The organism is Phycicoccus sp. 3266 (genome assembly GCF_031456495.1).
In the GTDB taxonomy this organism is placed as follows: Bacteria; Actinomycetota; Actinomycetes; order Actinomycetales; family Dermatophilaceae; genus Pedococcus.
In genome coordinates this window covers 733,701-816,868 of the sequence record NZ_JAVDUW010000003.1, presented here as the reverse complement: position 1 = coordinate 816,868, position 83,168 = coordinate 733,701, and the positions used below count along the sequence as shown (strand labels likewise).

Annotated in this window: 89 protein-coding genes, 1 pseudogene and 1 riboswitch (1 of these 91 only partly in view); of the genes and pseudogenes, 69 read left to right on the top strand and 21 right to left on the bottom strand. The window is 73.7% G+C overall.

All coding sequences use genetic code 11. The features are described 5' to 3' along the window. Positions 1 to 596 precede the first annotated feature (596 nt). The 19 genes from J2X64_RS18320 (at position 597) to J2X64_RS18230 (ending at position 19,533) form a co-directional block, all read left to right on the top strand. Positions 597 to 1,289, top strand: coding sequence for a tetratricopeptide repeat protein (locus tag J2X64_RS18320; RefSeq protein ID WP_310157540.1), 693 nt, complete (start codon positions 597 to 599; stop codon positions 1,287 to 1,289). Further along, positions 1,290 to 2,303 (top strand): HAD-IIA family hydrolase, encoded by a 1,014-nt coding sequence (locus J2X64_RS18315; RefSeq protein ID WP_310157538.1) that lies wholly within the window; start codon positions 1,290 to 1,292, stop codon positions 2,301 to 2,303. It abuts the gene before it with no gap. Positions 2,304 to 2,351: 48 nt separating this feature from the next. Further along, positions 2,352 to 3,281 (top strand): hypothetical protein, encoded by a 930-nt coding sequence (locus J2X64_RS18310; protein WP_310157536.1) that lies wholly within the window; start codon positions 2,352 to 2,354, stop codon positions 3,279 to 3,281. Further along, the gene (locus J2X64_RS18305; RefSeq protein ID WP_310157534.1) at positions 3,278 to 3,574 is read left to right on the top strand and encodes a hypothetical protein; all 297 of its coding nucleotides are present in this window, start codon (positions 3,278 to 3,280) and stop codon (positions 3,572 to 3,574) included. The genes J2X64_RS18310 and J2X64_RS18305 overlap by 4 nt, the downstream gene beginning before the upstream one ends. Next, a complete protein-coding gene (locus tag J2X64_RS18300; RefSeq protein WP_310157532.1) occupies positions 3,571 to 4,377 on the top strand; it encodes a TlyA family RNA methyltransferase in 807 nt (268 codons plus the stop codon). Before J2X64_RS18305 ends, J2X64_RS18300 begins: the two co-directional genes overlap by 4 nt. Before the next feature lie 16 nt (positions 4,378 to 4,393). Beyond that, positions 4,394 to 5,413: an NAD kinase gene (locus J2X64_RS18295; protein WP_310157531.1), complete on the top strand. Its 1,020-nt coding sequence runs from the start codon at positions 4,394 to 4,396 to the stop codon at positions 5,411 to 5,413. A 105-nt stretch (positions 5,414 to 5,518) separates the two neighbouring features. After that, the gene (gene recN / locus J2X64_RS18290) at positions 5,519 to 7,237 is read left to right on the top strand and encodes a DNA repair protein RecN (RefSeq protein WP_310157529.1); all 1,719 of its coding nucleotides are present in this window, start codon (positions 5,519 to 5,521) and stop codon (positions 7,235 to 7,237) included. Positions 7,238 to 7,323: 86 nt separating this feature from the next. Next, on the top strand, positions 7,324 to 8,508 hold the full coding sequence (gene steA, locus J2X64_RS18285; RefSeq protein ID WP_310157526.1) for a putative cytokinetic ring protein SteA: 1,185 nt from the start codon (positions 7,324 to 7,326) through the stop codon (positions 8,506 to 8,508). Beyond that, entirely contained in the window at positions 8,505 to 9,443 is a 939-nt protein-coding gene (locus J2X64_RS18280) for a copper transporter (protein ID WP_310157524.1), read from the top strand. The genes steA and J2X64_RS18280 overlap by 4 nt, the downstream gene beginning before the upstream one ends. Before the next feature lie 6 nt (positions 9,444 to 9,449). Continuing rightward, a complete protein-coding gene (locus J2X64_RS18275) occupies positions 9,450 to 10,295 on the top strand; it encodes a hypothetical protein (protein ID WP_310157523.1) in 846 nt (281 codons plus the stop codon). Beyond that, positions 10,292 to 11,971: a lipid II flippase MurJ gene (gene murJ / locus J2X64_RS18270; RefSeq protein WP_310157522.1), complete on the top strand. Its 1,680-nt coding sequence runs from the start codon at positions 10,292 to 10,294 to the stop codon at positions 11,969 to 11,971. Before J2X64_RS18275 ends, murJ begins: the two co-directional genes overlap by 4 nt. Then, the gene (locus tag J2X64_RS18265; protein ID WP_310157521.1) at positions 11,968 to 13,080 is read left to right on the top strand and encodes a glycosyltransferase family 4 protein; all 1,113 of its coding nucleotides are present in this window, start codon (positions 11,968 to 11,970) and stop codon (positions 13,078 to 13,080) included. Before murJ ends, J2X64_RS18265 begins: the two co-directional genes overlap by 4 nt. An 11-nt stretch (positions 13,081 to 13,091) precedes the next feature. Beyond that, positions 13,092 to 14,798, top strand: a complete 1,707-nt coding sequence (locus J2X64_RS18260; RefSeq protein ID WP_310157520.1) for a CTP synthase — start codon at positions 13,092 to 13,094, stop codon at positions 14,796 to 14,798. A gap of 3 nt (positions 14,799 to 14,801) precedes the next feature. Then, complete coding sequence (locus J2X64_RS18255; RefSeq protein WP_397444082.1) at positions 14,802 to 15,473, top strand: NUDIX domain-containing protein; 672 nt, start codon at positions 14,802 to 14,804, stop codon at positions 15,471 to 15,473. Positions 15,474 to 15,570: 97 nt separating this feature from the next. Continuing rightward, on the top strand, positions 15,571 to 16,290 hold the full coding sequence (locus J2X64_RS18250; protein ID WP_310157518.1) for a VOC family protein: 720 nt from the start codon (positions 15,571 to 15,573) through the stop codon (positions 16,288 to 16,290). Further along, positions 16,287 to 16,694, top strand: coding sequence for a YchJ family metal-binding protein (locus tag J2X64_RS18245; protein ID WP_310157516.1), 408 nt, complete (start codon positions 16,287 to 16,289; stop codon positions 16,692 to 16,694). The genes J2X64_RS18250 and J2X64_RS18245 overlap by 4 nt, the downstream gene beginning before the upstream one ends. A gap of 116 nt (positions 16,695 to 16,810) precedes the next feature. Continuing rightward, positions 16,811 to 18,640, top strand: a complete 1,830-nt coding sequence (gene aspS, locus J2X64_RS18240; protein WP_310157513.1) for an aspartate--tRNA ligase — start codon at positions 16,811 to 16,813, stop codon at positions 18,638 to 18,640. Beyond that, positions 18,640 to 19,095 (top strand): AraC family transcriptional regulator, encoded by a 456-nt coding sequence (locus tag J2X64_RS18235; RefSeq protein WP_310157511.1) that lies wholly within the window; start codon positions 18,640 to 18,642, stop codon positions 19,093 to 19,095. The genes aspS and J2X64_RS18235 overlap by 1 nt, the downstream gene beginning before the upstream one ends. Positions 19,096 to 19,104: 9 nt before the next feature. Next, positions 19,105 to 19,533, top strand: coding sequence for a VOC family protein (locus J2X64_RS18230; protein WP_310157509.1), 429 nt, complete (start codon positions 19,105 to 19,107; stop codon positions 19,531 to 19,533). 137 nt (positions 19,534 to 19,670) lie between these two features. Here the strand turns inward: J2X64_RS18230 and J2X64_RS18225 are convergent, their stop codons facing one another. From J2X64_RS18225 to J2X64_RS18215, 3 genes are all read right to left on the bottom strand, one after another. After that, complete coding sequence (locus J2X64_RS18225) at positions 19,671 to 20,489, bottom strand: alpha/beta hydrolase (RefSeq protein WP_310157507.1); 819 nt, start codon at positions 20,487 to 20,489, stop codon at positions 19,671 to 19,673. A gap of 79 nt (positions 20,490 to 20,568) precedes the next feature. Then, positions 20,569 to 21,348, bottom strand: a complete 780-nt coding sequence (locus J2X64_RS18220; RefSeq protein WP_310157505.1) for a GNAT family N-acetyltransferase — start codon at positions 21,346 to 21,348, stop codon at positions 20,569 to 20,571. Next, positions 21,345 to 23,567: an MMPL family transporter gene (locus J2X64_RS18215; protein WP_310157503.1), complete on the bottom strand. Its 2,223-nt coding sequence runs from the start codon at positions 23,565 to 23,567 to the stop codon at positions 21,345 to 21,347. Before J2X64_RS18215 ends, J2X64_RS18220 begins: the two co-directional genes overlap by 4 nt. 115 nt (positions 23,568 to 23,682) lie before the next feature. On the opposite strand from J2X64_RS18215, the gene J2X64_RS18210 reads away from it, so the two are divergent. Then, positions 23,683 to 25,017, top strand: coding sequence for a replication-associated recombination protein A (locus tag J2X64_RS18210; RefSeq protein WP_310157608.1), 1,335 nt, complete (start codon positions 23,683 to 23,685; stop codon positions 25,015 to 25,017). A 63-nt stretch (positions 25,018 to 25,080) separates the two neighbouring features. Here the strand turns inward: J2X64_RS18210 and J2X64_RS18205 are convergent, their stop codons facing one another. Continuing rightward, positions 25,081 to 25,794, bottom strand: a complete 714-nt coding sequence (locus tag J2X64_RS18205) for a VOC family protein (RefSeq protein WP_310157500.1) — start codon at positions 25,792 to 25,794, stop codon at positions 25,081 to 25,083. Positions 25,795 to 25,914: 120 nt separating this feature from the next. On the opposite strand from J2X64_RS18205, the gene J2X64_RS18200 reads away from it, so the two are divergent. The 8 genes from J2X64_RS18200 (at position 25,915) to J2X64_RS18165 (ending at position 33,465) form a co-directional block, all read left to right on the top strand. Beyond that, a complete protein-coding gene (locus tag J2X64_RS18200) occupies positions 25,915 to 26,298 on the top strand; it encodes a DUF948 domain-containing protein (protein ID WP_310157606.1) in 384 nt (127 codons plus the stop codon). 6 nt (positions 26,299 to 26,304) lie between these two features. Next, positions 26,305 to 26,616, top strand: a complete 312-nt coding sequence (locus J2X64_RS18195; RefSeq protein WP_310157498.1) for a DUF6167 family protein — start codon at positions 26,305 to 26,307, stop codon at positions 26,614 to 26,616. Between the two features lie 108 nt (positions 26,617 to 26,724). Then, positions 26,725 to 29,421: an alanine--tRNA ligase gene (gene alaS / locus J2X64_RS18190; RefSeq protein WP_310157497.1), complete on the top strand. Its 2,697-nt coding sequence runs from the start codon at positions 26,725 to 26,727 to the stop codon at positions 29,419 to 29,421. Between the two features lie 20 nt (positions 29,422 to 29,441). After that, a complete protein-coding gene (gene ruvX / locus J2X64_RS18185) occupies positions 29,442 to 29,957 on the top strand; it encodes a Holliday junction resolvase RuvX (protein ID WP_310157495.1) in 516 nt (171 codons plus the stop codon). Further along, a complete protein-coding gene (mltG, locus tag J2X64_RS18180) occupies positions 29,954 to 31,138 on the top strand; it encodes an endolytic transglycosylase MltG (protein WP_310157493.1) in 1,185 nt (394 codons plus the stop codon). The genes ruvX and mltG overlap by 4 nt, the downstream gene beginning before the upstream one ends. Further along, positions 31,108 to 31,974: a shikimate dehydrogenase gene (locus tag J2X64_RS18175; RefSeq protein ID WP_310157491.1), complete on the top strand. Its 867-nt coding sequence runs from the start codon at positions 31,108 to 31,110 to the stop codon at positions 31,972 to 31,974. Before mltG ends, J2X64_RS18175 begins: the two co-directional genes overlap by 31 nt. Then, entirely contained in the window at positions 31,971 to 32,660 is a 690-nt protein-coding gene (locus J2X64_RS18170) for an A24 family peptidase (RefSeq protein ID WP_310157490.1), read from the top strand. Before J2X64_RS18175 ends, J2X64_RS18170 begins: the two co-directional genes overlap by 4 nt. A 238-nt stretch (positions 32,661 to 32,898) precedes the next feature. After that, on the top strand, positions 32,899 to 33,465 hold the full coding sequence (locus J2X64_RS18165; protein WP_310157487.1) for a GNAT family N-acetyltransferase: 567 nt from the start codon (positions 32,899 to 32,901) through the stop codon (positions 33,463 to 33,465). Positions 33,466 to 33,468: 3 nt separating this feature from the next. Here J2X64_RS18165 and J2X64_RS18160 read toward each other — a convergent pair whose 3' ends face one another. The 3 genes from J2X64_RS18160 to J2X64_RS18150 form a co-directional block, all read right to left on the bottom strand. Further along, positions 33,469 to 34,728 carry an RNA polymerase sigma factor gene (locus J2X64_RS18160; RefSeq protein WP_310157485.1) on the bottom strand — a complete coding sequence of 420 codons (1,260 nt, stop codon included), beginning with the start codon at positions 34,726 to 34,728 and terminating at the stop codon, positions 33,469 to 33,471. A gap of 17 nt (positions 34,729 to 34,745) precedes the next feature. Beyond that, the gene (locus tag J2X64_RS18155) at positions 34,746 to 35,033 is read right to left on the bottom strand and encodes a YciI family protein (protein WP_310157604.1); all 288 of its coding nucleotides are present in this window, start codon (positions 35,031 to 35,033) and stop codon (positions 34,746 to 34,748) included. A 238-nt stretch (positions 35,034 to 35,271) separates the two neighbouring features. Then, positions 35,272 to 36,027: a class I SAM-dependent methyltransferase gene (locus J2X64_RS18150; protein WP_310157482.1), complete on the bottom strand. Its 756-nt coding sequence runs from the start codon at positions 36,025 to 36,027 to the stop codon at positions 35,272 to 35,274. A gap of 159 nt (positions 36,028 to 36,186) precedes the next feature. Here J2X64_RS18150 and J2X64_RS18145 point away from each other — a divergent pair, with 159 nt between their 5' ends. The 4 genes from J2X64_RS18145 to aroB all read left to right on the top strand — a co-directional run bounded on the left by J2X64_RS18145 (position 36,187) and on the right by aroB (position 40,011). Next, positions 36,187 to 37,077 carry a PAS domain S-box protein gene (locus J2X64_RS18145; protein WP_310157480.1) on the top strand — a complete coding sequence of 297 codons (891 nt, stop codon included), beginning with the start codon at positions 36,187 to 36,189 and terminating at the stop codon, positions 37,075 to 37,077. 74 nt (positions 37,078 to 37,151) lie between these two features. Continuing rightward, the gene (gene aroC, locus J2X64_RS18140) at positions 37,152 to 38,375 is read left to right on the top strand and encodes a chorismate synthase (protein WP_310157479.1); all 1,224 of its coding nucleotides are present in this window, start codon (positions 37,152 to 37,154) and stop codon (positions 38,373 to 38,375) included. Continuing rightward, positions 38,369 to 38,932: a shikimate kinase gene (locus J2X64_RS18135; RefSeq protein ID WP_397444081.1), complete on the top strand. Its 564-nt coding sequence runs from the start codon at positions 38,369 to 38,371 to the stop codon at positions 38,930 to 38,932. Before aroC ends, J2X64_RS18135 begins: the two co-directional genes overlap by 7 nt. Beyond that, a complete protein-coding gene (gene aroB, locus J2X64_RS18130) occupies positions 38,929 to 40,011 on the top strand; it encodes a 3-dehydroquinate synthase (protein WP_310157475.1) in 1,083 nt (360 codons plus the stop codon). The genes J2X64_RS18135 and aroB overlap by 4 nt, the downstream gene beginning before the upstream one ends. Positions 40,012 to 40,031: 20 nt before the next feature. Here the strand turns inward: aroB and J2X64_RS18125 are convergent, their stop codons facing one another. From J2X64_RS18125 to J2X64_RS19180, 3 genes and pseudogenes are all read right to left on the bottom strand, one after another. Then, on the bottom strand, positions 40,032 to 40,271 hold the full coding sequence (locus tag J2X64_RS18125; protein WP_310157473.1) for a hypothetical protein: 240 nt from the start codon (positions 40,269 to 40,271) through the stop codon (positions 40,032 to 40,034). A gap of 35 nt (positions 40,272 to 40,306) precedes the next feature. After that, on the bottom strand, positions 40,307 to 40,507 hold the full coding sequence (locus J2X64_RS18120) for a hypothetical protein (RefSeq protein WP_310157471.1): 201 nt from the start codon (positions 40,505 to 40,507) through the stop codon (positions 40,307 to 40,309). Between the two features lie 25 nt (positions 40,508 to 40,532). Beyond that, a pseudogene (locus tag J2X64_RS19180) lies at positions 40,533 to 40,952 on the bottom strand (GNAT family N-acetyltransferase); the annotation flags it as partial. A gap of 146 nt (positions 40,953 to 41,098) precedes the next feature. Between J2X64_RS19180 and J2X64_RS18115 the strand changes: the two are divergent. Further along, entirely contained in the window at positions 41,099 to 41,269 is a 171-nt protein-coding gene (locus J2X64_RS18115; protein WP_310157469.1) for a hypothetical protein, read from the top strand. A 37-nt stretch (positions 41,270 to 41,306) separates the two neighbouring features. On the opposite strand, the gene J2X64_RS18110 is transcribed toward J2X64_RS18115, so the two are convergent. Further along, entirely contained in the window at positions 41,307 to 42,248 is a 942-nt protein-coding gene (locus tag J2X64_RS18110; RefSeq protein WP_310157602.1) for an aldo/keto reductase, read from the bottom strand. Between the two features lie 214 nt (positions 42,249 to 42,462). On the opposite strand from J2X64_RS18110, the gene efp reads away from it, so the two are divergent. The 3 genes from efp to J2X64_RS18095 are packed head-to-tail and all read left to right on the top strand — an operon-like array spanning position 42,463 to position 43,985. After that, positions 42,463 to 43,023 (top strand): elongation factor P, encoded by a 561-nt coding sequence (efp, locus tag J2X64_RS18105; protein ID WP_310157467.1) that lies wholly within the window; start codon positions 42,463 to 42,465, stop codon positions 43,021 to 43,023. Position 43,024: 1 nt separating this feature from the next. Continuing rightward, the gene (gene nusB / locus J2X64_RS18100; RefSeq protein ID WP_310157465.1) at positions 43,025 to 43,438 is read left to right on the top strand and encodes a transcription antitermination factor NusB; all 414 of its coding nucleotides are present in this window, start codon (positions 43,025 to 43,027) and stop codon (positions 43,436 to 43,438) included. A gap of 7 nt (positions 43,439 to 43,445) precedes the next feature. Further along, entirely contained in the window at positions 43,446 to 43,985 is a 540-nt protein-coding gene (locus tag J2X64_RS18095) for a GNAT family N-acetyltransferase (protein ID WP_310157463.1), read from the top strand. 38 nt (positions 43,986 to 44,023) lie between these two features. Here the strand turns inward: J2X64_RS18095 and J2X64_RS18090 are convergent, their stop codons facing one another. Then, positions 44,024 to 44,974, bottom strand: coding sequence for a plastocyanin/azurin family copper-binding protein (locus J2X64_RS18090; protein ID WP_310157461.1), 951 nt, complete (start codon positions 44,972 to 44,974; stop codon positions 44,024 to 44,026). A 151-nt stretch (positions 44,975 to 45,125) separates the two neighbouring features. Then, entirely contained in the window at positions 45,126 to 46,001 is an 876-nt protein-coding gene (locus J2X64_RS18085) for an NAD(P)-dependent oxidoreductase (RefSeq protein WP_310157459.1), read from the bottom strand. Positions 46,002 to 46,278: 277 nt separating this feature from the next. Here J2X64_RS18085 and pyrR point away from each other — a divergent pair, with 277 nt between their 5' ends. The 20 genes from pyrR to J2X64_RS17985 all read left to right on the top strand — a co-directional run bounded on the left by pyrR (position 46,279) and on the right by J2X64_RS17985 (position 67,988). After that, positions 46,279 to 46,806, top strand: coding sequence for a bifunctional pyr operon transcriptional regulator/uracil phosphoribosyltransferase PyrR (gene pyrR, locus J2X64_RS18080; RefSeq protein ID WP_310157457.1), 528 nt, complete (start codon positions 46,279 to 46,281; stop codon positions 46,804 to 46,806). After that, positions 46,803 to 47,888: an aspartate carbamoyltransferase catalytic subunit gene (locus J2X64_RS18075; RefSeq protein WP_310157455.1), complete on the top strand. Its 1,086-nt coding sequence runs from the start codon at positions 46,803 to 46,805 to the stop codon at positions 47,886 to 47,888. Before pyrR ends, J2X64_RS18075 begins: the two co-directional genes overlap by 4 nt. Then, positions 47,888 to 49,177, top strand: coding sequence for a dihydroorotase (locus tag J2X64_RS18070; protein WP_310157452.1), 1,290 nt, complete (start codon positions 47,888 to 47,890; stop codon positions 49,175 to 49,177). Before J2X64_RS18075 ends, J2X64_RS18070 begins: the two co-directional genes overlap by 1 nt. Continuing rightward, positions 49,174 to 49,848: a hypothetical protein gene (locus J2X64_RS18065; protein ID WP_310157450.1), complete on the top strand. Its 675-nt coding sequence runs from the start codon at positions 49,174 to 49,176 to the stop codon at positions 49,846 to 49,848. Before J2X64_RS18070 ends, J2X64_RS18065 begins: the two co-directional genes overlap by 4 nt. After that, entirely contained in the window at positions 49,845 to 51,047 is a 1,203-nt protein-coding gene (gene carA, locus J2X64_RS18060; RefSeq protein WP_310157448.1) for a glutamine-hydrolyzing carbamoyl-phosphate synthase small subunit, read from the top strand. Before J2X64_RS18065 ends, carA begins: the two co-directional genes overlap by 4 nt. Then, positions 51,044 to 54,349 carry a carbamoyl-phosphate synthase large subunit gene (gene carB, locus J2X64_RS18055; protein ID WP_310157445.1) on the top strand — a complete coding sequence of 1,102 codons (3,306 nt, stop codon included), beginning with the start codon at positions 51,044 to 51,046 and terminating at the stop codon, positions 54,347 to 54,349. The genes carA and carB overlap by 4 nt, the downstream gene beginning before the upstream one ends. Then, positions 54,346 to 55,230, top strand: a complete 885-nt coding sequence (locus J2X64_RS18050) for a dihydroorotate dehydrogenase electron transfer subunit (protein WP_310157442.1) — start codon at positions 54,346 to 54,348, stop codon at positions 55,228 to 55,230. Before carB ends, J2X64_RS18050 begins: the two co-directional genes overlap by 4 nt. Further along, positions 55,230 to 56,204: a dihydroorotate dehydrogenase gene (locus J2X64_RS18045; protein WP_310157440.1), complete on the top strand. Its 975-nt coding sequence runs from the start codon at positions 55,230 to 55,232 to the stop codon at positions 56,202 to 56,204. Before J2X64_RS18050 ends, J2X64_RS18045 begins: the two co-directional genes overlap by 1 nt. Before the next feature lies 1 nt (position 56,205). Continuing rightward, on the top strand, positions 56,206 to 57,069 hold the full coding sequence (gene pyrF, locus J2X64_RS18040) for an orotidine-5'-phosphate decarboxylase (protein ID WP_310157437.1): 864 nt from the start codon (positions 56,206 to 56,208) through the stop codon (positions 57,067 to 57,069). Positions 57,070 to 57,196: 127 nt separating this feature from the next. Beyond that, positions 57,197 to 57,514, top strand: a complete 318-nt coding sequence (gene mihF, locus J2X64_RS18035) for an integration host factor, actinobacterial type (protein ID WP_310157435.1) — start codon at positions 57,197 to 57,199, stop codon at positions 57,512 to 57,514. Then, positions 57,511 to 58,095 carry a guanylate kinase gene (gene gmk, locus J2X64_RS18030; RefSeq protein ID WP_310157432.1) on the top strand — a complete coding sequence of 195 codons (585 nt, stop codon included), beginning with the start codon at positions 57,511 to 57,513 and terminating at the stop codon, positions 58,093 to 58,095. Before mihF ends, gmk begins: the two co-directional genes overlap by 4 nt. A gap of 54 nt (positions 58,096 to 58,149) precedes the next feature. After that, positions 58,150 to 58,413, top strand: a complete 264-nt coding sequence (gene rpoZ / locus J2X64_RS18025) for a DNA-directed RNA polymerase subunit omega (protein WP_171241867.1) — start codon at positions 58,150 to 58,152, stop codon at positions 58,411 to 58,413. 34 nt (positions 58,414 to 58,447) lie between these two features. Continuing rightward, on the top strand, positions 58,448 to 59,737 hold the full coding sequence (locus J2X64_RS18020) for a bifunctional phosphopantothenoylcysteine decarboxylase/phosphopantothenate synthase (RefSeq protein WP_310157430.1): 1,290 nt from the start codon (positions 58,448 to 58,450) through the stop codon (positions 59,735 to 59,737). Positions 59,738 to 59,814: 77 nt separating this feature from the next. After that, complete coding sequence (gene metK, locus J2X64_RS18015) at positions 59,815 to 61,035, top strand: methionine adenosyltransferase (RefSeq protein ID WP_310157428.1); 1,221 nt, start codon at positions 59,815 to 59,817, stop codon at positions 61,033 to 61,035. Positions 61,036 to 61,115: 80 nt separating this feature from the next. Further along, complete coding sequence (locus J2X64_RS18010) at positions 61,116 to 63,179, top strand: primosome assembly protein PriA (protein ID WP_310157426.1); 2,064 nt, start codon at positions 61,116 to 61,118, stop codon at positions 63,177 to 63,179. 81 nt (positions 63,180 to 63,260) lie between these two features. Next, complete coding sequence (locus tag J2X64_RS18005) at positions 63,261 to 64,328, top strand: alpha/beta hydrolase (protein WP_310157424.1); 1,068 nt, start codon at positions 63,261 to 63,263, stop codon at positions 64,326 to 64,328. A 39-nt stretch (positions 64,329 to 64,367) separates the two neighbouring features. Beyond that, on the top strand, positions 64,368 to 65,012 hold the full coding sequence (locus tag J2X64_RS18000; protein WP_310157422.1) for an HAD family phosphatase: 645 nt from the start codon (positions 64,368 to 64,370) through the stop codon (positions 65,010 to 65,012). A gap of 9 nt (positions 65,013 to 65,021) precedes the next feature. Next, positions 65,022 to 65,567 carry a peptide deformylase gene (def, locus tag J2X64_RS17995; protein ID WP_310157420.1) on the top strand — a complete coding sequence of 182 codons (546 nt, stop codon included), beginning with the start codon at positions 65,022 to 65,024 and terminating at the stop codon, positions 65,565 to 65,567. Further along, the gene (gene fmt / locus J2X64_RS17990) at positions 65,567 to 66,502 is read left to right on the top strand and encodes a methionyl-tRNA formyltransferase (protein WP_310157418.1); all 936 of its coding nucleotides are present in this window, start codon (positions 65,567 to 65,569) and stop codon (positions 66,500 to 66,502) included. Before def ends, fmt begins: the two co-directional genes overlap by 1 nt. Further along, on the top strand, positions 66,495 to 67,988 hold the full coding sequence (locus J2X64_RS17985) for a transcription antitermination factor NusB (RefSeq protein WP_310157416.1): 1,494 nt from the start codon (positions 66,495 to 66,497) through the stop codon (positions 67,986 to 67,988). The genes fmt and J2X64_RS17985 overlap by 8 nt, the downstream gene beginning before the upstream one ends. A 13-nt stretch (positions 67,989 to 68,001) precedes the next feature. On the opposite strand, the gene J2X64_RS17980 is transcribed toward J2X64_RS17985, so the two are convergent. Beyond that, the gene (locus J2X64_RS17980; RefSeq protein ID WP_310157414.1) at positions 68,002 to 68,997 is read right to left on the bottom strand and encodes a hypothetical protein; all 996 of its coding nucleotides are present in this window, start codon (positions 68,995 to 68,997) and stop codon (positions 68,002 to 68,004) included. A gap of 127 nt (positions 68,998 to 69,124) precedes the next feature. On the opposite strand from J2X64_RS17980, the gene rpe reads away from it, so the two are divergent. From rpe to J2X64_RS17935, 9 genes are all read left to right on the top strand, one after another. After that, positions 69,125 to 69,787, top strand: a complete 663-nt coding sequence (gene rpe, locus J2X64_RS17975; RefSeq protein WP_310157412.1) for a ribulose-phosphate 3-epimerase — start codon at positions 69,125 to 69,127, stop codon at positions 69,785 to 69,787. Between the two features lie 134 nt (positions 69,788 to 69,921). Then, a riboswitch (FMN riboswitch) is annotated at positions 69,922 to 70,052 on the top strand. 117 nt (positions 70,053 to 70,169) lie between these two features. Next, positions 70,170 to 71,192, top strand: coding sequence for a bifunctional diaminohydroxyphosphoribosylaminopyrimidine deaminase/5-amino-6-(5-phosphoribosylamino)uracil reductase RibD (gene ribD / locus J2X64_RS17970; protein WP_310157410.1), 1,023 nt, complete (start codon positions 70,170 to 70,172; stop codon positions 71,190 to 71,192). After that, positions 71,192 to 71,890 (top strand): riboflavin synthase, encoded by a 699-nt coding sequence (locus tag J2X64_RS17965; RefSeq protein ID WP_310157408.1) that lies wholly within the window; start codon positions 71,192 to 71,194, stop codon positions 71,888 to 71,890. Before ribD ends, J2X64_RS17965 begins: the two co-directional genes overlap by 1 nt. After that, positions 71,887 to 72,594, top strand: coding sequence for a nicotinamide mononucleotide transporter family protein (locus J2X64_RS17960; RefSeq protein WP_310157406.1), 708 nt, complete (start codon positions 71,887 to 71,889; stop codon positions 72,592 to 72,594). The genes J2X64_RS17965 and J2X64_RS17960 overlap by 4 nt, the downstream gene beginning before the upstream one ends. Continuing rightward, entirely contained in the window at positions 72,591 to 73,817 is a 1,227-nt protein-coding gene (locus tag J2X64_RS17955) for a bifunctional 3,4-dihydroxy-2-butanone-4-phosphate synthase/GTP cyclohydrolase II (RefSeq protein WP_310157404.1), read from the top strand. The genes J2X64_RS17960 and J2X64_RS17955 overlap by 4 nt, the downstream gene beginning before the upstream one ends. Further along, the gene (gene ribH, locus J2X64_RS17950; protein ID WP_310157402.1) at positions 73,814 to 74,299 is read left to right on the top strand and encodes a 6,7-dimethyl-8-ribityllumazine synthase; all 486 of its coding nucleotides are present in this window, start codon (positions 73,814 to 73,816) and stop codon (positions 74,297 to 74,299) included. The genes J2X64_RS17955 and ribH overlap by 4 nt, the downstream gene beginning before the upstream one ends. After that, a complete protein-coding gene (locus J2X64_RS17945; protein WP_310157400.1) occupies positions 74,296 to 74,559 on the top strand; it encodes a phosphoribosyl-ATP diphosphatase in 264 nt (87 codons plus the stop codon). The genes ribH and J2X64_RS17945 overlap by 4 nt, the downstream gene beginning before the upstream one ends. Before the next feature lie 24 nt (positions 74,560 to 74,583). Continuing rightward, positions 74,584 to 75,429: an ATP phosphoribosyltransferase gene (gene hisG / locus J2X64_RS17940; RefSeq protein WP_310157399.1), complete on the top strand. Its 846-nt coding sequence runs from the start codon at positions 74,584 to 74,586 to the stop codon at positions 75,427 to 75,429. Between the two features lie 2 nt (positions 75,430 to 75,431). Then, complete coding sequence (locus J2X64_RS17935; RefSeq protein WP_310157396.1) at positions 75,432 to 75,935, top strand: PH domain-containing protein; 504 nt, start codon at positions 75,432 to 75,434, stop codon at positions 75,933 to 75,935. 124 nt (positions 75,936 to 76,059) lie between these two features. On the opposite strand, the gene J2X64_RS17930 is transcribed toward J2X64_RS17935, so the two are convergent. The 5 genes from J2X64_RS17930 to J2X64_RS17910 all read right to left on the bottom strand — a co-directional run bounded on the left by J2X64_RS17930 (position 76,060) and on the right by J2X64_RS17910 (position 79,916). Then, positions 76,060 to 76,392, bottom strand: a complete 333-nt coding sequence (locus J2X64_RS17930; RefSeq protein ID WP_310157394.1) for a TfoX/Sxy family protein — start codon at positions 76,390 to 76,392, stop codon at positions 76,060 to 76,062. Between the two features lie 77 nt (positions 76,393 to 76,469). After that, a complete protein-coding gene (locus J2X64_RS17925; protein WP_310157391.1) occupies positions 76,470 to 77,678 on the bottom strand; it encodes an MFS transporter in 1,209 nt (402 codons plus the stop codon). A 22-nt stretch (positions 77,679 to 77,700) separates the two neighbouring features. Next, positions 77,701 to 78,864 (bottom strand): FUSC family protein, encoded by a 1,164-nt coding sequence (locus J2X64_RS17920; protein WP_310157389.1) that lies wholly within the window; start codon positions 78,862 to 78,864, stop codon positions 77,701 to 77,703. Then, positions 78,864 to 79,301: a hypothetical protein gene (locus tag J2X64_RS17915; RefSeq protein ID WP_310157386.1), complete on the bottom strand. Its 438-nt coding sequence runs from the start codon at positions 79,299 to 79,301 to the stop codon at positions 78,864 to 78,866. The genes J2X64_RS17920 and J2X64_RS17915 overlap by 1 nt, the downstream gene beginning before the upstream one ends. A gap of 48 nt (positions 79,302 to 79,349) precedes the next feature. Further along, positions 79,350 to 79,916, bottom strand: a complete 567-nt coding sequence (locus J2X64_RS17910) for an AAA family ATPase (protein ID WP_310157384.1) — start codon at positions 79,914 to 79,916, stop codon at positions 79,350 to 79,352. 31 nt (positions 79,917 to 79,947) lie between these two features. Here J2X64_RS17910 and hisF point away from each other — a divergent pair, with 31 nt between their 5' ends. The 4 genes from hisF (at position 79,948) to J2X64_RS17890 (ending at position 82,238) form a co-directional block, all read left to right on the top strand. Beyond that, positions 79,948 to 80,733 (top strand): imidazole glycerol phosphate synthase subunit HisF, encoded by a 786-nt coding sequence (gene hisF / locus J2X64_RS17905; protein ID WP_310157382.1) that lies wholly within the window; start codon positions 79,948 to 79,950, stop codon positions 80,731 to 80,733. Positions 80,734 to 80,848: 115 nt separating this feature from the next. Further along, the gene (locus J2X64_RS17900; RefSeq protein ID WP_310157378.1) at positions 80,849 to 81,190 is read left to right on the top strand and encodes a metalloregulator ArsR/SmtB family transcription factor; all 342 of its coding nucleotides are present in this window, start codon (positions 80,849 to 80,851) and stop codon (positions 81,188 to 81,190) included. Next, positions 81,187 to 81,627, top strand: coding sequence for an SRPBCC domain-containing protein (locus tag J2X64_RS17895; protein ID WP_310157376.1), 441 nt, complete (start codon positions 81,187 to 81,189; stop codon positions 81,625 to 81,627). Before J2X64_RS17900 ends, J2X64_RS17895 begins: the two co-directional genes overlap by 4 nt. Further along, positions 81,624 to 82,238 carry a maleylpyruvate isomerase family mycothiol-dependent enzyme gene (locus J2X64_RS17890; protein ID WP_310157374.1) on the top strand — a complete coding sequence of 205 codons (615 nt, stop codon included), beginning with the start codon at positions 81,624 to 81,626 and terminating at the stop codon, positions 82,236 to 82,238. The genes J2X64_RS17895 and J2X64_RS17890 overlap by 4 nt, the downstream gene beginning before the upstream one ends. A gap of 119 nt (positions 82,239 to 82,357) precedes the next feature. On the opposite strand, the gene J2X64_RS17885 is transcribed toward J2X64_RS17890, so the two are convergent. Then, complete coding sequence (locus J2X64_RS17885) at positions 82,358 to 83,008, bottom strand: response regulator transcription factor (RefSeq protein ID WP_310157372.1); 651 nt, start codon at positions 83,006 to 83,008, stop codon at positions 82,358 to 82,360. After that, positions 83,005 to 83,168 carry the end of a sensor histidine kinase gene (locus tag J2X64_RS17880; RefSeq protein WP_310157370.1) on the bottom strand. The gene runs 1,921 nt beyond the window's last position, so the window shows 164 of its 2,085 coding nt (coding positions 1,922-2,085); its start codon lies off the right edge, out of view; its stop codon occupies positions 83,005 to 83,007. Before J2X64_RS17880 ends, J2X64_RS17885 begins: the two co-directional genes overlap by 4 nt.

The following is an 83,168-nucleotide window of genomic DNA, read 5'->3' as shown; positions in this document are numbered from 1 at the left end:
CCGATGGTACTGCACTGGTGACGGTGTGGGAGAGTAGGACGCAGCCGAACATACTTCACCAAAAGGGCCACCCATCACGGGTGGCCCTTTTGCATTCACGGGGCCCCGCGGCGCGATGCCGCGGGCGTCCGTAGACTGCCGACCGACCCGCACCACCGAGGAGTGTCCCCGTGTCCGAAGACCAGAACGGCCGCCGTGGCCAGAGCAGCCGACCGTCCTCCGGGGGTGGTCCCCGAGGCGCCGGGGGCCAGGGTGGGAGCCGCGGGTCCTACGGTGCCCGTGGCGGCTCTGCCGGCGGGAGCCGGGGCGGTTCCACCGCGGGCGGCCGTGGCGGTTCCGGCGGCGGGAGTCGAGGCGGCTCCTCCAGCGGGAGCCGCGGCGGTTCGGCCGGGGGCGGTTGGGGCGGCTCCTCCGACGGCCGGCGTGGTCCGCGTGACGACTCCCGCGGCGGGCCGGGCGCACGTCGAGGTCGCGACGACCGGGGCGGCCAGGGTCGCGACCGCGGCGCCGGCACGTTCGACAACTCCGAGCGGCGCGGTGGACCGCGCCTGGCGCCGAAGAAGCCGAAGCTTCCCGAGCCCAGGATCGCCGAGGGCGTGACGGGCAAGGAGCTCGACCGTTCTGTCCACCAGCAGCTGCGGACCCTGAGCAAGGAGAATGCCGAGGGCGTGGCCCAGCACCTCGTCATGGTGGCGGCGCTGCTCGAGGCCGAGGACTTCGAGGGAGCCGAGGCGCACGCCGAGACGGCCGTGCGCCGTGCCGGTCGGGTGCCCGCAGCACGCGAGGCCCTCGGCATGGTCGCCTACCGCAAGGGGGAGTGGGCCCGCGCCCTCAGCGAGTTCCGTACGGTGCGCCGGCTGAGCGGTTCCTCCCACCTGCTGCCGCTCATGGTCGACTGCGAGCGAGGACTGGGGCGGCCCGAGCGGGCGCTCGAGCTGGCGTCCTCACCGGAGGCCAAGACGCTGGCGGTCGAGGACCGTGTCGAGCTGGCGATCGTGGTGTCGGGCATCCGGCGCGACCTCGACCAGCCGGACGCGGCCCGTCTGGCGCTCGAGATCCCCCAGCTGCGCGGGTCGTCGCGCAAGCCGTATGCCGCCCGCCTCTCGTATGCCTACGCCGACGCGCTCCTCGCGCTGGGCCGGTCCGAGGAGGCCAGGGACTGGTTCGCCAAGGCCGTGGCCGCGGACGACGAGCTCGAGACCGACGCGGCCGACCGGCTCGCCGAGCTCGACGGGGTTGTCCTCACCGACCTGCTCGAGGGCGAGGACGACGACGAGGTGCAGTCCTAGGTGTCGGGTCTCGTCGACCACTACTCCGGTGTCGTCTGCGACCTCGATGGCGTCGTCTACCGCGGCCCGGAGGCCGTCGACCACGCGGTCGAGGCCCTGTCGGCCCTCTCGGTGCCCGTGGTGTACGCGACGAACAACGCGTCCCGGCCGCCGGAGGAGGTCGCCGCGCACCTGACCGACCTGGGCCTGCACGTCACAGGTCGCGACGTCGCGACGAGCGCGCAGGCGGGTGCTGCCGAGCTGCTGGAGCACCTACCGGCGGGTGCCGCTGTCATGGCCGTGGGTGGTGACGGCGTGCGGGAGGCCCTGCGCGACAAGGGGTTCCGCGTCGTCGACCCCGGGACTGCCGGGGCGGACCCGAGCTTGCGCCTCGGTGGCGTGCTGCAGGGGTACGGCGCGGCCGTGACCGCCTCCGACCTCGCCGAGGCCACGTATGCCGTGACCGCGGGCGCCGTCTGGGTGGCCACGAACACGGACGAGACGCTGCCCACGCACCGCGGCACGGCCCCCGGCAACGGGATGCTGGTCGCCGCCGTCCGGCGCGCTGTTGGGCGCGACCCGATCGTCGTCGGCAAGCCCTTCGCACCCCTGTACGTCCTGTGCGCGAGCCGGCTCGGGCTGTCTCCCCGCTCGCTGCTCGCGGTGGGGGACCGGCTGGAGACCGACATCGCCGGCGCGTCCGCCGCCGGGCTCGACTCGGTCTTCGTCCTGACGGGCGTCGACTCGGTCCGCACCCTGGCCCGCGCGCCGCACGACCAGCGACCGACCTACCTGCTCCCGGACCTGCGTGAGCTCAGCGAGGTCTACGTGGGCGCCGAGACCGACTACACCTGGTGGGTGTGCGGCGGCGACCGACGGCGGGTGATCGACGGTGCGTGGGACGTCGCCGCGAAGGGCACACCGATCGAGGCGGCGCGGGCGGGGATCGCCTGTCTCCACGAGGCCCTGGACGACGACGAGATCGACCTGGCGACAGCCGACCGGCTCGCCGCACAGCTGGACGAGTGGCAGTAGCGTGACACCGACGGGCGACGAGCGCCCGTCCCGGGCGGGAGGACCACCATGGCATTCGAATCCGTACGCAGCTACGTCCAGCTCGCCAGCGGGCTCGGCGAGATGACCAAGGCGCGAGCCCTCGAGGCCGCGCAGGGGCTGCTGGCCCTGCCGGGTGCCGACGAGGTGACGCGACGCGCGGTCCAGGCGTCCACGCTGGCGGACCAGCTGCTCGAGGCGGCCAAGGCCAACCGTGACAACCTCGTCGCGCTGGTGCAGTCCGAGGTCGAGGCGGCGCTCAAGCGCGCCGACGTGGCGCGGATCGCGGACGTCGAGGCCGCCCGGACCTCGTTGGCCGCGCTCACCCGCGAGCTCGCCGACCTGCGCTCCACCGTCCTGGCAGCGGGGGTGTCGGCGGTGAGCACCGCGTCGCGCACGCCGCTCGGGACCCTGGCCCGTCCTACCACCGGGGCCGTCAGCACGCGCACCGCGCACCTGGCGGAGGAGGCCACGGAGCGGCTCGGCGTCCCCGAGGTCGGCGGGGCCGTTGCCTCCGCGACGACCGCCGACCGCGCCACGACCCGCGCCGGCGCTCCCGGCTCCGCGGCGACGAGGGCCACGGCCAAGAGGGCCACCGCGAAGAAGTCGACCGCGAAGAAGGCCGCGGCGACGAAGACGACGACCGCCAAGAAGGCCACGACCGCGAAGAAGGCCGCGGCGAAGAAGTCGACCGCGAAGAAGACCGCGACGTCCACGTCCGCGGCGACGAAGTCCGCTGCCACGACGTCGGCGACGTCCGGGTCGGCGACTGCCACGAAGAAGTCCGCGGCCAGGAAGTCCGCGGCCAGGAAGTCCGCGACGAAGGCGACCGCCCCCTCGGCCGCGAGGAAGTCGGCTGCCAGGAAGTCCGCGGCGAAGAGGTCGACCGCGGCCACGTCGACGAACGGCACGAGCAGCACGTCGGCCGCCGGGTCGACGGCGACGAAGGCGACCACGTGAGCGATACCCCGAGCACCCCGAGCACCGCGAGCACCCCGGACACCGAGGCGGTCCAGGAGGACATCCGCGAGGACGACACCCGCGAGGACGACACCCGCGAGGACGACACCCGCGAGACCAGGGCGACGCCGGCCGCAGGGCTCGGCGACCGGGCGACCGGCGACATCGTGATCGACTCGGCGCTGCAGGACCTGCGCGACGCCCCGGCCGACGACCTCGACGCCCAGATCGAGGCCGGCCGCCGGGTGCACCGCACCCTGCAGGGCCGCCTGTCCGACCTCGGCGGCGAGTGACCGGGTCCGCCCGGCTCGACGTCGAGCTCGTCCGACGCGGGCTGGCCCGCTCGCGCGGCCACGCCCGCAGCCTCGTCGAGGACGGCCTCGTCAGGGTCGACGGCGACCGGGCGAGCAAGCCGTCGGCCCCGACCACCGAGGACCAACAGGTCGACGTGCTGGCCGAGGGCCCGCGCTGGGTCGGCCGCGCGGCATACAAGCTCGTCGGTGCGCTCGAGGAGTTCGGGCCACGCGGGCTGGTGGTGGAGGGGCGCCGGTGCCTCGACGTGGGGGCGTCCACCGGCGGGTTCACGCAGGTGCTGCTGCACCACGGTGCCGCCCACGTCATCGCGCTCGACGTCGGACACGACCAGCTCGTGCCGGAGGTGGCCGGCGACCCGAGGGTGACCGAGCGCTCCGGCACCACCGTGCGCGGTCTCGGCCCCGACGACATCGGCGGACCGGTCGACGTGCTCGTGGCGGACCTGAGCTTCATCTCGCTGACCCTCGTCCTGCCCGAGCTCCGCTCGCTGCTGCGCGACGACGGGGACGCGGTGGTGCTCGTGAAGCCCCAGTTCGAGGTGGGGCGCAGCCGCCTGGGCAAGGGCGGGATCGTCCGCACCCAGGGGGACCGCGCCTGGGCGGTGACCGAGGTCGCGCGGGCGGCGATCGAGGCCGGCCTGCACCCGAAGGGCCTCGCGGCCAGCCCGGTCGTGGGCACGGAGGGCAACGCCGAGTACCTCCTGTGGCTGACCCCCCGCGCCCCGGAGTCGATGGGATGGCAGGCTCTGGTGAGGGCCGCCGACGAGGTGAGCGCCCCGTGAGCGCGAAGGGAGCCCCGTGAGCACCGGAGACAACCGCAGGATCCTGCTGGTCGCCCACCCGCGCCGGCAGGAGGCCACGGCCGTCGCCCTCGGGGTGGTCGACCGCCTGCACGACGCCGGGATCGGTGTCGTCATGGCCCGCGAGGAGGCCGACGCCCTCGGGCTGTCGTCGCACCACGGCGTCACCGTCGCCGAGGGCGGCAACCCGGCACGCGGCTGCGAGCTCGTCTGCGTCCTCGGCGGCGACGGGACGATCCTGCGCGGTGCCGAGGTCTCGCGCGGCAGCGGTGCGCCGCTCCTCGGGGTGAACCTCGGGCACGTGGGCTTCCTCGCGGAGGCCGAGCGCGAGGACATCTCCGCCACGGTCGAGCACATCGTGCGACGCGCCTACACCGTCGAGGAGCGGATGACCCTCGACGTCACCGCCCACGTCGACGGCACACCGGTGTACAGCAGCTGGGCCCTGAACGAGGTCACCGTCGAGAAGGCGAACCGCGAGCGGATGCTCGAGATCGTCGCCGAGATCGACGGCCGCCCGCTCACGACCTGGGGCTGCGACGGTGTCGTCGTCGCGACGCCGACCGGCTCCACGGCATACGCGTTCTCCGCCGGGGGACCGGTGGTCTGGCCGGACGTCGAGGCGCTCCTGCTGGTGCCGATCAGCGCGCACGCGCTGTTCGCCCGGCCGCTCGTCGTGGGGCCGAGCTCCCACCTGGCGCTCGAGGTGGTCCAGGACACCCTCGGCACCGGTGCCCTGTGGTGTGACGGGCGCCGCGCGGTGGACCTGCCGCCCGGCGCGCGCATCGAGGCCGTCCGCTCGGCCACGCCGGTCCGGCTGGCGCGGCTGAGCACCTCGCCGTTCACCGACCGGCTGGTGGCGAAGTTCGACCTGTCGATCCACGGCTGGCGCGGTGAGGCCCGGCGCGAGGCCCGCCGGAGCAAGGAGCAGGGGAACGGGCGGCGGGGCGGGGGCGTACCCCCCGTGGGCAGCAGCCGCTCGGTGCCGAGTGGCGCGGCGACGCCTCCGCACGTCTAGTCCGCGGCGGCACCGCACGAAGTCGAGACGCCTCCGGACGCGGAGTCGGCGACGCTTCCGCACGCCTCGGCCGCGTCGTCACTGCTGCGTGAGAGGCTGTGCCCCGTGCTCCAGGAACTGCGGATCCAGCGACTCGGCGTCATCGACGACGCCGTGCTGGACCTGCACCCCGGGCTCAACGTCGTCACGGGTGAGACCGGCGCCGGCAAGACCATGGTCGTGACCGGCCTCGGCCTGCTGCTCGGGGCCCGCTCCGACGCCGGGCTCGTGCGGTCCGGCGAGGCCAACGCCGTCGTCGAGGGGCTCGTCGACGTGCCCGTGGACCACCCGGCGGCCGTGCGCGCCGCCGAGGCCGGGGCCGACGTGTCCGAGGGGCTGGTGCTGGTCAGGTCCGTGAGCGCCGAGGGCCGGTCCCGCGCGCACGTGGGCGGGCGCAGCGCGCCGGTGGGTGTCCTGGCCGAGGTCGGGGAGCACCTCGTGGCGGTGCACGGCCAGGCCGACCAGTGGCGGCTGCGCCAGAGCGACCAGCACCGGGCGGTGCTCGACACGTTCGGCGGGGCCGCAGTGCGCTCGGCACTGGAGGCCTACACCACCGTCTACGACGAGCACGAGGCCGCCGTCCGCGAGCTCGCCGAGCTGCGACAGCAGGGGCGCGAGCGGGCGCAGGAGATCGAGGTCCTCGAGCACGGCCTCGCCCAGCTCGAGCAGCTCGACCCGCAGCCCGGGGAGGACGCCGACCTGCGGGTCGAGGACGAGCGCCTCAGCCACGCCGAGGGCCTGCGGACCGCGTCCGCCCAGGCGCTCGTGCACCTCGCCGGGGACGAGGAGTATGCCGCCGAGCCCGTGCCGAACGCGATGGCCGTGGTGGCTGCCGCGCGGCAGGCCCTCGCGGGCGAGGTCGAGCACGACCCCGCCCTGCGCGAGCTGGACCGCCGGCTCGCGGAGGTCGGCTACCTCGTGGGCGACCTGGCGGCGGACCTCAGCTCCTACGTGACCGACGTCGACGTCGACCCCGGCCGCCTGGCCTTCGTCCAGCAGCGCCGGGCCGACCTCACCGCCCTCACCCGCAAGTACGGCGACACCATCGACGACGTCCTCGAGTGGGGCCGCACCGCCGCCCGGCGGCTGGACACGCTGCTGGGTTCAGACTCCCGGATCGAGGAGCTCGAGCAGCTCGTCGAGGAGCTCTCGGCTCGCCGCGACGCCGCCGCGACCGCCCTCACGGCCGCCCGGACCGAGGCCGCCGCGGCCCTGGCCGAGGCCGTCACCGCCGAGCTCGCCCACCTGGCCATGGGCTCGGCCACGATCGAGGTCAGGGTGTCGCCGCGGGCTGCCGGCCCGGCTCGCCACGGCGCCGACGACGTCGAGGTCATGCTCGCGGCCAACCCCGGGGCACCTGCCCGCACCGTCGCCAAGGCCGCCTCCGGTGGTGAGCTGTCGCGGGTCATGCTCGCGCTCGAGGTCGTCACGGGCGCCTCCGGCGGGGTCGACGTCCCCACCTTCGTCTTCGACGAGGTGGACGCCGGTGTCGGTGGCGCCGCGGCCCTCGACGTCGGCGCGCGGCTCGCCGCGCTCGCCCGCCACGCGCAGGTGGTTGTCGTGACCCACCTGCCGCAGGTCGCGGCATACGCGGACCGGCACCTGGTGGTGCGCAAGGCGAACGACGGGCACATCACCTCCAGCGGCGTGCACGCCGTCGAGGGGGAGGAGCGGCTGCGCGAGCTGGCCCGGATGATGGCCGGCGTCGACACCGGGACCTCGCTCGAGCACGCGCGCGAGCTGGTCGAGCAGACCACCCTGCGACGGGCAGCGGCCACGAGCTGACCCCGTCCGGACGAACGCGAGACACCCCACATCGCCCGCGTGGGGCGCACGGCCGGCTGCTCCCACCATGGGAGGATGAACGAACGATGCCACTGAAGATCCCACGCCAGCGCGCCCGTGTCCCCGAGAGCCCGGGGGTCCGCGGGCCGGTCCGCGTCGACGCCCGCACCAAGAACCTCACCAAGCGGCTGCGGCCCGGCGAGATCGCGGTGATCGACCACCAGGACATCGACAAGGTCAGTGCCGAGGCGTTGCTCGCGTGCCGCCCCGCCGCGGTCGTCAACGCCTCGCCCTCGATCAGCGGTCGCTACCCCAACCTCGGCCCGGAGATCCTCGTCGAGGCGGGCATCCCGCTCGTCGACAACGTCGGTCGTGACGTCATGCACGACCTGCACGAGGGCCAGCAGGTGCGCATCGAGGGCGGAGAGGTCTGGGTCGAGGACACCGTCGTCGCCCGCGGCCAGGCCTTCGACGAGGAGCTCGTGCAGGCCGCGATGACCGAGGCCCGCGCCGGGCTCGCCGTGCAGCTCGAGGCGTTCGCCGCGAACACCATGGAGTACCTGCGCCGGGAGCGTGAGCTGCTGCTCGACGGCGTCGGCGTCCCCGACATCACGACCGACCTCGACGGCAGGCACGCGCTCATCGTGGTCCGCGGGTACCACTACAAGGAGGACCTCAAGACCCTCCGCAGCTACATCCGCGAGTACCGGCCGGTGCTCGTGGGCGTCGACGGGGGAGCGGACGCCCTCATCGAGGAGGGCCTCAAGCCCGACATGATCGTCGGCGACATGGACTCGGTGTCCGACGCGGCGCTGCGCTGCGGGGCCGAGATCGTCGTCCACGCCTACCGGGACGGCAACGCCCCCGGGCTCGAGCGCGTGCGCCGGCTGGGCGTCGAGCCGGTGGTCTTCCCGGCGACCGGCACCAGTGAGGACGTCGCGATGCTGCTCGCCGACGACAAGGGCGCCGAGCTCATCGTCGCCGTCGGCACGCACGCCACGCTCGTGGAGTTCCTCGACAAGGGCCGCAGCGGCATGGCGAGCACCTTCCTCACCCGGCTGCGGGTGGGCGGCAAGCTCGTCGACGCCAAGGGCGTGAGCCGGCTCTACCGCTCGCGGATCTCCAACCTCACCCTCATCTTCATGCTCCTCGTGGGCCTCAGCGCGCTGTTCGCCGCGCTGTGGTCGACGACCGGCGGGCGGGCCCTGCTCCAGGTGCTCGCGGCCCGCTGGGATGACCTCTGGTCCTTCGTCGTAGGAACTGTCACGTGATCGACTTCCGCTACCACCTCGTCTCCATCGTCTCGATCTTCCTGGCCCTGGCCGTGGGGATCGTGCTCGGTGCCGGCCCCCTCAAGGAGGACCTGGGCAACACCCTGACGTCGGAGGTGAAGAACCTGCGCACCGACAAGGCCGCCCTGCGGACCGAGCTCGACGCCGCGGACAAGGCCACCAAGGCGCGCGACGACTTCACCGAGGCGAGCAACCGCAGCCTCCTGGCCGGCCGCCTCACCGACACCACCGTCAGCGTGATCGTGCTGCCCGGCGCCGACCAGGGCGTCGTCAAGTCGACCAGTGCGACGCTCGCCGCCGCCGGCGCGAAGATCGGGTCCACCGTCACCGTGCAGGACGCCTGGGTCGACCCCGACAAGGCGACCTTCCGGGCGACGCTCGGCTCGAACCTCGCCAGCGGCGTGGGCGTGCCGGTCGACGAGGGCGGCAGCGACGTCATCAACGCCGTGCTCGCGCGGTCGGTGCTGACCAAGGCCGGTTCCACGGCGCAGGGAGCGCGCGCGACCCTGGAGTCGCTGCGCACCGGCGAGCTGGTCAAGTACTCCGGCACCGTCGTCCCGTCCACGGTCGCCGTCGTCGTGGGCGGCCCGGTCGCCGGCAACAGCGCCGACGACCGCACGAACCGCGCGACCGCCCTCGCCAAGCTCGCCGGTGCGCTCGACGACGCCGGCGCCGGTGCCGTCCTCGTGGCCCCGAGCCTGGACCCCAAGGCGACGAATGCCGCGTCCGTGGTCACGACCGCGCGCGCCGACGGCGACCTCGCCAAGCAGCTGTCGACCGTCGACGACGTCGACCTGCCGATGGGCCAGGCGAGCGTGGTCTTCGGCCTGCTCGAGCAGGAGGCGGGCCGCGCCGGGCAGTACGGCCTGGCCGCCGACGCCGCCGCCGCGTTCCCGCAGCTGGCCACGAAGTAGGCAGTCGTGCGCGCCCCCGTGCCCGGACTGGTCCCCGGCCTCGTCGCCGGCGTCGCCGGGGCGCTGGCCCTGCGAGCGCTGCGCGCCGCGCCGCCCGGCGGCCCGGACCGCTGGGAGCGGACGAACCACGCCGGGCGCCCGGTGACGCTCCTCGAGGGCCCCGCGTATGCCGTCGGCGCGGCCACCGGCGCCGCCCTCCTCGGCGGCGGGCCCGGGCCGGTCCTGGCGACGACCGCCGCAGCCGCCCTCGGCGCGCTCGACGACCTCGCCGGCGACTCCAGCAGCAAGGGCCTGCGCGGCCACCTCGGAGCCCTGGCGCGGGGTCAGGTCACGACCGGGGCGGTCAAGGTGCTGGGGCTCGGCGTCACCGGCCTGGCGACGGCCGCCCTGGTGGACCGCGGGCGGCCGGACCGAGGACGGCACGACAGCGGACGGCCGGACAGCCCCAGCACGCTGGACACCCTCGTGGGCGGAGCGGTCGTGGCCGGCACCGCGAACCTGCTCAACCTGCTCGACCTGCGCCCTGGTCGCGCGCTCAAGGTCACCCTCGCGCTCGGCGCCCTGGCGGCGACGCGCCCCCGGTCGGCGGTGGCCGGGGCCTCGGCCGCCGGCGCAGCGGTCGGCCTGCTGCGTCCCGACCTGGCGGGGGAGTCGATGCTCGGCGACACCGGTGCCAACGCCGCCGGGGCACTCTTGGGCACCGCCCTGGTGCAGGGTGCCGGGCGTCGCGGGCGCTGGGCCGCCCTGGCGGTGCTGGTCGGGCTCACCCTCGCCTCGGAGAAGGTGTCCTTCACGAGGGTCATAGAGTCGACACCCGTGCTGCGCGAGCTGGACGCCCTGGGGCGCCCGTGACCGCGACGTCCGTCGGGACCTCCATCGCGCGTGCGGCCGGCATCATCGCCGTCGCCACGCTGCTGAGCCGCATCGCCGGCTTCGCCCGGACGCTGGTGTTCTCCCAGAACGTCGGCACGACGAGCGTCGGCGACGTCTACCAGACCGTGAACCTCGTCCCCAACGTCGTCTACGAGGTCGCCGCCGGGGGTGTGCTCGCCGCGGTCGCCGTGCCGCTCATCGCCGGCCAGCTCGGGCTCGGCAGGGAGCGGGAGGCGGACGAGACCGCCTCGGCCCTGCTGTCGTGGGCCGTCGTGGTGCTGCTGCCGCTCAGCCTGCTGCTCGCCCTCGCGTCGCCGTGGTTGAGCCGCGCCCTGCTCGGAGCCGGTGCGTCCGGGCCCGAGGCGACCCTCGGCCGGCACATGCTCGTGCTGTTCGCCCCGCAGGTCCTGCTCTACGGCGTCGGCATCGTGCTCAGCGGCGTCCTGCAGGCCCGGCGCCGGTTCCTCGCGGCGGCGCTCGCCCCGCTGCTGTCCAGCCTCGTCGTCATCGCGTCCTACCTGACCTACGGCCAGCTGGTCGACACGTCGGCGACGACCGCGTCCACCGTGTCCGACGGTGCGGTGTGGGTGCTCGCCGGCGGCACCACGCTCGGCGTCGTGGTACTCAGCCTGCCGCTGATCGTCCCGACCCTGCGGGCGGGCGTGCGGCTGCGGCCCACCCTGCGCTTCCCCGACGGGGCGGCGCGCCGTGCCCGGTCGCTCGCCGGTGCGGGCGTCGTGGCGCTGCTCGCCCAGCAGGGTGCGGTGCTGGCCACCCTCTGGGTCACCCACCACCGCACCGACGCCGTCGGCGCGGTCAACGTGTACTCCTACGTCCAGGCCGTCTACCTGCTCCCGTATGCCGTGCTCGCGGTGCCGATCGCGACGTCGGCGTTCCCCGCACTGGCGCACACGGCTGCGGCGGAGTCCGCCGACGCCGAGCTCCTCCCCGGGACGGCCGCACGCGACACCCTCGCCCGCAGCCTGCGCGGGATCCTGCTGCTGGTGTCGGGCGCGGCGGCGGTGCTGATGGCGGTCGCCCAGCCGGTCGGGGAGTTCTTCCACTCGATCGACCCCGGTGCCCGTGGGGCGACCCCCGGTACGAGGGGCTCCGGCGCGGACGCACTGGCCGCGCTCCCCGGCGCCCTCTCGGCATACGCTCCCGGGGTCGTGGGCTTCGCGGTGGCGGCGCTGCTCACCCGCGCCCTGTACGTCCGCGGGCGCCCGCTCTACGCCGCCCTCGCGGTCGCCGCCGGGTGGGCGGTCACGGCACTCGGCCCGATCGCGCTGCTGCCGGAGGGGTCCAGCGCCGCGTCCACGCTCGGGGTCCTCGGCGTCTCCTCGACGGTGGGCATGACCCTGTCTGCCGCCGTGCTCGCCCTGCTGGTGCGGCAGGCGTGGGGTCCGGAGGCGCTGGCCGGCAGCGGCCGCACGCTGGGCACCGCGCTCGTCGGCGTCGCGGTCGGGTTCGGGGTCGGTGACGCTGTGGCCCGGTCGATGCAGCCGCAGGGCGTGGTCTCCTCCCTCGCGGTGGGCGTGGCCGTGGCGATCCTGACCGGCCTGTCGTACCTCCTCGTGATGGCGGTGGGGGACCGGCGCTCGGTGCAGGCGCTGCGTGAGCGGGGCCGTCGCCGTCGCCGCGGAGGGGCTGCGTGAGGGTCGTCCAGCTGCTCGGTCGCAGCACCGGCGGCATCGGCACCCACGTGGTCGAGCTCAGCCGGGACCTGCGTGCCCTGGGCGACGACGTCGCGGTCGTCACCGACCGCCTCACGGCGAGCACCTTCGGGCTGCCCGACGCGCTGGTGGCGTGGCCCGGGGGAGACGGTGGCGTCCGCGGAGCCCTCCGCTCCCTGCGCACCATCCGGCGCACCGCAGGCTCCGCAGACGTGCTGCACGCCCACGGCCACCAGGCCGGCCTCGTCGGCGTCGTGGCGACCCTGGGACTGCGCACCCCGGTGGTCGTGAGCCAGCACAACGCCGTCCTCGCGAGGGGCTGGCGCCGCCGGCTGCTCGACCTCGCCCAGCGGGTCGTGGCCCGTCGGGCCGACCTCGTGACGGGGGCGAGCAGCGACCTGGTCGCCGAGGCGCGTCGCCTCGGGGCGCGCGACGCGCGGCTGGCGGCGGTCCCCTCGCCGCGGGTGCCCACCCTCTTGTCCACGACACCCGCCGACGACGGGGAGCGCCGGACCCTGGCGCGGGACCTGTTGCGCGAGAACGGCATCGACGCCACTGACGGTGTGCGGCTGGTCGTCACCGTGGCCCGCATCGCGCCGCAGAAGGACCTCGACACGCTCGTCGAGGCGACCGGCGCGTTCGTCCCGCAGGCCGTCTGGGTGGTCGTCGGCGGTGGCGACCAGCTCCTGCTCGCCCGGCTGTCGCAGCGAGCCGGGCGGGACGGGCTCCCCGTCCACTTCGTGGGGCCGCAGGCGGACCCGGACGCGTGGCTGCGGGCCGCCGACGTGTTCGTGCTCACGTCCCGCTGGGAGGCGCGGGCCCTGGTCGTCCAGGAGGCGATGGCGGCGGGCGTGCCCGTCGTGGCGACCGACACCGGCGGGCTGCGCGACCTCGTGGAAGGGGCCGGCACGCTCGTGCCGGTCGGTGACGCGGCAGCCGTCGCGCAAGCCGTCACGGCATACCTCGGCGACCCGGAGGCCCGCCGCGCGGCGGTGGAGGCGGGCCGCGAACGGGCCGGATCGTGGGACGACGGCGAGCAGACGGCGCGTCGCTGGCACGAGTGGTACCGAGGCATGCTCCGGATGACGTAGGCTTGAATCCCGTGGTGGAGCAGACGAAACACATCTTCGTGACCGGGGGCGTTGCCTCTTCGCTCGGCAAGGGCCTCACGGCTTCCAGCCTCGGACACCTGCTCCGCGCCCGCGGCCTGCGGGTCACGATGCAGAAGCTCGATCCCTACCTCAACGTGGATCCCGGGACGATGAACCCGTTCCAGCACGGTGAGGTGTTCGTCACCGACGACGGGGCCGAGACCGACCTCGACATCGGCCACTACGAGCGCTTCCTCGACGTGCCGCTCGTGGGCAAGGCGAACGTCACGACCGGCCAGGTCTACAGCGACGTCATCGCCAAGGAGCGCCGCGGCGAGTACCTCGGCGACACGGTCCAGGTGATCCCGCACATCACCAACGAGATCAAGGCCCGCATGCGTGCGCAGGCCGCCGGCAGCGCGGGCGTCAGCAGCGCCGACGCGCCCGACGTGATCATCACCGAGATCGGCGGCACCGTCGGCGACATCGAGTCCCTGCCGTTCCTCGAGGCCGCCCGCCAGGTCCGCCACGACGTGGGCCGCGACAACGTCTTCTTCCTGCACGTCTCGCTCGTGCCGTACCTCGCGCCCAGCGGCGAGCTCAAGACCAAGCCCACGCAGCACTCGGTCGCAGCGCTCCGCCAGGTCGGCATCCAGCCCGACGGGCTCGTGCTGCGCGCCGACCGCGAGATCCCCGAGGGCATCAAGCGCAAGATCTCGCTCATGTGCGACGTCGACACCGAGGCCTGTGCCGCGGCCGTCGACGCTCCCAGCATCTACGACATCCCGAAGGTCCTGCACAAGGAGGGCCTGGACGCGTACGTCATCCGCCGCCTCGGCCTGCCGTTCCGGGACGTCGACTGGCACGACTGGGACGAGCTGCTGCGCCGGGTGCACAACCCCGAGCACGAGGTCGAGATCGCCCTCGTCGGCAAGTACATCGACCTGCCCGACGCCTACCTCTCGGTCACCGAGGCGCTGCGCGCCGGCGGCTTCCACCACGACGCCAAGGTCGCGATCCGCTGGGTCGCCAGCGACGAGTGCCAGACCGAGCTCGGCGCCCAGAAGGCGCTCGGCGGGGTCGACGCGGTGCTCGTCCCCGGCGGCTTCGGCGTGCGCGGCATCGAGGGCAAGGTCGGCGCGCTGCGCTGGGCCCGCGAGCGCCAGGTGCCGACCCTGGGCATCTGCCTCGGCCTGCAGTGCATGGTGATCGAGTACGCCCGCAACGTCGCCGGCATCGAGGGTGCGAGCTCGACCGAGTTCGACCCGCAGACGCCCGCCCCGGTCATCGCGACCATGGAGGAGCAGAAGGCGTTCGTCGAGGGCGCCGGCGACCTGGGCGGCACGATGCGCCTCGGCGCGCAGGAGGCCAAGCTGCTCGACGGCTCGATCGTCGCCGAGGCGTACGGCTCGACCACCGCCACCGAGCGCCACCGCCACCGCTACGAGGTCAACAACGAGTACCTCGACCAGCTCACCAAGGCCGGCCTCGTCGTCAGCGGCACCCACCCCGAGTGGGGCCTGGTGGAGTTCGTCGAGCTCGACCGCGGCGAGCACCCGTACTACGTGGCGACCCAGGCGCACCCGGAGTTCAAGTCGCGGCCGCACCGCGCGCACCCGCTCTTCGCGGGGCTCGTGGGTGCTGCCCTCGACGCGCAGCGTGCCTCGCGGCTCGTCGAGGTCGAGCGGCCCAAGGTCGCCGCCGACGCGAACGCCTGACCGGTGGACGCAACGGGCGCCGAGGGGCCTGCCGGCGAGCTCGCCGACCGGTTCGAGGGCCGTCCCGTCGTCTCCACCGAGGTGGCGATGCACGGCCTCGTGTGCGACGTCGTGCGCGACCGCGTCGACCTCGGTGAGGCCGGCGAGGTCACCCGTGAGTACGTGCGCCACCCCGGCGCCGTGGCCGTCGCCGCACTCGACGAGCGGGGCCGGATCTGCCTGATCCAGCAGTACCGGCACCCGGTACGGGCGTTCGAGTGGGAGATCCCCGCTGGCCTGCTCGACGTCGACGGGGAGGCGCCGCACCTCGCCGCGGCCCGCGAGCTGCACGAGGAGGCGGACCTCACCGCCGGGACGTGGAACGTCCTCGCCGACTACGTGAGCTCCCCGGGGGGCCTCGACGAGGGCCTGCGCATCTTCCTCGCCCGCGACCTGGCGGAGGTGCCCCACGCCGAGCGCCACGACCGCGACGGCGAGGAGCTGGGTATGCCGGTGCGCTGGGTCGCGCTCGAGGAGGTCCGCGACGCGGTGCTCGCCGGGCGCGTGCACAACGCGACCCTGGCCATCGCAGCCCTGGCGGCGCTCGCCGCCCGTGACCTCGACTGGTCGACGCTGCGCCCGGCCGACGCCCCCTGGCCCGGGCACCCCGGCCTGCGCGAGGCGGGGGAGCGCTAGCCCGGGCACTCGCCCAGCGCTCCGACCTGCGCCGATGCCGGGCACCGGTCGGCCGGTGTGGACGCGTGGCCTCGGCCGACCCCCTAGTCTCGGGGGCATGTTCCTCGAGAACGTCGTCGTCGACTCCGCAGACCCCGGCCGCCTGGGCCGGTTCTGGGAGCGCGCGCTCGGCGCCACGACCCTGACCGACGAGCCGGAGGGCTACGAGACGCGCCTGGCGGTCGAGGGCGGTCCCGTCCTCGACCTGTGCTTCCAGCGCGTCGGGCACCCGTCGACCGCCGCTCCGAGGCTGCACCTCGACCTGTACGGCGGCCCGGACCGGGACGCCGTCGTCGAGCGCCTGCTCGCGCTGGGCGCCTCGCACGCCGACATCGGGCAGGGCGACGTGCCGTGGGTGGTCCTGGCCGACCCCGAGGGGCACCCGTTCTGCGTCCTCGAGGCGCGTCCGAGCTACCGCGACACCGGCCCCGTCGCCGCGATCCCCGTCCTGGGCGGCGACCCCGAGCAGGTGGCGTCGTTCTGGTCCGAGCTGAGCGGCTGGCAGCGGTACGACGGCGTCGAGCCGGTCTCGCTGCGCCACCCCAGCGGTCGTGGCCTCGTACTCGAGTTCTTCCCCGAGGACGAGCCGAAGCGGGACAAGAACCGGATGCACCTCGACCTGCGCCTGGAGGCCGCCGACGACCGCGACGCGGTGTTCGCCCGCGTGCAGGAGCTCGGCGCCCGCCGGCTCGAGCACGACTGGGGCGACCTGCCGTGGACCAGCTTCACCGACCCGGCCGGCAACGAGTTCTGCATCCTGCCCGCGAGCACCGCGTGAGCGCCTTCGGGTCCGCGGCCGCTGTACCGCGAGAGTGCCCGTGCGGCAGCGGGCGGGCCTACGCGAGCTGCTGCGCACCGCTGCACCACGGTGAGCGCGAGGCCGAGACCGCGGTGGAGCTGATGCGCTCGCGGTATGCCGCGTACGCCGTGGGCGACGAGGCATACCTCCTGCGCACCTGGCACCCCCGGACCCGGCCGGCCGACCTCGGGCTCGGCCGGGCGGGGACCCCGCGCTGGCTCGGGCTCAGCATCCTCGCGACGGCGGACGGCAACGAGGGGGACTCGGTGGGTGAGGTCGAGTTCGAGGCCCGGCACGTGGGCGGGGTGATGCGCGAGCGCAGCGCCTTCACGCGCAGGGCCGGTCACTGGGTCTACGTCGACGGCACCGTCGAGGACGACTGACAGCGGCCGGCGGCGGGCGGCAAACCGGTTCGTCGGGCCGCGTGACCGGTCCGTAGGATGGGCGGGCTGCCGGGCCGTCCCGGCACCGAACCCCGGCCCCGATCGAAGGACTCCTCGTGCTCCGCACCCATGAGGCCGGCACCCTGCGTGCCGACCACTCCGGCCAGACCGTCACGCTCACGGGCTGGGTGGCCCGGCGGCGCGATCACGGCGGAGTGGCCTTCCTCGACCTGCGCGACGCCAGCGGGGTCGCCCAGGTGGTCGCGCGCGACGAGGTGCTCGCCCAGGGTGGGGCGCACGACCTGCGCAACGAGTACTGCGTCCGCGTCGTCGGCGAGGTGCGCACGCGCCCCGAGGGCAACGCCAACCCCGACCTGCCCACGGGCGAGATCGAGGTCCTGGCCGGCACCATCGAGGTGCTCAACCCCAGCGCGCCGCTGCCGTTCCAGATCGACGAGCGCGTGACCGTCGGCGAGGAGGCGCGCCTCAAGCACCGCTACCTCGACCTGCGCCGCCCGGGTGCGTCGTCCGCCGGCTCGGCCATCCGCCTGCGCTCCAAGGTCAACGCAGCGGCCCGCAAGGTCCTCGGCGAGCGCGACTTCGTCGAGATCGAGACCCCGACCCTGACCCGCTCGACGCCGGAGGGTGCCCGCGACTTCCTCGTTCCGGCCCGCCTGGCGCCCGGTTCCTGGTACGCCCTCCCGCAGAGCCCGCAGCTGTTCAAGCAGCTGCTCATGGTCGCCGGGATGGAGCGGTACTACCAGATCGCCCGCTGCTACCGCGACGAGGACTTCCGCGCGGACCGCCAGCCCGAGTTCACCCAGCTCGACATCGAGATGTCCTTCGTCGAGCAGGACGACGTGCTCGAGCTCGGCGAGGCCGTGGTCAAGGAGGTCTGGCAGCTCATCGGCGTCGACCTGCCCACGCCGTTCGCGCGCATGACGTATGCCGAGGCGATGGCCCGGTTCGGCTCGGACAAGCCCGACCTGCGGTTCGGCACCGAGCTCGTCGACTGCACCGAGTACTTCAAGGACACCCCGTTCCGGGTCTTCCAGGCCGAGTACGTCGGCGCGGTCGTCATGCCCGGCGGTGCGTCGCAGCCGCGCAAGCAGCTCGACGCCTGGCAGGACTGGGCCAAGAGCCGTGGCGCGAGGGGCCTCGCGTACGTCCTCGTCCAGGAGGACGGCACCCTCGGCGGCCCGGTGGCCAAGAACCTCACCGACGCCGAGCGCGACGGCCTCGCCGCGCACGTGGGCGCCCAGCCGGGCGACTGCGTCTTCTTCGGTGCGGGCTCGGCGCGCTCCAGCAGGGCGCTGCTCGGCGCCGCGCGCCTCGAGATCGGCCGCCGCTGCGGGCTCATCGACGAGGACGCCTGGTCGTTCCTCTGGGTCGTCGACGCCCCGCTCTTCGAGCCGTCGTCGGAGGCCGTGGCCGCCGGTGACGTCGCGGTCGGCGCCGGCGCCTGGACCGCGGTGCACCACGCGTTCACCTCGCCGAAGAAGGAGTTCGAGGACACCTTCGACACCGACCCCGGCCCGGCCCTCGCCTACGCCTACGACATGGTCTGCAACGGCAACGAGATCGGCGGTGGCTCGATCCGTATCCACCGCCGCGACGTGCAGGAGCGGGTCTTCAAGGTCATGGGCCTGTCGCAGGAGGACGCCCAGGAGAAGTTCGGCTTCCTCCTCGACGCCTTCCAGTACGGCGCCCCGCCGCACGGCGGCATCGCCTTCGGCTGGGACCGCATCGTCTCGCTGCTCGCGCACACCGAGTCGATCCGGGACGTCATCGCGTTCCCGAAGTCCGGAGGCGGCTACGACCCGCTGACCGCCGCGCCGGCGCCGATCACGCCGGAGCAGCGCAAGGAGGCCGGGGTCGACGCCAAGCCGGCCGACAAGGCCGCCGCGCCCCAGGGCGCCGACGAGGTCAACCCGAAGCAGAGCTGATGGACCGCGCGCCCGGCGACGTGCTCGTGCACCTGCGCCGGGCGCGCGACCACGCCGACCGCCACTACACCGAGCCGATCGGGCTCGACGAGCTGGCGGCGGTCGCCGGGCTGAGCAAGTACCACTTCCTGCGGCTCTTCCGGTCGGCCTACGGCCGCACGCCCGCGGCATACCTCAGCGAACGGCGGGTCGAGCGCGCCCAGGACCTGCTGCGCGCCACCAACCTCACGGTGACCGAGGTCTGCCACGCGGTGGGGTTCAGCAGCCTCGGCTCGTTCAGCAGCCGGTTCCGCGAGGTCGTGGGGGAGAGCCCGAGTGAGTTCCAGCGCCGGTATGCCGCGGGCGCGCCGCACATCCCCGGCTGCTACGTCTTCATGTGGGGCCTCGTCGAGCGGAGCCCCGAGCCGGCGACCTCCGCAATCGAGGAGAAGCAGCCGGGGCGGGACGACTCCTAGGCTCGCCGCATGATCACGAACATCAGCATCGTCAGCGTCTTCGTCAAGGACGTCGACGAGTCCAAGAAGTTCTACACCGACGTCCTGGGCTTCGAGGAGAAGGACGACATCACCCTCGGCGAGGGCTACCGGTGGTGCACCGTGGTCCACCCCAGCCAGCCCGAGCTGCAGGTCCACCTCGCCGTCCCCGGTCCGCCACTGGCGCCCGAGCTGGTCGACGCCATCCGCCGGTCGCAGGACCAGGGCGGCATGAACGGCGTCGGGCTGAACGTCGACGACTGCCAGAAGACCTACGAGGAGCTGTTGGCGAAGGGGGTCGAGTTCCTCCAGCCGCCGTCGCAGCGGCCGTACGGCACCGAGGCGCTGTGCCGGGACAACTCCGGGAACTGGCTCGTGCTCGTCCAGCCCAGCGAGTACACCCCCGCCGACTTTGCCTGAGCGACCAGGTCCACGCGCCCCGGCCCCAGCGCCCCGGCCCCGGCGCCCCGGGCCCAGCGGGCCGGCACGCGCGCCTCGGCCCGGACGCAAGGGTGCCGCCCGCTCGGGGAGCGGGCGGCACCGGGCACGGTGGGGAGCTACTTCGCGAGGAACTCCAGCAGGACCCGGTTGAACTCGTCCTTGTGCGAGACGTTGAGCCCGTGCGGGCCGTCAGCGACGACGTGCAGCTCGCTGCCGGCGACGGCCTCGTGGGTGCGCTGGCCCGACACCTCCAGCGGCACGGTGCCGTCGGAGTCGCCGTGGATGACGAGGGTCGGCACGGTCACCGTCGCGAGGTCGTCACGGAAGTCGCTCACCCAGGTCGCGATGCACTGGGCGGCAGCCTCGGGGTCGGCCTGGGCGGCGAGGCCGAGGGCCTCCTGGCGCTGGGCCTCGGTGACCTTGAGGTCGTCCCCGGCGCTGAAGAACCCGGTCATGAACTGGTCGAAGAACGCCGGCGGGTCCTTGCGCAGGTCTGCCTGCATGGACTCGACGGTCGCCATGTCGAGGCCGCCGTCGGGGTGCTCGTCGGACTTGAGCAGGAAGGGCGGGATCGCCGCGGCGAAGACGGCGCTGTGGACGCGGTCCTGGCCGTGCCTGCCGAGGTAGCGGGCCACCTCGCCGCCGCCCATCGAGAACCCGACCAGGCTGACGTCGCGCAGGTCGAGGGCCTCGAGCACGGCCTCGAGGTCGTCGGCGAAGGTGTCGTAGTCGTAGCCGTCAGCGGGCTTGCCGGACTGGCCGAACCCGCGGCGGTCGTAGGTCACGACGCGGTAGCCGGCGTCGGTGAGGGCAGGGACCTGCTCGGACCACGAGGCGCCGCTGAGGGGCCAGCCGTGGATCAGGACGACCGGGCGGCCGTCACCGCCCGTGTCCTCGACGTGGATCTCGACCGAACCGTTGGTCACGCTGGGCATCTCAGTCCTCTCGTCGGTGGAACCGTCGGGACGAATGTAGGCACGGCCGAGGCCACACCGCACGCCCGAGCGGTCCGGTTCAGGCGCCCGGCGGACGGACCAGCCTGCGGCTCGACCACTCGTGGACGTCGCCGTAGCCGAGACCGCGGTAGACCCTGCGGGCGACGCTGTTGTGCGAGTACATCCCAAGGGTGCAGACGCCCGACTCGGCCACCGCCTCACGGGTCAGGCGGCCGGTGACCGCCAGGCCCAGGCCGGTGCCGCGGGCGGCCGCCGCGACCGTGATGCCGGCGAGGACGGGCGTCCCGGCCACCCCGGGCTCACGGACTCCACAGGCCACCAGCCCATCGGCCTCGCGGACCCCGACCCAACGCTGCCCCGGGTGCTCGAACGGCCGGGCGTCGGTGTTCGGGTTGGCCGCCGACAGCAGCGTGCGGATCGCCGGTTCGTCGGCCGGGTCGAGCTCTTCCAGCCTCGACTCGGCCGGGACCTCGGGCGGAGGCGCTGTCGTGCACATCCACTCCCAGTCGTTGCCCTCACCGAGCGGCAGCCGGGCCGACACGGCCTCGAAGGAGCCACGCTCCACCGTCACCGACGCGAGACCGTCCGGCAGGACGTGGGCCGTGAGCAGCGCGTCGAGCAGCCGTGCCGCGTCGTCCGGTGGGCCCATGACGAGCAGCCCGAGCCTGCGCGTGTGCGTGCGTCGCGGGAACGCGACGGCGGCGCCGAGCGCGTGTGCCGTGCCCTCCAGCGGGTCGGGGATGTCGTGGCGGACGAAGCCGCTGCCGCCAGTCGCTGCGAGGAGCTCCTCGTGGCTGGTGACCTCCCTCAGCCGGGCGGCACCTCCGGGCGACGTCACTCCGTGATCCCGAACCGGGCGTGCAGGCGCTTCAACCGCGCCGGCGCCCACCAGTTCCAGTCGCCGAGCAGCGTCATCGTCGCCGGGACGAGCAGCATGCGCACCAGCGTCGCGTCGATGGCCACGGCCGTGGCGAGGCCGACGCCGGTCTCCTTGATGACCAGCAGCTTTCCGGCCGCGAACCCGGAGAACACGATGACGACGAGCAGGGCGGCGGAGGTGATGATGCGGCCCGACCGCTGCAGGCCGACGACGACCGCGTCGTCGTTGGAGTAGCCGCGCTCGTGCAGCTCGACGATCCGCGACAGGAGGAACACCTCGTAGTCCATCGAGAGCCCGAACCCGAAGGCCAGGATGAGCAGCGGGATGGTGGACTCGATCGCCCCGGCGGAGGAGAACGCCAGCAGGCCCTCGAGGTTGCCGTGCTGGAAGACGAGGACGAGGACACCGAGCGAGGCCCCCAGCGACACGACGTTGAGCAGCAACGCCTTGACGGGGATCACGACCGACCCGGTCATGAGGAAGAGCAGCACGAGCGTGGCCAGCGCGACGAGCGCGAAGGCGTACGGCGCCCGGGCGAGCATCGAGTCGGTGAAGTCGGTGAGGCCACTGGCCTGCCCGACCACCCAGGTCCGGAAGCCCGGGGAGTCCTCGCGCAGCTGCGTGGTCAGCGCCCGGGCCGGGTCGTCCAGCGCGGCGCCCGGGACGTCGAGGCTCACCGTGGCCAGCCCGTCCCCGATGTCCTTGACGTCGCGCACGCGTCCACCGGCGGGCAGCGGTATGCCGGCGGCATACCGCTGCACCTGCGCCAGCGGCGCCCGGGCGACGACCACGACGTCGGCGCCCCCGAGCTGCGGGTAGTCCCTGGCCAGGCCCTCGAAGAACTGGCGCTGGCTGCTGCTCGTGGGCAGGAGCTGCTGGCCCGAGGAGGTGAGCCGCAGGTCGAACGCGGGCAGCGCCAGCCCCACCAGGGCCGCCAGGACCACGGCGATGATCGGGATGGGGCGACCGTGCACCCACTGGGCGAGGCGCGAGAACACCCCGTGCTCGGGGGCGGTCTCGGTGCCGCGTCGCAGCAGCCGGCGGGCGCCGAGGACGCACAGCGACGGGATCAGGGTGAGCGCGACGAGCATGGCGATGACCACCACGGACATGCCGGCCACACCGATGCCCTTCATGATCTGGGCCTCGAAGACGAGGAGGCCGCCGAGCGAGATCGCCACGGTCAGCCCGGAGAAGACGACCGTCCGACCGGCGGAGTCCACCGTCCGGGCCGCGGCAGCGCGGATCATCTCGACGGGGATCTCGGCCGCCGGCATGCCCTGAGCGCGGGCACGGAGCTCCTCGCGGAACCGGCTCACGACCAGCAACCCGTAGTCGATGCACAGCCCCAGCCCGAGGACCGTGACCACGTTGACGGCGGTCGTGTCGAGGTCGATGAGGTAGGAGAAGCCGAGGAGCGAGGCGAGCGCGCCCGCGATCGACGCGACCGCGCCGGCGATCGGCATCCCGGCGGCGACGAAGCCGCCGAAGACGATGATCATCACGACGAAGCTGACGGGCAGGGCGATGCCCTCACCGGTGCGCAGGTCGACCTCGAGCTGGTCGGTGATGGCGGTGATGAGGTCCGACAGGCCACCCGCGCTGACCCGGGCACCCGGCGCAGCGGCTCGCACGGGGCCGAAGGCGTCGCGGACCTCGGCCTCCAGCTGCTTCTGCTGCGCCTTGGTGGGGTCGCCGGAGAAGGTGACGACCGTGACGAACCCCCGCCCGGACGCCGAGCCGCCGGCGAGCAGCGGCGCGGCGGCAGGCCCCGTGGGTCCGCCCGGGACGACGTAGGGGGAGGCGACCGAGGCGACGCCGGCGAGCCCCTTGATGTCGGCGGCGGTGCGGGCGGCGGCCTTCGCGAGGGCGGCGTCGGCGACGTCCACGCCGTCGACCCGGACCGTGTACGTGGTCAGCTGCGACTGCCCCTGGCGGACCAGCAGGTCCCGGCCGTCGGAGTTCTGTCCCGCCACCGAGGGCTCGCCGGTGCTGAGCCGGGCGAACAGTCGCTCGTTGCCGAACGCGCCGAGCGCGGTGGCGAAGCCGAGGAGGACGAGCGCGACCCAGGTGAGGACGACCGTCTTCGGCCGGTGGGCCAGGGCGGACCCGAGCCGGGACAGCAGGGACCGGGACCGGTCGGGGTGCAGTGTGCTGGGGGAGGGCGCGTCGGGCACGGGGGATAGCCTGCCACCCGTGGGAGGAGCGGCTGGAGAGGACCTGTTCGCCGTGGCGAACGATGCGCGCAGGGCGGTGGCGAGCGCTGCACCTGGCGGCGAGACGGGCGACCGCATGCCGTCAGGCGCCTCCCTGCCCCCGCTGGCCGTCCGGATGCGGCCGCGCTCGCTGGAGGAGGTCCGCGGGCAGTCCGACGTGCTGCGCCCGGGCAGCCCGCTGCGTCGGCTGATCGAGGGGTCGGGCGGCTCGGCCGGAGCTCTGTCGGCGATCATCTGGGGTCCGCCCGGCACCGGCAAGACCACCCTCGCCCACCTCGTGGCCAACGCCGCGGACCGCCGGTTCGTCGAGCTCTCCGCGGTCACGGCCGGGGTGAAGGACGTCCGTGCCGTGATGGAGCAGGCCCTGCGCGAGCGGGACATGTTCGACCGGCAGACCGTGCTGTTCCTCGACGAGATCCACCGCTTCACCAAGGCCCAGCAGGACGCCCTGCTCCCCGGCGTCGAGAACCGGCAGGTGATCCTCGTGGCCGCGACGACCGAGAACCCGTCGTTCTCCGTCATCGCCCCCTTGCTGTCGCGGTCGATGCTCGTCACCCTCGGCCCGCTCACCGACGAGGAGGTCGCGGACGTCCTCGACTCCGCCCTGGTCGACGAGCGCGGCCTGGCGGGCGAGTACACCCTCGCCGACGACGCCCGGGACCACCTGGTCCGGATCGCCGGCGGCGACGCCCGCCGCTCCCTGACCTCGCTCGAGGCGGCCGCCGGTGTCGCCCAGGACGGCGTCGCGCCCGGGTCCGTGGTCGAGGGCCCGGTCGAGATCACCCTCGCGCACACCGAGCAGGCGGTCGCGCACGCCGCCGTCCGCTACGACCGCACCGGCGACCAGCACTACGACGTCGCGTCGGCGCTCATCAAGTCCATGCGCGGCTCCGACGTCGACGCGGCGCTGCACTACCTCGCCCGCATGCTCGAGGCGGGGGAGGACCCGCGGTTCATCGCCCGGCGCATCGTCATCTCCGCGTCGGAGGACGTCGGCATGGGCGACCCCACCGCGCTCCAGACGGCGGTCGCGGCCATGCACGCCGTCGCCCAGATCGGGATGCCGGAGGCGCGGATCATCCTGGCCCAGGCGGTGGTCCACAACGCGCTCGCGCCGAAGAGCAACGCGGCATACACGGGCATCAACGAGGCCATCGCGGACGTCCGGGCGGGCAAGGGCGGGCTCGTGCCGCCGCACCTGCGCGGGAGTGGGTATGCCGGCGCCAGCCGCCTCGGGCACGGCGACGGGTACGTCTACGCGCACGACGAGGCCGACGGCGTCGCCCGGCAGGCGTACCTGCCGGACGACCTCCAGGGCCGGACCGACTACTACCGACCCACCGACCGGGGGTTCGAGGCACGGCTGCAGCAGCGCTGGACGTGGCTCAAGGAGCGCATCCGCGGCAGCTGACGCCCTGCTCTCCGTCAGTCCGTCGTCGCCCCACCCGGGCAAGCCCTGAGTCGCGCCCCCGGGTCAGCCCGTGGTGAGGTCGAAGGGGTGTCCGGCGGGGTCGGCCAGCGTCCGCCAGCCGTCGCCACCGCCGGGCAGCTCGGTGGCGCCCAGCTCCAGCGCCCGCGCGACGGCTGCGTCGAGGTCGTCGACCAGCACGTCGAGGTGCGCCTGCTGCGGGTGCTCGGGATCGGGCCACCGCGGCGCGGTGTACCCCTGCACCTGCTGCACCATCAGCGTGTGGCCGTCGCTCGTGACCATCGCGCCCTCGGGGCCGTCGTAGGCCACCTCCACGCCGAAGAGCCCGGCGTAGAAGCGGGCGAGGGCGGAGGCGTCGGGCGCGTCGTAGGTCAGGGCGTAGAGGCCCACCCCCTCCTGCCCGTCCTTCTGGCAGAGGTCGAACGGGTGCCCGGCGGGGTCGGCCAGCGTCACCCAGGACGCGCCGTCGGCGAGGTGGGTGGCGCCGAGGGACACCGCGCGCTCCGCGGCCGCCCCGGTGCCGTCGACGAGCAGGTCGAGGTGGGCCTGCTGCGGGTGCTCCTGTCCGGGCCACCGGGGTGCGCGGTGGTCGGCGACCTGCTGGAAGGCGACCTCCTGCCCGTCGGGTGCGCGCAGGGTGACCCAGTCGCCCACGTCGCGCACCACCTCCCAGCCCGTGAGGTCGGCCCAGAACTGCGAGGCAGCCCCCGCGTCCGGGACGTCGAAGGCGACCAGCTCGTAGCGTCCTGTCGTGTCCATGACGGCATCGTGCACCCGGCCACCGACAGCGCCGACGCGCCCGACACGGTCCCTGACCACGGCGGACAAGTCGGACGAGCGAGTCGCGGGCCTCGGGGTAGGGTGCTCGCCATGGATTCAGTGAGTCTGGGCGACATCGCGGGCATGGTCGCCGCGCTGGCCTTCGCGTTCCTCGTCTTCCGGCTGGGGAGCGTGATCGGCAAGGCCGGCAAGATCCTCGACGAGACGAGGGTCAGCGTCCGCACGACGACCGAGAACGTCCAGCCGACGCTGCTCAAGCTCACCGACACCGTCAGCCTGACCAACGAGCAGCTGGCCCGGGTCGACGCGATCACCACCAACGTCTCGGCGATCACCACGAACGCCAGCGCGCTGACGTCGCTGTTCGCGGCGACGCTCGGCAGCCCGGTCGTCAAGGTCGCGGCCTTCACCTACGGCGTCCGCTCGGCGCTCGGTGGCGGCGGCCAGCGCAGCGCGGGCGGCCGTCGCCGCCGCAGGGGCTGATCGCCGGTGTCCCGACTCTTCTGGACCGCCCTGGGTGCCGCCGCCGGTGTGTATGCCGTGCGCCGGCTGAGCAAGGCCGCGCAGGCGTACACCCCCACCGGGGTCGCCCACGGCCTGTCCGACTTCGGCGACGGCCTGCGCGAGCTCGCCACCGCCGTGCGTGAGGGCATGGAGCAGCGCGAGGGCGAGCTGCGCCTCGCGCTGGGCATCGACACCGACACGGTGGACGACACCACGGGCCGTCCCCGGCTCGACGCGGACTCCGCGCGGGCGCTGCTCGACGATCCGACGGGTCCCGGGGCGCACCGAGCTCGGTAGGGGCGCCGGCGCCCCGCGCTGCCGCCCCGCACACCCCACCGCTCTGCCCGTACGATTCGTCATGTCCGCCTGCAGACGCGCGGCATGCGCTTAAGGACTGATTCACCCATGGAAACCGCCGAGATCAGGCGCCGCTGGCTCTCCTTCTTCGAGGGCAAGGGCCACACCGTCGTCCCCTCCGCACCGCTCATCTACGACGACCCGAACCTGCTGTTCGTCAACGCGGGGATGGTGCCGTTCAAGCCGTACTTCCTCGGCCAGCAGACCCCGCAGTGGGACCGGGCCACCTCGGTGCAGAAGTGCGTCCGCACCCAGGACATCGAGGAGGTGGGCAAGACCTCCCGCCACGGCACGTTCTTCCAGATGAACGGCAACTTCTCCTTCGGCGACTACTTCAAGGCCGGCGCGATCGAGTTCGCCTGGGAGCTGCTGACCACCCCGCAGGCGCAGGGCGGCTACGGCATCGAGGCCGACAAGCTGTGGGCGACCGTCTTCGAGGACGACGACGAGGCCGCGGACCTGTGGGTGCAGCTCACCGACATCCCGCGCGAGCGGATCGTGCGCCGCGGGCTGGCCGACAACTACTGGCACATGGGCGTGCCCGGTCCGGGCGGGCCGTGCTCGGAGATCTACGTCGACCGTGGCCCGGAGTACGGCCCGGACGGCGGCCCCGCGGTCGACGAGGACCGGTTCATGGAGGTCTGGAACCTCGTCTTCATGCAGTCCCGGCTGTCGCAGGTCCGCAGCAAGGTCGACTTCGACGTCTCCGGCCCGCTGCCCAAGCCGAACATCGACACCGGCATGGGCCTGGAGCGGATCGCCTCGATCCTCCAGGGCGTCGACAACATGTACGAGATCGACGAGGTCTACCCCGTCCTCGAGCGGGCGGCCGAGCTCACCGGCAAGAAGTACGGCCAGCAGTCGGGCCACGACGCCGCGCACAGCCACCCCGACGACGTGCGGCTGCGCGTCGTGGCCGACCATGTCCGCTCGAGCCTGATGCTCATCGGCGACGGCGTGACGCCGGGCAACGAGGGCCGCGGCTACGTCCTGCGCCGGATGCTGCGCCGCGCGGTGCGCTCGATGCGCCTGCTCGGCTACGACGAGCCCAGCCTGCCGCTCTTGCTGCCGGTCTCGATGGAGCGGATGAGCCAGTCCTACCCCGAGCTGCGCGACGGGTTCGAGCGCATCTCCCAGATCGCGTATGCCGAGGAGGACGCCTTCCGGCGCACCCTCGCCGCGGGCACGACCATCCTCGACACCGCGGTGACCCGCACCAAGGAGTCCGGGGGCAGCACGCTCGCCGGTGACCAGGCGTTCCAGCTGCACGACACCTACGGGTTCCCGATCGACCTCACCCTGGAGATGGCGGCCGAGCAGGGCCTGGAGGTCGACCGCGAGGGCTTCACCCGGCTCATGCAGGAGCAGCGCGAGCGCGCCAAGGCCGACGCGAAGGCCAAGAAGGGCGGCCACGCCAACACCGAGGTCTGGAAGGACCTGCGGGCGCTCGGCGCGACCGACTGGCGCGCGTACTCCGAGCTGACCACCGAGGCGAAGGTCCTGGGCCTCGTCGTCGACGGGGAGCGCGTCGAGGAGCTCGAGCCGGGCCAGCGCGGCCAGGTCGTGCTCGACCGCACCCCGTTCTACGCCGAGTCCGGTGGCCAGATCGCCGACGAGGGCGTCATCGTCGCCGACGGCGCGCACCTCAAGGTCGTCGACGTCCAGCGCCCGGTCAAGGGTCTGGTCGTGCACACCGTCGAGGTCCTCACCGGCCCGGTCCGCCAGGGCCTCGAGGTCAGCGCCGAGGTCGACCCCGAGTGGCGCATCTCGGCGTGCCAGGCGCACTCCGGCACCCACGTCGTGCACGCGGCCCTGCGGCAGGTGCTCGGCCCGTCCGCGCTGCAGTCCGGCTCGTACAACAAGCCCGGCTACCTGCGTCTCGACTTCGCGTGGGGCCAGGCGCTCAGCGCCGAGACCCGCAGCGAGATCGAGGAGGTGGCGAACCTCGCGGTCCGCCAGGACCTGCCGGTCTCCGCGCAGTACATGACCCTGCCCGAGGCGCGCGAGTTCGGTGCCCTGGCGCTGTTCGGCGAGACCTACGACGAGCAGGTCCGCGTCATCGAGATCGGCGGCCCGTGGTCGCGCGAGCTGTGCGGTGGCACCCACGTCGGCCACTCCAGCCAGATCGGCGCGCTGTCGGTCACCGGCGAGTCCTCGGTCGGCTCGGGCGTGCGCCGCCTCGAGGCGTTCGTCGGCATGGACGCGCTGCGCTACCTGGCCAAGGAGCGTGCGCTCGTCGCGGAGCTGACCGACATCGTCAAGGTGCAGCCCGGCGAGCTCAAGGAGCGCGTCGCCCAGCTCGTGGCGCGGGTCCGTGAGGCCGAGCGCGAGATCGAACGGATGCACCGCGAGCAGGTCCAGGCCCAGACCGGCCGGCTCGTGGAGTACGCCCGCGACGTCGCCGGCATCCGCCTGCTCACCCACGACGCCGGCGAGGGCGCGTCCGCCGACGACCTGCGCACGATGGCGCTGGACCTGCGCGGCCGGCTCGGCGACGCGGCTCCTGCGGTCGTCGCGCTGACGGGCGTGGCCAAGGGCCGCCCGTCGGTCGTCGTCGCCACCAACGCCGGTGCCCGTGAGCGCGGGATCCGTGCGGGGGCGCTGGTCCGGGTCGCGGCCCAGGCGCTCGGCGGCGGGGGCGGCGGCAAGGACGACCTCGCCCAGGGCGGTGGCACCGACGCCAGCCGCACCGGTGAGGCCCTCGGACAGGTCGACGCAGCCGTCCGGAACGGCTCGGCCGGGTGACCGACCCGCACGACACGACGATGCCCACCCGCCCCGGCCGGCGGGTGGGCATCGACGTCGGCAGCGTGCGCGTCGGCGTCGCCGCGAGCGACCCCTCGGCGCTGCTCGCGACCCCGGTCCGGACCGTGGCGAGGGACCCCGACGCCGCTGCGGAGGCCCCGACCGACGTCGAGGAGATCGTCGAGCTGGTGCGCGAGCTCGAGGCCGTCGAGGTCGTCGTGGGGCTGCCGCGCTCACTTTCGGGCGCCGAAGGTCCCGCCGCCGGCATCGCACGCACGTATGCTGGGCGGCTGGCGGTCCGCGTCGCCCCGGTTCCCGTGCGTCTCGTCGACGAGCGGAACACCACGGTCGAGGCCCACCGCCAGCTCCGCGCCAGCGGTGTCGGCGGCCGGTCCCAGCGGGCCGTCGTCGACCAGGCGGCAGCAGTCCTCATCCTGCAGGCGGCACTGGACGCGGAGCGCAGCTCAGGGCGCCCGCCCGGCGAGCTGGTGAGGACCGGTGGGCGCAAGCCCAGGACGAAGGACAGGCACCGATGACCGAGCCCCGGCTGGATCACTCGATCTTCGGGGGACACGACGAGCACCACGACGAGCCGCACGCGGAGCCCGTGGTCCGCACGCGCTCGGAGCGGCACCAGCGGCCCAGGCGCCGCCGTCGCCGTGGCCGCCGGTTCGGCATCCTCGTCGTCGCCCTGGCCATCGTCGCGGCCGCCGCGGTCGCGGCATACACGGTCCTGCGGCCGGTCGTGGACGGGTTCCTGGAGAGCAACGACTACCCCGGACCGGGCACTGGGCAGGTGCAGGTGACCATCAAGGACGGCGACCTGCCGCCGGCCATGGGCCGCGCGCTCTACGCGGCGGGGGTGGTGAAGTCGACCAAGGCGTTCGCGGACGCGGCTGCCGCGAACCCGCGCATCACGAGCGTCCAGCCGGGCACGTACACGTTCCGCAAGCAGATGAAGGCCGCGGACGCCGTGGCGATCCTCATCGACTCGAAGAACCGCGCCGACGTCCCCCGCGTGACGATCCGCGAGGGGCTGTGGAAGAACGAGATCTTCGCCGCGCTGTCCAAGGGGACGGGTGTGCCCGTCGCCGACTACCAGGCCGCGGCGAAGGACCCGGCGTCACTGGGCCTGCCGGCCGAGGCCAAGGGCAACGTCGAGGGGTGGTTGTTCCCGTCGACGTACGAGTTCGCCAAGGACGCCACCGCCACCGACCAGCTCAAGCAGATGGTCGCGATGACCGTGAGCGAGCTGTCGAAGGCCGGGGTGGCCGAGGCCGACGCCGAGCGGGTCCTGACCGTGGCGTCGATCGTCGAGGGCGAGGTGAGCGGCGAGGCCGACCGCGGCAAGGTGGCGCGGGTCATCGTCAACCGGCTCGCGACCAAGGGCGCGCCCAACTTCGGGCTGCTGCAGATGGACTCCACGGTCCACTACGCGGTGCAGAAGCGCGGCCGCGCGGGCACCAGCAACGCCGACCGGCAGAGCCCGAGCCCGTACAACACGTACAAGGTCCAGGGCCTGCCGCCCGGGCCGATCAACAGCCCCGGCGCAGCCTCGATCGAGGCCGCCGCCAACCCGACCCCGGGACCGTGGCTGTTCTTCGTGACCGTCGACCCCGACACGGGCGAGACCAAGTTCGCCGCCACGCAGGCCGAGCACGACCGGAACGTCAAGGAGTTCCAGTCGTGGTGCCGGCAGCACAGCGACCGGTGCTGAACGCTGCCGTCCTCGGGCAGCCGGTGGCCCACTCGCTGTCGCCCACCCTGCACAGCGCTGGCTACCGCGCCCTCGGCCTGACCGACTGGCGCTACACCGCGCACGAGGTGGGCGCCGACGAGCTCGCCGGCTGGGTGGGGGAGCGCGACGAGTCGTGGCGCGGCCTCAGCCTGACGATGCCGCTCAAAGAGGTCGCGTTCGACGTTGCCGAGACGACCACGGAGACCGCCCGCGTCACGGGTGCCGTCAACACGCTGGTCCGGCGCGAGGACCTCGGTTGGGACGCCCACAACACCGACGTCCACGGGATCGAGGCAGCGCTCGCCGACGCGCCGCACCACGGGGTGGCCACGGTCCTCGGTGGGGGCGCCACCGCGAGAAGCGCGCTCCTGGCGCTGGCGGCCCTGGGGGTGCGCTCGGTGCGCCTGGCGGTCCGGGGCGAGGCACGGCCCGAGACGCTCCGGCTGGCCGTGCACGCAGGCGTGGCGGTCGAGGTGGTCACCCTGGCGGACTGGGCACGAGACGCCGGTCGCCTCGTCGTCAGCACCCTGCCGCCGGCGGGTGCCGGAGCCGCGGCTGCGGCGCTGGGTGGCGCATCTGGTCGCGCTTCGGGCGGTCGGCCGGGCGGCGGGCTCTCGGGCACGACGCTGATGGACGTCGTCTACGCCGACTGGCCGACACCGCTGGCGCAGGCGGCCACGTCGGCCGGGGCGACCGTTCTGTCCGGGCTCGACATGCTCGTCCACCAGGCCGCGGAGCAGTTCCGGCTGTTCACCGGCGAGGCCCCGCCCGTGGACGCGATGTATGCCGCCGGGCGACAGGCGCTGGGCCGGTGACCGTCTGGGCGCCACACGCCGGGACGGCGTGGTGGCTCGTCGTGGTCTTCGCGCTCGCCGGGGCGCTCGTCGGAGCACTGTCGGGTCGCCAGCTCGCGACCGGCGGCTACCGCATCGAGTCGGACGATGCGGGCGCCCTGCCGCGCCACGCGTGGTGGCCGGCGGTCGTGCTGGCCTTGCTGTGGGGCTGGCTCTCGTGGCAGGTGGGTGGCACGGCCGGGTGGGCCGCCCTGCCGACGTACCTCGCGTTCGCGTGGCTCGCCGTCGGGCTCGTGTGGATCGACGCGGACGTCCACCGGTTACCCGACGGGCTCGTCCTGCCGGCATACCCCGTCCTGCTCGTGCTGGTGGCGGTGGCATCGCTCGGGGCAGGGGAGTGGGGGTCTCTCGTGCGGGCGCTGGTCTGCGGCGCGGCCCTGTACGCGCTGTACTTCGTCCTGGCGCTGGTCTCCCCGGGGTCGCTGGGCTTCGGCGACGTGAAGCTGTCGGGGCTCATCGGCCTCGTCCTGGGCTGGCTGGGGGTCGGCGCCGTCGTCATGGGGACGGTGGCCGGTTTCGTGGTGGGCGGCCTGATCGCGCTGGTCATGTTGGCCGGGCGCAGGGTCGGGCTGCGGTCGCACATCGCCTTCGGCCCCGCGATGCTCGTCGGCGCGTTCGTCGGCATCGCAGCCCGCTACTCCCTCTGAGCCGCTCGCCCTGTTGCGGTCCTGAACGTCCGCTCATGCCGATGACGGCGTGGGCACCTGATCTCCGGCGAGGGCGACGGCGACGGCGACGCCTAACCTCGCGGCAACTGGCTTGCAGGGACAACCGGTGTACCGATCGCTGGGCTTCGCCACGGTCTTCGACACGACCGCATGCAGTCTGCCCCTGCGGTGACAGAAATCGTTTGGCGATGCGAGTCGTCCCGGCCATGCTTCCGGCATGACCGACTACCTCGAGAGCGAGCGTCTGGTGCTTCGCCAGTTCACGGCCCAGGACGCGGACCTGCTCATCGAGCTGGACAGCGACCCCGCGGTGATGCGCTTCCTCACCGGTGGCGAGCCGTCGCTCCCGGACGACGTCGTTCGTGACGAGGTCATCCCGAGCCTCCTCGACGCATACGACCGGTGGAACGGACGGTTCGGGCTCTTCGCGGCATACGAGAAGGCAACGGGCGCGTTCATCGGTTGGTTCTGCCTGCGCCCGCAGCGGACGGGTCCGCTGGACGTCGTCGAGCTCGGGTACCGGCTCCGCCGGGACGCCTGGGGGAAGGGGTATGCGACGGAGCTCTCGAATGCCCTGCTGGACAAGGGATTCTCCGAGCTCGGTGTCAGCACTGTCTGGGGCGAGACCATGGTCTCGAACGTCTCCTCCCAGCGGGTGATGGAGAAGGTGGGCATGTCCGTCGTCGAGTCGATCCCCACGCCCGACGACATGCAGGGCGTGGAGGGCGCCGAACGTGGTGGCTACCGGTTCGAGATCACCAGGGAGCAGTGGGCTCGACGCTGACGGTCAGACGAGCTCACCGCGTTTCCTGACGAGGTACGCCTGCTCGGCCGAGTTGTGGGTCCCAGCCAGGGCGGCTCCGTATGCGTCGCGGGCCTCGGCGCTGCGACCCAGCCGGCGCAAGAGGTCGGCGCGCACGGCATTCCACGCGTAGTAGTGCTGGAGCGGGAGTCGGTCAACCAACGCCAGCGCGACCGAAGGGCCGTCGAGCTCGGCGACGGCCACCGCCCTGTTCAGGGCGACGATGGGGGAGGGGTCGAGCTTCGCCAGCTGGTCGTACAGCGCAACCACCTGTGACCAGTCGGTGTCCGCTGCCGTGGGCGCGTCGGTGTGGACGGCGTTGATCGCCGCGAGCAGCTGGTAGCGGCCGGCGCGGTTGATGGCCAGGCACTCGCGCACGAGGGCATGTCCCTCTGCGATGAGAGGAGGGTCCCAGCCTGCGCGGTCCTGCTCGTGGATCGGGACGAGCTCGCCGTTCCGCACGCGGGCCTCGCGGCGCGCCTCGATGAGCAGCATCATCGCGAGGAGGCCGGTCACCTCCGGCTCGTCGGGAAGGAGGCCGCGCAGGACCCGCGTGAGCCAGATCGCCTCTCCCGTGAGCTCTGCCCGCACCGGGTCGCCGTCGCCACTGGCGAGGTAGCCCTCGTTGAACACGAGGAACAGCACTGCCAGCACCGGGCCGAGCCGCTCGGGAAGGTCCGACGCCTCGGGCACGCGGAACGGCACGTTCGCCGCCGAGATCTTCTTCTTCGCCCGCGTGATCCGCTGCGCCATCGTGGTCTCGGGCACCAGGAACGCCTGCGCGACCTCCGCGACCGTCAGGCCACCCAGCAACCGCAGGGTCAAGGCGATCCTGGCCTCCGGGGCCAGAGCCGGGTGGCAGCAGGTGAAGATGAGCCTCAACCGGTCGTCCTCGACCGGACCCGTGGGCGCGTGCGAGCTGTCGTCGTGGGTCATGAGTGCCGCCTGGTGCTTCGCGTCGCGCTTGGCCTCGCGCCGGATCCGGTCGATGGCGCGGTTGGCGGCAGTGCTGGTGAGCCAGCCGCCTGGGTTGGGAGGCACGCCAGCCTCCGGCCACCTCTCCAACGCCGTCACCAGGGCATCGCTCGCCGCCTCCTCGGCGAGGTCGATGTCGCCGAACCGGCGGACGAGCGAGGCGATCAGGCGGCCGTACTCCGCGCGGAAGACCCGCTCGACCGCACCCGCCCCATCGCCTCGCGCGCCCGCCCGGCCGCGCTCGTCGTGCCCTGAGTCATGAGCCGACACGTCGGGACCGTCCTCGCTCAGGCCAGTCCCTCGAACGGCCGGACCTCGACCTTGCCGCGGCAGGCCTTGGAGCCCTCGGCGGCCAGCTTGAGCGCCACGTCCAGGTCGGGGGCGTCGATCACCCAGAAACCGCCGATGTACTCCTTGGCCTCGAGGTAGGGCCCGTCCGTCACCACCGGGGTCGCTCCCTGGCCGTCGACGACAGTCGCCGTGCTCGCCTGCTCCAGCCCTCCGGCGAACACCCAGTAGCCGTCCGCCTTCAGCTTGTCGTTGAAGGCGCCGGTCGCTGCGAACGCCTCCTCCATCGCCTCCTTCGAGCCGTAGTCACCGAACTCGCCGCGCTCGGCGGGGCCGTGCACGGACAGCAGGTAGTGCGTCATCTCGGTACTCCTCGTCTCCGGGGCGGCCCCGACGGCCGCCTTCCACCCTCACCACGAACAGGCTCACCCGGATACGACAACCTGCCACACAAGGACCTGGAGAATTTCTGGAACGTCCAACGCGAGCGGGGCAGAGCCGGCATCGGGTATGCCGTGGCCCCGCCTAGTCTTTGGTGGCCACCACCGTGTAGTCCTCGGCCGTCGGGTCGAAGGTGCTTCTCTCGACCGTGAGACCGACACCCTGCAGTTCGGACGTGAGGTCGTCGTGCCGATACGGCCACGACGACAACAGCTCCGAGCAGACGTCGACCGATCCACCGGCCCCGAGCTGGGCGACGGCGATCTCGATGCGGTGCTCCTGCTCCCAGTGCGGCGCGATCTCCCAGCGATAGGCGACCACGGCATCGCGACCGTTCCTGCGGACCAGCTGGCTGCGGATGACGAGCCGGGACCCGCCGGCGCGCACGAGCTCCCAGTTGCGTGACGTGAGTACCAGCCGCCCGCCAGGACGCAGCAGCCGCGACATCGACTCCAGTGCAGCCGACCTGGCTCGCGCACCCTCCACATGGTGCAGCGAGTTGCCGACGCAGAACACCATGTCGAAGCTCTCGTCGTCGAAGAGACCGGGCAGCTCCTCCCAGCCGGCTCGAACGGCTCGCACCGATGCACCGAGCTCTTCAGCCAGCTCTCCGGTGCGACGGACCATCGCGGCGCTGGCATCGGTCGCCACAACCCGCATACCCAGGCCGGCGAGGCCGACCGCCAGCTGCCCGGTGCCGCACGAGCAGTCGAGCACCCGGGCGTCGGGCGGAAGGAGCGTGACCACGTCGTTGAACGCCGCAGCGAACTCGGAGGGGGTCACCTTCGCATCCGAGATGAGCCACTCGTAGACCTCGGCAAGCGCGCCGTAGCCCGCCACGACAACCACCTCCGTGCACTCGGCAGATTCGGGACAACTGGCCCCAAGTACACCAGTGGGGCCGCTCGGCCACGATCGGTTTTGGGTGGGGTGGGGCGCCGTCGAGGTCGGGGCTTTCGACCCGGTGACCGCGCGGAGGAACAGGTGCAGGCTTTGTCCATGGGTACCGAGGCACTTCCCCTGCGTCCGTCTGCCGACGAGCTGCTGGAGGCACTGGGGCACGCCGTGATCGCGACGGACACGCAGGGGACGGTGCTGGCCTGGAACGGCGCTGCCGAGCAGCTGTACGGCTGGCCCGCCGCCGAGGCCGTGGGGCGTGACATCACGGAGGTGACGGTGCCGGACCTCTCCCGGCAGGCGGCGGCGGAGATCATGACTGCCCTGCGGGAGGGCCGACCGTGGTCCGGCGGGTTCCCGGTCCGGAACCGCAGCGGCGAGGTGCTGCACGCGCTGGTCACCGACAGCGGGGTCTACCGCGACGGGGAGCTGATCGCCATCGTCGGCGCCTCCCTCAACCTCGGCGAGGCCGTGCGGCACCTGATGGAGCGCTCCAGCGACGCCGCAGTCCTGGTCGACGAGCACCACCTCGTCAGCTACGCCAGCCCCGCCGTCGCCAACCTCTTCGGTTGGCCGGTCGCCGAGGTCATCGGCGCACCCATCACGGACCGCATCCATCCCGAGGACCACCAAACCTTCGAGGAGCTGCTGGTTGCCGACGCGTCCCGGGCGGAGCGGGTCGGTGAGCTACGGGTCCGCACCCACGGTGACTGGTCCTGGGTGGAGGTGGCCGTGACCGACCTCTACGCACTGCCCGGACCGCACGCCCAGGTCTGCAACATCCGGCGCAGCGAGCGCCTCGCCCGCCTGGAGGAGCGCGAGCGCATCCTGGAGACCGTCCACTCCGAGGTGCTGCAGGACCTGTTCGCAGCCGCACTCGAGCTCGATCGCGCGCTGGCCCACGCGGCCCCCTCGAGCGCAGCCCGGATCCATGGGGCTCGCGACGCCGTCTCGCGAGCCATGCGGACCCTCCGAGAGGTCGTCAAGCCGTAGGGCTCCCGGGACCCGCCAGTCCACGGGCAGAGCACCCTCGTCGGGCGTCTCGGCGCCCGTGGGAGGATCGGGACATGCTCCGCTGGTTGACCGCAGGTGAGTCCCACGGCCCCGCCCTGCTCGCGACGATGGAGGGGCTGCCGGCCGGTGTGCAGGTGACCACCAAGGACGTCGCGGCCGCGCTGGCCCGCCGTCGCCTCGGCTTCGGCCGGGGGGCCCGGATGAAGTTCGAGCAGGACGAGGTGGAGTTCCTCGGTGGGGTGCGCCACGGCGTGACGATGGGCTCGCCCGTCGCGATCCGCGTGGGCAACACCGAGTGGCCCAAGTGGCAGACCGTCATGGCTGCCGACCCCGTCTCGGACGAGGCCTACGCCGCAGCCGACGACGTCAACGCCGAGAAGGAGGTCGCCCGGAACCGGCCCCTGACCCGGCCGCGTCCCGGCCACGCCGACCTCGTCGGCATGCAGAAGTACGGTTTCGAGGACGCCCGCCCGGTGCTGGAGCGTGCCTCCGCCCGGGAGACCGCCGCGCGCGTCGCGCTCGGTGAGGTCGCGTCGCGGTTCCTCGAGCAGGCCTACGGCATCCGGCTCGTCTCGCACACGGTGGCCATCGGCACCGCTGGTGTCGCGGACGACGCCCCGCTGCCGACCCCGGACCAGGTCGAGGAGGTCGACGCCGACCCGGTGCGCACCCTCGACGCGGCCGGCAGCGCCGCCATGGTCGCCGAGGTCGAGGCCGCCAAGAAGGACGGCGACACCCTCGGCGGCGTCGTCGAGGTCCTTGCCTACGGCCTGCCGCCGGGCCTGGGTTCGCACGTGCACTGGGACCGCCGGCTCGACGCGCGCCTCGCCGGTGCCCTCATGGGCATCCAGGCGATCAAGGGCGTCGAGGTCGGCGACGGGTTCCGCACTGCCGCACGACGGGGGTCCGCCGCGCACGACGAGATGGAGCGCGACGCCGACGGCACGATCCGGCGCCGCACCGGCCGTGCGGGCGGCACCGAGGGCGGCATGTCCACCGGTGACGTGCTGCGGGTGCGCGCGGCGATGAAGCCGATCTCGACCGTCCCGCGCGCCCTCGACACCGTCGACACCACCGGTGCGGAGGCCGCCAAGGCGATCCACCAGCGGTCCGACGTGTGCGCCGTCCCGGCGGCCGGGGTGGTCGCCGAGGCGATGGTCGCGCTGGTCCTGGCCGAGGCCTGCCTGGAGAAGTTCGGCGGCGACTCGGTGGCCGAGACCGCACGCAACCACGCGGCATACCTCGCGTCGATCCCGGAGGCCATGCGCACGTGGTGAACGGACCCGCACGTCCGCGGGCGGTCGTCATCGGGCCGCCCGGGGCCGGCAAGAGCACCATCGGCAAACGTCTCGCGCGGGCGCTCGACGTGCCCTGGCACGACACCGACACGGCCATCGAGGAACGTGCGGGGCAGTCGATCCCGGACATCTTCGTCGACCACGGCGAGGCCCACTTCCGCGAGCTCGAGCGGGCGGAGGTGACGCGGGCGCTCGCGGAGTGCGACGGCGTCGTCTCCCTCGGCGGCGGGGCTCCCATGGACCCGTCGACGCAGGAGCTGCTGGCCGGGCACGTCGTGGTGTTCCTCGACGTGGCGATCGCCGACGCCGCGCGCCGGATCGGCTTCGACGGCGGCAACCGTCCGCTGCTCATGGTCAACCCGCGCGCCACCTGGACGAAGATGATGAACGAGCGGCGTCCTGTCTATCAGCGGGTCGCGACCCACCGCGTCGACACCGCCGGCCGCAAGCCTGCCGCGATCGTCGAGGAGATCCTCGCGCTGCTCGGGGAGAGCGCGGCGGACGACCACACGCACACGCAGGACGGAGAACGGTGAGCACGCAGGAGACGACCCGGATCAGCGTCGGCGGCGAGTACGAGGTCCTCGTCGGGACGGGGCTGCTCGACGAGCTGCCGACCCTGCTGGGGGAGTCGGTCCAGCGGGTCCTCGTCGTGCACCCGCGGGCGCTCGGCGCGACGGGCGAAGGTGTGCGCGACGCGCTGTCCGGTCACGGCTACGAGGCGTATGCCGCGGAGGTGCCGGACGCCGAGGAGGCCAAGACCGCGCAGGTCGCCGCCTTCCTCTGGGGTGTCCTCGGTCAAGCAGGCTTCACCCGCTCCGACGCGGTCGTCGCGGTCGGCGGGGGAGCGACCACCGACCTCGCCGGCTTCGTGGCGGCGACCTGGCTGCGCGGGGTGAAGGTGGTGCACCTGCCGACCACCCTGCTCGGGATGGTCGACGCCGCCGTCGGTGGCAAGACCGGCATCAACACGCCCGAGGGCAAGAACCTCGTCGGGGCCTTCCACCCGCCGGCCGGGGTCCTGTGCGACCTCGCGACGCTCGAGACGCTGCCGCGGCACGACTTCGTCGCGGGGCTGGCCGAGGTCGTCAAGTGCGGGTTCATCGCCGACCCCGTCATCCTCGACCTCGTCGAGGCGGACCCCGAGGGCGTGTCGACCCCGAGCGGGCCGCACGTTCGCGAGCTCATCGAGCGCGCGGTGCAGGTCAAGGCCGATGTCGTCGGGCAGGACCTGACCGAGCAGGGGCTGCGCGAGATCCTCAACTACGGGCACACCTTCGGGCACGCGGTCGAGCAGGTCGAGCGGTACGCCTTCCGGCACGGAGCCGCCGTGTCCATCGGCATGGTCTACGTCGCCGAGCTCGCGCGGCTGGCCGGTCGCCTCGACGACGCGGTCGTCGACCGGCACCGGGCGATCCTGTCCTCCCTCGGGCTGCCGACCACCTACCGCGGCGACCGCTGGCCCCAGCTGCTCGACGCGATGAAGCGGGACAAGAAGTCGCGGGGGTCGCTGCTGCGGTTCGTCGTGCTCACCGACATCGCGAAGCCGACCCGGCTCGAGGGGCCCGACCCGGCCCTGCTGCAGGCGGCCTACGCCGAGGTCTCCCGCGACTGAGGCGCGCGAGGCGGAGGCACTCACCTCCGCTGGAACTCGAGCGTGAGGGCGCCGACCACGACCAGGAGGACGCCGGTCCCGAGCCCCCAGGGGACGTAGCGGCGGACCCACTCGGCGGCGGTCACGTTGCGCCGCCGCATGCGCCCGTACCTGCCGATGTCGAACAGGCGGTCGGGTTGGCGCCGGGCGACGCGCGCCATCCACGCGCCCACCCCGGCATACAGCAGCACGGTGCCTGCCCCGAGGACGATCCACACCATGGACCCACGGTAGGGCGGTGCGCGTCCACGCGGGATCAGCCGAACATCGACCTCGCGGCGTCCAGACCGGTGACCTGGACCGGGACACGGCCGGTCAGGGAGTCCCAGCGCGAGCGGGTGAGCCGCAGGCGGTCCGAGACCACCACCTCGTCGCCGCGGCGGTCGCGGGAGATGCCGTCCCGCTCGTAGCCGAGCTTGCGCGACACCCCCTGGGACGCGTGGTTGTCCTGGAACACCTCCGTCGTCGCGTCGGTGGCGCCGAGGTGGTCGAAAGGCGAGGGCCAGCAGGGCGGTGCGCGCCTCCGTGCCGTACCCCTGCCCGTAGAAACGCAGGCCCAGCCAGGACGAGGTGGTGACCTCACGGGTGACGCGGAAGTCGCGCGCCCTCAAGGTCGCGATGCCCATGGGTGCGCCCGCGTCGTCGATGACGGCCATGCCGAGGCCCCAGCTGTCCTGCTCCCAGGCGCCCAGCCGGTACCAGTGGCCCTCCAGCACCCCGCGAGCCCGGTCCTCGGGGCTGCCCTCCGTCCACGGCGTGAGGAACGGGCGTTCGCCCGGACCGTGCACCCCGTTGGCCGCCACCTCGGCCAGCGCGACGAGCTGGTCCTCCGACGGGAGGCGCAGCGTGAGCCGCGGGGTGGTCAGGACGAGGCCGAAGGTCGGCCAGAGGTCAGCGAGCACGCCCCGGATCCTGCCCCATCGCGACGGCCGGTCGCGCGTCCGTTTCCGCCCACGCGCCCCAGTTCCACCCTCTCGCCCTTTCCCACTCCCGCGTCAGGCGTCGAGCGGTACCGTGGGCGTGGACGGTTCGTCTCGAGGGGGTGGCCATGGGCGTGTTCCTGTATGCCGTGTTCGGGCTGGGGGTTGCCGCCTTCGCGGCGCTCATCGGCTACGGGATCGTCAGGCGCCTGCGCGGCCGACGCAACGAGGCGTGGCAGGACGACGAGGTGCACGTCCACCCCGGCGCCGGCTGGGGCAACGGGGGCTCCTGGACGTAGGCGTCGCCACCGACCGCATCGGGGTCGGTCCCGGCGGTCAGAGCTGGTCGAGCTCGGCGAGGTCGGCTGTCGTCGGCTCCCACGCGACGGCCCGGGCGTTGCGCACCACCTGCTCGGGGCGCGTCGCACCGGCGATGACCGACGCGACGGCCGGCTGCGCGGCGAGCCCGCCCATGGCGACGTCCAGCAGCTCGAGGTCGCGCTCGGCGGCGAAGCGGTCGAGCCCCTCGATCCGGTCCCAGTCGGCGTCGGCAAGCCAGCCGGCGCGGTCCGACTCCAAGGCTGCGCGCGACCCCGCCGGTGCCTCCTCGCCCCGGCGGTACTTGCCCGTGAGCAGCCCGTGCGCGAGCGGGAAGAACGGCAGGATGCCCAGGCCGAACCGCTCGCACGCCGGCACCACCTCGGCCTCGATCTCGCGGTCGAGCAGGTTGTACTCGTTCTGCACCGAGACGAACGACGCCAGCCCGGCGGTCTGCGACGTCCACGCGGCATCCGCCACCTGCCAGCCGTCGAAGTTCGAGCACCCGATGTAGAGGACCTTGCCCTCGCGGACGAGGTCGGTCAGCGCCTCGAGGGTCTCCTCCAGCGGCGTCACCGGGTCCGGCCGGTGCAGCTGGTACAGGTCGATGTGGTCGGTCCGCAGCCGGCGCAGGCTGGCCTCCACGGCGCGGCGGACGTACCGGCGCGACCCGCGCACGCCGAAGTCCTCGCCGTTGGCACCCTGCATGTCCATCCCGAACTTGGTCGCCAGCACGAACTCGTCGCGCTGTCCCTGCAGGGCCTCGCCGAGCATCGACTCGCTCTGCCCGGGCCGGCCGCCGTAGATGTCGGCGGTGTCGAGCAGCGTCAGCCCGACGTCCCGGGACGCCCTCAGCAGCGCCGCCACCCCGTCCTGGTCGACCCGCCGGCCGAAGGCGTTGCAGCCCAGGCCGAGGCTGCTCACGACGAGCCCGCTGTCACCGAGGGGCCGGTACGTCATCGGGGCGTCGGTGGTGCGGGTGTCGTCGCTGCTGGTCACGGACCCCACCCTAGGCAGCACGGCGATTCGGGGCAGGACGGGCCCGGCGGCTAGACTGTCCGCCGATCCCCACCCCGAACTTCCGGGACTGCCGCGCGCGCCGAGCCACGCGGCACACCGAGACCGGCGGCGGCGCCCACCGGCCCGCGCCCACCGACGAGAAAGCGACTTCCCCGTGGCATCGACCAACGACCTCAAGAACGGCATGGTGCTCAACATCGAGGGCCAGCTCTGGTCCGTCGTGGAGTTCCAGCACGTCAAGCCCGGCAAGGGCCCGGCGTTCGTGCGCACGAAGCTCAAGAACGTCCTGTCCGGCAAGGTCGTCGACCGGACGTTCAACGCGGGCGTCAAGGTCGAGACCGCGAACGTCGACCGTCGCGACATGCAGTACCTGTACAAGGACGGCAGCGACTTCGTCTTCATGGACGGCGACACCTACGACCAGATCCACATCCCCGAGGCCACGGTCGGCGACGTCGCGAACTACCTGCTCGAGAACCAGGTCGCCCAGGTCGCCACCCACGACGGCACCGTGCTCTACGTCGAGCTCCCTGCCTCGGTCGTCCTCGAGATCACCTACACCGAGCCGGGCCTGCAGGGAGACCGCTCAACCGGCGGCACCAAGCCGGCCACCCTCGAGACCGGCGCGACGATCAACGTCCCCCTGTTCCTCGAGCAGGGCACCAAGGTCAAGGTCGACACCCGCGACGGCTCGTACCTCGGCCGCGTGAGCTGAGGTGGCTGCTCGCTCCAAGGCGCGCAAGCGCGCCGTCGACATCCTCTTCGAGGCCGAGCAGCGCGGGCTCAACGCCCGCGACCTGCTCGCCGAGCGGCTCGCGAAGCCGGTCACCGAGGCGCCGCTCAACCAGTACACCGCCGACCTCGTCGAGGGTGTCGTCGCCCACTGGACCGACATCAACGAGCTGCTGACGACGTACTCGCAGGGCTGGTCGCTCGAGCGCATGCCGAGCGTCGACCGCGCGATCCTGCGGCTCGGTGCCTTCGAGGTGCTCTACGGCGACGACGTCCCCGAGGGCGTGGCGATCTCCGAGGCCGTCGAGCTCGCGACCAGCCTCTCGACCGACGACAGCCCCAAGTTCGTCAACGGCCTGCTCGGCCGGCTGGCCGAGGTCAAGCCCACCCTCGCCTGAGCCTGCCGTGACGGGCGATGCCGGGCACCGCGCGAGCCGGTGTGCCGTGCGGCCGGCGACCGCCACCGACCTGCCGCAGCTGGCCGCGGTGGAGTCCGCCGCGGACCGACTGTTCGACCCTGTCGTGGACACCAGCCTGTGGGGCGAGCCGCCCAGCGGTGCGGCCCGGGCCGCCGAGCCGGGGTTCCTGCTCGTGGCCGGCGACCCGGTCGTCGGGTTCGCCCACGTGCTGGTGCTGGCAGGCGACGCACCGCATGGTGTGAAGGCGCACCTCGAGCAGCTGGCCGTCCACCCGGACCACGGCCGCCGGGGGATCGGCACCGCCCTGGTGGAGGCGGTGTGCGCCGAGGCCGCGGCCAGGGGCTTCGACCGCGTCACGCTGCGGACCTTCGCCGACATCGCCTGGAACGGGCCGTTGTACGCCCGCCTCGGCTTCACCGAGCTGGTGCCCGAACCCGCGTGGATGGCGCCGATGCTCGACGCCGAGGAGCGGATCGGGCTGCCGCAGTCCGGTCGCCGGGTGGCGATGGTGCGCCACCTGGGCTGAGCCCCGACCGGCCGCGGCAGGCCCGTCCGCCGGGCCGGTCAGGGCTCGACGAGGACGTCCCCGACCATGCCCATCCCGTCGTGGATGGCGCAGATGTAGTGGAAGGTGCCCGTCGCCGTGAAGGTCACGGAGAACGGGACGCCCGGTGCGAGCAGGCCGCTGTTCAGGTCGCCGCCGGCGAAGTGCGCGGGGTCGCCCGAGGGCCCGAACAAGGCCGGGATGGGCGGCTCCTGCCCGAACGTGACGGTGTGCGGTGCCTCGCCCATGGTGGTGAACGAGACGGTGTCACCCACGTGGACGACGACGTGGTCGCGCACGAACCGCATCACGGAGAACCCGTCACCGTCGATGCCGACCTCGACCGAGTGGCCGGTGGTCGCGTGCGCCTGCTTCGACGCCCGCCAGGCGTCGCGGCCCGCGGCGAGGTCCGCCGCAGCCTCGGCGTTCCCGACCCGGTTGTAGTCCTGCTGCGTGTACGGGTAGGGCGTGCCCGCCGCCCGCACGTGGACCGTGCCCGACATCATCTCGCCGTGCACGAGGCAGTAGTAGGTGTAGCTCCCGACCGTCGGGAAGGTCAGGTCGTAGCTGGTGGCCGGGTCGGTGAACGTGAAGATCGGCTGCGTCGCCATGATCCCCGAGTTCGTGTATGCCGTGCCGTCCTCCGTCGTGCCGCCCTGCCTGCTGACCTGCGTGGGGTCGAAGGGGTTGAACGGGGTCAGCGACGCGCCCGGCGCGAGGAAGGTGACCGTGTGCGGCTCGGCGCTGCCGGCGGTCCAGTGGACCGTGTCGCCGGCGTCGACCCAGACCTCCTTGGGCAGGAAGGCCATCGCGCTGACGGCCATGTCGGGCGACTCGGCTCCCACCCGGACGTGCCAGGTGACCGGGGTGGTCTGGGCGGAGGCCGACGGGGCGAGGGCGACGGGGATGGCGAGGGCAGTGGTTCCGGCGACGGCGAGGGCCAGGCGTCGCAGCAGTCCGATCCTGTGCATGGTGGTGCTCCTGGGGGTGAGCGGGGCCACGGGGTGCGACCCCCTGACGGATCGCTCGTGACCCTTCACCGCGGGCAGTCCACGTCACACGGTCCTCGTGCGCCCGCGGCGCGTCATCATGCCGAAGGACTACGCGCCACGGGCCACCCCGTCAGTCCCGGTGCACGCGGAACACCTCGGCGACCGCCGCCATGTCGTCCCCGCCGTGCCCCTGCTCGGAGGCGCGCGCGTAGGCCGCGGCCAGCGCCTCGAGCACGCGCGTGTCCACCCCTGCCTGCGTCGCCGCCTCCACCATGAGCCCGACGTCCTTGGAGACGTTGTCGACGGCGAACGCGGGGGAGTAGGCGCGCTCGAGGACGAGGCCGCCCTTGAGCTGGGCGTAGGGCGTGTCCGTGGGGCCGCCGCCGATCGCCTCGAGGAACAGCCGGGGGTCGACGCCCAGCCCCTCGGCCAGGGCCAGCGCCTGGCCGACGCCGGCGTTGATCGTCGCGACCCACGAGTTGACCGCCAGCTTGAGCCGGCTCGCCGCGCCGGCCTCGTCGCCGACCCACATGGTCCGTGAGCCGACGGCGTCGAGCACCGGCTGCACGCGGTCGGCCAGCGACCGGTCGCCGGAGACCAGGACGACCAGGGCGCCCTTCTCGGCCGGGTCCTTCGTCCCAAGCACCGGCGCGTCGAGGAACGCGATGCCCCGCCCGGCGGCGAGGGACGCGAGCGCCTCGGTGCCCGCGACCCCGACGGTCGACGCCTGCAGCCAGACCGTGTCCGACCCGAACGCGTCGGCGCACTGCTCGACCGTCGACCGGACGGCCTCGTGGTCGTAGAGCATGGTGACCACGACGTCGGCACCGTCGACGGCCTCGGCCGCGGTGTCGCTGACGGTGGCACCGGCCTGCGCGAGCGGCTCGGCCTTGTCCCGGCTGCGGTTCCACACGCGGACGGGCAGGTCGGCGCGGCGCAGGCTGCGGGCCATCCCTGCGCCCATGATGCCCGTGCCCAGCACGGCGACGGTCGGGGTGCTCGTCATCGTCTCTCCTGTCGGTGTCGACTCGAGGTCCCGGTCGGGACCCCCTCGGTCCTACCTGCTGGTGGGCCGCGTCGCACCTCCACGAGCCGACCCGTTACAGTTGCTCCCGAACGACATCCTTTAACGACCTGTCCCGTGAGGCAGGGAAGGAGGTCCAGACGCCGTCATGCGTCCAGACTCAGCTGTACCCGCCGCGGTCGAGCCCTCCGCTCCCGCCGGCTCCGCCACTCCTCCGGCACCCGGTTCCCCCAGCCCTGCTGCGGACGAGCGCTCGGTGATGAGCGCCGCCGACGTCTCCCGGGTGCTGCGCCGCGTCGCCCACGAGATCCTCGAGCGCAACAAGGGTGCCGCCGACCTCGTCGTGCTGGGCATCCCCACCCGCGGCGTGGTGCTGGCCCACCGGCTCGCGGCCCTCATCGAGGAGGTCGAGGGCGTCCCGGTCGCGGTCGGCGCGCTCGACGTCACCATGCACCGCGACGACCTGCGCCGGCAGCCGACCCGCAGCCCGATGCACACCGACATCCCGGCCACGGGCATCGACGACAAGGTCGTCGTACTGGTCGACGACGTCCTGTACTCGGGCCGCACCGTGCGGGCCGCTCTCGACGCCCTCTCGGACCTGGGCCGCCCGCGGGTCGTCCGGCTCGCCGTGCTCGTCGACCGCGGCCACCGCGAGCTGCCGATCCGCGCCGACCACGTCGGCAAGAACCTGCCCACCTCGAGCAGCGAGAAGGTCCGGGTCCGGCTCGCCGAGCCGGACGGCGTCGAGGACCAGGTCACCATCGCCGGAGGGGAGCCCCGATGACCACCACCGCCACGACCGCGGGCAGCGCCACGACGGGCGGCGCCGCCACGGCACGCCCGCGCCGGCACCTGCTGTCCTCGGCCGACCTGAGCCGCGAGCAGGTGCGCGAGCTGCTCGACACCGCCGCCGAGATGCACGCCGTGCAGAAGCGCGAGGTCAAGAAGCTCCCCACCCTGCGCGGCCGCACGGTGGTGAACCTCTTCTTCGAGGACTCCACCCGGACGCGCAGCAGCTTCGAGATCGCCGGCAAGTGGCTCTCCGCGGACGTCATCAACATCAGCGGCAAGGGCTCCTCGACCTCCAAGGGCGAGTCGCTGCGCGACACGGTGATGACCGTGGCCGCCATGGGTGTGGACGCCCTGGTCATCCGGCACTCCGCCAGCGGCGCCGCCCACCAGGTCAGCCAGTGGGTCGACGCCCACGTCGTCAACGCCGGGGACGGCACCCACGAGCACCCGACGCAGGCCCTGCTCGACGCGTACACGATGGAGCACCGGCTCGGCAGCCTCGAGGGGCGGCACGTCGCGATCGTCGGCGACCTCACCCACTCGCGGGTGGTGCGCTCGAACCTCATCACCCTGCGAACGCTGGGCGCGAAGGTCACCCTCGTCGCACCGCCGACGCTGATGCCGAGCGGCATCCGGGCCTGGTCGGAGCGGGACGGGTTCGCGCTCAGCCACGACCTCGACGCAGTCCTTCCGACGGCCGACGCGGTGATGATGCTGCGGGTGCAGCGCGAGCGGATGAGCGGTGGGTTCTTCCCGACGGCCCGCGAGTACACCGTCGGCTACGGCCTGACCCGCGCCCGGCTCGACGCGCTCACCGCAGCCAACCCCGACGCCGTCATCTGCCATCCGGGTCCGATGAACCGCGGCCTGGAGATCGCGGCCGACGCCGCCGACGCCGCCCAGAGCCTCGTGCTCGACCAGGTCAGCGCGGGGGTGGCGGTGCGGATGTCCGTGCTCTACCACCTGCTGGCCGGCAACGACGAACAGCGCGAGGACACGAGCGAGGCACGAGCGAGGACCGCAGCGCCGAGGAGTGCCGGGACCGGCACCGGAAGCGAAGGAGAGGACGCCTGATGCCCGCGCTGCTCGTGACCGGGGCCGACCTGCTCGGACAGGGAGCCCAGGACCTGCTGGTCGAGGACGGCGTCGTGACGCAGGTCGGCTCGATCCGCTCCGCCAGGGGCGCGGACGTGCTCGATGCCGACGGGCTGGTCGCCCTGCCGGGCCTGGTCGACCTGCACACCCACCTCCGTGAGCCCGGCCGCGAGGACGCCGAGACGATCGCGTCCGGGTCGGCCGCCGCAGCGGTCGGTGGCTACACCGCCGTCCTGGCCATGGCCAACACCACGCCCGTGACCGACACCGCCGAGGCGGCGGAGCGCATCCTCGACCTCGGCCGGGCCGCCGGGCTCGTCGACGTCGTGCCCGTCGGCGCCGTCACCAAGGGCCTGGCCGGCGAGGAGCTCGCCGAGCTCGGCCTCATGCACCGGTCCCGGGCCGCGGTGCGCGTCTTCTCCGACGACGGCCACTGCGTCGCCGACTCGCGGGTGATGCGCCGGGCCCTGGAGTACGTCCGGGCCTTCGGCGGCGTCGTCTCGCAGCACGCGCAGGACCCGCACCTCGCGAGCAGCCAGGCCTGCGCGCACGAGGGTGAGCTGTCCGGCCGGCTCGGGCTGCCCGGGTGGCCAGGCATCGCCGAGGAGAGCATCGTCGCCCGCGACGTCATGCTGGCGCGGCACACCGGGTCGCGCGTCCACGTCGCCCACGTGTCCACCGCCGGGACGGTGGAGGTGGTCCGCTGGGCCAAGGCGCAGGGCATCGACGTCACCGCCGAGGTGACGCCGCACCACCTGCTGCTCACGACCGACCTGCTCGCCGGCTACGACCCGGTGTACAAGGTCAACCCGCCGCTGCGCCCGCAGGAGGACGTCGACGCCCTGCGCGCGGCGCTCGCGGACGGCACCATCGACGCCGTGGCCACCGACCACGCCCCGCACGCCCGGCACGACAAGGAGCACGCCTTCGTCGACGCGGCGTTCGGCATGCTCGGCCTCGAGACGGCCCTGTCGGTGGTGTCCGACGTGATGGTGGGGTCGGGGCTGCTCGACTGGGCCGGCGTGGCCCGCGTCATGTCGGGCAACCCGGCACGCATCGCCGGGCTCGACGGGCATGGCGGGCCGCTGGAGCCCGGGTCGCCCGCCAACCTCACGCTCGTCGACCCGACCGCCGAGGTCACCGTCGACCGGAGCGCCTCGCTCTCCCTGTCGCGCAACAACCCGTGGCACGGGCGCACCTTCCGGGGTGCCGTCCACGCCACCGTCCTGCGCGGCCGGGTCACCGCCCAGAAGGGAGCCCTCGCGTGACGCGACTTCAGGCGGTGGGGGTCATGCTCGTGGCCCTCGGCCTGGTCTACGCCCTGCTGTATGCCGCGTGGCTGCGCAAGCGCCGGCGCAACGCCTCGGCGGTCATCGCCGTCGAGCGGCACCGCACCGAGGACGCGGCACCGGCCGCCCCTGCCCTGGACGACCAGCGCGGGCACAGCCTCGTGGTGGAGGGCACGTACATCAGCACGACGACCGCGGAGAGCCGGCTCGAGCGCGTCGCCGTCGAGGGCCTGGGCAACCGGTCCCGCGCGACCCTCACGGTCAGCCGCGGAAACCCCGACCAGCTGGTGCGGATCGACCGCCAGGGCGAGTCGACGGTCGTCGTGCCGGGCAGCCGCCTGGTCAGCGTGCGCCGCGACCGGGGCATGGCCGGGAAGTTCCTCGGCGCCAACCGGCTGCTCGTCCTGCAGTGGCGCGCCGAGGACGGCGCCGTCTACGAGACCGGCTTCCACCCGCGCTACCGCGCCGACGTCGACCGGGTCGAGTCCGCGCTGTGGTGGCACAGCAGCGAGGCCGCCGAGACGCCGGACCCGGCGCCGGCACCAGCGGCGGGCACCGGCGCAGACGAGACCGACACCGACGTAGACACCGACACAGACACCGAGCAGGGGCGCGAGCCCACGGCACCCGAAGGAGGGACCACCCGATGAGTGTGGCCGCACAGCTGGACCTCGACCGCGACGACGCCGTGCTGGTGCTCGAGGACGGCCGGGTCTTCCGTGGCGAGGCCTACGGCGCCACCGGCAGCACGGTCGGCGAGGCCGTCTTCTCGACCGGCATGACCGGCTACCAGGAGACCCTCACCGACCCGAGCTACCACCGCCAGGTCGTCGTCATGACCGCCCCGCACGTCGGCAACACCGGCGTCAACGACGAGGACCCCGAGTCCCGGCGCATCTGGGTGGCCGGCTACGTCGTCCGCGACCCCGCCCTGCGGCCCTCGAACTGGCGCTCCCAGCAGTCGCTCGAGGACGACCTCGCGGCCCAGGGTGTCGTCGGGATCAGCGGCATCGACACCCGTGCGCTGACCCGCCACCTGCGCGAGCGCGGCGCCATGCGGGTCGGGATCTTCTCCGGGGACCGGGCCTCCGAGCCGGTCGAGTCGCTCGTCGCCGAGGTGGTCTCCTCCCCGCTCATGCAGGGTGCGGCCCTCGCGGCCGAGGTCACCACCCGCGAGCCGTACGTCGTGCCCGCGGTGGGGGAGAAGCGGTTCACCGTCGCGGCCGTCGACCTCGGCATCAAGTCGATGACGCCGGCGCTCATGGCGCAGCACGGCATCGAGGTGCACGTCCTGCCGGCGACCACGACGTTCGAGCAGGTGCGCCGGGTGGGCGGCGAGCACGGCCCGGACGGCGTCTTCTTCTCCAACGGCCCCGGCGACCCGGCCACGGCCGACGCCGAGGTCGCGGTGCTGCGCGAGGTGCTCGCAGCCCGCATCCCGTTCTTCGGGATCTGTTTCGGCAACCAGCTGCTCGGCCGGGCGCTGGGCTTCGGCACCTACAAGCTCAAGTACGGCCACCGCGGGATCAACCAGCCGGTCATGGACCGGTCGACGCGCAAGGTCGAGGTGACGGCGCACAACCACGGCTTCGCCGTCGACGCCCCGCTCGACCCGGAGGGCGTGCAGGCGCCCAGCGACGCCGCGGACGGCACGGCATACGGGCGGGTGCGGGTCTCGCACGTGTGCCTCAACGACGACGTGGTCGAGGGACTGGAGTGCCTCGACCTGCCGGCGTACTCGGTGCAGTACCACCCCGAGGCGGCAGCAGGCCCGCACGACGCGGCCTACCTGTTCGACCGCTTCATCTCCCTCATGCAGGGCCACAAGGAGAAGGGACACCGCGCGTGAGCAAGCGCGACGACATCAAGAGCGTCCTGGTGATCGGCTCCGGGCCGATCGTCATCGGGCAGGCGTGCGAGTTCGACTACTCGGGCACGCAGGCGTGCCGGGTGCTGCGCGAGGAGGGCATCCGGGTCGTCCTGGTGAACTCCAACCCGGCGACGATAATGACCGACCCGGAGTTCGCCGACGCGACCTACGTCGAGCCGATCACCCCCGAGGTCGTCGAGTCGATCATCGCCCGCGAGCGGCCCGACGCGGTGCTCGCCACCCTCGGCGGGCAGACCGCCCTCAACTGCGCCATCGCGCTGCACGAGGCCGGCGTCCTCGAGAAGTACAACTGCCCGCTGATCGGGGCGAACGTCGAGGCCATCCAGCTCGGCGAGGACCGCGAGAAGTTCAAGGGCGTCGTCGAGCGCTGCGGCGGCGAGTCCGCGCGCTCGATGATCTGCCACAGCATGGACGAGCTGCTCGCCGCGGCGGACGACCTCGGCTACCCCGTCGTGGTGCGCCCGTCGTTCACCATGGGCGGCCTCGGCTCCGGCTTCGCCTACGACGAGGCCGACCTGCGTCGGATCGGCGGTGCGGGCCTGCAGTACAGCCCGGTCACCGAGGTGCTCCTCGAGGAGTCGATCCTCGGCTGGAAGGAGTACGAGCTCGAGGTCATGCGCGACCACGCCGACAACGTCGTGGTCGTCTGCTCGATCGAGAACCTCGACCCGATGGGCGTCCACACCGGTGACTCGATCACCGTCGCGCCCGCGCTCACCCTCACCGACCGCGAGTACCAGCGGCTGCGAGACCTCGGCATCGCGATCATCCGCGAGGTCGGCGTCGACACCGGCGGCTGCAACATCCAGTTCGCCGTCAACCCCGACGACGGCCGGATCATCGTCATCGAGATGAACCCGCGCGTCTCGCGCTCGTCGGCCCTGGCGTCGAAGGCGACCGGCTTCCCGATCGCCAAGATCGCCGCGAAGATGGCGATCGGCTACACCCTCGACGAGGTCCCGAACGACATCACCCGGGAGACGCCCGCGAGCTTCGAGCCGACGCTCGACTACGTCGTGGTCAAGGTGCCGCGGTTCGCGTTCGAGAAGTTCCCCGCCGCCGACCCGACCCTCACCACGACCATGAAGTCGGTCGGCGAGGCGATGGCCATCGGCCGCAACTTCACCGAGGCCCTGCAGAAGGCCCTGCGGTCGATCGAGCGCAAGGACAGCGCGTTCCACTGGGACGGCCCGACCCCCAGCGAGGAGCAGGCCCGCACCCTGCTCCACACCGCCAAGACGCCCACGGACGGTCGCCTGGTCACCGTGCAGCAGGCGATGCGGGGCGGCCTGTCGGTCGAGGAGGTGCACGACGAGACCGGGATCGACCCGTGGTTCCTGGACCAGATCGCCCTCGTCAACGCCCTCGCCGACCGCATCGCCGGCGCCCGCGAGCTCACGCCGAAGCTGCTCCGGCTCGCCAAGCGTCACGGCTTCAGCGACGCCCAGCTCGCGGCGCTGCGCGGTATGCCGGAGGCGGTCGTCCGCGGCGTGCGCCAGGCCCTCGGGGTGCGCCCGGTCTACAAGACCGTCGACACCTGCGCGGCCGAGTTCGCGGCCCAGACGCCGTACCACTACTCGTCCTACGACGAGGAGACCGAGGTGGAGCCGCGCGAGAAGCCGGCCGTCATCATCCTCGGCAGCGGCCCCAACCGGATCGGCCAGGGCGTCGAGTTCGACTACTCCTGCGTGCACGCCAGCTTCGCCCTGCGCGAGGCCGGCTACGACACCGTGATGGTCAACTGCAACCCCGAGACCGTCTCGACCGACTACGACACGAGCAGCCGGCTGTACTTCGAGCCGCTCACCCTCGAGGACGTCCTCGAGGTCGTCCACGCCGAGCAGCAGGCCGGCCCGGTCGCCGGTGTCATCGTGCAGCTCGGCGGCCAGACCCCGCTCGGCCTCGCCAAGGCGCTCAAGGAGGCCGGCGTGCCGATCGTCGGGACCAGCCCCGAGGCGATCGACCTCGCCGAGGACCGCGGCGCGTTCGGCCGGGTGCTCGCCGAGGCGAACCTGCCCGCACCGCGGCACGGCACGGCATACAGCGCGACCGAGGCGGTCGCGGTGGCGCAGGAGATCGGGTACCCGGTCCTGGTGCGGCCGTCCTACGTCCTCGGCGGTCGCGGCATGGAGATCGTCTACGACGACGACACCCTGGCGACCTACGTCACGCGCGCGACCGTGGCGAGCCCGGAGCACCCCGTGCTCGTCGACCGGTTCCTCGACGACGCGATCGAGATCGACGTCGACGCGCTCTACGACGGCACCGAGATGTACCTCGGCGGGATCATGGAGCACATCGAGGAGGCCGGCATCCACTCCGGCGACTCGGCGTGCACCCTGCCGCCGGTGACGCTCGGCGTCGCCGAGCTCGAGCGGGTGCGCGAGGCGACGCTGCGGCTCGCCGAGGGCATCGGCGTGCGCGGCCTGATGAACGTGCAGTTCGCCCTCGCGCAGGACGTGCTCTACGTCCTCGAGGCCAACCCGCGCGCGTCGCGGACCGTCCCGTTCGTCGCCAAGGCGACCGGCGTGCCGGTGGCCAAGGCCGCGGCCCGGGTCATGCTCGGCGCGACGATCAAGGAGCTGCGCGAGGAGGGGCTGCTGCCCGCCCACGGCGACGGCGGCTCGATGCCGAGCCACGCGCCGGTCGCGGTCAAGGAGGCGGTCCTGCCGTTCAAGCGGTTCCGCACCCGCGACGGCCAGGTGGTCGACAGCCTGCTCGGGCCGGAGATGCGCTCCACCGGTGAGGTCATGGGCATCGACGAGGACTTCGGCACGGCGTTCGCCAAGGGCATGCTCGCGGCCGGCTCCGGCCTGCCGCGGTCGGGCAAGGTGTTCGTCTCCGTCGCCAACCGCGACAAGCGGGCGATGATCTTCCCGGTCAAGCGCCTCGCCGACCTCGGCTTCACGATCGTGGCGACGACGGGTACCGCAGACGTGTTGCGCCGCAACGGGATCGCGTCCGAGGTGGTGCACAAGGTGAGCGAGCGCGAGGAGGCCGACCAGTCGATCGTCGACCTCATCCTCGCCGGCGAGATCGCCATGGTCGTCAACACGCCCAGCGGCCCGAACGCGCGCGCCGACGGCTACGCCATCCGGGCCGCGACGACGTCGATGGACAAGCCGATCGTCACCACCGTGCAGGAGCTCGCCGCCGCGGTGCAGGGCATCGAGGCCCAGCTCCAGGGCGAGTACCGCGTCAAGCCGCTGCAGGAGCACGCGCGCGACCTCGACCTGTATGCCGTGGAGGCGCGCCGGTGAGCGACGTCGCCCAGGACACCCGGGTCGTGCAGGGGACGGGACGGCTCGTGTCCACGGAGCGTGTCGGCGCCTACCACCACCTCACCTTCGAGGTGCCCGGGCTGGCCGAGCACGCCAGGCCCGGCCACTTCGTCGCCCTGGCGGTCGGCGGCCCGACGAGCGCGAACCTGCTCCGGCGCTGCTTCTCCATCCACCGCGCCGACCCGGCGACCGACACGGTCGACGTCGTCATCTCGCCCGTCGGCGCCGGCACGGAGTGGCTGGCGGGCCTGCGCGCCGGCGACGAGGTCGACGTGATCGGCCCGCTCGGTCGCGAGTTCCCGGTGCCCCAGGAGCCCGTGGGCTGCGTCCTCGTCGGCGGCGGCTACGGCAGCGCGCCCCTCGCCTGGCTGGCCCGGTCGCTGCGCGCCCGGGGCTGCCACGTCGAGGTGGTCCTCGGGGCCGCCACGGCCGCGAAGCTGTTCGGGGTCGAGGAGGCCCGCGAGGTCGCCCACGGCGTCACCGTGACGACCGACGACGGGTCCGAGGGGACCCGCGGCTGGGTGTCCGACGTGCTGCCCGAGGCGATCCGCCGCGCCGGCGGGGGCGGGAACGTCTACGGCTGCGGCCCGATGGGGATGCTGCGCTCGATCACCGACGTGGCGGCCGCCGAGGGCGCCACGGCCCACGTCGCCGTCGAGGAGTCGATGGCCTGCGGCGTGGGCGTGTGCATGACCTGCGTCATGCCCGTGGTCGGCGACGACGGGCTGACCCGGATGGTGCGCTCCTGCGTCGAGGGACCGGTGTTCCGCGGCGACCGGGTGCGCTGGGACGCGTTCTCGAACGGGCTGTGCCGGGTGCCCGACGACGCCGTCGGCGCACCGCGGTCGGGAGGCCACTGATGACCACCACCACGACCGCCGCGGTCGACATGTCGGTGGACCTCGCCGGCATGCGGCTGCCCAGCCCGATGATGACGGCCTCCGGCTGCGCGGCCAACGGCAAGGAGCTCGCTCGCTTCTTCGACCTGCGCGAGCTCGGCGCCTTCGTCACCAAGTCCGTCATGGCCGACGCGCGTTCCGGTCGCGGCACCCCGCGGATGGCCGAGACGCCGTCCGGGATGCTCAACTCGATCGGCCTGCAGGGCCCCGGCATCAGCGCCTTCGTCGAGCAGGACCTGGCGTGGCTGCACGAGAACGGCGCCCGGGTGCTGGTCTCGATCGCCGGCGGCACGAGCGCCGAGTTCGCGGACGTCGCGGCCCGGCTCGCCGCCAGCGAGGCCCTCGCCGCCGTCGTCGGCGTCGAGGTCAACATCTCCTGCCCCAACGTCGCCAACCGCGGCCTGGTCTTCGCCTGCGACCCGGCCGCCTCGGCCGACGTGGTCTCGCAGGTGCGCCCGCAGCTGCCGCCCGAGGTCCCGATCTTCGCCAAGCTCACGCCCGACGTCACCGACATCGTGACCGTGGCGCAGGCGGCCGTCGAGGCCGGCGCGGACGGGCTCACCATGATCAACACCCTGCTCGGCATGGTCATCGACACCGACCTGCTGCGCCCCCAGGTCGCCGGTGTGACCGGCGGCCTGTCCGGCCCCGCGGTCCGGCCGGTCGCCGTGCGCGCGGTCTGGCAGACCCGGGCCGCCATGCGCGACGGGCGGCTGCCCGATGTGCCGATCATCGGCGTCGGGGGAGTCCGCACCGGGCGTGACGCGCTCGAGCTGGTCGCGGCGGGCGCCTCGGCCGTGCAGGTCGGAACCGCCGCGTTCAACGACCCCAGCGCCCCGGTCCGAGTCGGCCGTGAGCTGCGCGACCTGCTGCACGAGAAGGGGTTCTCCCGGCTGTCGGACGTCGTCGGGATCGCCCACGAGAGGATGGCGTGACATGAGCGGTACCAGCGAGACCACCTTCGGCCAGCGGCTCCGGGCCGCCACGGCCGCCTACGGGCCGCTGTGCGCAGGCATCGACCCGCACCGCACCCTCGTCGAGTCGTGGGGCCTCACCTACGACCTCGAGGGCCTGACCCGGTTCACCGAGACCTGCGTCGAGGCGTTCGCGGGGCACGTGGGCGTCGTCAAGCCGCAGTCCGCCTTCTTCGAGGTCTTCGGCTCCGCCGGCGTCGCCGTCCTCGAGCGGGCCACCCGGGCGCTCCAGGAGGCCGGCACGCTCGTCCTCGTCGACGCCAAGCGCGGCGACATCGGCAGCACCATGGCGGCGTACGCCGAGGCGTTCCTCGGTAAGGACGCCGTGGCGCCCGGGGACGCCGTGACCCTGAGCCCCTACCTCGGCTTCGAGTCGCTGCGGCCCGCCCTCGACCTGGCCGCCCAGACCGGCCGCGGCGTCTTCGTCCTCGCGCTGACCTCCAACCCCGAGGGCCGGAGCGTCCAGCACGCCCGCCTGCGCGACACGAGCGTGGCGGAGGGCATCGTGCGCAGCGCCGCCGCCGAGAACGCCGCGGCGGGGGAGCGGGGGGAGCTCGGCAGCGTCGGGCTGGTCGTGGGTGCCACCGTCGGCACCGCAGTCCAGGAGCTCCAGCTCGACCTCGCCGCCGTCAACGGGCCGCTCCTGGCCCCCGGCGTCGGCGCCCAGGGAGGAACGAGCGAGGACCTGCGCCGGGTCTTCGGCGACGCCCTGCCGAACGTCCTGCCGGCCAGCAGCCGCGAGGTCCTGTCGGCGGGCCCGGACGTGTCCGCGCTGCGTGACCGCGCCCGCTCGACCAGCCAGGCGATGGCGGGGCTGCTGCGCTGACGGCGCAACGGCCCGGGCCGGGCAGGCGCCGGGGAGAAGACTTCACCGGCGGTTGCTAGAGTCAGTGCCACCCCACCCCCCGAACCGACTCGCGTGCACCAGCACGTCCGCACAAGGAGACGCAGCCGTGGCCCTTCCCCCGTTGACGCCGGAGCAGCGAGCTGCCGCCCTGGAGAAGGCCGCCGTCGCCCGCCGTGAGCGTGCGGCGGTGAAGAACCGCCTCAAGTACGCCCAGGGGTCGCTGAAGGAGGTCATCGCCGACGGCAAGGAGAACGAGGTCGTGGGCAAGATGAAGGTCTCCGCCCTCCTCGAGTCCATGCCCGGCGTCGGCCGGGTCCGCGCCCGCCAGATCATGGAGGAGGTCGGCATCTCCGAGAGCCGCCGCGTCCGTGGCCTCGGCGCGAACCAGATCTCCGCGCTGCTCACCCGCTTCGACGAGGCGTGAGCGGGTCCGCTCCAGGGGACACCGACCGGGCACACCGCCTCGTCGTCCTCGCCGGCCCCACCGCGGTCGGCAAGGGCACCGTCTCGGCATACGTCCGCGACCACTTCCCCGACGTCTGGCTGAGCGTCTCCGCCACCACCCGCCGCCCCCGCCCGGGGGAGGAGGACGGCGTCCACTACCACTTCGTCGACGCCGACGAGTTCGCCCGGATGGACCGTGACGGTGAGCTGCTGGAGTCCGCCGTGGTGCACGGCCGGAACTCCTACGGCACGCCGCGGCGCCCGGTCGAGGAGGCGCTGGCCGCGCACCGCATGGCCCTGCTCGAGATCGACCTGCAGGGAGCGCGCCAGGTGCGCCAGACCATGCCGGAGGCGCTGTTCGTCTTCCTGGCGCCCCCGAGCTGGGACGAGCTGGTGCGCCGGCTCGTCGGTCGGGGCACCGAGGACGAGGAGGAGCGCGCCCGCCGGCTGGAGACGGCCAAGGTGGAGATGGCCGCCGAGAAGGAGTTCGACGTCACGATCGTCAACGACGACGTTCGTCGGGCTGCCGAAGAACTCGTATCATTGATGCGGACCCACTGACCGAGCTGTCTCGCGACAGCGACTGCACCCGACAACAGAGATGTGAGCACCCCCGTGTCCGGAACCGTCGCCAACCCCATCGGCATCACCAACCCGCCGATCGACGACCTCCTCACCAAGGCCGACTCCAAGTACGCCCTGGTCATCTACTCGGCCAAGCGCGCCCGTCAGATCAACGCGTACTACAGCCAGCTCCAGGAGGGCCTGCTCGAGTACGTCGGCCCGCTCGTGGACAGCCAAGTGCACGAGAAGCCCATGTCCATCGCGCTGCGCGAGATCAACGAGGGCCTGGTCACCTCCGAGCCGATCGAGGCCTGAGCCAGACCCCACCCCCCGACGCAGGGAGTCCTCGATGGCGCGGATCGTCCTCGGTGTCAGCGGTGGCATCGCGGCCTACAAGGCCTGCTCGCTGCTGCGCCTGCTGACCGAGTCCGGTCACGACGTCACCGTGGTGCCGACCGCGTCGGCCCTGCAGTTCGTCGGCGCCCCCACCTGGGAGGCGCTGTCGGGCAAGCCGGTCCACACCGACGTGTGGTCCGGCGTCCACGAGGTCCCGCACGTGCGCCTGGGCAAGCAGGCCGACCTCGTCGTCGTCGCCCCCGCGACCGCGGACCTGCTCGCCAAGGCCGCCCACGGCCTGGCGGGTGACCTGCTCACCAACGTGCTGCTGACGGCACGCTGCCCCGTCGTCATGGCCCCGGCCATGCACACCGAGATGTGGGAGCACCCGGCCACGCAGGCCAACGTCGAGACGCTCACCGAGCGCGGCGTGCACGTCGTGCCCCCGGCCAGCGGCCGGCTCACCGGCGCGGACACCGGGCCCGGCCGGCTCCCCGAGCCCGAGGACCTGTATGCCGTGTGCGCGCGGATCCTCGCCCACGGCCACCCCGGCGTCGCCGCACCCACCGGGCCCGACGCGGCCCACACCAGCCGCTCGGCGGCCACCCCGGCCGACCAGCACGGGCTCGAGGGCCGCCGGGTCGTCGTGAGCGCCGGAGGCACCCGCGAGCCGCTGGACCCCGTGCGGTTCCTGGGCAACCGCAGCTCGGGCAAGCAGGGCTACGCCCTGGCCCGGGTGGCCGCCCGGCGCGGCGCCGAGGTCGTCCTCGTCGCGGCGAACAGCTCCCTGCCCGCCCCCGACGGCGTCACGGTCGTTCCGGTGCAGACGGCTCTCGAGCTGCAGGACGCCGTGCTCGAGGCGTCCCGCGAGGCGGACGTCGTCGTCATGGCCGCGGCGGTCGCCGACTTCCGGCCCGCCCGGTACGCCGACGCCAAGATCAAGAAGTCGCACGACCCGGCCGACCCCGACGCGGCCCCCACGATCGAGCTGGTCCGCAACCCCGACATCCTCGCCGGCCTCGTGCAGGAGCGCGGCGACGACGCCAGCCCGGTCGTGGTCGGCTTCGCCGCGGAGACCGGGGACGACCGGGGGAGCGTGCTCGACCACGGCCGGGAGAAGCTGGTGCGCAAGGGCTGCGACCTGCTCGTCGTCAACGAGGTCGGCGCCGACAAGACCTTCGGGCACGACGAGAACACCGTGCACATCCTGCGCCAGGGCAGCAGCCACGTCGTCGACGCGGGGCCGGCCTCCAAGGACGAGGTGGCCGCCGCAGTCTGGGACGCCGTGCAGGAGATCCTGTAGCCGCGGCTAGACTCGCGAGGTCGTCGGCCCCACCGGGTCGGCGCGCCCCGAAACGTCGTCGCGCGAAGGAGACCTGAGTGTCCGCACGCCTGTTCACGTCCGAGTCGGTCACGGAGGGTCACCCGGACAAGATCTGTGACCAGATCTCCGACTCGATCCTCGACGCGATGCTGGACCAGGACCCGCGCAGCCGCGTCGCGGTCGAGACCATGGTCACCACCGGGCTGGTCCACGTGGCCGGCGAGGTGACGACCGAGGCGTACGTCGAGATCCCGAGCATCGTCCGCGAGACGGTCCTCGGCATCGGGTACGACTCCTCCACCAAGGGCTTCGATGGCGCGTCGTGCGGTGTCGAGGTGTCGATCGGCCAGCAGAGCCCCGACATCGCCCAGGGCGTCGACACGGCCTACGAGAGCCGCACCGGTGGCGTGGACCCGCTGGACAAGCAGGGCGCCGGCGACCAGGGCCTGATGTTCGGGTACGCCTGCGACGACACCGCCGAGCTCATGCCGCTGCCGATCTTCCTCGCGCACCGGCTCTCCGAGCGCCTGAGCGCGGTCCGCAAGAGCGGCGACGTCGCCTACCTGCGCCCCGACGGCAAGACCCAGGTCACCATCGCCTACGACGGAGACCGCGCGGTCAAGCTCGACACCGTGGTGCTCTCCACCCAGCACGCCGCCGACGTCTCGCTGGACGACCTGCTCACCCCCGACATCGAGCAGCACGTCATCCGGCCGGTCCTGGCGCAGCTGGCCGACGAGGGCACCGAGCTCGACACCTCGTCCTACCGCTCGCTCATCAACCCGACGGGCCGCTTCGAGATCGGCGGTCCGATGGGCGACGCCGGCCTCACCGGCCGCAAGATCATCGTCGACACCTACGGCGGCATGGCCCGCCACGGCGGCGGCGCCTTCTCGGGCAAGGACCCGTCGAAGGTCGACCGCTCCGCCGCGTACGCGATGCGCTGGGTGGCCAAGAACGTCGTCGCCGCCGGGCTCGCCCGTCGCTGCGAGGTCCAGGTCGCCTACGCGATCGGCAAGGCGCAGCCCGTGGGCCTCTACGTCGAGACGTTCGGCACGGAGACCGAGCCGGTCGACAAGATCCAGGCCGCCATCACGTCGGTCTTCGACCTGCGCCCCGGCGCGCTCGTCGACGACCTCGACCTGCTGCGCCCGATCTACAAGGCGACTGCGGCCTACGGCCACTTCGGCCGCACCTCCGCCGCGGGTGTCGAGAACGCCTTCACCTGGGAGCGCACCGACCGCGTCGAGGCGCTCCAGCGGGCCGTCAAGGGCTGAGCCCCGCGGCGCCTCGTACCGCCGACCCGGCCGACACCCTGCCCTGCGGGGCTGTCGGCCGGGTCGACTAGTTTTCCGCTGTGTCCGAACCGGGAGCAGGGGAGCAGCTGGCGCTGATCCGCTCCGCCCTGCCCAAGGTGCCGCGCGTGCGGCCGGAGCAGGAGCCCGCGGCCACCGACCCGGTCGCCGCCGTGGTCGTCGACACCGGCCTGGCGCACCTCGACCGGCCGTTCGAGTACGTCGTGCCCGAGGCGATGGCGCAGGACGCCGTCCCCGGCGCGCGGGTCAAGGTCCGGTTCGCCGGCCAGGACCTCGACGGGTTCGTCGTCGAGCGCCGGGCCCAGGCCGAGCACACCGGGCGGCTGGCCCCGTTGCGCCGCGTGGTGTCGCCCGAACCGGTGCTGACGCCGCCGCTGCTGTCCCTGTGCCGGGCCGTCGCCGCGCGCTACGCCGGGACCCTCGGCGACGTGCTGCGGCTGGCCGTGCCGCCCCGTCACGCGGCAGCGGAGAAGGCCCTCGCCGAGCAGGCGCCCGAGCCCGACCCGCTGCCCGCGCCGCCCGACCGGGTGCCCTCCTGGAGCCGGTATGCCGGGGGGCCTGCCTTCCTCACCCGCCTCGCCGCCGGGAAGTCACCTGCGGCGTCCCTGCTGGCCCTGCCCGCCCGCACACCCGAGGAGGACTGGCCCGCAGCCCTCGCGTCCGCGGCGGCCGCGGCGCTGGCCGGTGGCCGCGGCAGCGTCATCGTCGTCCCCGACCACCGCGACGTCAGGCGGGTCGACGCCGCCCTCACCGCCGCGCTCGGCAAGGGGCGGCACGTCCGCCTGACCGCCGACCAGGGACCGCAGGCGCGCTACACCGCCTGGCTCAAGCTGCTGCGCGGCCACGTGTCGGTCGTCGTCGGCACCCGTGCCGCCGCGTTCGCCCCGGTCCGCGCACCCGGCCTGGTGGCGTGGTGGGACGACGGGGACGACCTGCTCGACGAGCCGAGGGCGCCGTACCCGCACGTGCGCGAGGTCCTGATGGCGCGCGCCCGGATCGAGGGGGCGGCCGTCCTCAGTGCGGGCTTCACCCGCAGCGTGCCGGTGCAGCGCCTCGTCGAGGCCGACGAGCTGCGCACCGTCGCGGCGGCGTCGGTGCGGGGTGTCGTGCCCCGGGTCCGGGTCGCCGGCGAGGGGCTCGACGTCGAGCGGGACCCGGCCGCGGCCAGCGCCCACCTGCCGTCGGTGGCGTGGCGCACCGCCAAGGCGGCCCTGGAGTCGGGGCCGGTGCTCGTCCAGGTGCCGCGCCGCGGCTACCTGCCCTCGCTGGCCTGCCAGACGTGCCGTGCCCCCGTGCGGTGCCGCCACTGCGGCGGCCCGGTGGCCCAGTCCGCCCGCGGGGCCGAGCCCGCCTGCCGCTGGTGCGGCAAGGGGGTCGGCCGGTTCGAGTGCCGGGAGTGCGGTGGCCGCGAGCTGCGCTCCTCGGTCGTCGGTGCACGGCGCACCGCCGAGGAGCTCGGCCGTGCCTTCCCGGGCGTGCCCGTCCACACCTCCGGGGCAGGCGCGGTGCTCGACACCGTCGCCGCGACGGCCGCCCTCGTCATCGCCACTCCGGGTGCCGAGCCCGTGGCCGACGGCGGGTATGCCGCGTCCCTGCTCCTGGACGCCTGGGCCTCGCTCGACCGGGCGACCCTGGACGCCGGCGAGGAGGCCCTGCGCCGGTGGCTCGGGGCTGCGGGCCTGACCCGTGGTGCCGCCGACGGCGGTCAGGTGGTCCTCTGCGGCGCCCCGACCCACACGACCCTGCCGGTGGTCGAGGCGCTCGTCCGCTGGGACCCTGCCTGGTTCGCCGGCCGGGAGCTCGCCGACCGGGCGGCGCTGCACCTGCCGCCGACGGTCGCCCTGGCCGCCGTCACGGGCGAGCGCAGGGCGGTGCGGGCCACCGTGGACCAGACGGACCTGGCCCGGTTCGGGCTGCAGGACGTGGTGGAGCAGCTGGGCCCGCTGTCGGTCGGTGAGGACGAGGCCCGGGTGCTGCTGCGCGCGCCGCTCGAGGCGGCGCCGGCCCTCGCCGAGGCGCTGGCCGACGTGCGCGCCTCGCGCAGCGCCCGCAAGGAGGCCGCCGGGGTGCAGCTGCGGATGGACCCGCCCGACCTCGCCGGCTGAGCGTCCCGCCACACACCGGTTCGCACGGCATGTCTGCGCGTCACATGGCGCAGGGTGCCAGCCGGTGCCTAGCGTTCGGCCATGAGCGTGCGCACCGTCGCGAACGGCATCGAGCAGAACGTCCTCGTGTGGGGCCCGGAGGACGGCATCCCACTCGTGCTGGTCCACGGCAACTGCTCCTCGGCAGCGTTCTGGGAGCCGTTCGTCCGCGGGCAGCTCGGCGGGGACGACGGCCCGTGGCGCGTGGTGGCGCCGGACCTGCGTGGCTACGGCGACACCCAGACCGCGCCCGTCGACGCGACCCGGGGCCTGCGTGACTTCGCCGACGACGTCGCGGCGCTGCTCGACGTCGAGGGGCTGTTCGCACCGGGCAGCAGGCCGCTGGTCGCGGCCCACTCGATGGGCTGCGGCGTCGTGATGCAGCTCGCGGTCGACCACCCCGGCCGCCTCGCGGGTCTGCTGCTCGAGTCGCCGCTGTCGCCGTACGGGTTCGGGGGCACGCGCGACCCGGACGGGACGCCCACGACCGAGGACTTCGCGGGCACCGGCGCCGGCGCGGTGAACCCGGACTTCGTGGCACGGCTCGCCGCGAAGGACCGGTCCGGCGACGAGCCGACCACCCCGCGCGCGGTCATGCTGTCGACCTACGTGGCGGACCCGTCGGCGTTCGGCGCCGACGAGGAGGCGATGCTCGACACCGTGCTGTCGACCGCTGTCGGGGAGGACAACTACCCCGGCGACGCGGCCGGCAGCACCAGCTGGCCGAACACCGGCCCCGGCACCCGCGGGGTGACCAACGCGATGTCGCCGCGGTGGTTCTCCGTCGCCGACGAGCTGGTCGCGCTCGATCCCAAGCCGCCGGTCGAGTGGGTCCGGGGCACGGCCGACGTCATCGTGTCCGACACCTCGCTGTTCGACCTGGCGTACCTGGGGCAGCTGGGAGCGGTCCCCGGCTGGCCCGGGGAGCAGGACTGCCCGCCGCAGCCGATGGTCGGGCAGACCCGGGCGGTGCTGGAGCGCTACGCGGCGGCCGGCGGCTCCTTCGCCGAGACCGCGCTCGACGGCTGCGGGCACTCGCCGCACGTCGAGCGTCCGGCCGAGGTGCTCGCCGCCCTCGAGCGGCTGGCCGCGGCGGCGCGCCTGCGCTGACGCCGGCATACCTGCGCCCGCGGTGGTTACGGTGGGCCGGTGACCTCCAGGCCCACCGTCGTCTTCGACCTCGGCAACGTCCTCATCGCGTGGGACCCGCACCCGGCCATCGCCGCTGCCGTGGGACCGGACCGGGCGCAGGCGTTCCTCACCGGCGACTTCGGCTTCGCCGCGTGGAACCACGCCCAGGACGCCGGCCGGTCGTGGGACGACGGTGAGGCTGCCGCCCTCGAGACGCACCCCCACCTAGCGGACGAGATCCGCGCCTACCGCAGGCACTTCGACCTCTCCATGGTCGGCCCGGTCGAGGGGTCGGTGACGATCCTGCGCACCCTCGCGGCCCACGGGGTGCGCCTGCTCGCGCTCACCAACTGGTCGGCCGAGCTGTTCCCGCGCGCCGTCGAGCGCTTCGACTTCCTCTCGCTGTTCGAGCACATCACCGTCTCGGGACGCATCTCGCTGGCCAAGCCCGACCCCGGGGTCTTCCACCGGCTCGCCGCCGATGCGCCGGTCGACCTGCTCGGCACGGTCTTCGTCGACGACAGCCCCGCCAACGTCGAGGCGGCGGCCTCGGTCGGCATGGACGCGATCACCTTCACCACGCCCGGCCGGCTCGCCCGGGAGCTGGCGCTGCGCGGGCTGCCGGTGCCGACCCCGGACGAGCTGGGGGAGCCGCGCACCTAGACTGCTCGGGTGCCGATCCAGAACATCCGCCTCTTCGGCGACCCGGTGCTGCGCACGCCGGCCGCACCCGTCGTCGACTTCGACCGCGAGCTGCGGCAGCTGGTCAAGGACCTCACCGACACGATGCTGGACGCGCCCGGCGCAGGTCTCGCGGCGCCCCAGATCGGCGTGGGGCTGCGGGTGTTCACGTACTGGGTCGACGGCGAGCTCGGCCACCTGGTCAACCCCGACCTCGACCTGTCCGAGGAGCTGCAGGAGGGCGACGAGGGCTGCCTGTCCTTCCCCGGCCTGCGGTTCGAGACCCCGAGGGCGCTGCGCACGGTGGCCAAGGGCCTCAACCAGTTCGGCGAGCCCGTGGTCGTCGAGGGCACCGAGCTCATGGCCCGCTGCCTCCAGCACGAGACCGACCACCTCGACGGCATCCTGTTCATCGACCGGATGGACCGCGAGCAGCGCAAGGCCGCGATGAGGGCCATCCGCGAGGCCGAGTGGGGCGACGGCCCGGCTCCCGTCGTCAAGGCCAGCCCGCACGCCACCTTCGGCCGGGCGCTCTGATGCGGCTCGTCTTCGCCGGCACGCCCGAGGTGGCGCTGCCGTCCCTCGACGCGCTGGTCGCGTCCTCCCACGAGGTGGTCGCCGTCGTGACCCGCCCCGACGCCCGTGCCGGCCGCGGACGCACGCTGCACCCGTCGCCCGTGCGGCGGCGTGCCGAGGAGCACGGCATCGAGGTCCTCACGCCGGAGCGACCGCGGGACGAGGGCTTCCTCGCGCGGCTGCGCGAGATCGCGCCGGACGCGTGCCCGGTCGTGGCGTACGGCGCGCTCGTGCCGCAGGTCGCCCTGGACATCCCGGTGCACGGCTGGGTCAACCTGCACTTCTCGCTGCTGCCCGCGTGGCGCGGTGCCGCTCCCGTCCAGCACGCCGTCATGGCGGGCGACGAGGTGACCGGCGCCTCGACGTTCCGGCTCGAGGCCGGCCTCGACACCGGACCGGTCTACGGCGTCATGACCGAGAGGGTCCGCCCGACCGACACGGCCGGCGACCTGCTTGCCCGCCTTGCCGAGGGCGGGGCGGGCCTGCTCGTCGCCACCATGGACGGGATCGCCGACGGCTCGCTGACGCCCGTGCCGCAGCCGGCCGACGGCGTCTCGCTCGCCCCCAAGATCGAGGTGGCCGACGCCGAGGTGCGCTGGGAGCGCCCCGCCACCGCCGTCGACAGGCTGGTGCGCGGCTGCACGCCCGCGCCGGGTGCGTGGACGACCTTCCGCGGCGAGCGCCTCAAGCTGTCGCCCCTCACCGTCGACGATGCGTATGCCGAGGGGCTGCTGGCGCCCGGTCAGCTGGCCGCCGGGAAGCGCGAGGTCCACGTGGGCACCGGGTCCGGGGTGGTGCGCCTCGGCGCGGTCCGCCCGCACGGCAAGAAGGAGATGGCCGCGGCCGACTGGGCCCGCGGTGTCCGCATCGAGGCGGGGGAGCGGCTCGGTGGCTGAGCAGCGGCCGAGGGGCTCCTCCAGCGGCGGTCGGCCTCACCGTCCGCAGCGCTCGCGCCAGCGGCCCAGCGAGCGCGGGCGCACGAGCGACCCGCAGCGGCTCGCGGCATACACCGTGCTGCGCGCGGTCGCGGACGGCGCGTACGCCAACCTCGAGCTGCCCGCCGTCCTGCGCGACCGGCGGATCACCGGCCGCGACGCGGCCTTCACGACCGAGCTCGTCTACGGCGCGGTGCGCATGCACGGCTTCTACGACCCGGTGGTCGCCGTGGCGGCCGGACGCCCGCTCAGCCAGGTCGACCCGAAGGTGCTCGACACGCTGCGCCTCGGGGTGCACCAGATCCTCGGGATGCGCGTGCCGCCCCACGCCGCGGTGGCCGAGACGGTGGCGCTGGCGCGCAAGGTCAACGGCGCCGGCGCGGCGGGGTTCGTCAACGCCGTGCTGCGACGGGTCAGCGAGCGCGACCGCGAGGCCTGGCTCGCCGAGGTCGTGCCGCAGGGCGACCTCACGGCCCGGCTCGCGGTCGAGCAGTCGCACCCCGAGTGGGTGGTCAAGGCGATGCGGGCGGCCCTGCTCGGCCACGGTGCCGCGACGCCGGAGACCGTCGACGAGCAGCTGACCGCCCTCGTGGCCGCGGACAACGACCCGCCCAAGGTGTCACTCGTCGCGCGTCCGGGCCTGTGCAGCGTGGCCGAGCTCGTCGAGGCAGGCGCCGAGGCGTCGCCGCTGTCGCCGGTCGGTGCCGTGCTCCCGTCGGGCGACCCGGGCGCCGTCGCGGCGGTCCGCGCGGGGCGCGCTGCCGTGCAGGACGAGGGGTCGCAGCTGCTCGCGCTGGCGCTCGCGGCGGTGCCCGTGGAGGCCACCGGCACCGAGCGCTGGCTGGACCTGTGCGCCGGTCCGGGTGGCAAGGCCGGCCTGCTGGCCGCCCTCGCGGCGCAGGCGGGTGCCGACCTCGTCGCCAACGAGGTGAGCCCGCACCGCGCCGACCTGGTGCGCCAGACCCTGCGCCCCGCGCTCGAGCGCGCCTCCGCCGCGGGCCGGGTCCTGGAGGTCCGCACCGGTGACGGCCGCACCATCGGGGAGGACGAGCCGGGCGGCTACACCCGGGTCCTCGTCGACGCGCCCTGCACCGGCCTCGGCGCACTGCGCCGCCGCCCCGAGGCGCGGTGGCGCCGGACGCCGGCCGACCTGGCCGGGCTCGGTTCGCTGCAGCGCGAGCTACTGGCCTCTGCCATCGACGCCACGGCGCCGGGCGGCGTCGTCGCCTACGCCACGTGCAGCCCGCACCTCGCCGAGACACAGTTCGTCGTCGGCGACGTGCTCAAGCGGCGCGACGACGTCGAGCAGCTGCCGGTCCGCGAGTTCCTCCGCAACGCGGCGGGGGACCCGGTCGAGGTGCCCGGAACCGGGCCGAGCGCCCAGCTGTGGCCGCACGTGCACGGCACCGACGGGATGTTCCTGGCGCTGCTGCGCAAGCGCGGCTGACCGGCCGACTGCCTCAGGTCGACGGGGGCGGCGAGGCGAGCAGCCGCCTGACCTCGGCGGCGGCGGGCCGCTCGCCCAGCGCCTCGTGCTGGGCGAGCGCGGTCGTGAGCAGGTCCCGTGCGTCCGGGCGGTGGAGGGTCCACGCGACGGTCCCGGCCGCTCGCGCCACCCGGGCCCGGGCGGCGGGGGACTCGACCTGCTCGGCGAGCCGTCGGGCAGTCGCAAGGTGCTCGTCCGCCGCGGAGGGATTGCGCGCTGCAGCGTGTGCCTCGGCGGCGATGCAGGCGAGCTCGAGGAACCCCGGGTCGTTGTCCGGGCGCGCGAGCAGCAACCGCTCGGCCTCGCCGAGCTCGGCGAGGGCGGCGTCGACGTCGCCGCGCGCGAGGGCGCTCGAGGCGAGGTGTGCGTGGCAGTAGCCCATGTCCACCTCACGCGCGGACATCGAGCTGTCCGCGTAGGTCGCCAGCGCGCTGCGGACCAGGTCCTCACCCTCGGCGGGACGTCCCCGCCGCACGTGCAGGTCGCCGAGGATGCGGCGCCGTCCGGCCTCGTCGACCCGGACCGGGTGGGGGTCGGCCAGCAGGCGGGTCGCCATCCAGTCCTGGCCGGTCTCGATGGCCGCCTGCGCCCGCAGGTGCCGGTGCAGCGGCTCGACGGGGTCGTCGCCGAGCGCCGCCGCGGCCTCGTCGTAGCGGCCCAGCCCGAGCAGGGCCATCGCCCGCATCGCCAGGTCCTGCGGCGCCAGCACCGGTGCGGCCGCGCCCGCCGGGGTCTCGAGCAGCTGCAGGCACCGGTGGTACCGGCCCGTCAGCAGGGCGCTGGTGGCGCGCAGCCGGGCGGCCACGCCGACGTAGCGCCTGGGTGGCTCGCGGTGGGCGATCACCTCGGCGTGCCGGCCCGCGACCATCAGCTCCCGCATTCGGCGCAGGGTGTGCTGCGCGCGCAGGTGGTCCACGACGACGACACCACCGAGCACCGCGAGGGCCACGACCACGACGATCCACAGCACGCGGCGAGTGTGGCCGCCGCCCGACGGTGGCGTGGCCGTTCGGCCCGACGCGGTCCGTTCGGCCGAGGGGCGGTTCGTCCGGCCGAGGCGGTCCGGCCGGCGCAGGCGCCGTCGCTAGGGTGTGCGCGTGCAGATCTCGCCCAGCATCCTGTCCGCCGACTTCGCCAACCTGCAGCACGAGCTCGAGCGGATCAGCAACGCCGACTGGGCCCACGTCGACGTGATGGACGGCCACTTCGTGCCGAACCTGACCCTCGGCCTCCCCGTGGTCGAGGCACTGGCCAAGGTCAGCCCGATCCCGCTGGACTGCCACCTCATGATCGAGGACCCCGACCGCTGGGCGCCCATGTATGCCGAGGCCGGCGGGGCATCCGTGACCTTCCACGTCGAGGCGGCACGCGACCCGCGCGCCCTGGCCAGGAACCTGCGTGCGGCCGGTGCCCGGGCCGGCATGGCGATCAAGCCGGGCACCGCGTTCGCGCCGTTCGAGGACCTGCTGCCGGACCTCGACATGGTGCTGGTCATGACGGTCGAGCCCGGCTTCGGCGGCCAGTCGTTCATGGCCGACCAGATGCCCAAGGTGGCGCAGGTCCGCGAGGCCGTGCAGCGCTCGGGCGGGGAGATCTGGGTGCAGGTCGACGGCGGCGTGTCCGCCTCCACCATCGAGCAGTGCGCCGAGGCCGGGGCGGACGTCTTCGTGGCGGGGTCCGCTGTCTACGGCGCGCAGGACGCGGCCGCCGCGGTCGACGAGCTGCGCGCGCTCGCGACCGCCCACGCGCACCCGGCCTGAGCCCGCACGGGACGACCTCCGGGGTCCGCGTCACCGTCGTCGCCTGGGGACTCGCCCCGCCGACGGCCGCGTGAGGACCGTCACCCGGACCGCGTCTGCCGCTCGCGGCACGCGCTGGCATACTGGACGTCGACACACGTGCTCCGGGGTCGGTGCAAGTCCGAACCGGCGGTGACAGTCCGCGACCCGACCGCAGCCAGCGGCCGGTTGACCAGGTGGAACTCCTGGACCGACGGTGAAAGTCCGGATGGTAGGCAGCACGTGGACGCGGGACCCCCAGGTCGCGCGGTCGGGTCCGTCGTGACCCGCCGCCTGCCCTGAGGTCCCTCGACCGCACGTCCCCCGGAGCTCGACCGAACGGTCTGGAGCAGGAGGCGGGACGATGGGCGAGCAGCCCGGCACCGGGACGTTGATGCGTCGTGCCCTCGCCCTGGCCGCCCGGGGACCCGAGGCCGACCCCAACCCGCGGGTCGGCTGCGTCCTGGTCACCGACGACGGCGAGGTCGTCGCCGAGGGCTGGCACCGCGGCGCCGGGACCCCCCACGCCGAGGCCGCCGCCCTGGCCGCCGCGGGCGAGCGCGCCGCCGGCACCACGGCATACGTGACCCTCGAGCCGTGCAACCACACCGGCCGCACGCCACCGTGCGCTCAGGCCCTGTATGCCGCGGGCGTGCGCCGCGTGGTCCACGCGCAGTCCGACCCCAACCCGGTCGCGGCCGGTGGGGCGGACTGGCTGCGCGAGCGTGGCGTCGAGGTCGTCGGCGGGGTCCTCGCGCAGGAGGCCGAGGCGCTGAACCGCACGTGGACGCACCTCGTTCGCACCGGCCGGCCGTGGGTCACCTGGAAGCTCGCCACCACGCTCGACGGGCGCAGCGCCGCCGCCGACGGCACGAGCCAGTGGATCACCGGGCCGGCCGCCCGAGCCGACGTGCACGAGCAGCGAGCCCGCTGCGGGGCCGTCCTCGTCGGCACCGGCACGGCCCTCACCGACGACCCGCACCTCACCGCCCGGCACCCCGACGGCACCCTCATGGACGCCCAGCCGCTCCGGGTCGTGATGGGGGAGCGCGACCTCCCGCCGCAGGCCCGCGTCCTCGACGACGCCGCGCCGACGTGGCACCTGCGCACCCGCAGCCCCAAGGAGGTCCTCGAGGCGCTCGCCTCGGCCGGGGTCCACCACGTCTGGCTCGAGGGCGGCCCGACCGTCGCGGCGGCGTTCATGTACGACCGGCTCGTCGACGAGGTCGTGGCCTACGTCGCGCCGGTGCTCCTCGGCCGGGGCCGGCCGTCGGTCAGCGACCTCGGCATCACCACCATCGACGAGGCGCTGCGCCTCGACCCCACCGACATCACCCTGATCGGCACCGACGTGCGGATCACCGCCTGCCTGAAGGAGACCCGCTGATGTTCACCGGCATCGTCGAGGAGCTCGGCCACGTCGTGGCGCTCGAGCGCGGCGCCGACTCCGCCCGGCTGACCGTCGCCGGACCGCTGGTCGTGTCCGACGCCGTCCACGGCGCCTCGATCTCCGTCAACGGCGTCTGTCTCACGGTCGTCGAGCACGACGCCGAGCAGTTCACCGTCGACGTCATGGCCGAGAGCCTGGCCCGCACCAGCCTCGGCGCGCTCTCGCCCGGCGACCGGGTCAACCTCGAGCGCGCGATGGCGGCCGGCGGCCGCTTCGGCGGGCACGTCGTCCAGGGCCACGTCGACGGCACCGCGCGGATCCTCGAGCGGGCCCCGGGTGACCGGTGGGAGGTCGTGCGCTTCAGCCTCGGCGCCGACCTCGCCCGCTACGTCGTCGAGAAGGGCTCGATCACGGTCGACGGCGTCAGCCTCACCGTGTCGGCCGTCGGCGACGACTGGTTCGAGGTGTCGCTCATCCCGACCACGCTGGCCCTGACCACATTGGGGCACAAGGGCGTCGGCGACCCGGTCAACCTCGAGGTCGACGTCCTCGCCAAGTACGTCGAGCGCCTGCTCGCCACCGGGACGACGCTCGCCACCGGGACGACCCCCGCGCCGACCTCCACCACCCCCGCGACCCACACCCCCGCAACCCCCACCCCCGGCACCACCGACTCCCAGGAGATCCCCGCATGAACTGGCTCGAGAAGCTCTTCGAGGCACAGCTGACCATCGGCTCGCAGCACATCCTGTGGCGCGAGGTGGTCGGCAACGTCTTCGGCTTCGCCTCCGCCATCGGTGGCATGCGGCGCCGGATCTGGGCGTGGCCGATCGGCATCCTCGGCAACGTCCTGCTGTTCACGGTCTTCTTCGGGGTCGCGTTCTCCAACCCGCAGCACGAGACGCTGCTCGGCCAGGCCGGCCGCCAGGTGTTCTTCATCATCACGAGCATCTACGGCTGGTACCGGTGGAACTCCGTGCGCCGCCTCAACGCCTCGGACGAGGACGCACCCGTCCTCACGCCGCGCTGGGCCACCGCCCGTGAGCGCCTGGGCTACCTCGCCTTCTGGGTCGGCGGCGTCGTCGTCCTGCAGTGGGTGTTCTCGCTCATCGGTGCCGGCTGGCCCGCCCCGCGCTGGTACTTCTGGTGCGACGCCTGGATCTTCGTCGGCTCGATCGTGGCGACCTATGCGATGGCCCGCGGCTGGAACGACTTCTGGCTCGCCTGGATCGGCGTCGACCTCGTCGGGGTGCCCCTGCTCGTGCACTCGAAGTTCTACCCCTCGGCGGTGCTGTATGCCGTGTACGCCGGCCTGGTGCTGTACGGCTTCTTCGTCTGGCTCAAGGCGTCCCGCGTCGAGGAGCCCGACCGCGAGCCGGAGGCGGTGGTCGCGGCATGAGGACACTGTCGACCATCGAGCAGGCGCTCGACGCGCTGCGCACCGGTCGCCCGGTGCTGGTCACCGACGACGAGGACCGCGAGAACGAGGGCGACGTGATCCTGGCCGCCGAGACGCTCACCGACGAGTGGATGGCGTGGGCGATCCGGCACACCAGCGGCTACGTCTGCGCCCCGGTCACGCCCGAGGTCGCCGACCGGCTGGGCCTGCCGCTCATGGTGGCCGACAACCGCGACCCGCGCCGCACGGCATACACGGTCACGGTGGACGCGGCCGAGGGCGTGACCACCGGCATCTCCGCCGCGGACCGGGCGCACACCGTCCGGCTGCTGGCCGACCCCGAGTCGACGGCCGACACCTTCGTCCGGCCCGGCCACGTGGTGCCGCTGCGGGCCCGCGAGGGCGGGGTGCTGGTGCGCCCCGGGCACACCGAGGCAGCGGTCGACCTGTGCCGGCTCGCGGGCCTCGCGCCGGCCGCTGCGATCGGCGAGCTCGTCCACGACGACGGCACCATGATGCGGCTGCCGGACGTGCAGGCCATGGGTGCCGTGCACGACCTGCCCGTCATCACCATCGCCCAGCTCGTCGCGCACCGGCAGCGGTACGACCGCGTCGCCCGGGTGGCGGAGACGGTCGTGCCGACGCGGCACGGCGACTTCCGGGCCGTGGGCTTCCGCGACGCCGTCACCGGTGACGAGCACGTGGCGCTGGTCAGCCCGCGCGGGGTCCCGGGGCGGCGCGCGCTGGTGCGGCTGCACTCCGAGTGCCTGACCGGTGACGCGTTCGGGTCGCTGCGCTGCGACTGCGGCCCCCAGCTCGAGCGCTCGCTCGAGCGGGTGGCGGCCGAGGGCGGCGTCGTCGTCTACCTCCGCGGCCACGAGGGCCGCGGCGTGGGGCTCCTCGCGAAGCTGCAGGCGTACGCCCTGCAGGACGACGGCCTCGACACGGTCGACGCGCAGACCGCGCTGGACCTGCCCGTGGACGCCCGCGAGTACGCCGCCGGCGCCGCGGTGCTCACCGCCCTCGGGGTCGACCACGTGCGGCTGCTCACGAACAACCCGCTGAAGGTAGAGGCGCTGCGCGCGCTCGGGATCACCGTGGACTCGGTCGAGCGGCTCCAGGTGGCGCCGACGACGGCCAACCGCGGCTACCTGCGGACCAAGCGGGACCGGATGGGCCACGACCTCGTCGTGGACACGGCCGACACGGGGGAGACGGCATGAGCGGCAAGGGAGCGCCCACCGTCACCGCCGACGGCAGCGGGCTGCGGGTGGCGGTCGTCGCCGCGTCCTGGCACACCGAGGTCATGGACGGGTTGGTCGCCGGCGCCCTGCGCGGCCTCGCCGAGTGCGGCGTGCAGGACGTCCCGCTCGTGCGGGTGCCCGGCACCGTCGAGCTCAGCGTGGCGTGCGCCCGGCTCGCGCCGTCGTTCGACGCCCTCGTCGCCCTGGGTGTCGTGATCCGTGGTGGCACACCGCACTTCGACTACGTCTGCAGCGGGGTCACCCACGGCCTGACCGACGTCAGCACCCGCACCGGCGTCCCGATCGGGTTCGGCGTGCTCACGTGCGACGACGACCAGCAGGCCCTCGACCGCGCCGGGCTGCCCGGCTCGAGCGAGGACAAGGGGCACGAGGCCGCCGTCGCCGCGGTGGCGACCGCGGTGACCCTGGCCGGGCTGGCCCCCCGTACGCTGGGCTCGTGAAGACCTTCGACGACCTGTACGCCGAGCTGACCGAGAAGGCGGTGAGCCGCCCCGAGGGTTCGGGGACGGTCCGCGCGCTCGACGCCGGTGTGCATGCCATCGGCAAGAAGATCGTGGAGGAGGCCGCCGAGGTGTGGATGGCCGCCGAGCACGAGGGCAAGGACCGCGCCGCGGAGGAGATCAGCCAGCTGCTCTACCACCTGCAGGTGCTCATGGTCGCCTCCGACATCTCCCTCGACGACGTCTACGCCCACCTCTAGGCCACCACCCAGGAAGTCCGCACCATGCTGCGCATCGCCGTCCCCAACAAGGGGTCCCTCTCCGAGCCCGCGGTCGACATGCTCCGCGAGGCCGGCTACCGCGTCCGGCGCGACTCCAAGGAGCTCGTCGTCACCGACCACGACAACGAGGTCGAGTTCTTCTACCTGCGCCCGCGCGACATCGCGGTCTACGTCGGCTCCGGCACCGTGGACTGCGGCATCACCGGCCGCGACCTTCTGCTCGACTCCGGCAGCGCCGCGATCGAGGTCATGACGCTGGGGTTCGGCGGCTCCACGTTCCGGTATGCCGCCCGCCCGGGCACGTGCGCGGACGTCGCCGGCATCGGCGGCCGCCGCGTGGCGACGAGCTACGCCGGCCTGGTCGAGAAGCACCTGGCCGAGGCGGGGGTCTCGGCCCAGGTCGTGCGGCTGGACGGCGCCGTGGAGACCGCGATCACCCTCGGGGTCGCGGACGTCATCGCCGACGTCGTCGAGACCGGGACCACCCTCCGCCAGCAGGGTCTCGAGGTCTTCGGGGACGCGATCCTGCGCAGCGAGGCCGTCCTCATCCGCCGCGAGGGGACGGGGGAGTCCGCCGGCGTCGAGGTGCTGCGCCGCCGCCTCACCGGCGTGATCACGGCCCGCCACTACGTGATGCTCGACTACGACGTGCCGGCACACCTGGTCGAGGCGGCCTGTGCCGTGACGCCCGGGCTCGAGTCGCCCACCGTGTCCGCCCTGCAGAACAAGGAGTGGGCCGCCGTCCGCGCCATGGTCCCGCGGGCCAGGACGAACGCGATCATGGACGAGCTGTACGACCTGGGGGCGCGGGCGATCCTGGTGACCGACATCGCCGCCTGCCGGTTGTGACGATGGCACGGTCTCGGGGGCCGGGACCCGGTGCGGACGAGCAGGCGGCCTTCGCACCGTTCCGGCCGCGGCGTGGCCGCGCGGTGGCCACCGCCTCGGCCGTGGCGACCGTCCTGCTCTTCGCCGTGGTCGCCGTCGTGCTGCCCGGGCCGGCCGAGGGCGGCAACTGGCGAGCGGGCGACCGGGTCTTCTTCGCCGGGGTGGGTGTCGCCATCGCGCTGCTGCTGTGGCGTTTCGCCAGCATCCGCGCGGTCCCGACCCGGGAGACGCTGACCATCCGCAACCTGTTCCTCACCCGCACGGTCTCGTGGCGCGAGGTCGTCGACGTGCGGTTCGGCGAGGGCGACCCGTGGGTCACCATCGAGCTCAGCGACACCGACACCGTTGCGGTCATGGCGATCCAGAAGGCGGACGCCGGCTTCGGACGCGCCGAGGCCGGTCGCCTGGCCGCGCTCGTGCAGGCCCTGGGCCCGTCGGTGCCCAGCCCCGACGTCACCCGGGAGTGAGGCGTCGGTCCGACACGTCTGCGCCGTGGCCCGGGCCTGACCGCCAAGCGTCCCCTCGCAAGCCACGCACCGGACCACGGCTTCCTGCTGTATTCCCCCTGCCGGGTGCCTCCAAACCGGGTGCCTACTTCGGGGGGAGGGACGCGGCGTACGCCACGCCGGTGTCGACCCACCGCTGGAGTGCCCCGTCGGTGTCCACCCGGTCGGCGGCCACGCGCAGCCAGCCGTCCATCTCTCGGCCCCGCATGACCATGGGCTCGGCCTCGCCGCCGGCGAGCAGCTCGCCCGTGCGGGCCGGGTCGCACCGGACCATGAGACCGCCCTGGCCGCTCGCGGCGACCGCCATGTGCCCGCCGACCAGGAACGCCAGGCCGCCGAACATCGCCTTCTCCTGCACGCCGTCGACGTCCTGCAGCGCGGTGCGCAGGCGGTCGGCGAGCTCGTGGTCGTACGCCATGAGGGCAGCATCCCACCGGGCGCCGACACGCGGACCGAGCTCGCCCGGGGAGGCTGGGAGCGCCCCTCGACCGCGGGTCAGGGGATGCGTGCCAGCCCCGGTCGGAGCACGGCGGCGAACGCCACCTGACCGAGCATGAGGACCGTCAGCACCATCCAGACGGCGCCGAACCCTCCGGTGGCGTCGCGCAGCGCGCCCAGCGTCGCCGGCCCCAGCGAGGCGATCGTGTAGCTGAAGAAGAACGCCATGCCCGCCAGCCGCGCACTCGCCGCCGGTGTCGAGGCGTAGTCGACCATGAGCACCAGGCCGAGCGCGAAGGACGCGCCCTGCCCGAAGCCCAGCACCGCGGCCCACACCCACGGCGCGGCGCCCGGCGCCAGCCAGAGCCCGGCCTGGCCGAGGAGCCCGAGCACCGAGGCGGCGAGCAGCAGCGCCCGGTGGTCGTGGACGCGGTCGGCCAGGGCCGGCCCGAGCAGGCCGGAGACGAGCTGGAGCGCGGTGAAGACGCTGAGGAGATACCCGGCGTGGGTCGGGTCCCAGCCGCGCGCGGCATACGTCGGCGCCAGCCAGGCCAGCGAGGAGTAGAACTCGACGGACTGGATCGTGAGGTAGCCGGCGACCAGCCAGGCCGTCGCGTGGCGCCACGGCAGCCGCGTCGGGACCACGACGACGGGGTCCTCGGCCCGCAGCCGCGTGTGCCCGCGCCAGATGGGCAGCCAGGCCAGCGCGCCGACGACGGCCAGGACCGACCACGACCCGAGCGAGCCCTGCCACGACCCGAGGCGCTCGCGCAGCGGCACGGACAGCGCGGACGACGCGCCCGCCCCGCCCATCATCGCGAGCATGTAGAGGCCCGTGACCAGGCCCGAGCGCTCCGGCGGGAACAGCTCCTTGACCAGGCCCGGCAGCAGCGTCCCGCCGAGGGCGATGCCGACCCCGGCGACGAACGTCCCGGCATACAGCAGCCACACGTTCCCGCCGCCGAAGCGGGAGAGCAGGCCGAGCAGGACGCAGACGACGGCCGCCTGGACGCCGGTCGCGGCGCCGACCCGGGCCGCCACCCGCTGCGCCACCGGCGCGAACAGCCCCATGCAGAGCACCGGCAGGGTGGTGAGGGTGCCGAGGGCGGCGTTGCCGAGGTGCAGGTCGCGCCCGATGTCCTGCACGAGCGGGGGCACGCTGGCCATGACCGTGCGCAGGTTGACGGCGACGGCGACGAGCCCGATCGCGACCAGCCAGGTGGGCGGGGCGGCGGTGGGTGCGGGACGGACGGTGGCCTGCGACATCGGGGCCAGTCTTGCAGGCGGCTCAGCCGTCGTCGGGACCGGTGGTCATCGACTCGGGGACGTGGTCGCGTGCCTCGTCCGCGGACAGGCCGGTGAGCATGAGCAGGTCGACGACCATCGAGCGGATCTGCGCCCGCATCACCTCGGCCGAGAGCCCCGACGTCGGGTCGAGGACCGCGCTGAGCTCGGCCACCTGGTAGAGCCCTGCCCGGGCGTTGGTGGGCAGCCGCCGCTCGCCGAGCTCGCGGGCGATGTCGCCGGTCACGTCGGCGAGTGCCTCGACCAGCCGCAGGTATGCCGGGGGCACCGGTTCGTCGCGCCACGTCGCCACCGCGGCGCGACGGACGAGCACGCGCAGGTTGCGGATGGCGCGGTCCAGCGGCTCGAGCAGGTCGGCGATGGCCTGCACCCCGGGCAAGTGGCGCCGGCGGAACGGCGAGAGCCGGACGACGGCGATGCCCTCTGCGGACAGGGACCGCAGCTCGTCGAGCATCGACTCCGAGGCGCGGGCCCGCGAGAGGGTCGCGGTCGCGAGCTCCGAGTCGCGGTCGCGCACGGACCGCACGGTGTCGGAGAGGATCTCGCTGATCTCCCGCACGACGACCGACGCCTGCTGCCGCGGCCGGCGGATGGGGGCGGTGGGCGCGAGGACCGTGAAGAGGAGGGCGACCACCCCGCCGACGACGGCGTCGAGCCAACGGGTGAACGCGTAGCCCGGCGCGGCGGTCAGCGTGGTGACGATGACCGACTGCACCCCTGCCTGCGTCGTGAGCAGGGGCCCGGCGCCCAGCAGCGCCGCGATGCTCATGGCCAGGACCACGACGACGACGATCTGCCACGTGCCGGACCCGAAGAAGTGCACGAAGGCGTCCCCGACGAAGACCCCGACGGCGACGCCGATCATGACCTCGACGACCCGGCGCAGCCGCTGGCCGTAGGACAGGCCGAGCGAGACGATCGCCGTCACCGGGGCGAAGAACGGGCGCTGGTGGCCCAGGACGTGGGAAGCGACCCACCACGCGGTGGCGGCGCCGAGCCCGCACTGCACGACGAAGGCCAGCCGGGCCAGCATCCGCCGGGTCCGCGTCCGGGCCTCCCGGCGGGAGCGCGCGGCGGCGCGGACCAGGTCGGCCGAGGTGGGGACCCGCGGCAGCGCGCGGTCGCCCCGGCCTCCGGTGGCTGCCATCACCCGTTCTGCAGGTAGGCCGCCTCGAGCAGCGGCTCGAGGTCGCGGATGTCGTCCTCGTCGCAGTCGGCCGGCAGGTCGAGGCGGTGGGTGGCCGTGCCGAAACCGGTGACGGGGGAGAGGCGGTCGTCGTCCGGGGCCTCGCGGGGGAAGGCCAGGCCGACCCGGACCGTGCCGTCGGGGCCGGGCCCGACGGTCGCGAACTCCGTCCGCCGGGCGACCCGCACCCAGGGCTCGGTGCCGCCCTCCGGGGCGCCCTCGAGGGGCGCTGCGGCCAGCCGCCGCGTGTCCTCGCCGAGACCCTCCGCGAGCATCACGACCGCGTCGTGCACCGAGCGCAGGCCCGCGTCCTCGGCCGCGTAGAGGTCGTCGGTGCCTGCGTCGACGTCGCCGGTGGGGACCGCCGCTGCGGCCTCGGTGTCGTCGCCGGGCTCCATGGGCCGATTCTGGCAGTAGGCGGCGTCAGCGCGCCCGGCCACACGCGCTCAGGCCCGGGCGAGGGTGGTGTCGATGACGAGGTCGGCCCGCTCCCAGGTGCGGTCGGCGTCGTAGAGGCGTCGCTCCTGGGCGGCCCACTGGTCCCAGTAGGGGGCGAACCCGGGGTCGCGGGCCATGCCCCGGGCGTACCGGACGTCCTCGGCCGCCTCCACCCAGACCAGCACCGAGGCGAACGCCCCACCGGGGAGGGCCCCGGAGCCGCAGCCCTCGAGCACGACGACGTCGGTGGCGGGGAGCTGCACCCACTCGGCATACCGGTCGGTGAGCCAGTCCCAGCGCTGGTACCGCGCCGCGCGGCCCTCGCGCAGCGGGCGGACGATCCACTCGTCCGCCCGGTGGGTCCCCGCCCGCAGGCCGTCCCAGCCCGGGTAGAGGTCGTCCATGTGCACCGTGGGCGCCGAGAGGACGTCGGCCACCTGCCGGGCGAGGGTGGTCTTGCCGGAGCCGCTGGGGCCGTCGATCGCCACGAGGTGGGTGCCGCCGCAGCGCGCGGGGGTGGCGTCCACGAGGGTCACGATCTGGCTCACGTGGTCCGTGGTCCGGTCGGCGGGCATGGCGTTCACCCTAGGTGGATACCCTTCCGGGGTGAGCCTCGCCACCCGGGTCATCCCCTGCCTCGACGTCGACGCCGGCCGCGTGGTCAAGGGCGTGCAGTTCGAGAACCTGCGCGACGCCGGCGACCCCGTCGAGCTGGCGAAGGCGTACGGCGAGCAGGGCGCGGACGAGCTGACGTTCCTCGACGTGACGGCCAGCAGCGGTGACCGCGAGACGACGTACGACGTGGTGCGCCGCACCGCCGAGCAGGTCTTCATCCCGCTGACCGTGGGCGGGGGCGTGCGGACCGTCGACGACGTGGACCGGCTGCTGCGGGCCGGTGCCGACAAGGTCGGCGTCAACACGGCCGCGATCGCCCGGCCCGAGCTGGTGTCCGAGGTGGCCGAGCGGTTCGGCTCGCAGGTGCTCGTGCTGTCCGCCGACGTCCGGCGCCGGCGGGCCGAGGACGGGTCGCTGGTCGGCGGGTTCGAGGTGACGACCCACGGCGGGCGGCAGCGCACCGGCATCGACGCGGTCGAGTGGTGCGTGCGGGCGCAGGAGCTGGGTGCCGGCGAGGTGCTGCTCAACTCGATGGACGCCGACGGCACCAAGGACGGGTTCGACCTCGAGCTGATCCGGCTCGTCCGCGCGGAGCTGCGCATCCCGCTCATCGCCAGTGGAGGGGCCGGGAAGGTCGAGCACTTCGCCCCGGCGGTGCACGCGGGGGCGGACGCCGTGCTCGCGGCGAGCGTCTTCCACTTCGGTGAGCTCACCGTCGGCGACGTGAAGGCGGCACTGGCGCAGGACGGCATACCGGTCCGGCTGCCGGTCCACTGAGCGGCTGTCGATGCGCTGAGTTGCGGTCTGGCTGGGGGCACCGGGGGTCCATCGGGCGCCGGCCCTCTCCCGTATTCCAGTGGACGCTTGATCAAGTGGGTGCTTGAATACCTGCATGACGACCGGAACCGCCCAGCTCGACGCGGTGTTCACCGCGCTCGGCGACCCCACCCGCCGCGACATCGTGGCGCGGCTGAGCCGCGGTGACGCGACCGTCACCGAGCTGGCCGAGCCCTACGCGATGAGCCTGCAGGCCGTGTCCCAGCACATCCGCGTGCTGGAGAGGTGCGGGCTGGTGAGCCGCGGCCGGGACCGGCAGGCCCGGCCGTGCCGGCTGGAGCCGGAGGTGCTGCGCCAGGCCGAGTCGTGGCTCGAGGAGAGCCGGCGCACCTGGTCCGCGCGGATGGACCGGCTCGAGGCACACCTCGCCGCGGTGCAGGAGAGGGAGCAGGCATGAGCGAGGACCACCTCGTCCACGAGCGCGTGTTCCGGGCGCCGCGAGAGCTCGTCTGGCGCTGCCTCACCGAGCCCGCCGAGCTGGCCGCCTTCTGGGGGCCGGAGGGCATGCAGACCCCGGTGGACGGCATCGTGGTCGAGCTGCGCCCGGGCGGCCGGTTCGAGACGCTCATGGTCGGGTCGCACGGCAGCCACCGGATGGTCGCGACGTTCACGGAGGTCGTCCCGCCCGAGCGGCTCAGCTGGGTCGAGCCGGCCTCGGGGCTGAGCACGACCAACACGCTGGAGGACCTCGGCGACGGGCGCACCGCCGTCACCATCACCCAGCGCAACGTGCCGGAGGGCATGCGCCGCCCGCAGGCCCGCGCGGGCTTCCTCACCTCGCTCGACAAGCTCGAGCGCCACCTCGCCGCACTCGTCCAGGAGGAGCTGTCATGACCGACCTGCAGGAAAAGGTGCCCCCCACCCTCACCGGGCTGGCGGACCTGCTCGACACCGGCGACGCCGCCGAGACGGAGGCCGCCGACCCGTGGGGCCGCCCGTCGCTGTGCGAGGGCTGGACCGTTGCACACGTGGTCGCCCACGTCACGATGCCGGCGCGCCTCACGCCCGAGCAGTGGGGCGCGGAGATGGCCGCGGCCGGCGGGGACTTCGGCGTCCTGTCGAACACGGTGGCGCAGCGCGACTCGGCCCTGCCCCGGGCGGAGCTCCTCGAGCAGCTGCGCTCGGCCCGGCTGCACGCCTGGCAGCCACCGGGCGGGGGAGCGGCCGGTGCGCTGAGCCATGCGGTGATCCACTCGCTCGACGTGACGGTGGCCCTCGGCGTGCCGACCGTGGCGCCGCAGGAGGCGGTCGTGGCGGTGCTGGACGCTGTGACTGCCACGGGCGGCTCGTGGTTCGGGGTCGACCTGTCCGGTGTGCGGCTCGAGGCCACCGACGCCGACTGGTCCTGGGGGAGCGGGGAACCGCTCCGTGCCCCGCTCGGTGACCTGGTGTCGCTGGTGTCGGGGCGCACCCTGCCCGACGGCCGCTCGCTGCCCCGCCGCTGACGGGAGCCCCGGCTGCGCCACGACGGGGCTCAGGCACCCGGGCGCGCAACACGGCAGTTGCGGACACGAAACGGGGCCCCAGAACCGCCGTTTCGCGTCCGCAACTGCCGTGTTGCGGCTCAGCGGCCGAGGCCGGCGTCCCTCGCCTTGATGATGGCGTCGGCGCGGTCGGCGGCATGAAGCTTGGCGTAGACCGAGGAGACGGCATTGCGGACCGACTTGTCCGACAGGTGGGTCAGGCGGGCGATGTCGGCGTTCGACCGGCCCGCCGCGAGGTGGTCCAGGATCTCGCGCTCGCGCTCGGTCAGCTCGGGGAACGGCACATCGGGGGTGCTCGGCCGGCCGGACAGGAAGTCGGCGATGCGTGCGGCGAGAGACGCCCCGAAGACCATGCCGCCTGCCGCCGCCGCGCGGATCGCCTGCTGCACCTCCGCAGCCGAGGAGCCCTTGAGCAGGTAGCCGCGGGCGCCCGCGCGCAGGGCGCCCATGATCGTGTCGTCGTCCTCGTTCATGGTGAGGATGACGACGGCGGTGCCCGGCCGGGCCGCGACGACCTGGCGGGTGGCCTCGATGCCGTCGAGGTGCGGCATCTGGATGTCCATGACGACGACGTCCGGCTCGGTCTCGCGGGCGGTGAGGACGGCGTCGCGGCCGTCCGCGGCGGTGCCGACGACCTCCAGGCCGGGCAGCGCGTCGAGCAGGGCGACGAGGCCGTCGCGGAGCACCTGGTGGTCGTCCGCGAGCACGACGCGGATCACGGGTTCGGTCACGGTGGGCTCCTCAGGGGCAGCCGGGCGCGCACGACGGTGCCGCCCTCGGGTGGGCAGACGACCTCGGCGGTGCCGCCGAGCTCGGCGACGCGCTCGCGCAGGGACACCAGGCCGACGCCGGCTACGGCGGCGGGGTCGACACCGATCCCGTCGTCACGGA

Coding starts and splice junctions, on each gene's coding strand:
- ribD (WP_310157410.1), top strand. CDS start 70,170: ATGGGCGAGCAGCCCGGCACCGGGACGTTGATGCGTCGTGCCCTCGCC.
- J2X64_RS18110 (WP_310157602.1), bottom strand. CDS start 42,248: ATGACGTACCGGCCCCTCGGTGACAGCGGGCTCGTCGTGAGCAGCCTC.
- J2X64_RS18155 (WP_310157604.1), bottom strand. CDS start 35,033: ATGGAGGAGGCGTTCGCAGCGACCGGCGCCTTCAACGACAAGCTGAAG.
- mltG (WP_310157493.1), top strand. CDS start 29,954: ATGACCGAGCCCCGGCTGGATCACTCGATCTTCGGGGGACACGACGAG.
- J2X64_RS17935 (WP_310157396.1), top strand. CDS start 75,432: ATGGCACGGTCTCGGGGGCCGGGACCCGGTGCGGACGAGCAGGCGGCC.
- J2X64_RS17960 (WP_310157406.1), top strand. CDS start 71,887: ATGAACTGGCTCGAGAAGCTCTTCGAGGCACAGCTGACCATCGGCTCG.
- J2X64_RS17900 (WP_310157378.1), top strand. CDS start 80,849: ATGACGACCGGAACCGCCCAGCTCGACGCGGTGTTCACCGCGCTCGGC.
- J2X64_RS18235 (WP_310157511.1), top strand. CDS start 18,640: ATGGACCGCGCGCCCGGCGACGTGCTCGTGCACCTGCGCCGGGCGCGC.
- J2X64_RS17895 (WP_310157376.1), top strand. CDS start 81,187: ATGAGCGAGGACCACCTCGTCCACGAGCGCGTGTTCCGGGCGCCGCGA.
- J2X64_RS18070 (WP_310157452.1), top strand. CDS start 47,888: ATGCCCGCGCTGCTCGTGACCGGGGCCGACCTGCTCGGACAGGGAGCC.
- J2X64_RS18230 (WP_310157509.1), top strand. CDS start 19,105: ATGATCACGAACATCAGCATCGTCAGCGTCTTCGTCAAGGACGTCGAC.
- J2X64_RS18115 (WP_310157469.1), top strand. CDS start 41,099: ATGGGCGTGTTCCTGTATGCCGTGTTCGGGCTGGGGGTTGCCGCCTTC.
- J2X64_RS18090 (WP_310157461.1), bottom strand. CDS start 44,974: ATGCACAGGATCGGACTGCTGCGACGCCTGGCCCTCGCCGTCGCCGGA.
- J2X64_RS17955 (WP_310157404.1), top strand. CDS start 72,591: ATGAGGACACTGTCGACCATCGAGCAGGCGCTCGACGCGCTGCGCACC.
- J2X64_RS17920 (WP_310157389.1), bottom strand. CDS start 78,864: ATGGCAGCCACCGGAGGCCGGGGCGACCGCGCGCTGCCGCGGGTCCCC.
- J2X64_RS17890 (WP_310157374.1), top strand. CDS start 81,624: ATGACCGACCTGCAGGAAAAGGTGCCCCCCACCCTCACCGGGCTGGCG.
- J2X64_RS18020 (WP_310157430.1), top strand. CDS start 58,448: ATGGCGCGGATCGTCCTCGGTGTCAGCGGTGGCATCGCGGCCTACAAG.
- J2X64_RS18310 (WP_310157536.1), top strand. CDS start 2,352: ATGGCATTCGAATCCGTACGCAGCTACGTCCAGCTCGCCAGCGGGCTC.
- steA (WP_310157526.1), top strand. CDS start 7,324: ATGCCACTGAAGATCCCACGCCAGCGCGCCCGTGTCCCCGAGAGCCCG.
- J2X64_RS18125 (WP_310157473.1), bottom strand. CDS start 40,271: ATGGTGTGGATCGTCCTCGGGGCAGGCACCGTGCTGCTGTATGCCGGG.
- alaS (WP_310157497.1), top strand. CDS start 26,725: ATGGAAACCGCCGAGATCAGGCGCCGCTGGCTCTCCTTCTTCGAGGGC.
- J2X64_RS18165 (WP_310157487.1), top strand. CDS start 32,899: ATGACCGACTACCTCGAGAGCGAGCGTCTGGTGCTTCGCCAGTTCACG.
- pyrF (WP_310157437.1), top strand. CDS start 56,206: ATGAGCGGTACCAGCGAGACCACCTTCGGCCAGCGGCTCCGGGCCGCC.
- J2X64_RS17925 (WP_310157391.1), bottom strand. CDS start 77,678: ATGTCGCAGGCCACCGTCCGTCCCGCACCCACCGCCGCCCCGCCCACC.
- hisG (WP_310157399.1), top strand. CDS start 74,584: ATGCTGCGCATCGCCGTCCCCAACAAGGGGTCCCTCTCCGAGCCCGCG.
- J2X64_RS17910 (WP_310157384.1), bottom strand. CDS start 79,916: ATGCCCGCCGACCGGACCACGGACCACGTGAGCCAGATCGTGACCCTC.
- J2X64_RS17965 (WP_310157408.1), top strand. CDS start 71,192: ATGTTCACCGGCATCGTCGAGGAGCTCGGCCACGTCGTGGCGCTCGAG.
- J2X64_RS17915 (WP_310157386.1), bottom strand. CDS start 79,301: ATGGAGCCCGGCGACGACACCGAGGCCGCAGCGGCGGTCCCCACCGGC.
- J2X64_RS18045 (WP_310157440.1), top strand. CDS start 55,230: ATGACCACCACCACGACCGCCGCGGTCGACATGTCGGTGGACCTCGCC.
- J2X64_RS18225 (WP_310157507.1), bottom strand. CDS start 20,489: ATGCCCAGCGTGACCAACGGTTCGGTCGAGATCCACGTCGAGGACACG.
- J2X64_RS18210 (WP_310157608.1), top strand. CDS start 23,683: ATGCCGTCAGGCGCCTCCCTGCCCCCGCTGGCCGTCCGGATGCGGCCG.
- J2X64_RS18250 (WP_310157518.1), top strand. CDS start 15,571: ATGTTCCTCGAGAACGTCGTCGTCGACTCCGCAGACCCCGGCCGCCTG.
- J2X64_RS18075 (WP_310157455.1), top strand. CDS start 46,803: ATGACCACCACCGCCACGACCGCGGGCAGCGCCACGACGGGCGGCGCC.
- ribH (WP_310157402.1), top strand. CDS start 73,814: ATGAGCGGCAAGGGAGCGCCCACCGTCACCGCCGACGGCAGCGGGCTG.
- ruvX (WP_310157495.1), top strand. CDS start 29,442: ATGCCCACCCGCCCCGGCCGGCGGGTGGGCATCGACGTCGGCAGCGTG.
- J2X64_RS18145 (WP_310157480.1), top strand. CDS start 36,187: ATGGGTACCGAGGCACTTCCCCTGCGTCCGTCTGCCGACGAGCTGCTG.
- aroC (WP_310157479.1), top strand. CDS start 37,152: ATGCTCCGCTGGTTGACCGCAGGTGAGTCCCACGGCCCCGCCCTGCTC.
- J2X64_RS18085 (WP_310157459.1), bottom strand. CDS start 46,001: ATGACGAGCACCCCGACCGTCGCCGTGCTGGGCACGGGCATCATGGGC.
- J2X64_RS17930 (WP_310157394.1), bottom strand. CDS start 76,392: ATGGCGTACGACCACGAGCTCGCCGACCGCCTGCGCACCGCGCTGCAG.
- carA (WP_310157448.1), top strand. CDS start 49,845: ATGAGTGTGGCCGCACAGCTGGACCTCGACCGCGACGACGCCGTGCTG.
- fmt (WP_310157418.1), top strand. CDS start 65,567: ATGCGGCTCGTCTTCGCCGGCACGCCCGAGGTGGCGCTGCCGTCCCTC.
- pyrR (WP_310157457.1), top strand. CDS start 46,279: ATGAGCGCCGCCGACGTCTCCCGGGTGCTGCGCCGCGTCGCCCACGAG.
- J2X64_RS18205 (WP_310157500.1), bottom strand. CDS start 25,794: ATGGACACGACAGGACGCTACGAGCTGGTCGCCTTCGACGTCCCGGAC.
- J2X64_RS18005 (WP_310157424.1), top strand. CDS start 63,261: ATGAGCGTGCGCACCGTCGCGAACGGCATCGAGCAGAACGTCCTCGTG.